Below are 93,366 nucleotides of genomic sequence, written 5' to 3'. Positions count from 1 at the left end.
AGCTCGGAAGGATCCTTCAACCGATCACTTTGGCTTTAACTGATCGGCATTAGCCATTAGGCTGCTTTTTTTTGATCTGAATATGACTAATTATGCTGTCTCTCGATCGTCGGCCTTACCTGTGTCTATTTGTTAAATTCAGGTCATGAAATAAATGAAATGGATAATAATCTTTAATTATGCAACCTTAACGTGATTGTAACTTAATTAAAATATTGTAAGTCACAGATCAGGTTTTAGTTGTATACCTGATGTATTCCGAGTGTTAACTTAATGTTTCATAAAAACAGTGTAATGTGAGCTGCTTTAAGTCTTAGGAAAGCAATCGGCTTACATAACACAGAATGGCGTATTAAAAATTGAAATCGACCGGAAAGTCGATAACGTATATAAAACCAAGTGCAAACAATAGTGCACACTTAACAACGTTTGGCTTAGGATATTTTCACTGCATGTGAATGGATATTCGTTAAGTACCGAAATAAGTGTTGGTGCTCATCCCCCAGAGGAAGATACCTCTTAGAGCACTAACATCGACAAGCTATAAATATATGGAGAATAAAATGGCTGGTGTATTAGGAATGATTCTTGCTGGTGGTGAAGGCTCTCGCTTAAGACCTTTAACTGAATCTCGCAGCAAACCCTCGGTTCCTTTCGGTGGTAGTTACCGCTTAATTGATTTTGCTCTGAATAACTTCGTTAATGCTGATCTAATGAAGATCTACGTATTAACACAGTTTAAGTCACAATCACTGTTCCATCACATGAAAAAAGGTTGGAATATCAGTGGTATAACAGACCGTTTTATCGACCCAATCCCTGCGCAAATGCGTACAGGTAAGCGTTGGTATGAAGGTACTGCAGATGCTATTTATCAAAACCTTCGCTTCATGCAGTTGGAAGAACCTGATCAAGTTTGTATTTTTGGTTCAGATCATATTTACAAAATGGACATTAAGCAGATGCTTGATTTCCATAAAGAGAAGAAAGCGGCTTTAACCGTTTCTGCATTGCGTATGCCGCTTGCTGAAGCATCTGAATTCGGCGTTATCGAAGTGGATGCTGAAGGACGTATGATTGGTTTTGAAGAGAAACCGGCTAACCCGAAACCAATTCCAGGTGACCCGGAGTCTGCGCTTGTGTCTATGGGTAACTACGTATTTGAAGCTAACGAGTTGTTCGCAGAACTTGTTGAAGATGCAGATAAAGAAGACTCGACACATGATTTCGGAAAAGACATCATTCCAAACATGGTTCCGCGTGGTGATGTGTTTGTTTATGACTTCAGTACTAACCGTATTACTGGTGAGAAAGAAGAAGTTTATTGGCGCGATGTAGGTACGATTGACGCGTACTGGCAAGCTCATATGGATCTTCTTGAGAAAGATGCGCCATTCTCGCTATACAACCGCAAGTGGCCACTACATACATACTATCCGCCACTACCGCCGGCTACGTTTACTGATTCGGCAAACGGCCGTGTTCAGATCATCGATAGCTTAGTGTGTAACGGCAGCTATGTACGTGGCTCTCGCATTGAGAAGTGTGTATTGGGTTTCCGCAGTAATATCGCATCAGCGTGTGATATTAGTGAGAGTATCTTACTCGGTGATGTGAAAGTGGGTGAAGGTTGCGTACTTCGTCGTGTCATCGTCGATAAAGATGCAGATATCGCACCTGGAACACAGATTGGCGTAAATCTGAAAGAAGATAAAAAGCATTACCATGTCTCTGACGATGGTGTAGTAGTTATTTCCAAAGGAGCTCGAGTTGGTTACTAAGACTCTCTCGGTACTTTTTGTAGCGTCTGAAGTTGAAGGCTTGATTAAAAGTGGTGGCTTGGCTGATGTAGCCAAGGCACTGCCAAAAGCGTTACAAACACTCGAACAAGATGTTCGAGTGACCATCCCTGCTTATAGAAACATTCCAAACATTGATTCAGCTGAAGTGATTTTGTCGACCGAGCTCGATCATTGGCCTCATACTGCTTATCAAGTCAAAAAGTTGAGTGTCGAAGGTGTTCAAATCTTCGCTATTGAATGTGACAAGTATTTTGACCGTCCTGAAATGTACGCAGAGAACAATCAAGCGTATGCTGATAACGGAGAGCGCTTTTCGTTCTTCAGTACGGCTTGTTTGGATATGCTTCCTAAGCTCGCGTTCCAACCTGATATCATTCATGCAAATGACTGGCACACAGGCTTTGTGCCTTTCTTGCTTAAATCACGTTATCAACAACACGAATTCTTTGAAAATACGCGCAGTGTTATGTCGATTCACAATGCAGTTTTCAAAGGGGTGTTCGCATACGATGAACTGCAATGTCTGCCAGAGATGCACAGTTACAATGTGCCTGAAGCATCTGTAAGTGACACGCATGTCACCATGCTAAAAGCAGGGGTGATGTGTGCCGATAAGGTCAATGCAGTAAGCCCAACGTATGCGGAAGAGCTGAAAACGGAGTTAGGTAGCCATGGCATGGCAGCAGAGTTCCAACATCGTTCGGCCGACTTATTTGGTATTCTCAACGGTTGTGATTATGGAGCTTGGAACCCGGAAACAGACGCTTCCCTTCCTCGTAAATTCAAAGCAACGAAACACAGCATGACTCGTGGAAAATCTGCTTGTAAGCAAAAACTGCAACAAGATGTTGGTTTACCCGTTACCGATTGTGCGGTTTATGGCATGGTTTGTCGTCTGACCAACCAAAAAGGCGTTCATTACTTACTGCCTGTCATCGAGCAGTTCTTGAAAAACGAATTGCAGATCGTGATTGTCGGTACTGGTGATCCGGTTTTGGCGAGTCAATTGAAAGAGTTATCAGCACTTCATTCAGACAAGTTCTCATTCGTAGAAGCCTACAATAATGAACTAGCGCATTTGGTTGAAGCGGGCTCTGATTTTTTCTTGATGCCTTCTGAATTTGAGCCTTGTGGCTTGAACCAAATCTACAGCATGGCTTACGGCACTTTGCCTATTGTGCGCTCTGTTGGTGGTTTAAAGGACAGTGTGAATGATTACGATCAGGATCCCGAGATAGCAACAGGCTTTGCTTTTGAAGAACCAACACCGCAAGCATTACTAGCGGTATTACATCGCTCATTACTACTTTATGCTCAAAATCCATCTGAAATTAAGCGCGTTCAACTTTACGCGATGCAACAAGATTTTAGTTGGGAAGATGCGGCAGAAGAATATCTTGCGATGTACCATTCTGCATTTTAACTTGTTGACTTAGCTTTAAAATACAGTTGTTGAATAACAACTGTTCATAATAAAAGAAGGCGCTCTGCTGATAGAGTGCCTTTTTTTTTCTGGTCAGATCACATCACTTTTCCAAAGACAAAGCTTGCAAACTCATTTTAGTCAGGTAGAAAAGGTGGTCAGGTATTCACATGACTAGTGTTGGGTTTGACACTATTATCACTTAAAATTCTTAATTGCGTGATATCCTTAGTCATCGCCTTGTGATGAGGCTTAGCTCCATAAATAAATTAAGCGATAGGTATGTCTGAGAGTTTATTATTTCATAAAACATTTACTCACCCTACGAGTGATCAGTGGGTTGTGTTTGTGCATGGCGCAGGGGGCAGTTCCTCCATTTGGTTTAAGCAGATCAAAGCGTATAAACAGCATTTCAACTTGCTTCTCATTGACTTGAGAGGGCACGGTAAATCAGACAACATACTTAAAGATCTGATTTCGAACCGTTATACGTTCAAATCAGTAACGCTCGATATTCTTAAAGTGTTAGATCATCTAAAAATCCGATCCGCACACTTTGTTGGTATGTCTTTGGGTACAATTATCGTTCGTAACGTGGCCGAACTGGCGGCAAGCAGAGTACGTTCGATGGTGCTTGGTGGTGCTGTCACTAAACTCAACACTCGATCTCAAGTCTTAATCAAATTAGGAAACCTGAGTAAGCACATCATTCCTTATATGTGGCTATACAGCCTTTTTGCTTATGTTGTGATGCCGCAAAAAAGTCAGAAAGAATCACGTCACCTGTTTATCCGCGAAGCGAAAAAGCTGTGCCAAAAAGAGTTCAAGCGCTGGTTTATCCTCACGGCTGATGTGAACCCATTGATGAAATACTTTAAAGACAGGGAGTTGCCGATTCCGACTTTGTATTTGATGGGCGAGCGCGATTACATGTTCATCAAACCCGTTAAAGAAATGGTCGAAGCGCACGAGTCGAGCGAGTTGGTAGAAATTGCCAACTGTGGGCATGTATGTAATGTAGAAAATCCTGAAGAATTCAATCAACAATCTATCGCTTTTATCCAAAAGCAAATTCAGTGATTCTCTGGGTTGGTTATCAGACTAGATGATCCAATAGAATTAAAATAAAAACGGGAAGCTAATTTAGCTTCCCGTTTTTATTTGGAGGAGGTATTTGACCGAATCGTGTCTGTAATAACTGAAACTTTGCTATTCAGGCGAAGCAGCGCCGCACTGCCAACAAGACCCGAATTGTGCTTCATTGATTTCATGACACTCACCACAACGCCACTCTTCATAGATGATCGAATCTTGCTGTTTTTGGTAGTCATTGACGATCGTGCGGGCTTTACTAGCGAGTTCTGGCTCATATAACCATACGTAAGGGTCTGTATCTTCGGTAAATGGGATTTCACCTTTTAAACCAAACAAACCCTCACCACGGACTTCACACGCAATATTCTCGCTTTCTAACAATCCACAGATGATATGAGCTTCTGTTGGATTCGATGCACTGAAGATTTTCATTGAAATAGAACCTTATTTGGCTGCATGCGTTGCTAAGTTATTTAGCTATTTAGCTATTTAGCTATCTAGCTAGCTATATACGTTACTCAGCGACAGGTGCTGAGCGAAATTTGTTCATCAACCATTTAGCAATAATTGGGAACACACCCAGTAAGGCAAATGACAACAGTACTGAGGGAGACACGATGCCCGAAAGTGAATCAATTTCTGCGAGTTGAGTTCCGGCATTCAAGAAAACGGCGGTACCCGGCAACATACCGATTTGGCTAGTAATATAGTAACGACTCACCGACATCGGTGTTAGACCCATCAATAGATTGATAAGGAAAAATGGGAAAACAGGAATTAGACGTAGCGAGAATAAGTAAAATGCACCGTCTTTCTCAACGCCCTTATTGATGGTGGCTAACTTGTCGCCAAACTTGGTTTGGATCCAGTCACGTAACAAGTAACGGCTACTTAAGAAGGCGAGGGTTGCGCCAATAGCGCTCGCGAAAGACACCAGCAGTAAACTGTTCCAAAACCCAAACAGCGCAGCGCCTAACAGCGTAACAACGGCAGCGCCAGGAATTGAGAAAGCCGTAATCATGACATACGCGACAAAATAGATAGCGGCAGCGGCAATGAAATTGCTCTCGATGTAGTCATTCAAAACAGCTTGCTGGGCTTTTGCATTTTCAAGCGTTAAGTACTGGCCGAAATTGACGCCTAACAAGACGATGGTTATGACCAACACAATACCCAATATCATTTTTTTACTCATTGATACTTCCTCTAAATTTTCAATGCATACCATTAGTTTTTCAATGTATACCACTAGTATAGATAGACAGGCAAAGCATAGAATAACTTTCACCAGATATAAAAAAAGCCGCAAAAATGCGGCTTAGTTATCTATATAGTTTGCACTGACAATGTTAATTGACGTGATTGATAAGCTCTTCACGACGTTGCTGCGGTATAACAGACCAATGTGTACCATTGATCGCGCCTTCTAGCGCCCATAACAGTTCAATACTGACAGAAGACGCATGCGATTCTTTGATGGCGTTAAATGCGTTTACAGAGCCAGATTCATATAAACGTTCTACAGAATCGATCCCTGCCTTTTTCAACATCCGCTCGGTAGCGAGTCGAAGGTTAGGCAGATCTTTGAGTCTAGTTGGTTTAGCAGAAGATTGTTCAGCTTTCTCTTCTTTAGCAAAACCTAGAGACGTAGTCGCAAGCTGCAAGATTTTCTCTTGGTCTTGCCATAAGCCTTCAGGTAAAGCGAAATATTTAGTAACGACAGGAAAACCACGTTTTTTGTAGACGTACGGTTGAAATCCTTGTTGTTCGAATTGTTGTGTTGTGCATTTGTCAGCTCGTATATGCAACTGGTCATTCACAACCAGGGCAAACATAGTGTCATCAGCAAAAAGCCCGAATCCACCAAACATTGAGCGTGACTTAATTTTTCCTAGGGGCTCAAATAATTTCATTGAGTCCTTTAGTATCGGTTTATCCATGTTATTTATCTCGGTGTATTTGAACTACGCCACCAAATAAGCAGGTCCGAGAGATTAGCAAAATGTTGCAATTAAATTGTCAATAGGCTGTAAATTACTAAAGTATTAGCAGTTACTGCATTTTGCCATCGGTAACCCCGCTACCATACCAACGAGTGGTTTAGGCCGGAAGCTTTGCGTCCCACTTTTTCAAGTGGTTTGCCCTGTGCGTGACTGGGTTATTAGAATAAAGTTTTTGTTGAATTAGGCTCACACTTCTTATTTCAAAATGTGACATTGCTTCAATTAATGATCTTTGAATTATGCACTCAAGTGCACTTTGTTTGTTGATAAAAAAAACGCACCTAAAGGTGCGCTTGATTAAACTAAACTCATTACATCAATTAATTTAACGTTTTAACTGTACTTCGCTCAACAATTTCAGGGTGCATTTCGAAGACGCGTTTCTCGTGGTCTTTGTCTTTTATACGCTCTAGTAGTATTTCGAATGCATTTTTACCAACACGGCGCTTAGGTTGGTGAACCGTCGTTAACGGTGGAGAGAAGTATTCAGCCAATTCTATGTTGTCGTAACCGATCACTGAGATATCTTCAGGAATACGAATGCCTTTTTCTTGTAATCGGCTCATCAGTCCTAATGCCATCGTGTCGTTAAAACAGAATACTGCGGTAGGGCGATCTTTCATCTCAATGATTTGGTCAGCAGCAATCACAGCTGTGTCACATTCAAAGTTGCCTTCGATGATCATATTTTCATCGGCAGTAATCTTCGCTTCATTGAGTGCGCGCTTGTAACCTGAGATGCGTTCAACACACGCTGCTTTGTCTAAGTGGCCACTTAAACATGCAATCTTGGAGTGACCGCGCTCAATGAGGTATTTGGTTGCTAGGTAGCCACCTTCTTCAGAGTTATCGATGATCTTATCAGCCTGAGAGCTTTCAGGGCCCCAGTCCATGATAACTTTAGGGATGTCTGCGTGACGGTCTAACATCTCTCTTAGTTCTTCAGTCAGGTCAGAACACATAACTAAGATGCCATCTACACGTTTCTCTGCAAGCATTCGAATGTAGTCACGTTGCTTTTCGTAGATACCGCCCGTATTACATAGGATCAAAGTGTAACCTTGACGGTAGCAGTAGCTCTCAACACCATCGATAACTTCAGAGAAGAATAGGTTAGTTGATTGAGTCACTAGCATACCGATGGTGCGGGTTGTATTGCACTTCAAACTACGAGCAACGGCACTTGGCGCATAGTTCAGTTCGTCTACGGCTTTGTTTACTTTTTCTTGAGTCGCTTCAGCAACAAAGCGAGTTTTGTTGATTACGTGAGAAACGGTTGTTGTTGATACGCCGGCTAAGCGTGCGACATCTTTTATAGTGGCCATGTTTTTATCCTATTAGAAGCTACTTTCCCAAAGTACGGAATGAAGTAGCCGTTAAGCTACCTAACTAAGAGCTTAAATTTGTAGGGCTCTTTGGGTACTAAAGTGCTAAAAAACAAAAAACCGCTATTGAGCGGCTTGTCTTAACACCGAAATGCTCTGAACTTCAATAAGTGTAGCATTTCGTGAATGTTTCATATTTTATCGTTTGCGGTCACAATTTTAGACTGACTAGAAATTACTCGCAATAAAATTCACCCAGAAATCCGGGTGAATGGTCACAATTCTATTGAATTTATTTATCGAGTCGCCAAAAAAAGCTTATTCGCCAGCTAGGTATTGAGTGTCTAATTTGCAGAATGCCAATAGCAGGGATGAGACTGAAGCGTAGAAACCGAATGTGTCAATGTCATGACATTTAACGTTGAACTTTGGTACCCAAGTAAGCAGTTGCTGTTCGATAAATTGCTGTTGAACAGCGAAGGATTTCTCTAGTTCTTCTTCAAGTTCAGTTTCGTTCGAACGAATGATTAGATTACCTAGGAAATCGAGTTCGATAGCAATGTGGTCAGCTGGCTCTTTTAGGTCTTGGTTAACCACCAAGTTGTGTTTAGCCATGATCTCTTCCATATCTTTTGCTGGCTTATCGTTCAATAGGCCAGTCTGGCCGATATACATAGAAGCGTAAGGAAGTGCGCCATGTTTATCAGTCTTTAAGAATAAGTCACAGAAGTCAGCAGACAATTCTAATTGAGCATCTTCACGTGTTTGTAGACGGTTTAGCGCATCCACTAAGCTATCAATCGCCGGCTTTAGTGTTTCATTTTCACCTAAACCAGTTAGGAAAGAACGAATTTCAACAGAGTGGTAGTGATCGAGTTCTTCTTGAGTGAGCTCTTTAGCGAACAAGCTTGATAGCCACCAGTATATTTCTGCTCGTTGTTCGTTGAATGCTTTCGTATCTTTCATTTCTTAGATCCTGATTTAGTCTTGTGGTGTGTGTATACCTAGCATCGTCGAGTGATTTATGTATAGGCACACCAAGGCTGAATAACAAGGTTATTTGCGAAACGCAAAGTTACTCGTTAGTAGTAATGCCTATATTGAATTGCGATGGGCGACAAATAGCAAGGTTTAAGATTGTCTTGTATCAAAAAAAAATCATGTTTCTGGCTTTTATCTTCTGTAGTACTAGAATTGTTACGAGTTATGAATAGAATGGTCACTGAAACTATTAAATAAGAAAAGTGGTGTAGATGAGCTATCACGTATTAGTCGTAGAAGATGATGTGGTAACCCGAAGTAAACTGGTTGGATATTTCCAGAATGAAGGTTACACAGTGAGCGAAGCTGAAAGCGGGGCTCAAATGAGAAAAATGTTAGAAGAAAATAACGTTGACCTCATTATGTTAGACATCAACTTGCCAGGCGAAGATGGATTGATGCTAACTCGCGAATTACGCAGTCAATCAGACATTGGAATAATTTTAGTTACTGGACGCACGGATAGCATTGACAAGATCGTTGGCCTTGAAATGGGCGCAGACGATTACGTTACTAAACCCTTCGAACTTCGCGAGTTGTTGGTTCGAGTTAAAAACCTCTTGTGGCGTATTTCGGCTGCTCGTAAAACTGCAGCGGTTGCGGTAGAACAAACAGAAGACGAATCTGTGGTTCGTTTTGGTGAATGGACGTTTGATATACCTCGCCGTGCGCTAAGCAAGAACAGCGAGCCGGTGAAATTGACCAAAGCTGAATATGAATTATTGGTTGCACTCTCTTCTTACCCTAACCAAGTATTAAGCCGTGAACGTATTCTGAATATGATCAGCCATCGAGTAGACGCGCCGAATGACCGCACTATCGACGTGTTAATCCGTCGTATGCGTGCAAAAATGGAGTTTGACCCTAAGAATCCACAAATTTTTGTGACGGTTCACGGTGAAGGTTACATGTTTGCTGGTGACTAATTTCCCGTGGAAAGCTGATTTCAGTAACGATACTTGAACGTAAAAAAACCGAGACATCAATGATGCCTCGGTTTTTTTTGTTACTGAACTTTTTAATTGTTTACCGTCGGAGTACTGCTCTCGACAGGGTCATTACTTGTGTCTAGCCAATCTCGCAAGCTTTGCCAAACTAATCCCATCGTCTCATGCCAATAGCGCTCAGTCTGCTCGAGATAGATAGCCTTAGGCATATACTTATTCCATGGTTCAACAATCCCTTCTTGTGCAAGGTAGTTGGTTGGAGCTGGTAATGGTTTCATGCCCGCGGCATTGAATTCATTAAGTGCGCGAGTCATATGGCTAGCTGATGTCACGAGCACCATTTTCTTATTCTTAACAAATGCAGCGGCTTGGCGAGCTTCTTCCCACGTATCTTTCGCAGTTTCAAGCAGAATGATATCGGGTTTTGCCACGCCGAGTGCTAGCGCTACTTTAGCCATCATTTTTGCGTTGCTCACCTCAGTGCCTGCGCCATAACCAGACAAAATGAGTTTAGCTCCAGGGTAAAGACGTAAGATACGAATCCCTTCACTTAAGCGCATCAGACCGGTGCGGCTAAGTTCTGATGTTGGTGGGATTTGGTCATCAACAACGTGACCACTTCCAAGAACCATAATGTAATCGACGGTATCATCGATAGGTAAAAAAGCGGTGTGTTGCCTTTCCATTGGCATTAAAAGTTGACTAGAAACAGGCTGGAAAGCGATTAGGAAAATACCACAGAGGGCTGAAAGGGTAATTAGGCAACCTGTCTTCCTTTTTGCAGTAAACATCACTAGGGCTAAACCCAGAAAAGCGAGAATTAACATTGCTGGCAGTGGCATCAGTAACGAAGACACTACTTTTTTCAGCTCAAACATATCCGAATAGTCCGAAAAAACATCACTTAGTAGTAAAAAGAGACATCGCCTCTTTATTCCTGAAATTCCTGTGACAGAATAGCAGGCACGATAGGACATAATAACTCAAGTAGCCGTGACTGAAGACCGTAATTTCGACGATATTGCCCACAAATTTGCAAAAAACATATACGGCTCTGACAAAGGAGAGATCCGTCAGTGCATCGTATGGGAAGATTTAGAACAAGCTTTGAGCAAGTTTGATCAATCCGCTTCGCCGCTGCATGTCCTTGATGCAGGCGGTGGACTTGCACAGATGTCACAAAAAATTGCGACACTAGGCCACAACGTTTCTCTGTGCGACCTCTCCTCTGAAATGTTGAAGCTCGCAGAAGAAAGTATCAGCGAAGCGGGTTTGCTCGAGCAATATCGATTTATTCATTCTCCGGTACAAAAAGTGGCAGAGCATCTCGAAGAGAAAGTCGATTTTGTGATGTTTCATGCCGTAATGGAATGGCTAGCAGACCCCAAACAGGCACTTGATTTATTGTTGGAACAAGTAAAACCCGGTGGTATTGCCTCGATAATGTTTTACAACCACCATGGTTTAGTCCTGAAAAATGTGATTTGTGGCAACATTCCTCATGTATTGAATGGGATGCCACATCGAAAAAGGTTTAAGCTGCAACCACAAAAAGGCTTGAAGCCTGAAGAGGTTTATCAATGGATAGAAGACGCTGGTCTAGATATCTGTGGTAAATCAGGCATTCGCTCTTTCAGTGACTACATAGGTAATATGGAGTACATGGGTGATTACCAATTTGAAGATGTGTTGGAACTAGAGAAACAGCTATGTCGCCAAGAGCCATATCTGTCGCTAGGCCGTTATATTCACGTTTGGGCTCAAAAACCTGCGCAATAACAGCGGTGAATGTGGTAAAAGAAGCCACAACATGCGCTATGCCATCGTAAGAAGCCGCGTCATAAAGAAATAGGCGTCATATCTAATACGTTCGATATGACGAACAACAGTAACAGGAACCACAATGAGTGAAATGACTCAAACTGCCGAAGAGCAGCCAATTGATGAGTTGGTGGGCTGGGTCAAGCAGCATGATTTTTCATTAAACTTGCCACCAGAGCGCTTAGCATTTTTGATAGCTATCGCCGTACTAAGCAATGAAAGGTTCGATGAAGAGTTGGGCGAGGGTGAACTGCATGACGCATTCACTATTGTCACTCGACTGTTTGAAGATACTGGCGAAGCGTCCGCGTTTCGTGCCAACAACGCTATCAATGAGTTGGTTAAACAGAAGTTGATCAGCCGCTTTACCAGCGAAATCACAGATGGTGCAAGCATTTATCGCTTATCGCCATTGGCGATTGGCATCTCAGATTATTACTTACGTCACCGCCAGTTTTCTAAATTAAAACTGTCTATCCAGCTTTCTATGGTTGCCGATGAGATGGCAAAAGCCATTGAAGCCGCCCAGAAAGGTGGAACTCCGGGACATTGGAGAAGGAATGTGTACGGCGTGCTCAAGTATTCTGTTGGCGAAATTTTTGATCAGATCGATCTCAACCAGCGGGTTATGGATGAACAGCAACAAACCGTCAAGCAGCAAATTGCGGATCTGTTAAATAAAGATTGGCGAGAAGCAATCAACAACTGTGAGTCTTTGCTATCAGAAACCTCAGCCACGCTAAAAGAGTTGCAAGACACCTTGCAAGCGGCGGGTGATGAACTGCAAACCCAGATTCTTGATATTCAAGAAATTGTTTATGGTGACGATGAGCTCGAGTTCGTTGGCGAAACCCTATTTGGTTTGCAAATGAAGCTAGACCGAATCACCAGTTGGGGCCAACAAGCGATTGATTTGTGGATCGGCTACGATCGCCACGTGCATAAATTTATCCGTACCGCGATCGATATGGATAAAAACCGTGCCTTTAGCCAACGCTTGCGTCAGTCAGTCACTGACTACTTTGATGCGCCTTGGTTATTGACCTACGCAGACGCAGAAAAACTCACGGATCTTCGCGATGAAGCACTTGTGCTCCGTGATGACGAAGTGATGGGGCAAGCCCCAATCGACGTAGAATACGAAGAATTTGAGCAAGTGAACGATCTACTTTCAGAACGAATCGCAGATATGTTGAAAGCTCACAAACAGCAAGGTGCGCCAATTGATCTTGGCCTTGTGCTGCGTGATTACCTCGCAGCGCACCCTCGCACACACCATTTTGATTTAGCCAGAATTGTTGTCGACCAAGCCGTGCGCTTAGGTTACTCAGAGTCTGACTATCAGGCTATTCAGCCGGATTGGCAGGCAATCAACGATTTCGGTGCAAAGGTACAAGCAAATGTCATTAACAAGTACTGATGATTACATGCCAGAGAAACTGGTAAAAGCGATAGCGAACCCGTTGTTTCCTGCGCTAGATAGCATGTTGCGTTCAGGCAAGCATGTTTCAACAGAAGACCTAGACAACCACGCGTTGCTTTCTGATTTTGAAGTTGAGCTTCAGCATTTTTATCAACGCTACAATACGGAACTGGTAAAAGCGCCTGAAGGTTTCTTCTATCTGCGCCCGCGTTCTACGTCTTTAATTGGTCGTAGTGTGTTGTCTGAGCTCGACATGCTGGTTGGCAAAGTATTGTGTTTCTTATACCTAAGCCCAGAGCGTTTGGCTCATGAAGGCATCTTCACCAATCAAGAGTTGTTTGATGAACTGATGTCGTTAGCGGATGAGAAAAAACTCATGAAGCTAGCAACCAACCGTGCGTCTGGTTCTGACTTAGACAAAGAAAAGCTGTTTGAAAAAGTACGTACTTCTTTACGCCGTTTACGTCGTATCGGCATGCTGATCGTGATTGGTGAAACAGGTAAATTCCGTATCAGCGAAGCGGTGTTCCGTTTTGGTGCGGATGTTCGTGTTGGCGATGATATGAAAGAAGCGCAATTACGACTTATTCGTGATGGTGAAGCTGTTGTTCATACTCAAGAACCTAACCAAGGTAGCTTGTTGAATGAAGAGCAAACGGAAGCCGTATCAGAAGTTGAACTAAACGTGGACGAAAACGGTCAACAAGACATTTTTAACGATCAAGCCGGCTTTGACCTTGAGTCAAACGATGGCGAACAAACAAAAGTAGAAGGTGAAGCATGATTGAAAGAGGTAAGTATCAATCATTAACCATGATCAACTGGAACGGTTTCTTTGCGCGTACTTTTGATATTGATGGATTGGTTACAACGCTTTCTGGCGGTAACGGTGCGGGTAAGTCGACCACAATGGCGGCATTCATCACTGCACTGATCCCTGACCAAAGCCTTCTGCATTTCCGTAATACAACGGAAGCGGGCAGTTCACAATCATCTCGTGATAAAGGCCTTTACGGTAAGCTTCAACCTGGCGCATGTTACGCCGCGCTAGATGTTGTGAACTCTCGTAATCAACGCCTATTGTTTGCAGTAAAACTGCAGCAAGTTGCGGGTCGTGATAAGAAGGTCGACATCAAACCGTTTGTAATCCAAGGCCTTCCAAGCCATGTGAAGCCAACGGATGTATTGATCCAGAACGTTTCAGACAGCCACGCTCGTGTGTGTCAACTGAACGACGTGAAAGCAGCCGTAGCGCAATATGAAGGGGCGCACTTTAAAGCTTTCTCTTCTATTGTTGATTACCACTCACAGATGTTTGAGTACGGTGTTGTTCCTAAGAAACTGCGTAACAGCAGCGACCGTTCTAAGTTCTACCGTCTGATTGAAGCATCGCTTTACGGTGGTATTTCTAGTGCGATTACGCGTTCTCTGCGTGATTACCTTCTACCGCAAAATGGTGGCGTGAAGAAAGCATTCCAAGACATGGAATCAGCACTACGCGAAAACCGCATGACGCTAGAAGCGATCAAAACGACTCAGTCGGATCGTGACTTGTTCAAGCACTTGATCACTGAATCTACGAACTACGTGGCAGCAGATTACATGCGCCATGCCAACGATCGTCGCAACAAGCTTGATCAAACGATGAAGTTCCGTGGTGAACTGTTTGGTTCTCGCGAAACCTTGCTTGATCAAAACAACTTGTTGAACCGCGTTCAAGAAGAGCTTGAGCTGTTGGTCGATCAAGAATCGGCACTAGAGCAAGATTATCAAGCGGCTTCGGATCATCTTCAATTGGTTCAAACTGCACTTCGTCAGCAAGAGAAAATTGCTCGCTACAGTGAAGATCTAGAAGAGCTTAATGAGCGTCTAGAAGAACAGATGATGGTAGCTGAAGAAGCTCAAGAACGAGTACTTCTTGCTGAAGAACAGGCAACCATTACTGAAGAAGAAGTGGATAGCCTGAAAACTCAGCTTGCTGACTACCAACAAGCGTTGGATGTTCAGCAGACTCGTGCGCTTCAATACCAACAAGCGGTTCAAGCATTAGAGAAAACTAAGCAGCTACTTGATGATGAGTCTATTACGGCAGAAAGCGCATTAACTCTGGTTTCTGAGCTAAAAGCACAAGAAGAATCAAGCACTCAAACGTTACTGTCGACTAAGCATAAACTAGACATGTCTTCTGCTGCGTCTGCGCAGTTCGACAAAGCGCTCGCTCTTGTTAAAAGCATCGTTGGTGACGTTGAGCGTAAAGAAGCGTCTAACAGTGCTAAGCAAGCGTTAGAAAAAGGCCGTAACGCAAAACACGTTGTTGAAAACGAACAACAGTGGCGTGCTCAGCACCGCGACATGGCTCGTGATGTGGCGCAGCAGCGTCAAGCAAAAGAGCTTGCGACTGAATACCAAAAGCAACACAACATCTCACTGACTGACGAAGCGGTTTTCGATGAAGAACGTGAACGCCATGCAATGCAGATCGATTCTCTTGAGTACGCTCAAGAAGAGCTGCGTGAAGCGAAGAGTGAGCAACGTCGTGTGCAACAAAACCACGACCAAGAGATTCAAAAACTTGAGTCTATTGCTCCAACGTGGATCACGGCGAACGACGCACTTGAAGCCCTAAGAGATCAAACAGAAGCTGAGCTAGAAGATAGCCAAGCAGTAATGACTCAAATGCAGCAAGTGCTTGAAGACGAAAAATCTCAAGCGGTAGCGAAAGATCAATTGGCGACGCGCCGTTCTGAACTTGAACAAGAGATAGAGCGTTTAGCTTCTCCGGGTGGCTCTAACGATCCTCGCCTGAAAGGTCTGGCGGATACGCTTGGTGGCGTGCTGCTTTCTGAGATCTACGATGACATCACGATTGGCGATGCACCGTACTTCAGTGCGATGTACGGCCCGGCTCGTCACGCAATTGTGGTTTCGGACCTTGATGGCATTAAAGAGAAGCTGGTGGATCTTGATGATTGTCCAGAAGATCTTTACATCCTAGAAGGCGATGTAGATGCGTTTGATGACAGCTCGTTCAATGCCGATGAGCTTGAAGGTGCGGTGTGTGTTCAGCTGAACGATCGCCAAATGCGTTACTCGCGCTTCCCTGAGATTCCATTGTTTGGCCGTGCGGCTCGTGAGCAACGCCTAGAGAAATTGCGTGAAGAGCGTGACGTTGTGGTAGAAAACCATGCCAAAGCTGCGTTTGACTCTCAGAAACTGAATCGCCTATACCAAGCATTTAACAGCTTTGTTGCTAAGCATCTGCACGTTGCGTTTAACGCAGATCCAGAACAAGCACTGGCTGCTATTCGTGATAAGCGTAATCAAATTGTTCGTTCTCTGGCTGAGCTTGACTCTAAAGAGCAACAACAACGCAGTCAGCTTCTACAAAGCAAGCAAGCACTTGGTGCACTGGACAAATTGGCACCAATGGTTCGTATTCTTGAAGACGAAACATTAGCTGAGCGTCTCGCTGAATTAGAAGCACAACTAGAGCGTCTAAGCGAAGCTAAGTCTTACTTGAACACTCATGGCAAAGCACTTACTTCATTAGAGCAAATCGTTTCTGCACTCGATGCTGACCCAGAGCAATTCGAAGCTTTGGAAGCCGAGTATCGTCAGGCGGACAGCGCGTTACAAACTCTAAAAGGTAAAGTGTTTGCTCTTTCTGACTTAATCGAACGTCGTCACTACTTTGCTTACGCAGATTCTGTTGACCTGCTTAACAAGAGCAGCGAACTGAGCGAACAACTGAAAGCGAAGTTGGTTCAAGCAGAACAAGCACGAGCTAAAGGCCGCGATGGCTTGAAGCAAGCTCGCGAACAGATGAACCAGTACAACCAAGTATTGGCAGCACTGAAGAGCTCGCACCAAGCGAAGCAAGAGACGGTTCAAGAGTTCAAGCAAGAGCTACAAGAGTTCGGTGTTAACGCTGATGAAGGTGCTGAAGAGCGCGCGGTTCGTCGTCGTGACGAGCTTCAAGAGCGTTTGCATACTTCTCGTAGCCGTAAGAGTGAATACGAACGCACGATTACCTCAACTGAACTTGAGATGAAAGCGCTGGCTAAGCGTCTTAAGAAAGTTCAGAAAGAGTACACAGAGCTTCGTACCTTCGTTGTTGCAGCAAAATCCGGCTGGTGTTCAGTACTGCGTTTAGCTCGTGAGAATGACGTTGAACGTCGTCTGCACAAACGTGAACTGGCTTATTTAACGGCGGGCGAACTTCGCTCTATGTCGGATAAATCACTGGGTGCGCTACGTCTGGCTGTAGCTGACAATGACGACCTGCGTGATTCGCTGCGTCTCTCTGAAGACAACGCACATCCAGAGCGTAAGGTTCTGTTTTACATTGCGGTTTACCAACACCTTCGAGAGCGCATTCGCCAAGACATCATTCATACGGATGATCCGGTTGAAGCAATCGAAGAGATGGAAGTAGAGCTAGCTCGACTAACAGAAGAACTGACGCAGCGTGAAAACCGCTTAGCGATCAGCTCTGAGTCGGTAGCAAGTATCATAAAGAAAACGATTCAGCGCGAGCAGAACCGTATTCGTATGCTCAACCAAGGTCTGTCTAACATTTACTTTGGTCAGGTTAAGGGCGTGCGTCTGAACGTTAAGATCCGTGAAAGCCACGAGATCTTGCTATCAGGGCTAGCGACTCAACAAGATCAACACAAAGACTTGTTTGAATCAACGCGCTTTACCTTCTCTGAAGCGATGGCGAAGTTGTTCCAACGTGTCAATCCACATATCGATATGGGTCAACGTTCTCCGCAAGTTCTTGGTGAAGAGTTACTGGATTACCGTAACTACCTAGAGCTGAGTGTTGAAGTTAACCGTGGTTCAGACGGTTGGTTACAAGCGGAATCGGGTGCATTGTCTACGGGTGAGGCGATCGGTACTGGTCAATCAATCCTATTGATGGTTATTCAGAGCTGGGAAGAAGAGTCACGTCGACTTCGTAGTAAAGACATCGTTCCATGTCGTTTGTTGTTCCTTGATGAAGCCGCTCGTCTGGATTCTAAGTCGATCTCTACGCTGTTTGAACTGTGTGACCGTTTAGGTATGCAACTTCTGATTGCTGCGCCAGAGAACATTAGCCCAGAGAAAGGTACAACCTACAAACTGGTACGTAAGGTCTTCAAAGACCACGAACACGTACACGTTGTTGGTCTGCGTGGTTTTGCTAAAAACAAACCGGTATCTCCTGTTCAATAGCTTATCGAAACCCCTTAGAAGCGTAATCTATCTACCGTAAATTAATGGCCTCGAAGTATACACTTCGGGGCTTTTTTTGTTTGGCAGCTTCACGGGTCTCGTATTCTTTTGGTGAGGGTGGTATTCCTGAGCTATTTAAAATGACTGACTGTGATTGGCATGACTCAGCCTGAACTTATTACCATATAAAAAACCGCCTTCTCAGAAGAGAAGGCGGTTTTAATTACGTTATCTTTTTTTAAGCCGAAGATTTTGATACTTAGGCTTTAACGTATAGGTTGTCGGTACGTTTAGCTTATCTAAGATTAGATCTTAAACATCTTTATCGTTTGATGCAGTTCGTCCGAAACATTATTAACATTTTGCGCTGTTTGAACATTTTGCTGGACGTCATCGACAGTCGCTCGCGCCAAATCATTTACATTCACTACATTTTCGTTGATTTCAACGGCTACTTGCGATTGTTCTTCCGCTGCCGCTGCAATCTGGTTGTTCATGTCTTGAATTGTCCCAATCTCATGCTGAATAGTATTCAGCATTTGACTCGCTTGATCTGACTTTTCACGAGTTACTTTAGCTGTTTCCGCATTTTCAACCATAAGCTCAACAGATTGTTTTGCTTGAGTTTGAAGTGATGAAATCATGGTTTGTATTTCGTTCGTGCTTTCTTGTGTCTTGTTAGCGAGGTTACGCACCTCGTCAGCCACGACGGCGAAGCCGCGACCTTGCTCACCCGCTCGAGCTGCTTCAATTGCTGCGTTTAATGCCAGCAAGTTTGTTTGCTCAGCAATACCTCGGATAACATCAAGTATGCTACCTACATTTTGAGTTTCTTTTTCAACACCAAGAATCGAATCTTGAACCTGCTCAATATTCGTTACAAGTAAGCTGATTTGCTGGTTCATGTCACCCACAGTCTCAAGACCTGACTGAGATGAAAGGCTTGCCTCATTGGATGATGATGATGATGATGATGCCTGCATCGCATTTTGAGCCACTTCCGCAACAGTCGCGGTCATCTGATTCATCGCGGTTGCAACTTGCTCTAGCTGCATCATTTGCTCTTCTGATGAGGTACTTAACTGATTTGAAGAGGTCTCAAGAGATGAAGATTGTGATGAGAGAGAGTTTGAAGACTGCTCAATATTGCCAATAATGCCTTGGAGGTTACCTGCCATTTCAAGAGTTGAACGGTAGATCCCCGTTTCATCGCCATTTAATTTAGGGATGTTGGTCAGGTCTCCTGCCGAGATTCGACTAACAAGAGCTTCGATGTATTGTGGCTCTCCGCCAATAGGACGATACATTAATCGGGTGACTAATAAGAATGTTATTCCGGTTGCCATAACCGCGAAAATTAGACCAACTACAGTATTTATTTTCACCATCGCATTTGAAGGCGCTTCAATGTCGTCCCAACTTGCCCAAGCCCAGGTATTCCAACCTAATGACTCAATTTGAGACGAAACGACATAAAAGTCGCCTTTATCTGGAACATTGTAAGAGTGCTCACTGGTCATCTTACTACCGTGTTCACGGTATGATGGTCGAAGATCGTAGATATTTTTACCAATAAAATCTTCATAGCTAGCGGCAACAAGGAAACCATCTTGGCGAGAGACAAATAAGTTTGGCTCTTCAGATAGCTCGTTTATATAGTCTGTAATATCACTCATTTTAAGACTAAGGCCAATCACTGCTTTCGTTTCGCCCCTGGCTTTAAATGGAATAACAACTGACATAGTTAAATGCCCTGTTGTTGCTAGGTAAGGGTTAGTTACTGATCGTTTTGCACCTGAAAACCCAAGGTTGAACCATTCGCGTTGTTTTTGCTTAGCATTAAAATTAGGAATGATACCTTGATTTTTAACGTCGTAAGTTTTGCCATCAGGAAGACCGATGTAAATATTAAGAACACCAAGAGATTCTTTACTGTTCGTCATCATTTTCAACAGCATCGGGTTGATCATGATGTTACCGGATCTATCAGTATGGATACTGGTTGAAATGCTTTCCAAAGCGCCGAAATACGCTTCCATTTTCCCTTCGACAGCTTTGGCTACAAGAAACGATTTCGTAGACAAGTTATGACGGTAGTCATCCGTGGTGGCAGACTTAAATTCGAAATATCCTATCGTAGATATAACTAAAATCGTTAAACAGATTAGGCCGCTAATTGTTAGCATAATCTTATTTTTGACGGTCATCAGAGCATATCCTTAACAGTTGTTGCTTATTTTATTGACTAAATTATCTGTATGCTAACATAGGGTTACAATTTATTTGTTGGTCGTTTTGTAAGGGAACGTCGTTACAAACAAGCAGTGTGAATACTTATGCGTGGGATTTACAGTGAATAGGGTATCTACACAAATTTGATGGGTTTTAATTGATTTTGATGGTGCGTATTTTTCTACTTCCTAGGCGGAATTAGCACAAATAAGTACCTTTTAATCTATTTTTGGTGTGAATGTGTTGCTGAAGTAAGCGTATAGAAAGGATTGGGATGCAAGGGGAGATAACCCCAAACACCCCAAATTTTGGCCTAAAATTTAAGTGACAAAATTTTGACTAGTTGTGACCGAACTGTTTTGCAGCGTAAGCAACACGCTCCGCAGGTTTTGGATATTCAGCAGGCGTGCCAAGGTTTTCAATATGATGCAGTCTAGGAAGTAGCCCCGCGCCGTTCGCGATTTGGATAGCTAAACCAGGTCGAGCATTAAGTTCTAGTACCATAGGGCCTTCTTCTTGGTCTAATACCATGTCAGTACCCATATAGCCTAAGCCCGTCATTTCCCAAGCACTTGATGCTAGAGTTAACAGCTTTTCCCAGTGAGGAACTTGTAATAACGCGAGTTCTTTACCCGTATCTGGATGGTGTGTAACAGGCTGATCGAACTGAACCGCTCGAACCGCTTTACCTGTCGCAATGTCTATACCCACACCAACAGCACCTTGGTGCAAGTTAGCCTTACCATCTGAATCTGAAGTGGACAGACGCATCATCGCCATCACAGGGTAGCCTTTGAATACGATGATTCGTACGTCTGGCACACCTTCGTAGCTGAAGCCTTCAAAACACTCATCAAACTTGATGAGGCTTTCAACTACGGCCACATCGTTCTTGCCACCCAGCGAGAAAAGGCCCGCGAGCGCGTTACTGATATGGCGCTCTACATCTTCTTCATTGATAGTAGAACCCGATGGTTTGGTGTAAACCCCATCTTTATGAGAGATCACAACAAGGATGCCTTTACCACCACTGCCTTGAGCGGGCTTGATTACAAAGCCCGGCCACTCTTTAACCATCTTGTGGATTGTTTTTACTTCAGCTTGGTGACTAATAACGCCAATAAGCTTTGGCACGGTGGCGCCAGCCTGTTCAGCAATGATTTTAGTCTTAAGCTTGTCATCAACGAGTGGGTACTTGGAACGATCATTGTAGCGGCCAATATAACTATGGTTACGCTTGTTCATTCCCATTATGCCTTTGTCTTTCAACTTAAACGGTGAAGTAAATTGATCAAACATAACTTAGTCCTCCGCTAGCGGTTTAAAGCGACGAAGCTCGGTTAGACGGTAGCCTGTGTAGTTACCTAGTAACAAGATGGTCGCTAGAATAACAAGCTGTAAACCAATAAAGTTAAACGTTAAGTGCTGAATGAACGGGTTAGTCATACCTAAGTAAACAAGCACCGCGGTAAATAGAGAGCCGCCACCTTGAAGTACAACTTCTTTCGCGCCTTCTTCTTCCCAAAGGATAGACATACGTTCGATAGTCCAAGACAAGATAATCATTGGGAAGAACGTAATTGATAGGCCTTCTGTAAGTCCGATTTTAAACGCGACTACAGTAAATATCGAAATAATCATAATTACTGTAATAATTACAGCGGATATCCTGGCCACGAGCAATAGGTTGAGTTTGGATAAGTAACTTCGTATTACAAGACCGGTACCGACAATCAGTAGGAAGCCAACAATACCGGTAACCAACTGTGTTTGAACGAATGCCACAGCAATCAGAACGGGCATGAACGTACCAGAAGTCTTAAGACCTATGATGACACGTAGGAACACAACAATCAGAGCACCGATAGGAATCAGCATGATGGTTTTAAACATCGCTTGCTCTTCTAGCGGTAGACTATGAATGGAAAGGTTTAACAGTTGATCCGCTGATACTTTACTGTTGGTTGCTTCAGTTGGAGTAACTTCCTGAGCAATCATAGAGAAGTGAACTTTACTGTTCTGACCGCCAACCACGTCTAATAGAGATACATTTGATTCATCCCAAATTAACAGGTTTGGTTGAACTTGCTGCTCGCTAGATTCAGGAGAGAATAGAACCCACTGGTTATTATCCCAAATTTGGTTCATGTGTTGGATTGATTGGCGACGACGTCCGTCTTCCAGTTCAATAACACCGACGACTTTGTTGTGGATTTTAGCGGCAGAAAGTAGCTTGTGTGTCGCTTCCACTTTGGTCATGTTATTCAGAATCAGCGCTGAGTTTTGGCTGTCTGGATCGTTAAGCGTTTTGATTAACTCACGAGTAAAGGTGATGTTGTCTGCTGAGCGCTTGGTTGCTCTGTCAATCAAAGCAAGGGCCGCGGCTTCTTCAGGACCATCAAAGCTTGGTTGAGCCACATCACCTTCTGGAGGTGTTGAGGTAACGTTCGCTTGGCTATCGACTAAGAACTGTGTCTTGTAGTAGATAGTCTGCGGACCATCTGCGTGACGAATTGACCACTCAGCACGGCGACCTGAATCTGTATTCAAGTATGAAATGCCGTAGCCTGGTGATGAAGCTGACTCGCCGATAAGTGTAAAGTTAGACTGTGTGTGAGGTGCGGCTAGTGAAACTTTTGCTTCTTTGCCCACTGCATTGAATTCGATACGAGCTTCAATGTCCCAAACCTGATTAGTTTCGCCTGGAGTCCAGGGTACACCGTAGGTTGTATGTCTGAACATACTCAGAGTTATACCTGCCACGATGAGCAGGAATATAGAAATATAAAATGGAATTCTTGACGTCATAGCTTACCCTACTATTGTTATTTAACTTCCGTTTGTACGTAGTTTTTACTTACATCTACTAGCGCTATGTCTTTGATAAATTCGCGCCCTAGTAATACAGGGTGACTCATTTGAGAGCGATCCGCCAATGTAAATTGCGCTTTTTCATGGATTTTTCCGACTTTTACCCATAATTCGATCACAGCTCGACGTTCTGTTTGATCATTCGTCGATTGACGGATTTTCACATAACGTACAACGGGCGCTTCGATCCATTTTTGGTCTTCTTTTGCTTGTGCTTTATCTGCCAAATGGAACTTAACCCAATCTTTACCGTTGCGTTCGAATTCTTTGATGTCGACGGCATTTAAAGAAGAGGTGGTTGCGCCAGTATCAACACGAGCATCGAAGCTTTGTTTGATAGAGTCGATCGATACTTTTTCAATACCGCCTAGAATAGTCGGCTGTGATGTAGGAGCGGTAGGTGCAGCTGCAACGGCAACAGGCTCGGCTTCTTTTAGCTCTTCAATGACCCTGTGTTCCATACTGGTCAGGTGAACATCTAATTGACTAGAAAGAGTGGTAATTTCGTCTTCCAAGCTTTCAATATAATCACTTTGATTACTTAGCTGCAGTTCAAGATTTTGAACCTTGTTTGCGATGTTTGTCTCTGAGCGGGAAATAGCGTCGAGAGTTTCTTGATGGTAGGTAGCACCGCTCGTGAGGGTGCAACCAGAGAGCAAACCAACCGCCACGATAGGCGATAATCGCTTAAACATATAAAAACCTTTGGAAATTAGAGAATAGTTCAGACTATTTAGAAGTTTATCCCACAAAAAAGGATGCGTGAAGCATCCTATTGTAAGAGTCTGGTCATATTGAATCGCAATGTGAGCGCTACGAAAATTATTGTCACTTAAGGGCGCTCACTTATTAAACATGAGCGCAACTTTTGTACAATTAGTTCTCTTTTTTATCAAAATTCCCACATATAAATAACGGTGGCTGTATGACGACAGAGCTTATGGTTTTGTGTAACAGAGCTTAAGGTTTTGTCGCTACTAGAATCGCACGCCTTGGTGCTGGGTGACCTTCTACGGTTTTACTTGGATCATTAGGGTCTAAGTAATCCGGTAGAGAGTTGTGTGTCATCCACTCCGTTGTGCGTTGTTCGCCAATCGTTGTAACATTTTCATCAACGATACGCACGTCTTCAAAGCCTACCTGTTCAAGCCAGCGTTTCAGTGCGCGTGCAGATGGGAAGAAGTAAACGTTTCTCATTTGCGCGTAGCGATCTACAGGCACAAGAACAGCGTTTTCGTCACCTTCAATCACTAACGTTTCAAGTACCAGTTCGCCACCAGATACCAATTGGTCTTTTAGTTGAATCAAATGATCAAGTGGTGAACGGCGGTGGTAAAGCACGCCCATGCTGAATACAGTGTCGTAAGCTTCCAGTTTTGGCAGTTGCTCAATACCTAGAGGTAATAGGTGAGCACGTTGGTCGTCGCCCATCAATTTACGAATGGCTTCAAACTGAACCAAGAATAAGTGAGAAGGGTCGATACCCACCGTTAAGCGAGCACCTTCACCTAGCATGCGCCACATGTGGTAGCCGTTGCCACAACCTACATCGAGAACCGAACGGTTTTTCAATGGAGAGATATGTGGAAGCACACGATCCCATTTCCAGTCACTGCGCCATTCTGTATCGATGTGAATGTCGTGAACTGTGTAAGGGCCTTTTCTCCAAGGGTGGAAAGTCTTCAGTAAGCTTTCTAACTTTTTAAGTTCACCCGTGTGGAACGGTGTAGAGCTGCCAATCGTCACTGAGTTTTTCAGATCAACTTGATCAGGTACACCTTGCGGGATTTTATTCAGTGCACGTAACCAACGGTCGAAGTCGCCGTGTTCTGCATTTTGCCAATCCGTCAGCTGTTGAGGAAGAACATTAAGCCACGGCTGAAGGCGAGTGTCTTGGGCAATGAGTTGATAAAAATTGGCAAAATTAAACATAGTTTTTCACTGAGTTAATAGGGTCAATAAACCCTAAAATAGAAATTAAATTTGTCATTCCCTACAGTGAGGGACGAACATGATAGGGAGTCTCGGTTTATCGTACTTGATAGAGATCCCCAACTCGCTCGTTCCTCGCTCTTGAGGATGACGTTTTAGTACTAGCTGACTGGGTATGTGCGCTATTTAATCGCGAACATTGAACCGAAGTTGAAGCATTGGAACCACACTTCGCTACTTGAGAAGCCAATCTTTTCAAAACGTTGCTTGTGAACTGTAATCGAGTCAGGACGCATCACGTTTTCAATTGCGCTACGTTTCTGGCTGACTTCAAGCTCGCTGTATCCGTTTGCACGCTTGAAGTCATGGTGCAGGTCGATAAGCAGTTCATTTGAACTTTCGTCTTCGAATACGTACTTTTCAGAAAGGATTAAGATTCCGCCCGGGCGTAAGCCTGCATGAATTTTTTCAAGCAGAGCGTATCGGTCGTCAGGAGACAGAAATTGCAGTGTAAAGTTAAGCACCACAACAGAGGCGTCTTTGATTTCCACTTCACGGATGTCGGCTTCAATCACTTCTACCGGTGTGTCACTGCGGTAGGCGTTTACATGCAGCTTACAGCGTTCAACCATGGCTTCTGAATTATCGATAGCGAAAATCGTGCAGCCTTCTTGCTGAATGTGACGACGCATAGAAAGTGTCGCAGCACCAAGCGAGCAGCCAAGATCGAAAATATTTGAATGTGGCTTTACAAAGCGTTCAGCCAGCATGCCGATTGCAGAGATGATATTGCTATAACCAGGCACCGAGCGTTGAATCATATCCGGAAATACTTCAGCAACCCTTGCATCAAAGGTGAAGTCTCCAATTTTATCAATAGGAGCGGAAAAGATATTGTCTGTGTTGCTCATGGCATTTTCTCTCGACAGTCAGCGTAATTGGCACAAAATTCATACCAAATAAAAGGGGACGTATTTTACGTAAAAAAATGGCTTGTGTCACGAAAACTGAGATTGATGAAAGTGAACGTGTGTTAGTAGTTGTTTACTATCAAAACATCGAGATTTGATGGTCGCCTTTTTGAGCAGGAAACTCCGCCAAATTAGGCAAGGTTATCTTTGTGTGTTCAGCAACTTGCGTCTGTAATTGCTTATAGATAGCAATCGCCAACTCAGGGGCGTGATTATTGTCTGGGGTGTGGATCATTAAATAAGGTTGTTTTCCTTCGTTTAACCAAGTCGGTAATTTCGCGAACCAAGGTTTAAAGAAAGCCAGATTGGGTTCCTGATCTGGATGACCAATAAAGCGAACCATCGGATTGTTTGCCGTCGCAATGGCATGAACCGGAACACGTGGTTTCTTTTGATGCGCGTCGATCACCGCTTCTGTGGTTGGTGGTGCGGAGAAAACAGGACGGCTATCCATAATGATGCGATTGATCCCTTCTTCTATCAACCAATGATTGAAACGTTTTTCGGCATCGCCTTTATCAAAGAAACCAAGGTGACGAACTTCAACGCCGAGCTGCATGTCTTTTGGAAACAAGGTACAAAATTTTTGCAGGGCAGGAAGCATGCTGGGTTCGAAGCTATGGGGCAATTGAATCGTCCACTGACCAATGCGCCTAAGTAGGGGCGACATGGTGAGCAGAAATTCTTTGAGTTCGGCTTGGCAATGTTTTAAGTGCTGCTGGTGGGTGATGAACTTAGGCAGCTTAAAAGTAAACTTGAAATCATCGTGACTCGCGGCTTTCCAGTTATTGACCGTTGAGACACTGGGTGTCGCATAGAAAGTCGTGTTGCCTTCAACGGTATGAAAAACTTGGGTGTATTTTTCTAAGCGCTCAGCGGGTTTTGTTCCTTTGCCATAAAACTGACTTTGCCACTCAGAATGAGACCACATTGTTAACCCAAGTCTTAGAGGTAAAGTTTCTGTTGTTATTACACGAGCATCCATCTATTACACCGTTATTTATCACGCCATCAGTCATTACAAAAAGTTTTTGGGTTGAAATGAAAATCTACTTTACGAGAGTTTTGCTGATTAAGGTACTTTCGAGATATAATTATCGCAATTCTTTCGGTTTTGATGAATCTTTGCGCACTTGATGGGCTAAAAAGCAGCAAAGCCAGATAAAACACAATAAATTCGAATGTGGAAGGTCGATTTTAAGCGAGTTTCCGCGTATAAATGTTCCTTTGCTCTGTTGTGTGGAATGACCACTGACAGCTTGGAAATTAGTAAATAATTAAGAGATTGGGAAATTCATTATGCGTACCCATTACTGTGGTAACCTGAACAAGTCCCTGGCGGGACAAACTGTAGAATTGTGCGGCTGGGTAAACCGTCGCCGTGATTTAGGCGGTCTTATCTTTATCGATATGCGAGATCGTGAAGGCGTCGTTCAGGTTGTTGTCGATCCAGGTATGAAAGATATCTTTCCGATCGCTAACCAACTGCGTAATGAATTCTGTATCAAGTTTACTGGTGAAGTACGCGTTCGTCCGAACAGCCAAGTAAATAAAGATATGGCGACGGGTGAAGTTGAGCTTTACGCAACTGGCCTTGAGATCATCAACCGTTCAGAAGCGCTTCCACTAGACTTCAACCAAACGAACTCTGAAGAGCAGCGTCTTAAGTACCGTTACATCGATCTTCGTCGTCCAGAAATGAGCGATCGTATTAAGCTTCGTGCACGTGCTTCTAGCTTCGTTCGTCGTTTCCTAGATGAGAACCTATTCCTAGACATCGAAACACCAGTACTAACGAAAGCGACGCCTGAAGGCGCTCGTGACTACTTAGTACCAAGCCGTGTTCACAAAGGTAGCTTCTACGCACTTCCTCAATCTCCTCAGCTGTTCAAGCAATTGCTGATGATGTCTGGTTTTGACCGTTACTACCAAATCGTTAAATGTTTCCGTGATGAAGATTTACGTGCTGACCGTCAGCCTGAATTTACTCAAATCGATATCGAAACATCGTTCATGTCTTCTCAAGAAGTGCGTAACATCACTGAGAAGCTAGTTCACGATATGTGGAAAGAGCTTCTAGATGTTGAACTGGGCCAATTCCCAGTAATGCCTTTCTCTGAAGCGATTCGTCGTTTCGGTTCTGATAAACCAGACCTACGTAACCCACTAGAATTAGTAGACGTTGCTGACTTGGTTAAAGACGTTGAGTTCAAAGTATTCTCTGGCCCTGCGAACGACGAAAAAGGTCGCGTAGCGGTTATCCGTGTACCAGGTGGCGCTAAGCTAACTCGTAAGCAAATCGACGGTTACGCAGAGCATGTAGGTATCTACGGCGCGAAAGGTCTAGCTTGGATGAAGGTTAACGACCGTGCTGCTGGCATGGAAGGTATCCAATCTCCAGTTGCTAAGTTCCTAAACGAAGACGTGATCAACGGTCTTCTTGAGCGCACTCAAGCTGAATCTGGCGATATCATTCTATTTGGTGCAGATAAAGCGAACATCGTTGCTGAAGCAATGGGCGCACTTCGTATCAAGCTAGGTGATGACCTAGAGCTAACAGACAAGAAAGCTTGGGCTCCACTTTGGGTTATTGATTTCCCAATGTTCGAAGAAGATGGCGAAGGCAATCTTCACGCTATGCACCACCCATTCACATCACCACTTGGTGTGAACGCGGAAGAGCTAAAATCGAACCCAGCAGCAGCTAACTCTGATGCCTACGACATGGTAATCAACGGCTACGAAGTCGGCGGCGGTTCTGTACGTATTCACAGCGCAGAAATGCAAACGGCTGTATTCGGTATCTTAGGTATCGAAGCTAAAGAACAGCAAGAGAAGTTCGGTTTCCTACTTGAGGCACTTAAGTACGGTACGCCACCACACGCAGGTCTAGCATTCGGTCTTGACCGTTTAGCAATGCTTCTTTGTGGTACAGAGAACATCCGTGACGTTATCGCATTCCCGAAAACAACAGCTGCAGCATGTCTGTTAACAGACGCGCCAAGCCTAGCAAACCCAGCATCACTGGAAGAGCTAGCAATCGCTGTTAACTTAGCGAAGAAAGAAGACTAATCAAACGATTAAGCTCAACTTTCTAATCAAGCAGTGAGTTTTCGATAGAACTTTTTCTTTCGCAGAACAACGAAATGCCCGTTAATTTGACGGGCATTTTTTTTTGCGTTCGATATACTAAGCTCATAAAGCATGTATAAATAATCAGTATTGAAGTTATGTCTATTATCTTAGGGATTGACCCTGGCTCTCGCATTACCGGCTATGGCGTGATTCGTCAAAATGGTCGCCATCTATATTACTTAGGTAGTGGTTGTATTCGTACTTCCGAGAAAGAATTGCCAGGTCGCTTAAAGCAAATCTATGCGGGCGTTAGTGAGATCATTACTCAGTTTCAGCCTGACGTATTCGCGATCGAACAAGTGTTCATGGCGAAGAATGCCGATTCAGCACTTAAGCTTGGACAAGCTCGTGGTAGCGCGATTGTGGCAGCAGTGAATGCGGATTTGCCCGTTCATGAGTATGCGGCTCGTCTAATCAAACAAGCGGTGACAGGTAATGGTGGCGCTGATAAGTCGATGGTTCAGAACATGGTGATGAGCATGCTCAAACTACCCGCTAAGCCACAAGCCGATGCAGCCGATGCGTTAGGCGTAGCGATCACTCACGCTAACACCAATAAAACCTTGGTTGCACTGGCAGGTAAAGCGACAGGTGCGAGAAAAGGGCGTTACCGTTAATCCCCCCATCGCTTTCTAGAAGTTTGCTTTCGATGAGCCTTACGCCCTGTTTGGCTCATATCAAAACAATACGCCCCCAAATCCTTGATGAAATGAGATCTTTCGAACAGAACCCAGATAATAACATTGCGTATCATTTAACATGTTATTAACATTGGTCAGAGGTCTTACAAGTTAATCAAGGATGATCACTGATGAACCCAATCAAGCTGTGGCGCGCGCTGTTTCTACCCAAAAGCAATGGGTGGAGTAACAACGAAGTCAGACAAGCCGATATCTTATTACTCTTCACTTTTATCGCATTCTTCGTGGGTGTTTATAGCTTAATCAAGTGGACTAAGCACGAAGAGCAACTTCTGATCGCCACATCTGTATTTCTTATCGTATTCGAACTGATCTCTGCACTGCTACTTCGTGTGACGAGTAAGCCAAGCCTTGCACTTAACTTTGGTTTTGTCGGCATGGCTGTCCACGCGTTGAACATCATTTATCAAAGTGGTGGGGTTGTGGATTCCACCCAAGCTTATTGGGTGCCTTTGTTAGTGGTCGCTTTCTTCTTATCGGGAACACGAATTGTGGCTTTGGTGTGGAGTGGACTGGTTATCGGTGTTTCATTAGTGATGACCTCAGCACATCTCAATGGATTTGCATTTCCCCAGCTTGAGTTAACCCCTGATGCGGTAGTGGTAGAAACTTGGTCTGGTGTGATTATGCCGCTGGTGGTGATCTGCATTGCCCAAGCCTTTACCGCTAAGCAAAAAGAGGTGGCAATCGAAATGGCAGAGGATGCGATTTCAGAAAGCCAACATGTTGCCAACCAAGCGACGCAAAGTGAAGGTCAGCTCTCTATCGTGCTCGACCAAGCCAATTCGAATTCGGAGAGTCTACAAGGTGTTTCGGTTCATTTAGATCAGCAATCACAAGACTTGCATGCTCAAGTCGAAGTGTTGAATGTCAATTGTGAATCTCAAGCGAGCGCTGCAGAAGAGATGAGCCAACAACTCCATCAAATGACTCAAGGCATCGAAGAATCCAATTCATTTGTGGGTGAACTGAAAGAGCGCAGTGAAGCGGTGGGAACCAAAGCGCAAAAGAGCTCTGAGTCACTAGAAGCCTCAACCAGTGCAATCAGCCAGATCATTCAAAGTAATCAAGAAATCATGAAAGTCGCCGATTTGATTACTTCCGTAGCCGAACAAACCAACCTATTAGCACTCAACGCAGCAATAGAAGCCGCTCGAGCCGGTGAACAAGGACGAGGTTTTGCTGTGGTGGCCGATCAAGTGAGAGAGCTATCGGCGAAAAGCAGTCATTCTGCGATAGAGATTCGAACCTTGTTAGATCGCAGTAAAGAAGAAGTGGAAAACGGTCGAGCCATTATTGAAACTACGGCGAATGAAATGAACGGCATCATCTCAGAGGTTCAAACCATTTCTACTGATGTTAATCAGCTTACCAATATCATGGCGATGCAGATGAGCTCACTGAAAGAACTCGATCTCGCGAGTTCAGAGGTGGCGCAGAGTGTTGCAGAAACTAAATCAGTATCGGGTTTAGTGGCCAATTATGGTTCTGAATTAACAGGCCATGTTACTTCGGTAAAAGAACTGGTTGAAAGCCTGAATAGTGTGGTTTCCCAAGCTAAGCAAGCTTAAATAAATCACCTTAATAAACACAAAGAACTGGATAAGCATCCAGTTCTTTTATATTCTGTCCCTCAAATAATATTCCATCAAGAGAGTGAATTGTGATCGGACGCCTACGCGGTACATTAATAGAAAAACAGCCACCAGAGTTGCTAATCGAAGTCAGTGGTGTTGGTTATGAAGTACAAATGCCAATGAGCTGTTTTTATGAATTACCAAACGTTGGCGAAGAGGCAATTATCTACACTCACTTTGTCGTACGTGAAGATGCGCAGCTACTTTATGGTTTCAATACGGTAAAAGAGCGTGCTCTGTTCCGTGAAGTCATCAAAGCAAATGGTGTAGGTCCTAAGCTAGGCCTAGGCATACTTTCAGGCATGACCGCTAGCCAGTTTGTTCAGAGCGTTGAACGTGAAGATATCTCTACGTTGGTTAAACTTCCGGGTGTGGGTAAGAAAACCGCAGAGCGTCTTGTCGTTGAAATGAAAGACCGCTTGAAAGGGTGGGGAGCAGGTGATCTGTTTACGCCTGCAACGGATGCAGCGCCTATGGACTCTATGCCAACGGTTCACGATGCAGAAGAAGAAGCAGTAAGCGCATTACTTGCGCTGGGTTATAAACCAACTCAAGCCTCTAAAGTTGTTGCTCAAGTGGCTAAAGATGGCATGACAAGTGAACAATTGATTCGCGAAGCACTGAAGTCGATGGTTTAATACCTCATATACTTGTTCTACAAAATAGACTCATTCACTTTGCCTTTACACAGAGTCAAGAAGCGCAGAGTCAGGAAGAGCAGAGTTAGGAATAACAGAATTTATGATTGAAGCCGATCGCCTGATTGCACCGGATAATCCGGTCTTTAAAGATGAAGATGTCATTGATCGCGCAATACGCCCTAAAGCACTTGCCGACTATCAAGGTCAGGACCACGTTCGTAACCAGATGGAGATTTTCATTCAAGCCGCTCAAATGCGAAATGAAGCTCTGGATCATCTGTTGATTTTTGGCCCTCCCGGTTTAGGTAAAACCACGTTGGCGAACATTGTTGCCAATGAAATGGATGTGAGCATCCGTACCACTTCAGGCCCAGTTCTTGAGAAAGCCGGTGACCTTGCGGCGCTACTGACTAACCTTGAAGAAAATGACGTCCTGTTCATTGATGAGATCCACCGTCTGAGCCCAGTGGTTGAAGAGGTTCTGTATCCAGCAATGGAAGATTACCAACTGGATATTATGATTGGTGAAGGCCCTGCGGCACGCTCTATCAAGATTGACCTTCCTCCTTTCACTTTGATTGGCGCAACCACTCGCGCTGGCTCACTGACGTCTCCGTTACGTGACCGTTTCGGCATTACCCAGCGTCTTGAGTACTACAAAGTAGAAGATCTTCAAAATATCGTTCAACGCAGCGCGGATTGCCTTGGCCTATCTCTGGAGTCTGAAGGTGCATTAGAAATTGCTCGCCGTGCGCGTGGTACACCACGTATTGCTAACCGTTTATTACGTCGTGTTCGTGACTATGCGGAAGTGAAAGGCGATGGACATATTTGCCCAGACGTTGCAGATAAAGCACTCAACATGCTGGACGTTGACGCCAAAGGCTTTGACTACATGGATAGAAAGCTTCTGCTCGCGATTATGGAGAAGTTTGGCGGTGGTCCGGTTGGTATAGACAACATGGCAGCTGCGATTGGTGAAGAGAGAGACACCATTGAAGATGTGTTGGAGCCTTACTTGATTCAGCAAGGTTACTTACAAAGAACGCCAAGAGGTCGAATCGCGACCGACAGAGCGTATTTACACTTTGGAATAGATAAACCGTCTAATCGTTAAATTATTCATTTTCAAAGATCCCAGTTGCATAAGCGCTGGGATTTTTTGCTTTTTATTGAATAACAACTCTTTGAGCGATTCGATAAAAAGGCTGAATAGCCTCTGTCAAAAATGAAAACTTTGATTGCAGGTTTGATTTAGCTAGCAAAAAATGAAATAAGTTGTCATATTTTTTGTTAATACTTTATAGGTAGTTGTAATTCGTATGTTGAAGTGGTGCTGAGCTTTTGTCACAGATATCATGCGCTGTTATTAACAGAGGCTAAATTGGTGTGATTTTAATCATGATTGTACAAAAATAACTCTAATTTGCTTGAATAAAATTGATACAAATCAACGCAAGGTTCTCCTATAAACCTTTTGAAACATACTGATTTTACCAGTAATATTAGCGCCAGCTATATTAGCTCATGCTTAACAATAATCTAACTATAACGGTACGTTTTTGCTACAAATTTCAATTTGTAATAACAATTACACAAATTGTTTTAACATGGATTTTTGCGGTGAATAATCACACAAGTGTCATTCAGCCGACACAAAGGAGTTACCATGATTGATGTTGTTGATCTGTCGCGATTGCAATTTGCATTTACAGCGATGTATCACTTCCTATTTGTTCCACTGACTTTAGGTATGGCATTTCTACTTGCCATTATGGAGTCAGTTTATGTAATGACTGGCAAGCAAATTTACAAGGACATGACTAAGTTCTGGGGTAAATTGTTTGGTATTAACTTTGCTCTTGGTGTAGCGACAGGCTTAACCATGGAGTTCCAGTTCGGTACTAACTGGTCTTACTATTCTCACTATGTTGGCGACATCTTTGGTGCTCCGCTGGCTATCGAAGCGCTTGTTGCATTCTTCCTAGAGTCTACTTTTGTTGGTCTTTTCTTCTTCGGTTGGGACAGATTGTCGAAGCGTCAGCACTTAGCGGTAACGTGGTTAGTAGCTCTTGGCTCTAACTTCTCAGCGCTTTGGATCTTGGTAGCGAACGGCTGGATGCAAAACCCAGTGGGTGCGGAATTTAACTTTGAAACCATGCGTATGGAAATGGTGAGCTTCGCTGAAGTTGTCCTAAACCCAGTAGCGCAGGTTAAATTCGTACACACAGTAGCGTCTGGTTACACTACGGGTGCAATGTTCATCCTTGGTATCAGCTCATACTACATTCTTAAAGGTCGTGACCTTGCGTTTGCTCGTCGCTCTTTTGCGATTGCAGCATCTTTCGGTATGGCGGCGATCTTGTCAGTAATCGTACTAGGTGATGAATCTGGTTACGAGCTTGGTGAAGTTCAAAAAGTGAAGCTCGCTGCGGTAGAAGCCGAGTGGCACACTGAAGAAGCACCAGCTGCATTTACTGTTTTTGGTATTCCAAACCAAGAAACAATGAATACTGACTACGCAATTAAAATCCCATACGTAATGGGCATCATCGCAACGCGTTCTCTTGATACTGAAGTAACGGGCCTACGTGACTTACGTGATGATCACGTTGATCGTATCCGCACTGGTATGTACGCATACGAGCTGCTTGAAAAGCTACGTTCAGGTGATAAGTCTGAAGAAAACATCGCAGCGTTCGACGAAGTGAAAGGTGACCTAGGTTACGGTCTGCTTCTTAAGCGCTACACAGACGACGTTGTTGATGCAACAGAAGACCAAATCCAAATGGCTGCGGATGATTCTATCCCAACAGTTTGGCCTCTATTCTGGTCATTCCGTCTGATGGTTGCTTGTGGCTTCATCATGTTGTTTGTATTCGGTGCGGCGTTTGTTCAAACGTGTCGTCAGAAGATCGAACAAAAACCATGGGTACTTAAAGCGGCGCTATTCTCAATCCCACTTCCTTGGATTGCGATTGAAGCAGGTTGGTTCGTTGCTGAGTTTGGTCGTCAGCCATGGGCGGTTGGTGAAATCCTACCGGTTAACGTTGCTGCATCAGCACTGACTATTGAACAGCTTTGGACTTCTCTATTCGCGATTCTGGCACTGTACACAGTGTTCTTGATTGCTGAAGTTTACCTAATGCTGAAATTCGCACGTAAAGGTCCAAGTAGCTTAAAGACAGGCCGTTACCACTTCGAACAAAACGATAACTCTGTTGAAGACAAAGTTAGCCGTTCAGTCGAAGTATAAGTGAGGGAATATTATGTTTGATTACGAAAGCTTACGACTTATTTGGTGGGTATTGATCGGTGTTCTACTGGTTGGTTTCGCCGTAACTGATGGCTTCGATATGGGTGTTGCAGCCCTTTCACCTGTTATCGGTAAGAGCGACACTGAACGTCGTATTATGCTAAACACGATTGCCCCTCACTGGGATGGTAACCAAGTTTGGCTTATCACTGCGGGTGGTGCATTGTTTGCTGCATGGCCACTGGTTTACGCAACGTCGTTTTCTGGTTTCTACTTCGCAATGTACGCGACGTTAGCAGCGCTTTGGTTACGACCACTCGCTCTTGATTACCGCTCTAAGATTGAAGATCCAAAATGGCGTAAAACTTGGGACTACGCACTTTGCTTTAGTGGCACAGTACCACCAATCATTTTCGGTGTAGCATTTGGTAACCTACTACAAGGTGTTCCATTTGAACTGAACGAATTTATGATGTCTAAGTACCATGGTACGTTCTTCGCTCTGCTTAACCCATTTGCATTGCTTTGCGGTGTGTTGGCTCTGATGTTGTTCGTTATGCAAGGTGCAACATGGCTTCAAATGAAGACAACAGAAGAACTGCACAGCCGCGCACGTAACGTTGCTCAGATCACTGGCCTAATTGCTATTGCTCTGTTCGTTATCGGTGGTTTCTGGGTTCAATCTATCGAAGGCTATGTAATTACAAGCACGATAGACACGTTTGCTGATTCAAACCCACTAAATAAAGAAGTATCACTTCAAGTTGGTGCTTGGATGACAAACTTCGAAACGTATCCAGCAATGTGGGCTGCGCCGATTCTTGGTGTAGTAATGCCACTGCTTGCTGTGATTGCATCTCGCTTTGAGCGTGGTGGTTTCGCATTCTTGTTCTCAAGTCTATCTAACGCTGGTGTTATTCTAACGGCTGGTTTTGCAATGTTCCCATTCGTAATGCCATCAAGCCTGAACCCTAACCATAGCTTGACTATGTGGGATTCAACAGCAAGTGAGCTAACGCTTGGTCTTATGACTGGAGTTGCGGCGGTAATGGTTCCTGTGATTCTTGGCTACACAACGTGGACATACTACAAAATGTTCGGCCGTCTAGATAAGAAACACATCGAAGATAACGACGTTTCAGCTTACTAAGCTAGAAGTTAAATAACTTAGGAGAAATTTTATGTGGTATTTCGCATGGATTTTGGGTGTACTTCTAGCATGTGCATTCGGCATCATCAATGCTCTATGGTTAGAGCATTCAGAAATGATGGATAAAGACAGTGAGTAATCTCGCAGAGCAAATCGCTAAACTGCATCAACCTATGGATAAGACTCTGTTAAGAGCTTTATCTCTAGTATTGGGTTTCATGCATGTAGGTTTAGTGATGTGGGAACCTGAAGCGTATGCGACAAGCATCGGTGGCTTTAATGCGATCATCGGGCCAATGTTCATTTGGGCAGCATGTTCAAGCATGGTTTACGGTATCGGATTTAAGCCGAGAGCTTGGATGTGGCAACTACTGTTCAGCCCATACGTTTCACTCACAATTTTGCTCTACCTAACGGTGCTGCGCCTTTTATAAAAGGCAAAGGATTTAGGTTCATAACGACGTGAACCTTTATACTTGTTGGGTTTTTAGCCAAAAAGAGGTCATCTTATACAGATGGCCTTTTTTTTCGTCTCTTAAATCAAAAAATTCACAGCGATATACTATTAATGATAAGGAGTTAGGTTATAGTGAGATCTTTATCGTTTTGAATTGTGGTATCAAATTGCAGGGATTATCTAAGCCATTTACGTGGCCAGTGACAGTGTATTACGAAGACACCGATGCAGGTGGTGTTGTATACCATTCAAACTATCTTAAGTTTTTCGAACGCGCTCGAACTGAGATGTTGCGCTCAATTGGCGTCTCTCAGCAAGTCTTGTTAGAACAAAATATCGGTTTGTAGTCCGACATATGGACATCGATTTTATTCAAGGTGCGCGCCTTGATGATTCTTTACAAGTCATTACAAATATTTACGAGTTGAAGCGAGCTACCTTGGTCTTCTGTCAAGAGATCGTAAATCCTGATGGCAAAGCATTGTGTAAAGCAATGGTTAAGGTAGCATGTATCGACAATCAAAAAATGAAACCCAAAGCAATGCCAACATTTATTCTCACGGAGCTAACGAATAGTGACTGCTGAAATCTCAATCTTAGGCCTAATTTTAGAAGCTAGCTTACTAGTTAAGATGGTCATGCTAATTCTCATGGGCATGTCTGTTGTTTCTTGGGCGATGATCATCAAACGAAGCAAAGTATTATCTCAAGCTACTAAACAAACTGACGTGTTTGAAGATAAGTTCTGGTCTGGTGTTGATCTCGCTAAATTGTATCAGGAGAGTAATAAGCGCAAAGACGAACTCTCTGGTACTGAAGAGATTTTTTACGCCGGCTTCACAGAGTTTGCTCGCCTTCGAAAATCAAATGCAGCGTCTCCAGACTTCATCATGGAAGGCACTGGTCGTGCAATGCGTGTTGCGGTTGCTCGCGAAGTTGATGAACTCGAAACGAACTTACCTTTTTTGGCGACCATCGGTTCTATCAGCCCATACATTGGCCTATTTGGTACGGTTTGGGGCATCATGCACTCATTCATCGCATTAGGTGAAGTGAAGCAAGCGACATTAGCAATGGTTGCTCCTGGTATTGCAGAAGCACTGATCGCGACAGCAATGGGCTTATTCGCGGCGATTCCCGCTGTGATGGCGTATAACCGTTTTAGCAGCCGAGTTGGTAAGTTAGAGCACAACTACGCGACTTTCTCTGAAGAGTTCCATAGTATTCTTCACCGTCAAGCGATGGCTGGCAGGGAATAATAGATGGCCGGATACCAACCTAAAAAACGCAAAATGACAGCAGAGATTAACGTTGTACCTTACATCGACGTTATGCTTGTTTTGCTGATCATTTTTATGGTGACTTCGCCATTTGTTACTCAAGGCGTAGATGTTGAATTGCCTCAAGCTTCAACGGCCAAATCTGCACAAGATCTATTGGGTGACGACAACGCGAGTTTCATTATCGTTGAAGTGAACAAAGACGGTGAGCTTGGTTTGAGTGTGAACAACGAAGAAGTACAGCGTGGTTTATCGATGGAAGACATTATCGTCCGAGTGAAAGCTGAGCTGTCTCTTAAGCCAAACTCTCCAGTGGCTGTTGGTGGTGATGCCGCAACGCCTTACGCTGAAGTGGTTTTATTACTTGATGAATTAAGCCGTGCAGGTGTGCCAAAGGTTGGCCTATTAACGGATATAAGGGAATAGCTCCGTAGCATTCATGAAAGCGAATAATAAGAAATCCAATAATTTTAGATCACCGCTTCTTATCTCTCTTGGGCTGCACGTCATCTTATTCGTTGCGCTTATTTGGGGGGCGGATTTCACGATGTCGGAACCAAAGCCTACTGGGCAGATGGTTCAAGCCGTGGTGATTGATCCTCAGTTGGTTCGCCAACAAGCTCAACAGATTCGCCAACAAAGAGAAGCAGCGAGTAAGAAAGAGCAAGAGCGTCTAGACAAACTAAGACGTGAAAGCGAACGACTTGAAAAAAATCGTAAAGCTGAAGAAGAGAACATTCGAAAGCTGAAAGAAAAGCAGGCTAAAGAAGCGAAAGCCGCTCGCGACGCGGAAAAGCGTCGAGTTGAGAATGAAAAACAACGTAAAGTTGAAGAGGCTCGTTTAAAGCAAGAGCAAAAGAAAGCCGCTAAAGCAGAAGCTGATCGTAAATTGAAAGAAGCAGCGGTTGTGAAAGCGGAAAAAGAACGCAAGGCAAAAGAAGCGGCCATTGCTAAAGCTGAACAAGAACGCGTGGCGAAAGAAAAAGCCGCGAAAGAGGCCGCTGAAAAAGCCCGTAAAGAAAAAGAAGCCGCTGAGCGTGCTGAGAAACAACGTATAGCGAAAGAGAAAGAAGCGGCAGCCGCAGCAGAAAAAGCTCGTAAAGCGAAAGAAGCTGCAGCAAGAGCGGAGAAAGAGCGTAAACAGCAAGAAGCGGCATTGAACGATATCTTTGCTGGACTGGAGACTGAACAAAGCAATAACAACACTGCTTTGAACCAGCATTTAGAAGATGAAAAGGCTCGATATATATCAATTTATCAACAAACAGTACAACGAAACCTCTTGATGGAAGACTCCTTCCGTGGTCAAGAGTGTGTTCTTAACATTCAATTGACACCAACTGGTGGTAATAAAGCTGTAGTGAGAAGGGTTTCGGTAGTTAGCGGAAATCGCCAGCTTTGCTCAGCAGCACAGGCTGCTACAGTTAAAGCGAGAGAGTTCGATTTTCCACAAGACTCATCATTACAACAAATATTCCGAGATTTTGACTTTCGGTTCATCCCATAATGAGAAATGGATAACTTATGCTTAAAGGTAACTTTTTCAAGAGCCTGTTTGTTATGGCATGTATTTTTTCTAGCTCTGCTTTTGCAAAATTAGAAATTGTTATTACAGACGGTATTAACTCTGCACGACCTATCGCTATTGTCCCTTTCCGTTGGGAAGGCGCAGGACCATTGCCGCACGATGTATCAGCGGTTATCGCTTCTGACTTGCAACGCAGTGGTAAATTCAGCCCAGTTGCGACAAGTAAAATGCCTCAAACGCCTTACAGCGAAACCGAGGTGAATTTTGATGCTTGGACTAACCTAGGTGTTGATTCACTGCTAACCGGTAGCATCACTAAAAATGCCGAAGGGCAGTATGTGGTGAACTACCAACTGATCGACATTGTCCGTGGTCAACTGACTAAAGGGCAAAGCCGTGCACTCAGCGATGAAGGCCAATTAGTACTTTCTAAAGATCATGTGCTGTTCAACAAGAAAGCGACAGTGCCTGGTAAACGCTTGAGAGAGTACGCACACCGAATCTCTGATTTAGTGTATGAAGAGCTAACTGGTGAGAAAGGGGCGTTTCTAACGCGTATTTCTTACGTAGTTGTGAACGACAAAGACAAATACCCGTACCAGCTTCGTGTTGCTGACTACGACGGCTTTAACGAGCGTTTGGTGCTTCGTTCTAAGCAACCTCTTATGTCACCAGCATGGTCGCCAGACGGTAAGAAGCTTGCGTATGTGAGTTTCCAAAATGGCCAAGCTGAAATATTCATAATGAATATTTACACGGGTGAGCGCGAGAAAGTGACGTCATACCCTCGTCATAATGGTGCGCCAAGATTCTCGCCAGATGGTAAAACATTGGCGTTGGTATTGTCGAAAACAGGCAGTCTTCAGGTGTACACACTCGACCTTGCTAGCCGTAAGCTGACTCAAATTACCCGCGGTCGTTCTAACAATACTGAACCATTCTGGCACCCAGATGGCAAGTCTCTAATTTTCACATCTGATCGTGGTGGTAAACCACAGATTTATAATGTAAATTTGTCAAATAATTCGACATCTCGTATTACTTGGCAAGGTAGCCAAAACTTAGGTGGCCAGATCACCCCTGACGGACGATTCCTGATTATGGTTAATCGTAGCAATTCGGGTTTTAACTTGGCTAAACAAGATTTGGAAACCGGTGCGGTTCAGGTGCTAACAAAAACATTGTTAGATGAATCTCCAAGTATTGCACCGAATGGAGGTATGGTTATCTATAGCTCTATTTACAATAAAACAAACGTACTATCGATGGTTTCTATCGACGGTCGTTTTAAGGCTAGATTACCGGCAACGAACGGACGCGTAAGAGCGCCTTCGTGGTCACCGTTTCTCTAGTTGATTTGATACATTCTTTTAGCTATTGATAGTGTTAACTATTGTGGCATTTAACTATCTATAGCACTTAGTCGCTGTAGAAACTAAGTTTGATAACGTAAGGAAAAAAAGATGCAACTTAACAAAGTTCTTAAAGGCTTGATGATTGCACTACCAGTGATGGCAGTAACGGCATGTAGCTCAACTGATGAAGCAACTTCTGCAACATCTGGCACAGAAAGCAACCAAACAACTTCAGGTTCAGAAGGCAACGTAGATACAACTGTTGTAACGCCAATTGACGCTAACGGTCAACTGTCTGAGCAAGAGCTTAAAGAGCAAGCGCTACGCGAAACTCAAACAATCTACTTCGCATTCGATAACTCTACTATCGCTGGCGACTACGAAGAAATGCTTGCAGCTCACGCAGCATACCTAGTTAAGAACGTTGATATGAACGTTACTGTTGAAGGTCATGCTGATGAGCGCGGTACTCCTGAGTACAACATCGCACTTGGTGAGCGTCGTGCACAAGCTGTAGCGAAATACCTACAAGCTCTAGGTGTTCAAGCAGACCAAATCTCTATCGTAAGCTACGGTGAAGAGAAGCCACTTCTTCTAGGTCAATCTGAAGACGTGTACGCTAAAAACCGTCGTGCAGTACTAGTTTACTAATTTCAGTAGGCTATATAATTGAGGAATTGCCTCATGTTCAGTAACACAAAGCGAGTCATTTTGCTTTCGTTACTGGCAAGTGCAGCGAACACTACGTTCGCTGCACCAGCTCCAGTATCCGAACTCAATAGCACCGCAACAAATTCATCATCTTCCTCTCGATCAGCATCTAACGAATCAGATATTGAGCGTTTAGAGCGCTTGCTTCAAAATCGTAATCTCGTTCAGCTTCAAATGCAGCAGCAAATCGACGATATGTCACTGGAGATCAGTGAACTTCGTGGTGAGTTGGAGCGAAACAGCTACGATATGAAACAAATGCTCGAGCGCCAACGTGAATTGTTCATTGAACTGGATCGTGTGAGAGGCGAGGTGAAAGCAGCAGGAACAGCAACGGTAGCAGTAGCAGCGAGCGAAGGCTCTAAGGATGCTTCTGGTACGTTCAGTACTGATGTTGATGAGCAAACCGCTTATCAAAATGCTGTAGATATGATTCTAAAGCAACGAGACTACACGGGTGCGATTGCAGCATTCCAAAAGTTTCAAAAAGACTTCCCAGACTCGACCTTCACGCCTAACACCCATTATTGGTTAGGTCAGCTTTATTTCGCTAAAAAGCAAGATAAGGAAGCTGTGAAGAGCTTTGCCGCTGTTGTGTCATACAAAGACTCCAACAAGCGCTCTGATGCTCTGGTTAAGCTTGGTGACATAGCTACGCGTAACAACAACGCGACGCAAGCTAAGAAATATTACCAGCAAGTTGTAACCGAGTATCCAAACAGTGCTTCGGCTAAAGTGGCTAAAACCCATTTGTAAACAAAATAGGGGTGCTCAGGTACCTCTTTTTTATATCTGATCACTTTCTTTTTGTGTCTACTTCTCTTCTTTGTAATGCCAACGCATCGCTTTGTTTATGCGTTTTAAGCATTAGTTAGTCATCGCTTGAAACCAATCCTTTTTGATCCCAATCGCTGTCCTGTGTAGAATACTCTAATTCTCGGAAGAAGTTGCGTAGAGCAAGAGCAATGAGTCATATACTAGATAAAATCGATACAGTTTACCCGTTTCCGCCTAAGCCAGTTCCACTGAGCGACGCTCAGAAGCAGGCCCACATCGCAAACATCAAAACACTACTTCAAGAAAAAGATGCAGTTCTAATTGCACACTACTACACAGATCCTGAAATTCAGGCCCTGGCTGAAGCAACTGGTGGTTTTGTTGGCGATTCATTAGAAATGGCTAAGTTTGGTAACCGCCATTCTGCAAGCACTTTGATCATCGCTGGCGTTCGTTTTATGGGGGAGTCAGCAAAGATTCTTACACCTGAAAAACGCATTCTAATGCCAACACTAGAAGCTGAATGTTCTCTTGATCTTGGCTGCCCTGCAGACAAATTTACAGAATTTTGTGATGCTCACCCTGACCATACAGTGGTTGTATACGCGAATACCTCTGCGGCTGTTAAGGCTCGTGCAGACTGGGTAGTTACGTCGAGCATCGCTTTAGAAATCGTTGAAAGCCTAGACGCAGAAGGCAAACCCATTATTTGGGGCCCAGATCGTCACCTAGGTTCTTACATCGCAAATCAAACTGGCGCTGACATGTTGCTTTGGCAAGGTGAGTGTATTGTTCATGACGAGTTCTCAGCTGATGCTTTGAAGAAAATGAAATCAGTATACCCAGAAGCGGCTATTTTGGTTCACCCAGAATCACCAGCAAGCGTGGTTGAACTGGCTGACGCTGTTGGTTCAACAAGTCAACTGATCAAGAAAGCAAAAGAGCTGCCTCATCCACAGATGATTGTCGCGACAGACAAAGGTATCTTCTTCAAAATGCAGCAACTGGTTCCTGAAAAAGAGCTGATTGAAGCGCCGACAGCAGGTGCCGGTGCAACTTGTCGAAGCTGCGCGCATTGCCCTTGGATGGCAATGAACGGCCTTGAAGCGATTGAAAATGCGCTTGAGAATGGTGGCGAGCAACACGAGATCTTCGTTTCTGACGAACTGCGCGTGAAGTCCCTTATCCCATTGAACCGCATGCTAGATTTTGCTGAGCAGCTTAACGTGCAAGTGAAAGGCAACGCTTAATCTAATGACGTGAGGTTATAAATAATCCAATATTTATAACTATGCAGTCTTTATAATGTGGTGCATTTGTCATCATTAAAAAACCAGCCGCAGTGCTGGTTTTTTTTGTATCTGAATATTAGCCTCTATCTAGTCTGACTAGTAGCTGCTGTTTGCATTAGATATGTACCAATCGTAGCAAATACCACTATTAGTAATAGCTATCAGTTAATAAGTCCTGATTTTTATGGACATGGTAAGTCTGAGACAGAGTGTTCACGAGCCAGTATCAGCGAGATGGTCAGTCCGCACGAGCGCTTTAGCAGGAGAGCAATATTCGATTATTGGTGTCAGTGATAGCGGAATTGCAGGCTACCGCTTAACTATTCAAGAGATGAGTAGGATTACGTACTCAGCCTGCTAATCATTTGCTCAAGTACCTCTCTAAAGCTCTTAACTCTGTCTCAGATTAACTCTACATAAGCTTAATACTGTCTTATTTTTAATTTTTCTTCCCTTCTTCATGAATAGGGCGTCTCGTTAGGTGCTCGAACCATCAAAAATCAGAATTCTCAATTCAAGTTAATTAATGCCAGTGATAATTATTATCAATATTAAATGAGAATGCTTTACATTTAAATATGCAACCGATAAGGTACGGTTGAAAATTCGTCAGGTCATTGAAAGGGAAATCATTTTTCAATTTATTCGTTGAGTGACTTAGGGCTTGTTCAATGTGACGGTTTTCAGTCGGAATTTTGGCTCATGTATTAAAGCAGTGGTCAATAAGGAGCTAAGGAAGCACAGCTTATACTCATTTTGAGTTGTTGCGTTTTCAACACCTTTTGAATGTCTTCCCTAGTTTTCATTATAAATGCCGTTACATGAGCCCACCTAAAGTTAATGCTTAATCAAGGAGAATTTTAAATGACAGCATTACGCCCCGCGGCAGTGAATGAGCTAGGAAATAGCAAATTCAAGCTACGTACTTTATCTGCAATCATCATGGGACTTTGTGTCAGTGGTCAAGCTTTTGCAGCGACAAACAATAATAATGAAACTACCGCTAACGAAGAAAAAACTACTTTTGAAGTTACCGTGTATGGCGAGAAAATAGAACGTTCGATTTATGATACGGGCTCAAGCGTGCATGTGTATGATGAAGATCGTATTGCGAGTACTCCAGGTGCATCTGAGGTCGATGACTTGCTGCAGCTAACACCGAACATTGTAGATTCAGGTCAGGGTAATAACCTACCATCGATTCGTGGTGTTGATGGGTCAGGTCCTTCATTCGGTGGTCTTGCAGCCTTTGGTGGCTCTGTGCCAAGATTGAATCTTTCAATTGATGGACGCTCACTCAGCTATTCTGAAGTCGCGTTCGGTCCTCGCTCTTTATGGGATATGCAGCAAGCGGAAATTTATCTTGGACCGCAAAGCTACGTTCAAGGCCGAAATGCATCTGCGGGTGCTATCGTTTTAAAATCTAATGATCCGACTTACGATTTTGAGAGCAAAGTAAAGGCTGCTATTGGTCAGCAAGACTATTCTCAAACCGCAGCGGTTATCTCGGCGCCAATACTAGAAGATCAACTGGCCTTCAGATTGAGTGTTGATCAACAAAAACGCAGTAGTTACGCAGACCTTACTGCTTATGAACCAGTCGGTGACCCTAATCGCATTGAAATGACGACAGCTCGTGGTAAATTTTTGCTAGAGCCAGCAGGCCTTCCTGGGTTCAAAACCACGTTAACGATTGCCCATATGGATACTGTGGGACCTCAATCTGAATCTCAACAAACAAAGATCAATAGAGCTGTTTACGAAACTCAGTCAACAAGCGGCATTTGGGATGTATCTTATGACATCTCAGATACGTTAGTGTTCGAAAATAATTTGATCTACACCGATCGCACCTACGATCGAATCACTGATCCTGCAGGCAGAAAGCAGGATTTCAAATCGAAAGGTAATGAGTTCCAAATAGAGCCTTTGGTTCGATTTGATTCCCTTAGCGAAGATCTTTCTGGTTTGTTTGGTTTACGCTACTTCAAATCTGAAGATGATGATGTATTTGAACAGACTGGGTCATCAATACCAATGGAAGGCAAAAACCGTGCTATGTCGGCATTTGCTGAAGTGACGTACTTGGTGATGCCGAGCATCGAAGTTGTAGCGGCAGGGCGATTCGAACGCGAAAGCAAAAAACGCTATGTTGCCCCGGGTCGCTTCGGCTTAGATTATGATGAAACATCAAATGTATTCCTTCCTAAGCTTGAAGTTGCCTATAAGCCTGAATCAGATCAAACCGTGGGTATCCGAGCAGCTAAGGGCTTTAACTCTGGAGGTGGCGGTGTTGGCTTCAATAACAAAACGTGGGCATTTTCTTCATATACGTATGAAGACGAATACGTTTGGAACTATGAATTCTTCACTCGCCATAGTCTGCTAGATAATGAACTTGAGTTAACAACTAACGTCTTCTACAACGACTACGATAATTTCCAAGTTCTGGAGACTTCATCAAAAGGTGATGTGAAAGTTGATAATGTTGATGAAGCATATACCTACGGTGCAGAACTAGGAAGCCGTTGGTTAACGACATCAAACCTAGAACTATTGGCTTCACTTGGTTTGTTGAAAACAAGTTACAAAGATCATGCTAATAGCTCAAAAGAACTCGCTCGAGCCCCTTCTTTGACGGCAAGCTTCGGTGCTTTATACATGTTTGCTGAGAATTTCGAATTGAGTGGTAATGCGAATTACACTGGAGATTACTTCAGTGACGTTGAAAACTCAGCTAACCAGAGTATTGATGCTTACTGGGTTGCAAATGCACAAGTTGCCTATGTGTTTACTAACGGACGTATGTCTTTATTCGCTACAAACTTGTTTGATTCTGAAAAAGAAACATTCAACTTTGGTGGAGACGATATTACGAAGCAAGCACCTCGCCAAATTGGTGGTTCAGTAGAATTGTACTTCTAATCGGTTAGATATAAGAAAACGCCTTGCTCAAAACAAGGCGTTTATTTTGAAATCATTAGCATGGAAAGTGGCGAAGATCCTATGAGTAAAACTCTGAACATTAGGAGAGGCTCCCACCAAAGTCATGCTTTCCCCTCAATACTGTAGATCTCTTTAAGAGGAAAATTGATGAGCGATCAACCAGTGCGTTTACATCCGATGTTGTTGGACTTTGTTCGTAAGGAGAAGATCTCAAAGCATCTACTGCGAGTAACTGTTACGGGCGACTCTTTAAAAGGGTTCCCTGAAGATCAAAATGGTACACACATAAAAGTGTTTTTCCCCAATAGAGCTAGTGGGATATTGCAGTTACCTTACCGAGAAGGTGAAACTGTGATTTGGCCTGAGCATAAACCCGTGCCCCGAGCCTATACCGTAAGAAAGTATCGAGCTGATGTGAATGAGCTTGATATCGATTTCGTGATCCACGGAACCGATTCTCCCGGCGGCGGGTGGGCAATTAAAGCAGAACAAGGTTTCCAAATTGGCCTTGTAGGTCCTGCTGGGCCTGACCCATTACTTGAACCCGCAGATTGGCATATTATTGCGGGAGACTTAACAGCAGTACCAGCCATTAATGCGATTTTGGAGAGCCTTCCCTCTGACACTCAAGGCTATGTATTTATCGAGATAGAGGATGCCGCAGATAAGCATGATATTCAGCATCCGCAAGGTCTGGTTCTGAAGTGGCTAATTAGAGACGAAAATAGCGATCAATCTCTATTGAGCGAAGCTATTTCCGGCTTAATTGCACCGAATGGATCTCACTCGCTTTCGGCTTTCATTGCGGGTGAAAATGAAAGCGTGATTGCGTGTCGTAAAGCGCTTAAACAAGAGTACAAGCTGTCTAAAAAAGATATGTATGCGATTCCTTACTGGAAACGAGGTAAGGATGAAGAAGCGTACCATGATGAACGTCATGAAGTTATGGATGAAGAGTACTAATCAGCTTTATTGAAGTTATTCGATAGATGTTTCAGCCATGATTTTTCTGATTTAGTAATCACCACAGCAAGTCCATCTTAATAATTAAACTTAGACTAAATGAAGTGCAAGCAGTAAATGAGAATCAATGTAATTTTTAAAATCAATATTGTGTTTAAGTTCGTTGTTGTTTTTTTGATTTCAGCTTCGGCTTCTGTTTTCGCAGAAACCGAAATGACATCTCAAAATACTTACCCCAAGACTTTCGTTAATGCGGATGGCTCACAGACAGTGATCCCATCTAAACCGACTCGAATCCTTTCTACCTCGGTGACGATTAGTGGGACGCTACTGGCTATTGATGCTCCTTTAGCCGCAACAGCACTCACTTATGAAGGGAAGTTTTTTAGTCAATGGGCAGATATTGCTGAACAGAGAAGCGTGGAAAAGGCATGGCCTGCCGGCAGCGTTGATTTAGAGTCTGCCTATATCTATGAACCTGATTTGATTGTTGTAGCATGGCGCGGTGGTGATTCGGCGAGAGATCAAATAGCTGAATTTAAGCAAATAGCACCAACCATTATTTTGGATTACACCGCACAATCATGGCAAGACTTGGCTTTGAGGCTTGGACAGGCGACAGGGTTAGAAGAACAAGCCCAACAAAAAATTAGCCAGTTTGAGTTGTTCGTTAACCAGAGTAAAAACAAGCTACAGATACCAGAAGGCGAAACCAATATTGTGGCGTATTTTGGACCTGGAGCTACCAATGCTATCGCTTTAGAGGATGGCGTTCATGCGGACTTGCTCACTGATCTTGGTTTTAAAATGGAAGTGCAAAATCGTCAATGGCATGACAACACCGTGCCTTTATCAGATTTTATGCGCGTCCACTTTGAACTGCTGACTCAACTTAAAGCCGATACGACATTTTTGCTAGAAGCGAGCGACGACAGCGCTAATCGATTCATGCATGACCCAATCTTGATCAACCTTCCGTCCGTCCAGAATAAACAAGTCTTTGGCCTAGGTGAGAATTCATTTCGTATCGATATGTATAGTGCCACTGAAATCGTTAACGACATTGTTCAGCTTTTTGAACGAGATACAAATGCAGGTTAATGGCTAATGCCAATGGGTAAAGGATGTCCGTGATGACAAGTATTGCTGGTCCTGCAGAAGCATTTGAACAGATAAGAAATGGACAACGACGACGATGGCTGATGGCGGGAGTCGTGTTGTTATTTTTTGCCTCGTGTTTTAGCCTTTTTATCGGCACGCATTACATATCGCCGGTAGTGACTTTGGATGCGATTTTTTCTTTTGATCCAACCAACAGTGATCATCTATTGGTTGTCCACCTTCGAATTCCACGCACCTTGTTAGCTTTAGTTGTTGGCGGTGCGCTTGGTGTTGCTGGCGTTATCATGCAAAGCTTAACTCGTAACCCATTAGCAGATCCTGGGATACTCGGTGTCAATGCGGGGGCGACAGTTGCCATAGTCTCAGCGATAGCCTTTCTGGGCATCCATGATATGGCCTATGTGATGTGGTTTGGTTTACTTGGGGCGGCTGTTTCCGGAGCGGGTGTTTTTGCACTTGCTGGGGTCAATAAAGGGGTTAACCCTGTAAGAGTTGTATTGGCGGGAACTGCTTTGTCGGTTGTGTTGCTTGCACTGACTCATATGATCACAATAAACAGCAATGAAATGGTGTTTGAACAATATAGACATTGGGCTGTGGGGTCATTTCAAGGGCGAGGTTACGATGTCTTGATCCCGGCTGCCATGTTAATAGCCATTGGATTAGTAATCGCATTTTCATTAAGTAAAGCCTTAGATACTGTCTCGTTAGGGGACGATATTGGTCACGCCTTAGGTGTTAACCCGATCAAAATATGGTGTTTTGCTTCTATTGCTATTGTGGTTTTAGCGGGGACCTCTACTGCGGCGGCTGGTCCTATCAGCTTTGTTGGTCTTACTGCCCCTCATATTGCAAGGATGGCGGCGGGGCCGGATCATAAATGGTTGATGCCTTTCTCTTTACTGATTGCATCCATTCTGGCGGTTGTCGCCGATGTGCTAGGCCGGATCGTCGGGTATCCCAATGAGATCAGTGTAGGTATTATGATTGCTCTAATCGGCGGGCCATTCTTTGTATTCTTAGTGAAACGTTGGAAGATATCTCTCCTATGATGATTGAGCCTTACACTCTTCAAAATTCTGGCTCGGGAAGTGTTGTACGCTTCGGTCAGTTTTCTTTCTGTTATCAACCGTCTCATATACTTGTCGCTTTGATTTTGTTGATATCAGTTTGCGCTATTGCAACTTATTCCATGACATTGGGTAAGTTTAATATCTCGTTGCCTCAAGTGGCCGATATCATTCTTGGGGCTGGAGAGAGGGGCGTAAAAGATCGAATAATTCTTAACATAAGACTACCTAAGGTTCTTACTGCGGTCTTTGTTGGGGCTGCGTTAGGCATTTCTGGTGCGGTATTTCAATCGGTATCAAGAAATGCTCTTGGTTCTCCTGATGTCATTGGCTTTACAACGGGGGCTGCTACCGGGGCAATTGCTCAAATAGTTTTGTTTGAGCAAGGGGCTATCGAAGTGGCAATCGCGGCGATAGTCGGCGGAGTAATCACGGCTGTTATCGTTTACTTACTCGCGGTAAAAGCAGGAGTGGTTGGAGGGTATCGCTTAATACTCACTGGTATTGGGGTCGGGTCCATTTTGAGTGCGCTGAACAGCCTGATGTTAGTTAAGGGTAATTTGGACAATGCTATTTTGGCTAATCTATGGCTTGCAGGATCACTGCATGCTAGGACATGGACACATGTTTATCCTGTACTTATAGGGGTATTTCTCCTCCTCCCTTTTATGATGATGCTAAAGCGTGCGCTTGCCATGATAGAGATGGGGGATGACATCGCAACTCAGCTGGGTATCCGAGTTGAGCGAGTCCGTCTTTCTATGATTTTCTTTGCTGTGGTTTTAGCCGCATTCGCGACAGGAGCTGCTGGGCCTATTGCCTTTATTGCCCTTGCTGCTCCTCAATTAGTCGGTCGATTGAGAAAGTCGCGAGCATTATCCTTGTTCTCCTCAGCTCTTATGGGCGCGTTGTTGGTCTTAACCGCGGATGTTTTAATTCAATGGTTGCCTTTTCAAGCAAGCGTGCCGATAGGCAGGATGACGGGTATTGTAGGTGGCATATATTTAATTTGGCTATTGACTCGATCTCGCCAGTTTTAAGCATAGGTACTCATATGATTAATGAGAGCGATACTTCTTAAGTTTACCGATTATTTGTCAAGTATATGAGTGTTAGAGCAAGACTCGTTTTACCGAGTTAGATCAGTACTCAAAAATGACAAGTTGGTCCAATGGGTTATGGTGTACCCAACTGAACTTGAAATTGTGTAACGCTGCCTGTTTTAGCCCCGAAGAAACCAAGCGTAACCTTAAGCAGCAACAAGTCTATTCTTGATGCTACGCTTTCCCAAGCAACTGAATAGCTAGAGCTAATTAGTTAAGTAATTAGCTAAATAAGCAAATAGCTAAAAGTTACTTGGGGATATTGTTTAACATAAATTAAATCAGAAACTTATGAGCCTATCGACACCGGTTAAATCTAAAATCACCTCTCGACTAAATGGAAGTAACCTTAAACTTGCATACGAGAATCGCGTTATTTGTGAAAATCTCGAACTTCATATTCCTGAAGGTAAATTTACGGTCATTGTCGGACCCAACGGGTGCGGAAAGTCGACCTTATTGAGAAGCTTATGCCGTTTATTGAAACCTTCTAAAGGCCAAATTTGTCTAGATGGTCAGAATATCCAAAAAGTACCAGCTAAAGAGTTGGCGAGAGAGTTGGGGTTACTTCCCCAAAGTTCACAAGCTCCAGAAGGGATTCGAGTCGTTGATTTGGTAGCAAGAGGCCGTTATCCGCATCAAAAACTATTTAAGCAGTGGAGCTTAGATGATCAAGAGGCGGTCTTCCAAGCGCTGGAAGATACTGGTGTCACCGATTTGGCCGAGAGGCAGGTTGATGAACTATCAGGAGGTCAGAAACAACGAGTTTGGATTGCAATGGTATTAGCACAAAAGACACCGATAGTATTACTTGATGAGCCGACAACTTATTTGGACGTCGCACACCAGATCGATTTGTTGGAGTTGTTCCGCAGCCTCAATAGAGAGAAAAAACACACTATCGTCGCCGTGCTGCATGATTTGAATCAAGCCTGTCGTTATGCGGATCATCTGATTGCATTTGCTGGTGGAGAAATTGTCGCACAAGGGGAACCTAAGTCTTTAATTGACGCCAAACTCGTTAAGCAAGTATTTGGCTTAGATAGCGTTATTATTGATGATCCCGTAAGTCATACTCCATTGATTGTGCCTCTGGGGAAGTAACTCATATGACTTTTTGTTCAGTTTTGATTTACTCCAGAAATTGTTTGTAGATATTTCTAAGTCTTTTTGTACCTAAATGTGGACTATTGGCATTATTTTGGGCTCATGTGCCTTTTTCTTAAGATACATCTTGTTGATATCATTTATTTTTTCTAGCATGTAACTAAGAGAAATGGATTAGAGGCTCTAATGATAATCTGGTTACAACTCAAACGTTGGGTCAAAGCGAATATCTTTGTTTTGAATGGTAAAAACCTACTGTTTACTTTCCTCGGCTACGTGTTTTTATCGTGGTCGACATTGTATTTAGCGGGTGAAACGGACTTAACCAACTCGTTTACTACATTTGCATACTATTTAGTCGTGACGGCTTCTACAGTTGGTTATGGCGATTTGTCACCGACAACGGAAGCGGGGCGATGGATTGTTATTTTGTTTGTTATCCCTGGAGGGCTCAGCCTTTTCGCTGCTTTACTGGGTAAGGTGGCAACAGAAGGTGTTGAATATTGGCGAGCGGGCTTGTTAGGTAAAAGGAGAGTTAGAGTGGAAAACCACATTTTGATGTTGGGGTGGAATGAACAAAGAACCATTCATCTCATCCGTATGCTGCAACATGAAGAAACGGGCAAGCGACCAATCGTATTATGTACGCGTTCAGATATCGAAAATCCGTTACCCGGTGAGATCAATTTCGTTAAGGTAAACAGCTACACCGATGGTAAAGAGATGGAGAAAACGGGCATTGAGTCAGCCAGCTGTATTCTTATTGATAACCCCGAAGACGACATCACGCTGTCTGCAGCGCTTTATTGTGCGAACCGAAACCCTAAGGCTCATCTTCTGGTTTACTTTAAAGATGAGGCGTTGAGCGATTTACTGCATCAACATTGCCCAAACTCTGAATGTATTCCGGCAGTGGGTGCCGAAATGCTGGCTAAAGCTGCGGTTGATCCCGGTTCAAGTGCTCTTCATCAAGAGCTTTTAAGCTCAACTAGAGGTATGACACAGTATTCGACGTATTACCCTAAAGATGCCGAACCTGTAACCGTCGCGCCTATTTTCTCTGTATTCAAAGAGAAGTATAAAGCAACGCTGATCGCGATTGATACGGGGAGTGGTATAGAGCTTAATCCGGAGTTAGACCAAGTTGTCAGCAGCGGCACTAAGTTGTTTTACATTGCCGATGAGCGAATTGATCATTTCGATTGGAAAGGCTTTTAGGCGGCTATTTGGTCTCTCCTGAAGCGAAAGAAGGCCTCATTGTGAGGCCTTCTTACTATCGTTCGAATATAGCGCAGCTTATTTCTTTTATATGTCTCGCTTTAGAGAGAATGGAAAATTATTGAGCTTCGGCTAATGCGATACCGCGTTGCGTTAACCCGCAAAGCATCACAGGCACAGCGTTAAAGATCTCTTCAAACTGCTCAAGGCCTTCGATGCCTTGTTCTGCAAGCGTAGCAATGGAAGTTTCTGGATCGTAAAGCATGCTTAGTGAAAGCAACACGCCGCCGACCAATGCGTTGTCTTCGCTGTCTTTGGGCATCAGTGTTTCCCAATCATCACGGGCTATCTGCCAACCTTGAAGTAAGCCTTCACAAAAATCGCGAGCTGCTGTATTTACAACTTCTGCATCATCTAATTGACAAGCTTCAGGCCATACCCAAGTACCTTCGATCAGTTCTGGGCGGGTTTTGTTCCAAAGCGCGATGATAACTTCAATGTAGCTTTCCAGCTGTTCACCGTCGGTAAAAGGCGCGACTTCTTCGCCACCCCAAAGGAATGGCAGCCATTCATGAGGGGTTAACACATTTGGAGCGGCTGCCATTGCAGTGACAAAGCCCATGGTTTTGTGTTCTGTGATTAGCTTTCCTTCCAACTCTGGAAGCGCAAGAATATCTTGTAAAGTCAAAGTGAGGTACCGTAAAAGGGAACATATTTGCGCTTATAGTACCAATGAACTTGCGCCAATCAAGCTTCAATCTAAAAACGCTTGATGTCATTAGTGATAAACACTAGGTTAAACAGAAAAGAAAACAACAAGATAATTATGCAAATACGGTCGTCTCTTAAGAAAAAAAGTATGGTAGCGCTTGGTGTATACCTCGCAATGTTCATTGCCATTGTCGGTAGTGTGACGTATTACGTCGTAGAATCTCCTGTACGCGCTAAGTTGCAACAAAATCTCGACTTACGTACACAACTGTTATCGGAATTGATTACAGAGCCCCTCAGTAGCTCTCAAGGTTTTGTTGATAGTTTGGTTGGTTTCGCTCAGGCACAGCGCAGTGATACTGATGTTATACCGTTATTTATTAAGTCAATGTTGGCGGCGAGCGATGACACGATCGTCAGCGCAGGTATTTGGCCAGAACCGCATGCATTGGATTCTGATAAAATCCTTAACAGTTATTTTTTCAACAAAGCCGACGATGGTGATATTGACCAGCTCTTTTCTTATAACAACCCCAAAAATGCGCCTTATCAAAACGAATATTGGTATACATCTGTAGTAAACAAAGTGCAGGGAACCATTGCATGGAGCAATGTGTATATTGACCCATATACACATGTTCAAATGATCACAGCATCTTCACCTTACTATTACGATGGAACTTTTGCAGGTGTCGCGACTGTGGATCTCTCACTCGAAGAGTTGCTCGGCTTTATCAAGAACCATGCGGAAGAATACAACCTTGGTATTACTCTAAGAGACAAACTCAACCAAGTGTTGGTTTCTCATAACTTCAATCTCGTTGATGGGATTTATATTAGTAGTAACCAATTTGGAGAGTTTGGATGGCAAGTGGATGTCGTCAACTCAAAATCACGAGTAGCAGACGAAGTGTTTCGTCAGGTAATGAGCGTTGAAGGCGGTATTGTGCCGCTGTTGTTGTTGTGTGTCATGGCCGGTTATTACTTACTGAACCGCTATTTGATAAGCCCAATCACAACGATTGCCGCCCAAGTTGATAGTTCTAAAGCGGGCGAGATCATCGATGTTGACTACTCTAGTGATGATGAAATCGGACATTTGATCAAAACCTTCAACGAAAAAACCATCTATCTCGAAGCTGAGAAGGTTAAAGCTCAAGCATCAACCAATGCCAAAACGGCCTTTCTTGCGACCTTGTCACACGAAATTCGTACCCCGATGAATGGTGTATTAGGAACGGCTCAGATCTTACTGAAAACCCCTTTGAGCACAGAGCAAGAGAAGCATCTTAAGAGCCTGTATGATTCGGGTGATCATATGATGACGTTACTCAATGAAATTTTGGATTTTTCAAAGATAGAGCAGGGTCGGTTAGATCTGGATGAAACACGATTCCCGCTTGATTCAATTATAGGAAGTATCAACAGTGTCTATTACACATTGTCTTCCGAGAAAGGGCTTCAATTCAAAGTGTACTCCGAAGTGCCTTCTGGCCGTTGGTACTTCTCAGACAAAGCACGCCTTCGCCAAATTTTATTTAACCTCTTAAACAACGCAGTCAAGTTTACCTCTCGAGGCTTTGTCGAGGTGTATCTTAAAGAAGTCGTAGAGGGGAGTGACACCTACCTTAGTATTCGAGTTCGCGACACCGGTATTGGTATATCTAAAGAAGCACAAAAACGTATTTTTAAACCGTTTGAACAAGCTGAGTCTTCGACTACGAGACGCTTTGGCGGTACTGGTCTCGGGTTAGCGATTGTGAAGAAAATTGCCCAATTGATGGAGGGCAGTATTAGCGTCACCAGTGAAGAAGGGATAGGCACCAGCTTCGATGTTCGCTTGAAGATTAAGCCTTGCCAGCCTGGCGAAATAGAGAGCTTGCCACATAAAAAGTTAGATTACTCTGGCTTGAAGGTACTGATTGTCGAAGATAACCGAACCAATACCGTCATTATTGAAACCTTCATGAGCAGTAAAGGCTTTACTTGTAAGAGCGTCGAAAATGGTGAACTTGCGATACAAGCCGTGGTGGCTGAGCGCTTTGATTTGGTATTAATGGATAACCATATGCCAGTGATGGACGGCGTTGAATCAACCACTGCAATTCGAGCTTTGATAGGCGAGATATCATCGGTACTGGTGTTTGGTTGTACGGCTGATGTCTTTAAAGAGACTCGCGAACGTATGCTTGGTGCGGGTGTGGATTATATTATTGCCAAACCGATTGATGAGCGTGAGTTGGATGATGCGTTATTCCGCTATTCAAACAAGCTTTACCAATACCATGAAGTTAGAGCTCATGATCTTGATAGCCTAGATGTAGAAAAAAACGATTCGCAAAGTAACAGCGAGTCACTACCTAAACCTGATCTACGAAACAAAGATAACACAGAAGAGCTACTCGTCACGCTGTACGTTGCGCTCGAAGATAATAACTTAGCGCTGATTAAGTCTGCATTAGAGAGCTTGCGTGTTCATGCTGAACCTATGAATAATGCAAAGCTCACAGATCACGTCGATAAAGCTTTAGAGCAGGTTTCTCTCGGTTTCACTCCTGAACAAGAAATCATCAATAGCATTACGGTAAATCTTCCTATGGCATAGTTGTTGTTTAATTACGGAAATATAATAACAAATCGCTCGTTATTTGACCTTTGTGGGTTTTGTTGGTCGAATTGACTGCTTTTAAAGTGGTTTTTGGTTGTTAATTTACAACTTTATTTTTAATTTGGAATGTATGACTGCTTATATTGTGATTTAATAGTGATATTATCTGGCTAGGTGTAATCTAGCCTTGTTTATGTGTTGTTAAATCGCTAATTAAGTAGTGATATATTTTAGGTTTATCGTCAATGAAGTCTCGTGGTCCATTCTGTATTCGAAACGCAGCTGCGGATACATTCGCTATGGTCGTTTTCTGTTTTATTTCTGGAATGATTGTTGAAGTGTTTATTTCTGGTATGACGTTTGAGCAGTCTCTTGCTTCTCGAACGTTATCTATTCCGGTAAACATAGCTATCGCTTGGCCTTATGGAGTCTTTCGTGATTGGTTCTTGCGTAACGGCGCAAAGCTTTCACAAAACTCATTGATGAAAAATTTGTCTGACTTGGTGGCGTACGTGTTATTCCAGTCACCTGTGTATGCCGGTATTTTATTGGCAGTAGGTGCTTCGAGCGACCAGATTGTTACGGCTGTCACCAGTAACGCTGTTATCTCATGTGGTATGGGCGTGCTGTACGGTTATTTCTTAGATATGTGCCGTAAATGGTTTAGAGTTCCGGGCTACTATCAACAAGCTTAAGAAAAGCAACAAGCGTAAGTACAACGATAGAATGAAATTTGGTTTGTTTTTGATCTAATGAGTTAATTTGTAATCGAACAAACTGAAAAAGGCACTTTTTTTGATAATGCCTCTTGACCAAAGCAAGCAGAATCAATAAAGTAGCGCCTCGTTGAGTGACAAGCTCAACACACAATTTGTGGAAGGATGGCTGAGTGGCTTAAGGCGCTCGCCTGGAAAGCGAGTATACGTTTATAGCGTATCTGGGGTTCAAATCCCCATCCTTCCACCACTATTCAAAACCCTAGCAGAAATGCTGGGGTTTTCTCGTTTTAGAGCACCTATATTTTATCTCTATCTCTATCTCTATCTCTATCTCTATCTCTATCTCTAGCCCAAAGTCCTTTGCCTAGTTATCACGCCTTCCAACGCTATTTATGACCACTTGCTTACTGTGATTGGTATTATACCAATCGTAGTAAATAACTGGTCACCCTAGCTTGTTAAAAACCTCGATAACTTCGTTAGAATTTTTGATTGTAGAATAACTACTTATCGAAAAATTCTGCCTTGTTCTCAAGCTTTTTTCCTACGCTATGTTTGATCACTTATTTACTGTGATTGGTATTACTCAAGTGAAAGCCGAACCACACAGGTGCCATGTCATCGAAAATGCTTCGTTAAGCGGTTTCAAACAGGTTCTTTAAGCTCTTTCCATCTGTCTATCAAGAGTAGATCGAATAAACGAGCATGAGCCTTTAGCTGTCTTGAAGTGACTCGGTGCACAAGTTAGTAAGTGTAAATACGTTCTTGATAAAATGGGATACATGTTCGCAGCCAATTTGTGAGACGCTTGATCTAGTGTCAGTCGAATCACAAGGAAGTTGAATGCATCACTTTAATATCCGCGCTCTTGAGTATTTAAACGCGTTGTCTAAGTATGGCTCATTGCGTAAGGCATCCAAGATGATGAATGTTGACCCTGCTGCAATGAGCAGAATGCTGACCCAGCTCGAAGCGCAAGCGGGAATGAAAGTTTGGGAACGCAACAACCGCCAATCACTGTTAACTGAGGCGGGTAATGAGCTGCTGCATTACTATCGTTCCATTGTTCGTGGAGAGGCTGCAGTGCTTACTCGACTAGCCAAGCTTAAAAACCTCAAAGGAGGCAGTGTCAGTATTGCCATCGGTGAAGGGTTTATTACCAACTTGGTGTCAAAGCCGATGCAAACCTTTATGACCCGTTATCCTGATATCAACCTTTCTATTGAAATTGCTGGGGCATTGGACGCGGTCAAGATGTTGGAAGATCAACAGATAGACTTCGCAATAACCTATGCTTCTGCTCCACATCCTAAACTGCACTCCCACGTTGAACGTAGCCATCCGCTCGAATTGATTGCTCCGAAGGGGCACTTCCTTACGATGAAAGAAGCACCTGTGACACTGCAAGATATTAAGGATGTGTCTTTGGCGTTGATCGACAACTCAACAGGGATGGGTCGATTGGTTAAGCAGGCCGAGCAAATGTCGCATTTCACGTTAGAACCTAAGCTTCAGACGAACTCAGTCACTGCACTGACTAACTTTGTTTCAGCAGGGTTGGGCGTCACCTTTATGCCTAAGCTCACGGTGATCGATGAAATAAAGTCAGGGCAGATTGAAGTGGTTGCGACCGAGTTGGAGATGCTATCGAAGGCGACGGTTAAGGTTCAATCTTTAAAAGACCGCGCACTCACGCTACAGGCCGAAACCTTGTTAGATTTCTTACTCGAAAACGCCACTTTCTTAAGCCATGACGCTTACAATATCTAGGCTTAATCGATTTACTTAGCAACTCCTCCTAAGCGACCAAATACCGCCAATATCACAGTTCCAAATTGCCGAATTCGTTTTTAAGTTGAATTGAGTTTTTGTCAACGCTCCCTCTATTGTTAAGTCAACATGCGCGGAATAAGTTACAAATTATTAACGAAACGAGTTTTAGACTGACAGCTGTGTTCGACAGATTTTGGCTTTGTCGGGCATTAGGAGAAGAGAATGGAAGTTATTGTAATTGGTAGCGGTGTTATTGGGTTAACCAGTGCTTGGTACCTTGCGAAAGAAGGTCATACAGTGACGGTTATTGATCGTCAAGATAGCAGTGGCAAGGAAACCAGCTTTGCGAATGCAGGGCAAATTTCTTACGGATATTCTTCACCATGGGCGGCACCGGGGATTCCGTTGAAAGCAATGAAATGGCTTACCCAAGAGCATGCGCCTCTAAAAGTGAAGCCGTCACTTTCTCCTGAATTAGTTGCTTGGGCGACTAAGATGTTGGCCAACTGTAATGAAGCCAAGTACGCCATGAATAAGTCACGCATGTTAAGAGTGGCAAACTTCAGTCGAGAGTGTCTCACTCATCTAAGAACCAGTGAAGATTTAGCTTATGAGGGCAGGCAGAAAGGCACCTTGCAAGTATTCAGAAGCGAAAAGCAACTCGATGCTATTCAGCAGGATATGAAGCTATTAACAGAGAGTGGGATCGAACACTCGCTGTTTGATGTTGACCAGTGTCTGTCAGTGGAGTCGGGTTTAGCGGACGTTAAAGACAAGCTGGTGGGCGGCTTATACTTACCTCATGATGAAACCGGTGATTGCCATCAGTTCTGTTTAACCTTGACTGAGAAAGCCAAGCAACTCGGTGTTAGGTTCGTGTTTGATACTGAAGTGGTAAGTTTGAATCATCAGAATCAAGCCATTGAGACTATTACAACGACTCAAGGCGAGTTTAAAGCGGATGCTTACGTGGTCGCGTCAGGAAGCTATTCTCGAGAACTATTAAAGCAAGTCGACTTGTCTATACCGGTTTACCCAGTGAAAGGATATTCACTAACATTGCCTATCGTGAATGTAGATAAGTCACCGACTTCGACTGTTATGGATGAAACCTACAAGGTCGCGATGACGCGATTTGATGATCGTATTCGTATCGCGGGTACGGCAGAACTCGCTGGTTTTGACTACCTAATCCCAGAAAAACGCAAAGCCACGATTGATATGGTGATAAAAGATCTTTTCCCACAAGCGGGGGACTTTTCTAAGGCTGAATACTGGACTGGGCTAAGACCAATGACGCCAGATGGCACGCCTATCATCGGCAAGACGCCTATCAAAAATTTATTTACCAATACAGGTCATGGAACATTAGGTTGGACAATGGCATGTGGCTCAGGAAAGATCTTAGCAAGCATAGTCAGTGGCTCTGCCAGTGATATTAAATCTGATGACTTAAGTATCCATCGTTATTTGTAGCGGCATGACACCGTGTTAACTAAAGTCACCCCATTCTTAAACTGTAGAATGGGGTTATGGGTTCTCAAGGAGAAGATTATCTGGTGGTGGTTTCTAGTACATGGGTAAATCTATCCCACGATTTCTGGTCAGCTTCTTGTTGATAGTTGTTTGAGCCGAATACGGTAAAGGCATGTGGCGCACCACTGTAGGTGATCATTTCATGCGGAACCTTGCTTGATTCAAGTTGAGCTGCGAGGCTTCCAAAGTCGTGCATTGAGATCATGGCGTCTGCTGTACCATGGAACACGACAACTGGAGCTTTTGTCTCAGAGTAGTCTTGTCCTTTAGGTGTCGATAAACCGCCATGGAAGGTGACATAAGCTTTCGATGGGATGCCAGCACGAGCGGCTTCTAAAACGGCTGCGCCACCAAAACAGTAACCCATTATCACGTTGTTATCTAAGTTACCACCAAGCCTTTTCGCTTCCATCGCTCCCGCATTAAGTAGTGCACGCATTTTTTCTCTGTCTTTATACAACTCGCCTGTGTGTTGTTTTTTGCCTTTCACTTCGGTAGGGCGAATGCCTTTACCAAATAGGTCGATGGCGAACACGTTGTAACCGAGTTCGTTGAGCATCTCAGAACGTTTCTTTTCGTAATCAGTTAAGCCATCCCAATCGTGAATTAGCAGCACCAAAGGCGCTTGGTCACTGGCCTCACTCCAATAACCTTCGTAATCCATACCATCGACTTGGTAAGTGATGTTTTCTCCTGAAATCGCAGAGAAGGGCAGTAAAACTGAAAACAGGCCGAGCGTTGTGAGTTTTCGCATGCGTTATTCCTTTCGATGACAATTGACGTTCCAATCGAAAGTATAGATAACGCGATGATTCTCGCCAGATTTCAGTTTATAACTTGAATAGCTAAACTGGAGAATAAAGGGAAAAAATTACCAAGATGCGTTGGTTTTGCTAATGCTCATCTCCGGATACTTCCGCTGATAGCGCGGCAACATCGATTCATTGCCTAAGATGCCGCCTTGATGGATGTAGATGATGGTTTTGGTCGGGTTGTCTTCTTGCCAACGTTCCAAGCATTGCCACATCAAAGGGTCATAGAGCAGGTCAAATTCAATGTCGGTTTGCTCTTGTAGATCTAACCAAGTTTGATAATCCTGCTGATACAACTTACCAAAGTGGTGTTTGGTTTTGAGCGGTAAGATCTGCGGGTGATCGGTCTCGCCAAGCTCATTGAACTGCTGCGTTAAGTAGTCACTGCCACCAACACAAGCACAGGTTAAAACCGGGATGTTGTGCAGTTTTAAATGCTTATGAAGATACAGCGCTGTGCTACCAGTACCAGCGGGCAGTGCAACCACAAAATCGTGTTTGTTTTCGAAGCGCGTCCAGCTGAGTATTTCCATCGCCAGTTGCTTCACGCCATATTCAGAAAGCTGAGAACGTCCACCTTCAGGTAACACAATACAATCGGAACCTGGTTGCCTTATTTGTTCAATATACGCTTGTGGATGAAGCTCAGAGCCTGTTTCTTTGACTGAAATAACCTTAGCCCCAAGATCGATAGCGCCACGGTAGTTGCCGAGTGGGCGTTCTTGTAGCCATTGAGGAAGGTGGTCGACGTAAAACTCAAGCGTCCAGCCTTTGATTTTTGCAAGTGCGGCTAGCGAGAACAAGGAGTTAGCTTGAGCGGATCCATAGCTTATTAGAGTGGTGGTGTCTGGGTGATCGTCTTCCAGTAGCTTCATGAACTTTCTGGCTTTGTTGCCGCAAAAGTGGGAGTGAAGCTTATCGTCTCGCTTTAAGAAAAAGGTGTGATCGTTGTATTGATGCTGAGTTACAGGGCTATTATTTAGTTTCATCGCACTTAGACAAAATGCTGACTCAAGAGCCAGCATTTTTAAATCAAAAAGGACTACTGAGTATCTAGTAGCTAGCGAGCGCTGTAAACCAACTAAATCAAGTTTTCATCGGGTATTGAGCCTCGTATTACGAGTTTGCTTGCTTTAATGTGGATAAGGAGGAACCTGTCTGAAAGGCGATTCTTGCAGTGCACCCTCCGGAGTCGCGATTGACCAACTCAAAGTCCCAATGGAAGCGTTGGCACAAGTCGTCGACAATCAATAAACCTAATCCATGACCATTCGGATTGTACTGTTCCTGAAGGCCTTCACCTTGGTCTTCAATCACAAGAGTGTCTTGGGAAAGAGTGATAGTTACGGTGCCACTATTGGTCGCAGCAATCGCATTTCTCAACAAGTTTCCGACCAACATGTTCATTATCGCGCTTGTGGCTTGAATTATAGGCTCAGATTGAATGTGAAGGGATATCTCGACTTGCTTCTCATCTGCTTGTAATGAATTCTTGGAAACGATAGCTTCCAACTCTTGCTGACTGAACAAGCGCAGCGGTGCATCGTCACTGTTTCTTTCGTAACGAACTAGGCCAAGCAAAGCATCGACCATCTCAGACATCTGAACAATGGCTTCATCAATGCGTTCAACCTGCCGAGATTGAAACTCGGTGGTTTCGCTTCTTAATAGCAATTTATTCGCACCACGAGCAACGGTTAGTGGTGTTCTTAACTCATGGCTTGAGTATCGAGCAAAGGCTTGTTCACGCTTGACCAAGGAATTGATTTCTCGACGATACTGATTCAGTTGATCGGTTAGCTGACGAAATTCAACTGCCGCATCATCGCTCACACCGAACTCTTCGTTGAGATTGAGTTTATTCGACTCAAGTTGCTCAGACAGAGAGTTGAATGGTTCAATCAGTCGTTTTGAGAGTCGATAGAGCAGAGCACCAAAACTAAAAATTAAGATAGAAAGTAACGTGAGCACAAAGGCGGTCGCGTACACAAGTTCAGAAATAGCAAATTCAACACGGTCTATTTCGGAAAGTAGGATTATTGGGTGGGTTTTTCCTTTGTCAGAATACTCGCCAACATAGACCATTCTTGACTCTGGCTCTTCGCCGATCTCTCCGAGAAAGCTCTCTTTATTTGCAATGAGCTTATAATATTCGAGAGGTACGAATGACGGGTCGTTATAGGCGACTGTCAGATCATCAATTCTTAACTCACCACTTTCTCCGGCTTGAAATAGCTCGACGGCGTAATTGCGGTCAATCAAGATGCGTCTTTCACCGACCCGGTCTTCAGACATATAGAGCGCGACAATAAAAACGACATAGACGAACGCAGACACAATCACGGCCATTAGCCCAAAGAAAACAGCTAAGCGGCCGGTGAGGGTTTTAGTGCTTGTCAGAAAGTTGGAAATCAATTCGATGACTCCAAGCGGAATCCTATTTTAGGAACCGTAATCAACATTTGACTGTCAAAAGGCTTGTCGAGTTGATTTCGTAATTGATAGATGTGACTGCGCAGCACATCATTATTGGGTTCATCTTCTTCCCATAATTTGTAGGAGATATCTTCACGAGTCACCACTTCTGGTGCGTTTTGGCAGAGCATCTCAAGTATGGTGTAAGTGGTTGGGTTTAGCGCAAGAAGCTTATCTTGGCGGTAAGCTTTACGGGTTTTTTGGTCGATGGTGAGTTCACCGAACTGAAGTTTTGAAGAGGCTACTTTTCCGCGGTAACGACGAACTAGTGCGTTCATTCTTGCTTCTAAAATATCCAAATCAAAAGGCTTGGTTAGATAGTCATCGGCACCATGCTCAAACCCTTTCAACATATCATCGCGGCTATCTAGCGCGGTCAGCATCAAAATAGGTGTCGCGTTGCCTTGGTCTCGCAATTTATTACAAACCGTGAGGCCGTCCATTCTTGGCAACATCAGATCCAATATGATGATATCAAATGAGTTTTCCAACGCGAGTTGCAGGCCGAGCTCGCCGTTGTCCGCATAATCGAGTTCCATACCAATACACTCAAAATAATCAAACAAGACACCTGCGATTTCACGGTTATCTTCGACTAATAGAACTCGTTTCATTTTGATTCTCATACAGAAATAGACGGTAACATTATCCTGAGTGAGCGTGAAAAATATGTCAATAACATAACTTTCACTTATGGGAGGGTAGATTGGATTCAGATTAAAAAATAGAAGAACGTATTATGTCTGAACTTCATATAAGCCGCCCTAAGATATCTACATCGCAGATCAACCCTGCGGTTTCTCTGTCTATCATTGTGCCTTTTTACGATGAACAAGAGGTATTGGAAGAGTTCCACTCTCGCCTTACCAAGGTGCTGGATAGCTTACCCATCACCAGTGAAATCGTTTATGTCGATGATGGCAGCAAAGATAACAGCTTGGAGTTGGTGAGTTCATTCACTTCAATCAATAGCTCAATTTCTGTTATCGGTTTAAGCCGTAATTTTGGCAAAGAATCAGCGATGAGCGCAGGCCTTGAGCACTGTCGTGGACAAGCGGTGATTTTGCTAGACGCTGACTTACAAGATCCACCTGAGCTTATCCCGCAAATGATTGCCAAGTGGCGCGAAGGTTATGACGTCGTCAATATGCAGCGCAGCCAGCGTGATGGTGAAACATGGTTTAAGAAGTTTTCAGCAGCGAGCTTTTACAAAGTCATGAACGTGGCTGCGAAGATTGATGTTCCTGAGAATGTGGGTGATTTTCGACTGTTAAGCCGCGAGGTTGTCGACCATATCAATCAGCTTCCAGAACGTAACCGCTACATGAAAGGCATTTTTTCATGGCCGGGTTTCCGACAAGCGACACTCCAATTTAAGCGTGATGCTCGCTTCTGTGGCGAGACCAAGTGGAACTATCTGAAACTCATCGGATTGGCGATGGATGGCATCACATCATTCTCTATCCGCCCACTGCGTATTGCGACGGCAGTTGGTGGATTAGTGGCGCTTACTGCTTTCGTGTATGGCGTCTTCATCGTGTTCAAAACCATGATGTTTGGTGAGCCAATTACGGGTTATCCGTCAATGATGGTCGTGCAACTTGCACTTGGCGGAATCCAACTGTTGAGTATTGGTTTAATGGGGGAGTACATAGGTCGTATTTTCATCGAAACCAAGAATCGCCCTCTTTATCTGATCCAATCGGTCGTTGATACACCCGCATTGAAAACACATTTTAAATTAGAGGAATCAGCATGAGTCTGAACAGAACGCGTCTATGGTATTTGTTGGCTTTTGCACTAGTTTTAAGGCTTTTATCTTTGGCGACTTATCCGTTAATGGACACCACTGAAGCGCGCTATGGAGAAATGGCTCGCTTGATGGTAGAAACTGGCAATTGGTTAACCCCTCAGTTTGATTACGGTATTCCTTTTTGGGGTAAGCCACCGTTGTTCACATGGATGAGTGCTGCTGGTATTGAGTTGTTCGGCTTGAGTGAGTTTGCTGTGCGTGCTCCGCATTGGTTAGCAGGTTTCGCGACGATTCTATTGGTCGCGTATCTGGCGAAGCGTACGGGACAAAGTGCCTTAGTGGCGGCTGTTGTATTGGCAACATGTGGGATTTTCTCTATCGCCGCGGGTGCTGTGATGACCGACATGGCGTTAACGTTAGCCATGACCATCGCGATGCTGGGCTTTTACTTATGTTGGCTCGGTGGAGAAGACTGTAAAGGCGAAGGAAGTGAGAGAACCAACAAAACCTGGGGTTACGTTGGATTTGTAGGCTTGGCGTTGGGCTTGCTTGCAAAAGGTCCTGTTGCGATTGTGATCATGGGTATCGCAGTATTCCCTTGGTTGCTATTACAACATGGTATCTTTGGGGCTTTTAAAGTGTTGTGGCAACGCTTTCCACTGTTGTCTGGTTTAGGTGTCATGCTGGCGATTGCCTTGCCTTGGTACATTATGGCTGAAATGGCTACTCCGGGCTTTATTGATTATTTTATTGTTGGCGAACACTTTAAGCGTTTTGTTGTGAGTGGTTGGGAGGGCGATTTATACGGTTCTGCTCATGATGAAACCAGAGGCATGATCTGGGTGTTTTGGATTCAGGCCGCTGCGCCGTGGTCGATTGTATTACCTATTTTAACTTTCGCTCGTCGCAAGAAAATTGCGGAAATTAACGCTGAGAATAGTGGGTTGTTTTCATTCCTTGTCTGTTGGTTGATTTCGCCACTGATTCTTTTCACTATGGCGGGCAATATTCTCCCTGCGTACGTACTGCCGGGGATTCCAGCCCTTGGGATGCTGGTTGCTATACTTGTGGTAGAAAAAGATAAGAAGTGGTTTTCGAGTGTGGCTTTGGTGCTACCTGTGCTGTTAATGATTGCGATGGTTTACCTGAACTTAGGGAAGGCGAACGAGAAAAGTGACCGTATTATTTTTGAACAGATTACGGATTCTGCGCCAAGTTTTTATGTGGGTAAAAGACCATTCTCAGGGCAATTTTACAGTCATGGGCAAGCGAAAAAGCTTCTTGATATCGAGCAACTAAATGGCATTGATAAGTTCTATCTGATTGGTAAAAGATCTGAAGTGGAAACCAAGATTAAAGAGAACGCATTAACGTGTATTCTAGAGCCAACGGTGAAAATAAAGCGTGCTTTGTTCAGCTGCCATCACCAGAGCAACACACCAAATTTTTCGTTGAATCATATTGAAAGTGAAAATGATGTTCAGCGTTAACTCAAGGCTACGAATGTTCAATGACAAGCTTCAATCACATAGCCAAAGACTACAGTCCCACCACAAGATGGTTAGATTTGCTGTGGTTGGTGTTGGTGGGTTTGTTGTTGATTGTTTGGTTTTTGCATTGCTGCATTATGTTGTTGGGCTGCCTTTAATGATGGCGCGAATTAGCTCCTTTATTGCTGCTGCAACGACGACATGGTTGGGTAATCGTATACTGACTTTTGAATATAAAGGGCGAGGTCATTGGTCTGAGAAGCTGATTCAGTGGCAAAAGTTCATGTTTACCGCATCAATATCAGCGGTACCTAATTTGCTGTGCTTTAAGCTGATGACGGAATTGCTTCCTACCTTTATCGGAGCTGTTTTTATCGCAATGGCAGTGGGGACTCTTGTCGGAATGGTCACCAATTACCTATTTAGCCAGTATTGGGTGTTTACGCGTTAGATAAGTAGGTAACCCCTTTGGTTAGCATCTGAGCATCTGAGCATCTGAGCATCAGAGTATCTAAGTATCTAAGTATCTAAGTGGCTAATCCGCTAGCCATTGGTAACGGGCACAAAAAAGCGCAGCTAAATAGCTGCGCTTTGTGTTTTTACCATAGCGAAGTCAATGGGTCGCTGTCTTAACGTTGTGCTGCGCGCTGGCGATTCTTGCCGTTACTCACAGGTTTACCACCTTGACCATTACCCGCTTTGTTACGGTTTGGCTTGCCATTCCCGCCGCCATTGCCTTGAGATTGCTGACTAGCAGGGGCTTTTTTGATGAAGCCCGTCGCTGGTTTATGCGCGTTACCATTGCCGTTCTGCTTTCCGTTGCCCTGATTGCCATTACCTTGGCTACCCGTTGGCTTCTTACCGCCCGGTTTTGGCTTATTGCCACCTGGCTTAGAATGGTTACGTGGGCTTTCGCCACCAAGACCTGGTTGAGACTTACTGTGCTTAGTCGCAAAGCGCTGTGAGCCGTGACGACCAGACTTACGACGCTGCGCCGGTGTCTGAGCTTCAAAATCTTCTTCTGGTACTAGACAGTTTGCTTTGTCACCAATTAGGTGTTTTTTACCCATGCTGATTAGCGCTTCACGGATGATCTTCCAGTTTTCAGGATCGTGGTAACGAAGCAGCGCTTTATGCAGACGACGTTGACGATCACCTTTCGGTACAGGAACATCTTCACGCTTCTTATATTTCACGCGTTTCAGAGGGTTGGTCTCTGAGTAGTACATCGACGTTGCATTACACATCGGCGATGGATAGAAGTTCTGTACTTGGTCACACTCGTAGTTGTGCTTTTTCAGCCACATTGCAAGGTTAAGCATGTCTTCATCTTCTGTGCCCGGGTGAGCAGAGATGAAGTAAGGAATTAGGTACTGTTTCTTACCGGCTTCAGCGCTGTATTTCTCGAACATCTCTTTGAAACGATCGTAAGTGCCCATACCCGGCTTCATCATCAGATCCAGTGGGCCTTTTTCAGTATGCTCTGGAGCAATCTTCAAGTAACCACCAACGTGGTGAGTCACAAGCTCACGAACGTATTCTGGAGATTCAATCGCTAAGTCGTAACGTACACCAGAAGCGATCATGATCTTCTTAACGCCCGGTACTTTTCTCGCAGAGCGGTACAGGTCGATGGTGTGTTGATGGTCTGTGTTTAGCTTTTCACAGATTTTCGGGAACACGCATGATGGACGACGACAGTTAATTTCTGCTTTAGGATCTGAACAACCTAAACGGTACATGTTCGCCGTTGGGCCGCCCAAATCAGAAATAGTACCGGTGAAGCCCGGCACTTTATCTTTAATGTCTTCGATTTCATCCAAGATAGATTCTTTCGAACGGTTCTGGATGATGCGACCTTCGTGCTCTGTGATTGAACAGAAAGAACAGCCACCAAAACAACCACGCATGATGTTAACCGAGGTTTTGATCATGTCGTATGCAGGGATTTTCGCTTTGCCGTACATAGGGTGCGGAACACGCTTATAAGCAAGGCCAAACACGTAGTCCATCTCTTCTGTGGTCAATGGAATCGGCGCTTGGTTAACCCAAAGTTCGCGATCACCGTGACGTTGAATCAGAGCACGACCTGAGTACGGGTTTGTCTCAAGGTGCAGAATACGGCTAGCGTGAGCGTAAAGAATACGGTCATTGTTTAGCTTTTCGTAACCTGGGATACGAACCGCGGTTGTTTTTGCGTCGTGACGAGAAGGACGAATAGTAATAGGTTGCGCTTTTATTTCTTCTTTTTCGTCTTTCTTAGTATCACACTGGGTTTCAACTTCGTAAGGGTTAACCGGAACGTACGCTTTGTTCGGCTTTTCGATACGAGAAGAGTCAATGATCTTGAAGCCTTCTGGGGCAGCAGGAAGATTGATAGCAGTACCGCGGATATTGGTCAGCGTAGACATGTCTTCGCCATCGGCAATGCGGTGTGCCACTTCAACCAGTGCACGCTCAGCGTTACCAAAAAGAAGAATATCTGCTTTTGCGTCAAACAATACAGAGCGACGAACTTTATCTGACCAGTAGTCGTAGTGAGCAACACGGCGCAAACTTGCTTCGATACCACCAAGAACGATTGGCGTGCCTTTGTAGGCTTCGCGACAACGTTGGGAATAAACTAGAGTTGCACGGTCAGGACGCTTGCCACCTTCGTTGTTTGGCGTATAAGCATCATCGTGACGTAATTTGCGATCAGAGGTGTAGCGGTTGATCATGGAGTCCATGTTACCCGCTGTAATGCCGAAGAATAGGTTAGGTTTACCTAGCTTCATGAAGGCGTCTTTATTGTCCCACTTTGGTTGCGCAATAATGCCCACGCGGAATCCTTGAGCTTCAAGAAGGCGACCAATGATAGCCATGCCAAAGCTCGGGTGATCGACATAAGCGTCACCAGTTACAATAATAATGTCACAGCTATCCCATCCAAGAGCATCCATCTCCTTTCTACTGGTAGGCAAAAAGGGTGCAGTTCCGTAGCACTCGGCCCAGTATTTTTTGTGTTCGTGAATAGGAGTGATATCGCTGTACATATTTCAACCTCTGATTTTTGAGGCGGGAATTATAGCGGCATGAGCCTAGACTAGCCAGTAGAACATGCCCCTGTTAGTTTTGATGTCTTTCGTATTTTTACGGTAAATGGCGACAGAAGAGCCATACATCAGCATAGTTGAAGCCTTGAATCTCGTCTCTAATTTATGATTTTGATTAGTGTTCGCACCAGTTTTTGATATTATTCGCGAAAATAAGTTTGAAGAAGTAGATCCACAATGGTCGAAACGTTATTAGTACAATTTGCTCCGATGCTATTAGGAGCCCAACTGATCTTAACCCTCATCTTAGTGAAAGGGGATATTTGCCCGGGACAACGTGGCCGCATTCACAAGATGTTGCCTGCAATTGGCGTGCTGTGGCTTGCCGTTGCCTCATTAAGAATTGAAGCATTTCTTGTCGTGTTCGCGATCTTTTATTTCTATTCTCAAGTTCAAACCAAGAAGACTCGAGATTCTGGCCCTATTTGGGTGATGTATTTAGCTTGTGGTTTAGCACTGTCATACGTTGCTATACAAGCGACGGAGCAAGCAACCACAGTCGGTATTATTAGCACTTTATTACTCGTGGTTTTATTGGGGGCAGCGTTTGGTCATTTACTGCTGACGATTGCAAGAACACGCTTACAGGCTTTTCACCGTGTTCTGCCCGTTGTTGGTGTGCTGACGGGGATGTTGGTGGTTTTGGCGACGGTCATCAATGTTTACTCTCTGTCTGAAGCTCAATTAGAGCCAATGATTTCAACTCTGCTGTTTAGCTTTGCTTTGCTAATCTCAGCTATCGTGGTGTGGTGTTGGCATTTATTGTTCGTTAAAACCCCTGAAAAGCTTCAGCTGACTATTTCATTGTTGATGTTATTGGCGGCGGCTGTTGGTTTAACGCCAGTTTGGGCGATGTAGGCGGTTACTGATCTCACAAGCCTTTCGGTGTTGAATCGAAAAAGTGTGATCTGTTTTTTAGCGTGGTGTTGGTAAGCGTTCTAAACTTAAATCTAGTCGGTGTGTTCGTTAGGAGTACGGGATGGATTTAAGCAACGTCAAAGGTTTCGATAGCATTATTTTGCTGGGAATCGTGAATGAAAAACTTCGCTTAGAATGCGATAGCTTTGAAGAGCTGATCAGTATGTATGAAATGGATATAGAAAGTGTCGTGGGCAAGCTTGATATGTTGGGCTATCAATACGACCCACTGACTAATCAGTTCAAGTCTTACTCAAGATAAGCTCACAATGAGAGTTTCTTCTATCGTGGATTAACACTCATTACCTGTTGTCGGTATTGGCAATAAAAAAGTCACAGATAATCTGTGACTTTTTTTGTTTCTGGCGCATATCTATCAGGTTCAACGCAGGCATAAACTAACCCAACAACGAGTCTCTTAAACGACCTCAATGCCATCTAGGTGACTCTTACTTTGCTGTCTTGCCGTGCTAAAGAAAGCTTGTAGGTAACGTTTGTCTTTTTCTGAGTTTCTTACCGCTGCGAACAACCTTCTTGAAAGCCCGTTACCCAATGGTTTACTGGCGATTAACCCTTGTCTCGAAAATTCACTGATTGCCCAATTAGGTAAGGCCGCAACACCTAAACCTGCCGATACCATTTGCACCAGCATCAATGTGTTGTCTGCTTGTTTCCATTTCTTTGGTTCAACGCCTGCTGGTTGCAAAAAGTGTTTCACTACATCGAGACGCTGTTTTTGAACCGGATAAGAGAGCATGGTTATATCGCTAAGATCTTGCGGTTCTATGCTCTGTTTTTCTGCCAAAGGTGAGTTGATTGCAGTGATCAAACGCATCTCAAAATCAAAGAGAGGTTCGTAGTGAACTTCAGAACGGGGCTGTATATCAGAGGTGATCACCAAATCGAGTTCTCCAGCCATCAATGCCGGTAGAGGCTCGAACCCAAACCCTGACGAGAAATCTAAGGTCACGCTTGGCCAAGCAACTTGGTATTCCTTCAAAGCGGGCATTAGCCATTGGAAGCATGAGTGACACTCGATCGCCATGTGCAATCGGCCATTCACATCCTCTTTTAGGCTTGCGAGTTCGTTTTCAGCTTTGGCGATTTGTGGCTGTATCTCATCAGCCAGTTTTAACAAAATTTCGCCTTCCGAGGTAAATTTAACCGGCCTTGTTTTACGCAAAAAAAGCTGACCGCCAATTCGAGCCTCAAGGTCTTTCAACTGGTGAGAAAGTGCCGACTGAGTCAGATGAAGAGAAGTTGCAGTCGCGGTTAGCGAGCCGCTGTCTCTCAAGGTGGTCAATGTTCGAAGGTGTTTAAGCTCTATCATGAGTATTCCTCATATTCCCTAAGCCAATTCAATATTTCTTAATAATCACCCTACGGTGTTTTTGCTCTCCTGTAAACGTCTAGATGTCCAGATGGATTTAAACTGTTCATCTTTGGATGATTCAAGATGAATATTATTAATAAACAAGATGAATATTTGGACCTTGTTCATCGTTCAGATTAGGGAGATAGTTTAGCCATCCAGACGCCTTTGTTAAAAATACAATCATTACAGGCAGTCTGACCGGAAATTAAAATTATCGAATAAGGAACAGACACATGACGACAACAACGCATATTCTTGGCTACCCACGTATCGGTGAAAAACGCGAACTCAAATTCACTCTCGAGAAGTACTGGCGCGGTGAGATCGATCAATCTGAGCTCAAGCAGACCGGCAGTGAATTAAGAAATCGTAACTGGAATGTACAAGCTGACGCGAATCTAAGCTTTGCAACTGCGGGTGACTTCGCATGGTATGACCATGTACTAACTACGACTCTACTTCTAGGCCACGTTCCCAAGCGCCATGCTGGTGGATCAGAAGATGAAAAAGCCTTCCCAGATTTAGATACCTTGTTCCGCGTTGGTCGTGGTCAGTCTCAAGTTCAATCTACTTGCTGCGGTGGTTCGCATACGTCGAATGATGTCACTAAAGACAGTTCAGCTGCTTCTGACATGACCAAGTGGTTCAACACTAACTACCACTACATTGTTCCTGAGTTCAGCAAAGATGACTCTTTTGAAGTAAGTTGGCCTCAACTGTTTGATGAAGTGAATGAAGCGATTAAAGCAGGACACAAAGTTAAGCCTGTACTCCTTGGGCCACTCTCTTACTTATACCTAGGCAAAGAAGTGGAAGAAGGGTTTGACCGCTTATCTCTACTTCCTCGCCTTCTTACCGCGTATCAAGCCATTTTGGCAAAGCTCTCAAAGCTTGGCGTAGAGTGGGTCCAAATTGATGAGCCAATCCTGGCTTTGGAGCTTGATAATCAGTGGGTAGATTCATTCAAGCTGGCTTACCAAGTGATTCAAGGCGATGTAAAACTACTACTTACCACTTACTTTGATTCGGTCACAGATACATTAGATAAAATCGTAGATCTGCCTATCAACGGCTTACATATCGACTTAGCAGCAGCACCGCAGCAACTCGATGAAGTGGTTAATAAATTACCGGAAGATTGGGTACTTTCTGCGGGTGCAATCAATGGACGCAATGTGTGGCGAGCTGACTTAGCCGCGCAGCTTGAGTTACTGCAACCGGTGAAAGACAAACTAGGAGATAAGCTTTGGATCGCAAGTTCATGTTCATTGCTGCATAGTCCTGTTGATTTGGAGTTAGAAGAAACGCTCAGCGAAGAAGTGAAGAGTTGGTTTGCCTTTGCAAAACAGAAAGTGACCGAGGTGAGCTTGTTGGGTGCGGCGTTAGACGGCGATCAAAAGGCCATTTTGGCGTGTGAGACTTACAGCCAACCAATTGTTGCCCGTAAGAGCGCGATTCATGTGAACAAGCCACAAGTTCAGGCTCGTATCAATACCATTACCAAAGCACTGGCAGAACGCAGTGCTCCATACGCAGAGCGTGCAGCGCATCAGTCTGAAGTTCTCGGCTTACCGCTGTTACCAACCACAACCATTGGTTCGTTCCCACAGACAGGAGAGATTCGTCTTCAGCGTAGTGCTTACCGAACTGGCAAACTGAATGAAGCGGAATACACAACCGCATTGAAAGGTCATATTGCTGATGCGGTTAAACGCCAAGAAGCCTTAGATTTGGATGTGCTTGTGCATGGCGAGGCGGAACGCAATGACATGGTGGAGTACTTTGCAGAAAACCTAGCAGGCTTCCAAACCACTAAGTTTGGTTGGGTACAAAGCTATGGCTCTCGCTGCGTGAAACCGGCGATTGTGGTTGCGGATATCGAGCGTGAAAAACCAATGACGGTCGAGTGGTCGACTTATGCGCAATCTCTGACCTCGAAACAGATGAAAGGCATGCTGACCGGACCCGTCACTATTCTATGTTGGACATTCCCTCGTGAAGACATCTCACGCAAAGAGATCACTAACCAACTGGCGTTTGCTCTACGTGATGAAGTGTCTGATTTACAAGACGCAGGTATTAACATAATTCAAATCGATGAGCCTGCTATTCGCGAAGGTTTGCCTTTGAAAAAACGCGACCATGCAGAGTACTTAGAATGGGCAGTGGATGCCTTTAAGATCTCAGCGGCGAGTGCTAAACCAGAAACTCAGATTCATACCCATATGTGTTATAGCGAGTTCAACGAGATCATTGATTCAGTGGCCGCGCTAGATGCCGATGTGATCACCATTGAGACTTCTCGCTCGAACATGGAATTGCTGAAAGCGTTTGAAGAGTTTAACTATCCGAATGCGATTGGACCTGGCGTTTATGATATTCACTCGCCAAACATCCCTTCAGAAGAGTGGATTGTAGATTTACTTAAGAAAGCGGCAGAAAAAATACCTGCAGAACGTTTGTGGGCAAACCCTGATTGCGGATTAAAGACTCGTAACTGGGCAGAGACAGAAGCGGCACTTACTAACTTAGTTTCGGCGACGAAGACACTGCGTAAAGAGTGGGGATCCGCTGAGGCATAATTTAGTCTAAGATTTGATTGACCCTCTACTCCACGATGAACCACAAAAAAGGCCTCGCATTTGCGAGGCCTTCTGGTTTTATGCTTGTTCGAATATCGAATCTAGCTGCTGCTCTGGCAAGTCTCTTTGCTGATCAGCTTTTCAACCATCAGTTGTCCGCGTGTATTGCGAATTTTGATGTTGTAAGCTAAGCCCATGTCGAGGTTAGCTCTTACTTCAGAGTTGGTGCAGTAGCTATTCACACTCATATCTACAACTTGGTTTAAAGGCTTAGCACCTTTTGCATCTTGGTTGTAGATCATCATGATTTCGACGACAGTATTTTTTGCTAGCACACGCATGATAGAGAGTGGACCATACTCAATAGGTAGGCCAGCAGATAAAACGCCCGCACGATGGTGAGCCATCATCTCTAACTGTCTTTGTTTGTCTTGTTCACTTGATGAGCTACAGCCTGCGAGTAGGGCAATAGCCAGTGACCCAATAATCCATTTTTTCACGTTAAAATACTTTCTTGAATGGTTTAACAATTACATTCTGGTAGACACCAGCAGCGATGTACGGGTCTGCATCAGCCCATGCTTGTGCGTCTTCCAAAGAGTTGAATTCAGCAATAACAGTAGAACCAGTGAAGCCTGCTTCGCCAGGGTTATCGGAGTCAATGGCTGGCATTGGACCTGCTGTTAACAGTCGGCCTTCGTCGTGAAGTGTTTGTAGGCGTTCTAGATGTTGTGGGCGAACACTTAGGCGTTTTTCTAATGAGTTTTCGACGTCTTGAGAAAAAATCACGTACCACATGTTGAGATATCCTTATGTTACTTCACTGAATTAGAGCGATTAAATTAGTTATCTGGCTAATTTACGCGAACTAATCGGTATTGGAAGAGTTAATGATAAGAAATTGTGAATTGGTGCGAGGTGAATTGGTACGAGAGAGTTGTATGGTCTTTAGTAATTTCATTTGCTGAAACTAAAGACCATTTGCGTTAATGGCTTAATGAAAAACGTTATTTGTTGATTGAGCGAGGTTTACCGCTTTCGTCCACGGCAACGTAGTTGAATGTCGCGCCACATACCTTGTAACGATCGCCAATACCGTGATCAAGTACAGGCTTAACCCAGACTTCTAGGTCGATATTCATCGAGCTACGGCCAATCTTGGTGCAGTCGCCATAAACACAGACCACATCGCCAACCGACACTGGCTGTTTGAATTCGATGCTTGATACTGACACGGTGACTATCTTGCCGTTAGAGATCTCTTTCGCCAGTATCCCGCCAGCAAGGTCGAGCTGAGACATTATCCAACCACCGAAAATCTGGCCTGCTGCATTGGTATCAGAAGGCATCGCCAAAGTGCGAAGAAGTAAAGAACCAATCGGGTTCAAAGTTGATTGAATAGTCATTGTTGTACTCTTAATGGTATTGATTGTTTTAAATTTAAATAGATGTGTTTGCGGGGTTCGCGGTGGTCGTATTTTTAACGTATTCACCGAACACAAACAATCAGTGGCCAATGATCACGAGTATCATTGGCCACTGTTAAATCGCATATTGATAATAATTGTATCAAAAAGGGGGTGAGGACTCATCCCTAAGGGTTATTTCTCCTCGGTATTTTTACCTGAGAGCTCTTGTTGCGTATCGTTTTGTGTTTCTTGGTCTCTTTGCTGATGCTTATCTTTTGGCAAATGTTGGTCTTTTGGTAAATGTTTATAGATATAAACGCCCGTTAGTAAGGTAAATGCAAAAGTAGCGATCAGTAAGCCAAACACTTTGAAGTTGACCCACACATCCAATGGCAGGTTGAAAGCAACGTAAACATTGAGGATCGCACACAATGTGAAGAACAGAGTCCAAGCCCAGTTGATCTTGCCCCATACTGCTTCAGGAAGAGAGATCTCTTTACCCAACATGCCTTTAATCGCTGATTTGCCCATTAGGTGACTGACTGTAAGGCCGATAGCAAATAGCGCATAAACGATGGTCACTTTCCATTTTATGAAGTTGTCATCATGCAAAAAGATGGTCATGCCACCAAATACGGCAACCATTAGAAAGGTGATGATCTGCATTTTTTCTACTTTCTTGTAGATGATGTACGTCAAAATGATTTGTACTGCGGAAGCAACAATCAATGCACCTGTAGCCGTGTAGATGTCGTACATCTTGTAAAGCGCAAAGAAAATAATGAGAGGAATGAAATCAAGAATTTGCTTCATGTGGCACTGACTATCCAGTTAGTTGAGTTGCAGACAGTCTAACCAAAACTGTCTCGATGCTAAATAGCTCGAGACAATTGGATGCCAATTAATTACATCTAACCGTTTTGGCGAGTTTAACCCCAATAAAGGATTGAAGCGCCCAATCGAGATTAAGAACGTTATTGTATTGATGTGGTTTGGTAGCGAGGTATTAGCTTCTTGATATCTTCAAGGTAACCTTCGCTCTTTAAACTGTCTAAGGTATTCTCGAGCTCTTGTTCACTCATGGCAAAACATGTCGATTTGCCGGTCGTTAGGTCAAGGTATTCGTGATATTCACGCTCTGTGAAGTGGCCAATTCTGTCCATTAATAGGGTTTTAATTCCATGGTGAATTAAGCCGTAATATGTATGTCTTTGTAAGGTCATAGCCTATCCTCCGTGACAAGCTGCAATGTTATTGGTGCAACCTGCTGTATATTGGTTGGGTTATCTATGACAAAGCAATTCGAATGCCATTTTATCCATTGGGATAGAATTTCTGACGCAAAAAGTTGAATTAATTTTCTTTTCAACTAGTTAAAGAAACGTCCGTTCTAAACTCTAAACACCAATACGTAGCTACCGGAAAATAGTTTCATTTTGAGAACGGTAAAATTCTCATTATGACGATCTATTAAAGCTACAGTGGGGGCTTTCCAAAGATGATTGCCGCTAATCGACGAGCCAATCAACCAGCGTAGATAAGGATGTATTTTGTCGATTCTTGGGTTGCAGTAAGAAGTAACCATTTCCAGAGAAGACACTGCCTTCACTCACTTTCACCAATCTACCCAAATCAATATCTTGCTTGGCCAGCGTGATGTCGCCTATGGCAATACCAAACCCTTGAATGGCTGCGTTCATCGCTTGATCGAGCGTCGCGAATTGTTGGTTGTTCTTGCTTGAAAGGTCGTGGCTGCCTATGTGTTCCAACCAAAGCCGCCAATCACTCTGCTCATTGTTGGCGTGCAACCAAGTGTATTGGGCGAGCTTGTGTGGCTTGATGATAGTAGAAGCGCTACTTACAAGATGGCTTTGCGTAATGCTTTGAGCTTGGCAGACCGGAGCCAGTTGCTCGTTGAACAATAACTGGCTCACTATCGATTGTTGGCTTGGCTTCTTACCATAGGTGATTACGGCGTCAAACGGGTCAAAGCTTGGTTCAAAAACGTGCTTGATGGTCGACGTGAGTTCGACATCAATTTCAGGATAGGCTTGCTGAAAAGACATCAACTTGGGTAGCAGCCAAGAGGTAATACAACTTGGTGCGTTGAGCTTGATCTTCGATGGAGAGCTGGCAACTTGATTTAACGCCGATTGCAGTTGTTGGATGGTATCTTGAATCAGCGGAACCAGTTCTTCTCCCTTAGGTGTTAATGACAACCCGCGAGCATGTCGGTAGAAAAGATCGCACCCGAGACTTTCTTCAAACGACAATACCTGACGACTCACTGCACCTTGCGTAACATTCAGCTCATGTGCCGCTCGCGTAAAATTGAGGTGCCTTGCCGTCGACAAGAACGCGAGCAAGGTTTTAGTTGAAGGAAGTGTGCGATTCATATCTTTACCTATGATTTTTTATCATGGCTATTATGTGATTATTTCGATTCATTTATCAATAGTGTTCTGTTTGAATGTAAATACTTAATCATCATTTGTGATTCAATATGTGTATAGGTCACATTTATTGAATATGAAGGCAATGATGAAGACATTGTGATTTTGTGAAAGGGATAGCTTCTTGACATCTTTTATTGATAGCTTAGTACCTCAGGCTGTAAAAAAATTAATACCTTATCAATCGGCAAGAAGAATTGGTGGTGATGGACGTGTTTGGTTAAACGCCAATGAATTGGAAAGCTCGCTGTTTCAAGGAGAAGCAAGTCACAACCGATACCCAGACTTCTTACCACAAGATATTGCTAAGGCTTACCAAGATTACTGTGGCACTGATGCCGCGACGGTTGCTGTCCGTGGTGCAGATGAAGCGATTGATTTGCTGATTAGAACATTCTGTAAGCCGGCGAGCGACAACATACTTATCTGTTCTCCAACCTATGCGATGTATGAGTTTTGCGCCGATGCATTGGCGATTAATACTTTAGACTCTCCATTGCAGGAAGACTTCAGCCTTAACGTCGCTGATATAGTGAATAAAGCGGAATTGGCTAATATCGTGTTTCTTTGCTCACCAAACAACCCTACGGGCAATGTGATCCCTAAATTGGATTTGATTCAGGTACTGGAAGGCACGATTGGCAAGTCGCTAGTGGTAGTCGATGAAGCGTATATCGAATTTGAACCACAAACTTCAGCGGTGAGCCTTATTGCGCGTTATCCGCATTTGGTTGTGATTCGCACCTTGTCTAAGGCGTTTGGATTGGCTGCGGTTCGATGTGGCTTTATCTTAGCGAGTCAAAATGTGATGCAGTATGTCGCGAAACTGATTCCCCCTTATCCAATGCCAGATTGCTCATCTCAAATAGTGCTAGACGCATTGTCTGATGAACGAATTGCGTTGATGGAAAGCGCGACGTTAAAGTTGGTTGAATTGCGTAATCGGTTTGCTTGTGAGCTAACGCGGTTTGAATTTATAGAACAGGTTTACCCTTCATCGACTAATTTCGTTTTGCTACGTCAAAAACCGGGGCACCATGTGTTTAGCGTATTGGCGAAGGATGGCATTGTGACAAGAAACCAAAACCACGAACCTGCTTTGCGTAACTGTGTACGAATCAGTATTGGTAGCCAAGAGAGCATGCTAGAAGTGATAACGTCACTAACACGCTACCAAACCGAATTAGAAAAGAATCAACAAGGCAAACAATCTCAGCATAAAGAAACTCAATCTCAACTCGATAAAGATCATATCTAGGATGGCAATGATGAAAAAGATAATACTAGGACTCGCTTGTGCGGCCGCTTTACTTGGTACAACGGTACAGGCGAAAGAAATCCGTTTGGCGTCAGACTTTACGTATCCGCCATTTAACTACAAAAACAGTGATGGTGTGCCTGTCGGGTTTGATATTGAGATAGCGGATGCCTTGTGTGAGCAAGCCAAACTCGATTGTACTTGGGTTTCACAAAGTTGGGACTCGCTAATTCCAAGTTTGTTGGCAAGAAAGTCAGATGTGATTATGGCTTCAATGCGTATTACCGAAGAGCGTAAGCGTAAGATCTTGTTTACTGATAAGTACTACCAAACTCCAGCCGTGTTTGTTGCTGCTAAAAGCGCGGAATTCAGCGTCGATGAGGCAGGCTTAGCAGGTAAAACCATCGGTGTTCAGCAAGGTACGATTCACGATCGCTACGTAACCGACAAGTTTGGCGATGTGGCAAACATTAAGCGTTATACCGGCCAAGATGAAGTTTATCTGGATCTGCAAAACGGTCGTCTAGATCTAACCTTCGGCAACTCAGATCAACTGTCATTGGCTTTCTTAGACAAGAAAGAAGGCGAGGGCTTTGAATTCAAAGGCAAAGCAGTGACCGACAAAGCCTACATTGGCGAAGGTACGGCGTTAGCACTAAGAAAGCAGGATTCAAAACTGGCGAAACAATTCAATGCCGCGATTGAAGAGATCAGAGCAAACGGTACTTACGACAAGATCGCCGCGAAGTACTTTACGTTTGATATCTATGGCGCTGATTTGTAATTCGTCTAACGCCTAAAAATTAGAACACCAAAAACAAAAATCCGAGGGCTGTGAGGCTCTCGGATTTTTATTGGCTCCAAAAGACCATTGTTTAAGTGTTTAAGTGTTTAAGTGTGTAGTTGGGAAGGGGAGAAGAGACGTACAAAAAAAGCCACTCGACTGAGTGGCTTAGTGCAAGGAAAGTAGGCAGTGCCTTGCCAACAATCGTAACTAATGATCTGATTAGTATATTTTATTCCAATCAGCAATCGTCACATCGCTATTGTCGTAATTGATAGCTTCTGCTGTAACCTTAGATATCTCATTTAATAATTGAATATCTTCTGCGTCCGTCACGGGTACTGGAGCAACAATGACCGAGTTATTTGATTTTACCTGTAGTGAGTAAGAGTTATTCGTTAGAACACCGTTGGTTTCCACTACCGATAGCCCGTTTAAGCTTAGGGGATGAGCTAGGGAATACTCAGCAATTAAATTCGCGGTTTGTAACTCTTCAGCACTGAACTTCACACCTTTAAAACCATCGTAATAGTAACGGCCATGGATCAGGGAATCTTCGAATTTGAATGCATCAACGAATAGAGATGTAGCCTTGTTAGGGGCCTTTGTCTCATAGTTTACTTGAACAAAGTATTCGGTTTCGGTTGAATCTTCACTTACGAAACCAGGAATTAATTTGCCTCCAGATTCGACAGCACTTGAAGCGACTGACACTGTACCGTAGCCAGACTCGGCGCGGCTCTCAACTTTAAACTTCTCGTTGTCACTATTACAGTCCTGACATGCCACGTTGATAAACTTTGAATACGCTTGCGTAGGATCTGAGGAGTTTTTATTAACTTGAGTACGTCTAAACAGACCTGTTCCAGGAGTGTCATCGCTTGATGTTTGATAGAAAGTAAAAGACTCAAATTGCTCTTCGGGCTCGTCACTGAAGTTATAACTGTTTTCAAGAATGAAGACGAGTTCACCGCCAGTGTTACCTACGTTTGAGCTGTAAGCAATGATCTCTTGGGGAATTGAGGATTCAAATTCTGATTTTGCGGTGCTCTAATTTAACTTGGGTGCCCAATCATTTGGATCTTGGCATTCGCCTTTGGATGCGAAATAGATAATAGAGACGGGGAGCGTAGTGATACCATTTTTTGTGCCGTATTGATCGACAACATAATCAATACCCGGCCAATTCTTCGCTTCTACGTTTTCTGCAATACAGAAATCCATCACCTCTTTATCGACACCTTGTGTCTTAGGGTTTTTCTTCAAGTAGTCAACGACAAAGCCGACTTCTTGAGATGCGTCGATCAACTCCTGTCTAGTTTCCAACGGAAGTTCCGTGTTCTGCGAACCCGTAGTCAAAGATGTTAGCAATCCAGTTGGGGAGGTTTTTAATTGCTTAACATTTGTTGCGTCCATATAAAGCGCAGCAGAGTCAAAAAATGACGCTTTAAGCTTAGTTGTAATCATTTCATCAATGCTACTACGCATGTTCTCACCGACTTCATGAGCACCATTGTAGTGGGCGTTAACGATAGATGAAGAGAATAGGCTTATACAAATGGTTGAAGCTAAAACGGTTTTTTTCATAATACTAATCCTTCAATATCTATTGTTTAACTTGACTGAATTTGGTCGGTGTAGAGATAGATAGGCTCGTCTTTCCGACAGGCAAGTTCATAATCGTATTAACGCCTTCTGAGCTCAGTTTTTTTGATTGCAAATCTACCTTGTTCAGTTTTTGGTTTAGAGTAGATTTAGTCGCGGTAACTTGCTGGGTTTTAGGCTTTGAAGTGGTGGTTGATTTTTTTGAACTATCTCCCCCGCAGCCGATCAAAGCTATAGGTAATATAATTGCACTGATATGTAGAAATTTAATCATTGTTATGGGACCTCATATAACATCGGGGAGACCAACCTAGTAGCTGATTGGGTTATTAAGCTTTGTATCAACTGCTTACAATTCATTTTATAAGTCATACTGCCAAAGCGGAGCAACCGATTGTGTTAAACAGAAATTCCATATTGTTCAGTGCAAATTGGTGAGTCGAGACTGTGAATAAGATATAAGGTGCACTAATTAATAAAACTCTAGGTTATTCATGTTCCGCGCTTTTAATCTACTTTCTCTAATTATCCTGGCTTCTTCCGTATCTTTTTACGTTAAGGCTAGTGGTTCGATTACAATCGGAGTTCAAACCTCAGGATTTTCTCCGTACGTTGTTGTCCAAGAGGGGGAGGTTTCGGGATTATTGCCTGAATTGACCGGTTTCTATGCAGAGCGTGAGTTGAATGGCTTGGAGTTTGTCGGTTTTCATTCTCCGTCGGATCTAAATAACGTACTTAAAACTGAACAAGTTGATGCCATTATTACGGCTGAACAAAATGTTTCTAGTAGCGGTGTTATTTACTCTAAACCTATCTTATCTAGTCGAATGGTTAGCCTAAGTAGTGAGCCTATTGAAAGCCACTTATTAATGAAGGGACGAAACCTGGCTTATTTTGAAGACTCGAGTAACGCGTCTTCTGTGAAATCGCTTCTCCCATTTTCTTCTTTTAAGTCATATTCATCCTATCAAACCGCGATTGCTGCTGTAGCTCGAGAGAACGCGTTAGCCATTGTTGATGATGGAGTGTTACTGCACAACAAGTTAATGAATAGCCCCTATGAGTTATTTTTGTCGGTCAACTTACATGATGGTTTACCCTTAAATAATTATGTTATTGCCTTACTGGATACGCCTGAAAATAGGAAGTTGCTGGGTATTATCAATAACGCTATAAACCAAGATAACTCAAGCAAGCTTGTTAATATTCGCAAAAAGTGGTTGAACGAAATACAAAGGCGTCTTCTGTTAGTCGTTAGTAAAAACAAGCTGCTATTAACTGAAAAAGAACAGCAGTTCCTTCTTCTTAATCCGAACATATATGTATCATCGACGGCAGACTCTAAGCCTATATCTTTCATGAATAGTGAAGGTAAGCCTGATGGTATTTCGATTGATATATTGAGTGAAATATCCCGACTTACGGGGTTAAACTTTATTTACGACAACGACCTCGATTTACAGGGCAACCAAGCTCATCCAGTTTCTCTTCCAGTAATTCATACTAAGGCGACACCTTCTACTGGTGACGATGAGCATCACCTCTATTCTAAGCCTTTCATGGTTGAGCCGTGGGCACTGGTTGGTAAAAGTGATACGAGTAAATTGGCGGTATTCGGTGAGTTAACGAAGAGCTCCGTTATTGGAACTATAAACGACAGTGTCGGAATAGAGCTTGTGAAACGCTATTGTGAGGCTTGCCCAATTAAGACCTATAGCTCTGAGTTGCTTTTGCTCGATGCCGTGGATACAGGAGAGGTAGACTCAGCGATGCTTTCGCTCTATTTAGCGTCTCCTCTATTACAGGGCCAGTATTCAGGGTACTTACGCGTAACAAGCCTGCTATCTAAAGACAACGATATTCCAGTCGCCTACAGTGTCGAAGCCGACCAAGAAGTGCTGAACAATATTATTAACAAAGCGCTGTTCGTCATACCTCATCACAAGTATCAGCAGATCAAGAAGCATTGGTTGGATGTGTCTTATGAATCGGGCGTAGATACGGCAGATGTTATCTTGGGTGCTGCCATTTTAATCTCTGTAGCATCGGTGCTCATTATGCTTGTAATGGCATGGAGTTGGAAACTAAGACGTGAAGTTGAAGATCGAAAGCGAACTGAATCCGCTCTCAAACATCAAGTGGAGTTCGAGCGTTCATTGTTGGACGCAATGCCGTTTCCTATTGTTGTGCGTAACTTGGATAACCAGATAATCAGTCTGAACAGTGCCGCGCAGCAGCTTACTGGTTTTGAGTTAATCGAAGGAACCATCGTTAATAACTCCGATGAAGACACAATGATCCATCACGGGGTTGTTTTACCTCGCTTAGAAAAAGAAGTCGTTTCGCCGCAAGGCAGTAAACACTACGCGTATTGGAAGTGCCCTTATATCTCCAACGGGAATATCGAAGGCTCAGTGACCATTCTTGATGATCTTACTGAGCTTTACGAAGCGAAAAAAATTGCAAAAAGTGCCGATGACCGAGTACAGAAACTGGCGAACAATTTGCATGGCGCGGTTATACAGCATATTCAGCCCAAACGAAGTCTTCACGATATTGAATTCGTCTTTATTAGTAATGGGGTAGAGGAGCTTTTAGGGCTTACTCCTGCTCAATTGCGCCGCTCTCCAATTAGTTTTTTCGCACCGCTTAATGCTCAGGATCGTCGAACCTTAATTAAGAAGGTACGTAGTGGAAATAAAGAGGGAAAACTAAGCCTCGATATTGGAGTGAATATTGATAACCAAAACCGATGGCTCAATTTGCAGAGTAAGATTTCTGATCTTGGTGATTATTATGAATGGGACTCTGTTCTTACTGATATCACTGAGCTAAAACAACAGCAAGAAGAGCTAACACAAGCAAGACAAAGTGCTATCGCCGCAACTGAGGCCAAGTCTCGATTTTTGGCAAACATGAGTCATGAAATCCGCACTCCATTGGGAGGCATTGTTAGCTTGTTGGAATTGTCAGAGCAATATGAAGTTGGTTATGAAGTTCAAAAAATCCATACAACGCTGAGTCAATCGGCGAATAACCTACTGCATATTGTTAACGATATACTCGATTTCTCGAAAATTGAAGCCGGTAAGCTGACCCTAGATTATCAGCCAGCAAGTCTAGATACATTGACCCTTAGAGTGACTCAGTTGCAGGCGAGGCAAGCTCACGCCAAAGGGTTACAGTTCAAATTTTGGTTAGACCCTGAGTTGAATGATTTAGTCTTAATGGATGATATTCGTATTGGACAGGTTTTAAATAACTTGTTGAGCAATGCCATTAAATTTACAGAATATGGAACCGTAGGTTTAGCGGCAAAGTTACTCGACCTGGATGGTGAACAGCAACAAATTTGTTTCGAGGTGTTTGACAGTGGCATCGGTATCAGTGAAGAACACATTCGAAACCTATTCCAACCTTTTGTTCAAGCCGATGAAGGAACCACGAGGAAATATGGTGGTTCAGGCCTTGGTTTGACTATCTCGAAGCAACTTATTGAACAAATGGGTGGCAGTCTTAACGTGACGAGTAAGATCAACATTGGTTCAACGTTCTCTATTACGCTGCCGCTTAAAACGCTCGCTGAAAATAACAGGGCGGACATGAATGGTAAGGTGGCGCTACTTACCAAAACGTTCATGCAGCAATCTGAATTAGAGAACTATCTAACATCTTGGGGTATTAAGGTTATCTCAAAGAATGTTCAGGTGACTAAAGAGCTCGCACACTGGGTCGATACCATTGAGCCTGATTTTGTGTTTATTCCTCATGAGCTAGATCAGAGCATTGATACGTTCGCCGAAAGCGTGCAGTTTATTTGTGTCAGTGAACAAGGAATGCTTTCGCCTGCGCCATGCAAATTGGGCTGGAATCTGTCAGCAAACCCATTGTTGCCTTCGCAGTTGATGCACTGTTTGCACAACTGTCCTGCGTTTGTGGAAGATGTTGTCCAAGATGATAATACTCTGAAATTGAGTACTGAGTCGCGCGAGTCTGCCAAACAGAATCAAAGACTTATCTTAATAGCGGAAGATCACCCAATCAATCAACAGATAATTCTTCAACAAATTGAGCAATTAGGTTTCCATGCCGACATGGTAGATAACGGCAAGGAAGCACTTGTTGCCTTAGATAATGAAGATTATGGGCTGCTAATTACCGATTGCCACATGCCTGAGATGGATGGCTACGAATTAACGAGGCAGATCCGAGTAAAAGAGCAGACCCAAAACCAACCTCGTCTTCCGATCATTGCGTTAACCGCAAACGCTGTGCAAGGTGAAAATGATAAGTGCTTTGAGATTGGTATGGATGACTTCTTATCAAAACCAACCAAATTAAGGGTGATTGGCGACACCATAATCAAACATCTTGATAAGGTGCAATCTGTTGTCGATAAGCCTTGTATTAGTTCCTCGGAGCCTAAAAGTGAGCCGAGCTCTGCTCCGATTGATCTCGCCAACTTAACCGAATTGTTTGGTGACCAAGATCTCGTCATGCAGATCATCACTGACTTTATCAAGAGCCATCAAGCTGACATGCCTCTGCTTCAAGCTGCGTGTGAACAGCGAGATCTCGAAGCCATTAAACAGGTAGCTCATAAGATGAAGGGAGCTGCAAAAATGGTAGGCACAGAGGACATTGCCAATCAATTGCAAACAATGGAATTGGTCTCCTTAAGTGACTTAGATGGTATTCAAGCACATTACGACAACCTCGAACAGCTGACGAACCAATTGAAGACTTATTGTTCAGAATCAATCAAACCATTTAAGGAGCTACCATGAACCAGCATGTTGTAGTGATAGAAGATCACCCTTTTCAATTGAATGTAATGGGGATGGTTTTAAAGAGTTTGGGTATGGAAAATGTCCAACCTTTTGAATGTGGATATAAGGCTCTAGAGTTTATTGAAGCCTCTTCTGTCGATTTGATCTTATGTGATCTGAATATGCCGATGATCGATGGTATCGAACTCCTAAAACGCCTTGCTGAGGCCGATTTTCAAGGCAATATCATCATCACAAGTGCGGAAAGCAAAACAGTGCTCGATGCCGCAAGGAAGATGTGTAAAGCGTTTAACCTGAATTTGCTTGGTGTTCTTGAGAAGCCAATAGCAAAAGAGTCGCTGTCAAAGTTAATTAACCTTAACTCTACAAAAGAAGCGGCTGCTTCTAATTCTAATAACGACATCGTTATTGCGGATGAAGACATAGCAAAAGCGGTAAGCAACCAAGAGTTTATGTTCTATTACCAACCGATAGTGTGTATCCATAGTGGTGAATGGCGAGAAAGTGAATCGCTAATTCGATGGCAGCACCCTCGTTATGGCGTACTCAGCCCTTTTTTCTTTTTGTCTCGGTTACTTGAGTCAGGAAAAATGGGAGAGGTGATGAAGTATTTAATCAATCAAGCGATCAATGAGAAGTCATTTCTCGGAGAGCGGAGATTTGCAATAAACCTGACAGCTAAAGATATTATTGACGGTGATATTGTTGATTATATCTTCGCTTTGATCGACCAAGGTGAACTTGAGACAGAGCAGATAAAATTGGAATTAACAGAATCTGATTTAGTTGAAAGTGTCGCTCTTGCTTTAGCGTCCACCACGAGGATATGCATGCGCGGTATTCCCCTGGCGATTGACGACTTTGGAACAGGTTACTCTTCACTCAAGCAATTAGATGACCTGCCATTTTCAGCACTGAAACTGGATATCGACTTTGTGAAAAACATTCAGAGCAGTCGTTCAAGCCATGCCATTGTTCGCGCTACTCTCTACTTGGCTCACTTATTAGAACTGAGTACGGTTGCTGAAGGGGTTGAGGATCATTCTCTTTGGATGGACATTCGTGAAATCAGTAATGTCGACACATTGGTTCAGGGCTATTTTATCGCTCGTCCAATGCCCGCTCGTAAACTATTAGAGTGGAAAGAAGACTGGGACAGCAAAATTAAAGAGCTGAACTTAATTAAAGAAATTAAATAAGCGGGCTTTGAACATAACGGTAAATTTGTTTAGTGAATGTGTTCGCTATTAAATATGAACAAACGTTACCATCAGCCACAACCAGCGCTAATGAAAAAACCTTATGCTATTGTCTCGCTATATCAACATTAAAGTACAGTTTATTGTACTGCTCTCAATAATATCTCTTAGCCTAGCTGCCATTATCTCAATAAATGTCTTTATTCATAATGATAATAGTCAGCGCCTAAAGCAGTTAGAGTCAAGTTACTACCCTGCACTTGAGCATGCGACGAAAATATATTCTCTTTTACCTAACGTGAAGCAACAGTTCGAAGCTGCTGTCGTGATGGAAGATGAGCAAGCTCTCGATTTTGCACGTCAAATTTCTTCTGAACTGCAAGTTGAAGCGAGTCGTGGTGCCGATGTTTTACCTTCACAAGCGACAGCTTTTAATAAACTGTCACAACAACTAGCAAGGTACACGGATTCTGCGTACGCGCTGAGCGAAGATTTTATTAATCTCAATGACTCTTTCGAGAGCCTGACCTCCAGAGCGAACCAACTTAGCACTGAATATGATTCATTAGTTGCGTTAAGCGAGACGTTACGTGCATCCGCGAGTCAGAAGGTCGTAGACACTATCTTGCACTCTGAAAAAGCCGCAAACGACGCTGCGAATCAATCTATTTGGTTAGGTGTGTTCTTTTTGATCTCTGTGATTTCGGTTGGTTACGCAATATTCAAATCGGTTATTAGCTCAATATTGCTTGTGACAGAAAAGATGAAGGCGATTGCGACTGGGGATGGTGACTTAACGGTACGCATCGACTACGCAGGAAAAGATGAGATATCAACGCTTGTTGAGAGTTTCAATCAATTCATTGAAAAGCTACAAGGCATTATCGCGAGTACGTTAAGCATTGGACACGAGCTTGAGGTTGTCAGCGACAAGATTCGTAGCGAGTCGAATCAAACCTTGGCTCTAAATAGCACTCAACGTGATCACATCGAAGAGGTTACCGAGGCGGTCAATAACATCATCGACCTCATAGAACAAGTTGTTAACTTTGCATCGCATGCAGATTCTCAAGCTCAAAAAGCCAATTCTAGTGCTCAAACAGGAACACAAGTGGTTCTTAAAACGAGTAAAGAAATTGAAGAGCTTGCGACAAACATCCGTGATACGGCCTGTAAGTTGAAAGAACTCGATCAGAATGCAAGCAATGTTGGCTCAATACTAAACACAATACAAAGTGTCGCTGAGCAAACGAATTTATTAGCACTAAATGCTGCAATTGAAGCTGCGCGAGCTGGTGAACATGGCCGAGGCTTTGCTGTTGTGTCCGACGAAGTGCGCGTGTTAGCGAACAATACTCAACAATCCGCAACAGAAATTAATGCCCTGTTGGTCGACCTTAAGTCCGGCTCTAACGCTGCTGTTGGCGCTATGGACCAAGGCTTAGCGAGCTCGTCACAGGCGGTTGGAGACGCGCAAAACGCGGGTGACTATCTATTAGAAATTAGTGGCCAGGTAGAAGAAATTACCGAGCTCAACAAACAAATTGCAAGTACTACAGAGCATCAAGCTCGTGCTTCAAAACAAATCCACACCCATATGGATGATTTTAGACAGTGCTCTCATCAAGTGTCTCAGTCGACAGATCAACTCGAAGCTCTAAGTCACCAACTGAGTGGCATCGTTACAGAGCTGAGTAAATCAACATCACAATTTAAAGTATAACGGAGAACAACAATGACTAACTCCTCTTTTCGCTTATTGCCGTTAGCGGTAGCACTTGCGACTTCATTCGCTGCACACGCTACAGATGAGCAAAAATTGGCTGAGCTTGAAAACAAGGTCGCTATTCTTGAAGCAAAAGAACTAAATTCAGTCGCTGATAAATTTAACTTCAACGGTTTTGCGTCTTTGAACATGCAACTTGGTAACAATAGCCATGGTTTCATGAAGTCAGAAAACAAAGTACGCTTTGAAGAAGGTTCTCTAATTGGTTTGCAGGGTGAGTTTGAAGTTAACGAATCTACTTCAGCTGTAGTGCAAATGGTTGCTCGAGGCACTAAGAAAGAAAACTGGACACCGGATGTTGAGTGGGCATTTCTAAGCCATAAAGTAACACCAAACCTGACACTTCGTGGCGGTAAGCTGCGTCTTCCTCTTTTCATGTACTCTGACTACCTAGAGGTGGGTTACGCTCAAACAAGCGTTCGCGTACCTAGCGAAGTATACGGCCCAGTCGTTCTTACATCACTGACTGGTGGGGATTTCATTTACGATATTGAGTTGGAAGATAGCACAGCATCATTCCAAGGGTTTGTAGGAGCACAAAAGCTTTCAGCTTCTAAGCATACCTATAGTGCCGATACTCAGTTCGATGATATCGTTGGTGGGGTGTTCAACTGGACCGACGACACTTGGACATTACGTGCGGTTTACGCTCAAGCAACAGTTAGCTCAAGCACTAATTGGATCTTAGATAATGACCCACTAAATCCGGGGAATTCGTATGAAATGCAGAATACTAAATTCAATGATGAAAAAGCGAAATTTTACGGTATTGGTGGTCGATACGACAACGGTAACCTAGCGCTTGTTTCAGAAGTGACTCGCACTACAGTAGAAGGTTTTTACCAAGATGTAGATGCAGCTTACCTGACAGTATCTTACCGTGTGAACGAATTCACACCTTACGTGACTGCTGCGCATATGGAGACAACAGACGATGCTGAGCGCAATGGCCAAGTGAAAAGTACAGGTATGAAAGCGCTATTAGGCACCGGAAGCCCGAATGATTACAAGTCAGCAAAATACGTTGCAAGTGGCTTAAATGTTCAACGCACAACTTACAGCATCGGTACTCGTTGGGACTTTATGCCTAATATCGCGCTGAAAGGTGATGTTAGCTACCTAACCAACTTCGGTTCAACTAATGGTGGTGTTAACGCATCTTACAAGAACGAAGACAACATCTTGTACACAGTTAAAGTTGACGCGGTATTTTAAGGAAGAGAATTATGTTTAAAAAAGCATTGGTAGCCGCTGCTCTTCTTAGCAGCATGAACGCTTTCGCTGGTTTGGTTGTTGTTGGCAACCCATCAATGAATGAGCTTGACGCTTCAACAGTTAAAAAACTGTATCTAGGTAAAGCAAAGTCTCTACAGATTGAAGCGGTAGACTTGGAAGACGGTCACCCACTTAAGGGTACTTTTCACCAAGCAATTACAAAGAAGACAGAAGCACAGCTTCAAGCTTACTGGGCAAAGCGAGTATTTACGGGTAAAGGTCAACCACCTAAAGCTGTAGGTCAAGAAAGCTTAGCGAAAGACATGGTCGCTAGCTCTTCAAACAAAATTGCTTATATCGATGACTCTTTAGTTGATAGTTCAGTTAAGGTTCTTCTAAAGCTTTAATCTTGAGCTTTAAAATAAAAGCTTGAGCTGCAAAGTAAAGGCTTTTCGTGTGGCGCTCTAATAGGGCGCCACTCTTACATTGGCTTACATACTGCTCGAACTCTCTTACTTACCGCTTACACTCGCTTGTTAATTTCCTATCCTATTGTTTTATAAGGCAATCTTACCGGTTGTTTTTTGTTCTATTTTCTAAAAAATCCAAATTTTTTATATTTTTATTCATTTAGTTTGTTTGATATAAAAATGGGCATGTTGAGATTATTTGGTTGAGTTATAGAATGCGCGGGTAATATAAACAAATAGGTGAGGATACAATCTGATGCTAAATGACAAAAGAACAAAAATCTTGAGCTCAGCAGAAAAGCTATTTATTTCTCAGCCTTATAGTAAAGTTTCAATTCGGTCTATTGCTAAGTCTGCGGGTGTAAGCCCCGCGTTAATTCTTTATTACTTTAATAACAAAGAGCAATTGTTTGATCAGCTCATCGAAGAGCATACAAGTCGTTTTCAAGATCAGTTCTCAAAGTATCAGAGAGTGGATGGAATACAACTACAACACTTACTTTCTGAACTTATCGAGTTTTGGGAAGCTTCGCCTAACATCTTTTTACTATTCACTTTTGGCGGAAGCTCATACAATTACGAAAATGTTCAACGCCTTAAAGAGTCTAAGTTTGGTTACACCTACAATAAGACTCTTGAAAATCTTCTTTATTTAGTTGATGGCTGTAACGAGTCAAACTTTCATTATTACCAGATGTTGGTTACGTCGTTAGTGTCTCAACCATATTTAGCAAACAAGCAACAAAAATATAACAATGACAACTCTACGTTTAACCTTATGCAATACCAAGAGGTTATAGCTAGCTTATTTAAAGAAGAGACTCGCTTTGCTTATTAAATAACTGCTTATTAAATGAATTATTCGTAAGTTACATTTTGGGTTTTTAAGTCTTAACTCCTAATTCCTCAAAAACTGACACGAAAAAACGCCGCTCATTTGAGCTAATGCCGATCGTTTAAGAAGACTTGAACGATCTTGCAGTTAGCAGATAATCCCC

General features: G+C 43.6%; 78 protein-coding genes, 1 tRNA gene, 1 pseudogene and 1 riboswitch. Of the genes and pseudogenes, 51 read left to right on the top strand and 29 right to left on the bottom strand.

Annotated elements, in window-relative coordinates; all coding sequences use genetic code 11:
* Positions 1-551: 551 nt before the first annotated feature.
* From glgC to AB6D80_RS04595, 3 genes are all read left to right on the top strand, one after another.
* Positions 552-1,781 carry a glucose-1-phosphate adenylyltransferase gene (gene glgC, locus AB6D80_RS04605; protein ID WP_080518005.1) on the top strand — a complete coding sequence of 410 codons (1,230 nt, stop codon included), beginning with the start codon at positions 552-554 and terminating at the stop codon, positions 1,779-1,781.
* A complete protein-coding gene (gene glgA, locus AB6D80_RS04600) occupies positions 1,771-3,225 on the top strand; it encodes a glycogen synthase GlgA (protein WP_017097712.1) in 1,455 nt (484 codons plus the stop codon). The genes glgC and glgA overlap by 11 nt, the downstream gene beginning before the upstream one ends.
* Positions 3,226-3,507: 282 nt before the next feature.
* Positions 3,508-4,305 (top strand): alpha/beta fold hydrolase, encoded by a 798-nt coding sequence (locus AB6D80_RS04595; RefSeq protein ID WP_017097713.1) that lies wholly within the window; start codon positions 3,508-3,510, stop codon positions 4,303-4,305.
* Positions 4,306-4,434: 129 nt separating this feature from the next.
* Here the strand turns inward: AB6D80_RS04595 and AB6D80_RS04590 are convergent, their stop codons facing one another.
* The 5 genes from AB6D80_RS04590 to torD all read right to left on the bottom strand — a co-directional run bounded on the left by AB6D80_RS04590 (position 4,435) and on the right by torD (position 8,614).
* A complete protein-coding gene (locus AB6D80_RS04590) occupies positions 4,435-4,752 on the bottom strand; it encodes a DUF2007 domain-containing protein (protein WP_009846350.1) in 318 nt (105 codons plus the stop codon).
* Positions 4,753-4,834: 82 nt separating this feature from the next.
* Positions 4,835-5,515, bottom strand: a complete 681-nt coding sequence (locus AB6D80_RS04585) for a TVP38/TMEM64 family protein (protein WP_009846351.1) — start codon at positions 5,513-5,515, stop codon at positions 4,835-4,837.
* Positions 5,516-5,669: 154 nt separating this feature from the next.
* Entirely contained in the window at positions 5,670-6,260 is a 591-nt protein-coding gene (locus AB6D80_RS04580; RefSeq protein ID WP_009846352.1) for a TfoX/Sxy family DNA transformation protein, read from the bottom strand.
* Positions 6,261-6,387: 127 nt separating this feature from the next.
* Positions 6,388-6,473: riboswitch (cyclic di-GMP riboswitch) on the bottom strand.
* Between the two features lie 170 nt (positions 6,474-6,643).
* Positions 6,644-7,648: an HTH-type transcriptional repressor PurR gene (gene purR / locus AB6D80_RS04575; protein ID WP_017099945.1), complete on the bottom strand. Its 1,005-nt coding sequence runs from the start codon at positions 7,646-7,648 to the stop codon at positions 6,644-6,646.
* 318 nt (positions 7,649-7,966) lie between these two features.
* Complete coding sequence (gene torD, locus AB6D80_RS04570) at positions 7,967-8,614, bottom strand: molecular chaperone TorD (RefSeq protein ID WP_012603615.1); 648 nt, start codon at positions 8,612-8,614, stop codon at positions 7,967-7,969.
* 287 nt (positions 8,615-8,901) lie between these two features.
* On the opposite strand from torD, the gene torR reads away from it, so the two are divergent.
* Positions 8,902-9,615: a two-component system response regulator TorR gene (gene torR / locus AB6D80_RS04565; protein WP_009846355.1), complete on the top strand. Its 714-nt coding sequence runs from the start codon at positions 8,902-8,904 to the stop codon at positions 9,613-9,615.
* 92 nt (positions 9,616-9,707) lie between these two features.
* Here torR and elyC read toward each other — a convergent pair whose 3' ends face one another.
* A complete protein-coding gene (elyC, locus tag AB6D80_RS04560) occupies positions 9,708-10,514 on the bottom strand; it encodes an envelope biogenesis factor ElyC (protein WP_009846356.1) in 807 nt (268 codons plus the stop codon).
* Between the two features lie 115 nt (positions 10,515-10,629).
* Between elyC and cmoM the strand changes: the two genes are divergently transcribed.
* The 4 genes from cmoM to mukB all read left to right on the top strand — a co-directional run bounded on the left by cmoM (position 10,630) and on the right by mukB (position 18,097).
* On the top strand, positions 10,630-11,415 hold the full coding sequence (cmoM, locus tag AB6D80_RS04555) for a tRNA uridine 5-oxyacetic acid(34) methyltransferase CmoM (RefSeq protein WP_009846357.1): 786 nt from the start codon (positions 10,630-10,632) through the stop codon (positions 11,413-11,415).
* A 124-nt stretch (positions 11,416-11,539) separates the two neighbouring features.
* A complete protein-coding gene (gene mukF, locus AB6D80_RS04550) occupies positions 11,540-12,877 on the top strand; it encodes a chromosome partition protein MukF (protein WP_009846358.1) in 1,338 nt (445 codons plus the stop codon).
* Positions 12,858-13,664, top strand: coding sequence for a chromosome partition protein MukE (gene mukE, locus AB6D80_RS04545; protein ID WP_017097715.1), 807 nt, complete (start codon positions 12,858-12,860; stop codon positions 13,662-13,664). The genes mukF and mukE overlap by 20 nt, the downstream gene beginning before the upstream one ends.
* A complete protein-coding gene (mukB, locus tag AB6D80_RS04540; RefSeq protein ID WP_029223168.1) occupies positions 13,661-18,097 on the top strand; it encodes a chromosome partition protein MukB in 4,437 nt (1,478 codons plus the stop codon). The genes mukE and mukB overlap by 4 nt, the downstream gene beginning before the upstream one ends.
* 305 nt (positions 18,098-18,402) lie before the next feature.
* Here mukB and AB6D80_RS04535 read toward each other — a convergent pair whose 3' ends face one another.
* The 7 genes from AB6D80_RS04535 to AB6D80_RS04505 all read right to left on the bottom strand — a co-directional run bounded on the left by AB6D80_RS04535 (position 18,403) and on the right by AB6D80_RS04505 (position 27,088).
* The gene (locus AB6D80_RS04535) at positions 18,403-20,304 is read right to left on the bottom strand and encodes a methyl-accepting chemotaxis protein (protein WP_102579857.1); all 1,902 of its coding nucleotides are present in this window, start codon (positions 20,302-20,304) and stop codon (positions 18,403-18,405) included.
* A 364-nt stretch (positions 20,305-20,668) separates the two neighbouring features.
* Entirely contained in the window at positions 20,669-21,628 is a 960-nt protein-coding gene (locus AB6D80_RS04530) for an alpha-L-glutamate ligase-like protein (RefSeq protein WP_372187875.1), read from the bottom strand.
* Between the two features lie 3 nt (positions 21,629-21,631).
* Positions 21,632-23,137, bottom strand: a complete 1,506-nt coding sequence (locus AB6D80_RS04525; protein WP_009846363.1) for an inactive transglutaminase family protein — start codon at positions 23,135-23,137, stop codon at positions 21,632-21,634.
* A gap of 17 nt (positions 23,138-23,154) precedes the next feature.
* Positions 23,155-23,895 (bottom strand): ATP-dependent zinc protease, encoded by a 741-nt coding sequence (locus tag AB6D80_RS04520; protein WP_372187872.1) that lies wholly within the window; start codon positions 23,893-23,895, stop codon positions 23,155-23,157.
* A gap of 265 nt (positions 23,896-24,160) precedes the next feature.
* A complete protein-coding gene (gene cmoB, locus AB6D80_RS04515; RefSeq protein WP_009846365.1) occupies positions 24,161-25,132 on the bottom strand; it encodes a tRNA 5-methoxyuridine(34)/uridine 5-oxyacetic acid(34) synthase CmoB in 972 nt (323 codons plus the stop codon).
* A gap of 182 nt (positions 25,133-25,314) precedes the next feature.
* Positions 25,315-26,043 carry a carboxy-S-adenosyl-L-methionine synthase CmoA gene (gene cmoA / locus AB6D80_RS04510; RefSeq protein WP_017097717.1) on the bottom strand — a complete coding sequence of 243 codons (729 nt, stop codon included), beginning with the start codon at positions 26,041-26,043 and terminating at the stop codon, positions 25,315-25,317.
* A 139-nt stretch (positions 26,044-26,182) separates the two neighbouring features.
* Entirely contained in the window at positions 26,183-27,088 is a 906-nt protein-coding gene (locus AB6D80_RS04505) for a DUF72 domain-containing protein (RefSeq protein ID WP_017101018.1), read from the bottom strand.
* 314 nt (positions 27,089-27,402) lie between these two features.
* Between AB6D80_RS04505 and aspS the strand changes: the two genes are divergently transcribed.
* From aspS to AB6D80_RS04385, 24 genes and pseudogenes are all read left to right on the top strand, one after another.
* Entirely contained in the window at positions 27,403-29,175 is a 1,773-nt protein-coding gene (aspS, locus tag AB6D80_RS04500) for an aspartate--tRNA ligase (RefSeq protein WP_017104276.1), read from the top strand.
* Positions 29,176-29,333: 158 nt separating this feature from the next.
* Positions 29,334-29,855: a crossover junction endodeoxyribonuclease RuvC gene (gene ruvC / locus AB6D80_RS04495; RefSeq protein ID WP_004736470.1), complete on the top strand. Its 522-nt coding sequence runs from the start codon at positions 29,334-29,336 to the stop codon at positions 29,853-29,855.
* 194 nt (positions 29,856-30,049) lie between these two features.
* Positions 30,050-31,510 (top strand): methyl-accepting chemotaxis protein, encoded by a 1,461-nt coding sequence (locus AB6D80_RS04490; RefSeq protein ID WP_017104275.1) that lies wholly within the window; start codon positions 30,050-30,052, stop codon positions 31,508-31,510.
* 92 nt (positions 31,511-31,602) lie between these two features.
* Complete coding sequence (gene ruvA, locus AB6D80_RS04485; RefSeq protein ID WP_017076435.1) at positions 31,603-32,214, top strand: Holliday junction branch migration protein RuvA; 612 nt, start codon at positions 31,603-31,605, stop codon at positions 32,212-32,214.
* 103 nt (positions 32,215-32,317) lie between these two features.
* Positions 32,318-33,334, top strand: a complete 1,017-nt coding sequence (ruvB, locus tag AB6D80_RS04480; RefSeq protein ID WP_017083931.1) for a Holliday junction branch migration DNA helicase RuvB — start codon at positions 32,318-32,320, stop codon at positions 33,332-33,334.
* Positions 33,335-33,886: 552 nt separating this feature from the next.
* Complete coding sequence (cydA, locus tag AB6D80_RS04475; protein ID WP_004736475.1) at positions 33,887-35,473, top strand: cytochrome ubiquinol oxidase subunit I; 1,587 nt, start codon at positions 33,887-33,889, stop codon at positions 35,471-35,473.
* A gap of 13 nt (positions 35,474-35,486) precedes the next feature.
* A complete protein-coding gene (cydB, locus tag AB6D80_RS04470; protein WP_372187871.1) occupies positions 35,487-36,623 on the top strand; it encodes a cytochrome d ubiquinol oxidase subunit II in 1,137 nt (378 codons plus the stop codon).
* A gap of 31 nt (positions 36,624-36,654) precedes the next feature.
* The gene (gene cydX / locus AB6D80_RS04465; RefSeq protein ID WP_000270284.1) at positions 36,655-36,762 is read left to right on the top strand and encodes a cytochrome bd-I oxidase subunit CydX; all 108 of its coding nucleotides are present in this window, start codon (positions 36,655-36,657) and stop codon (positions 36,760-36,762) included.
* Complete coding sequence (gene ybgE, locus AB6D80_RS04460; RefSeq protein WP_009846375.1) at positions 36,755-37,057, top strand: cyd operon protein YbgE; 303 nt, start codon at positions 36,755-36,757, stop codon at positions 37,055-37,057. The genes cydX and ybgE overlap by 8 nt, the downstream gene beginning before the upstream one ends.
* Positions 37,058-37,229: 172 nt before the next feature.
* Positions 37,230-37,666, top strand: a pseudogene (gene ybgC / locus AB6D80_RS04455) (tol-pal system-associated acyl-CoA thioesterase).
* On the top strand, positions 37,656-38,339 hold the full coding sequence (gene tolQ, locus AB6D80_RS04450) for a protein TolQ (RefSeq protein WP_372187869.1): 684 nt from the start codon (positions 37,656-37,658) through the stop codon (positions 38,337-38,339). Before ybgC ends, tolQ begins: the two are co-directional and overlap by 11 nt.
* Positions 38,340-38,342: 3 nt before the next feature.
* The gene (gene tolR, locus AB6D80_RS04445) at positions 38,343-38,786 is read left to right on the top strand and encodes a protein TolR (protein WP_102472693.1); all 444 of its coding nucleotides are present in this window, start codon (positions 38,343-38,345) and stop codon (positions 38,784-38,786) included.
* A gap of 13 nt (positions 38,787-38,799) precedes the next feature.
* The gene (tolA, locus tag AB6D80_RS04440) at positions 38,800-39,867 is read left to right on the top strand and encodes a cell envelope integrity protein TolA (RefSeq protein WP_372187867.1); all 1,068 of its coding nucleotides are present in this window, start codon (positions 38,800-38,802) and stop codon (positions 39,865-39,867) included.
* A 17-nt stretch (positions 39,868-39,884) separates the two neighbouring features.
* Entirely contained in the window at positions 39,885-41,240 is a 1,356-nt protein-coding gene (gene tolB, locus AB6D80_RS04435) for a Tol-Pal system beta propeller repeat protein TolB (protein ID WP_371694393.1), read from the top strand.
* A gap of 111 nt (positions 41,241-41,351) precedes the next feature.
* Positions 41,352-41,894, top strand: a complete 543-nt coding sequence (gene pal / locus AB6D80_RS04430; protein WP_009846381.1) for a peptidoglycan-associated lipoprotein Pal — start codon at positions 41,352-41,354, stop codon at positions 41,892-41,894.
* Positions 41,895-41,927: 33 nt separating this feature from the next.
* Positions 41,928-42,710, top strand: a complete 783-nt coding sequence (ybgF, locus tag AB6D80_RS04425; RefSeq protein WP_372187864.1) for a tol-pal system protein YbgF — start codon at positions 41,928-41,930, stop codon at positions 42,708-42,710.
* Between the two features lie 209 nt (positions 42,711-42,919).
* Complete coding sequence (gene nadA, locus AB6D80_RS04420; RefSeq protein WP_009846384.1) at positions 42,920-43,981, top strand: quinolinate synthase NadA; 1,062 nt, start codon at positions 42,920-42,922, stop codon at positions 43,979-43,981.
* A 906-nt stretch (positions 43,982-44,887) separates the two neighbouring features.
* On the top strand, positions 44,888-46,948 hold the full coding sequence (locus AB6D80_RS04415) for a TonB-dependent receptor (RefSeq protein WP_371694392.1): 2,061 nt from the start codon (positions 44,888-44,890) through the stop codon (positions 46,946-46,948).
* A 168-nt stretch (positions 46,949-47,116) separates the two neighbouring features.
* Complete coding sequence (locus tag AB6D80_RS04410; protein WP_371694391.1) at positions 47,117-47,932, top strand: siderophore-interacting protein; 816 nt, start codon at positions 47,117-47,119, stop codon at positions 47,930-47,932.
* 117 nt (positions 47,933-48,049) lie between these two features.
* A complete protein-coding gene (gene fepB / locus AB6D80_RS04405) occupies positions 48,050-49,033 on the top strand; it encodes a Fe2+-enterobactin ABC transporter substrate-binding protein (RefSeq protein ID WP_065678739.1) in 984 nt (327 codons plus the stop codon).
* A 32-nt stretch (positions 49,034-49,065) separates the two neighbouring features.
* Positions 49,066-50,106 carry an iron ABC transporter permease gene (locus AB6D80_RS04400; protein WP_065678738.1) on the top strand — a complete coding sequence of 347 codons (1,041 nt, stop codon included), beginning with the start codon at positions 49,066-49,068 and terminating at the stop codon, positions 50,104-50,106.
* Positions 50,103-51,164, top strand: a complete 1,062-nt coding sequence (locus AB6D80_RS04395; RefSeq protein ID WP_372187879.1) for a FecCD family ABC transporter permease — start codon at positions 50,103-50,105, stop codon at positions 51,162-51,164. Before AB6D80_RS04400 ends, AB6D80_RS04395 begins: the two co-directional genes overlap by 4 nt.
* A 354-nt stretch (positions 51,165-51,518) precedes the next feature.
* A complete protein-coding gene (locus tag AB6D80_RS04390) occupies positions 51,519-52,331 on the top strand; it encodes an ABC transporter ATP-binding protein (protein ID WP_135383939.1) in 813 nt (270 codons plus the stop codon).
* A 189-nt stretch (positions 52,332-52,520) separates the two neighbouring features.
* A complete protein-coding gene (locus AB6D80_RS04385) occupies positions 52,521-53,552 on the top strand; it encodes a potassium channel family protein (protein WP_009846405.1) in 1,032 nt (343 codons plus the stop codon).
* Positions 53,553-53,670: 118 nt separating this feature from the next.
* Here the strand turns inward: AB6D80_RS04385 and AB6D80_RS04380 are convergent, their stop codons facing one another.
* A complete protein-coding gene (locus AB6D80_RS04380) occupies positions 53,671-54,240 on the bottom strand; it encodes a UPF0149 family protein (protein ID WP_372187859.1) in 570 nt (189 codons plus the stop codon).
* Positions 54,241-54,411: 171 nt separating this feature from the next.
* On the opposite strand from AB6D80_RS04380, the gene AB6D80_RS04375 reads away from it, so the two are divergent.
* The 5 genes from AB6D80_RS04375 (at position 54,412) to AB6D80_RS04355 (ending at position 60,839) form a co-directional block, all read left to right on the top strand.
* Positions 54,412-56,868, top strand: a complete 2,457-nt coding sequence (locus tag AB6D80_RS04375) for an ATP-binding protein (RefSeq protein ID WP_372187856.1) — start codon at positions 54,412-54,414, stop codon at positions 56,866-56,868.
* A gap of 248 nt (positions 56,869-57,116) precedes the next feature.
* Complete coding sequence (locus AB6D80_RS04370; protein ID WP_371709341.1) at positions 57,117-57,566, top strand: L-alanine exporter AlaE; 450 nt, start codon at positions 57,117-57,119, stop codon at positions 57,564-57,566.
* Positions 57,567-57,746: 180 nt separating this feature from the next.
* Positions 57,747-57,837, top strand: a tRNA-Ser gene (locus AB6D80_RS04365).
* 596 nt (positions 57,838-58,433) lie between these two features.
* Positions 58,434-59,360, top strand: coding sequence for a LysR family transcriptional regulator (locus AB6D80_RS04360; protein ID WP_372187855.1), 927 nt, complete (start codon positions 58,434-58,436; stop codon positions 59,358-59,360).
* 225 nt (positions 59,361-59,585) lie between these two features.
* The gene (locus AB6D80_RS04355) at positions 59,586-60,839 is read left to right on the top strand and encodes a D-amino acid dehydrogenase (protein WP_017101033.1); all 1,254 of its coding nucleotides are present in this window, start codon (positions 59,586-59,588) and stop codon (positions 60,837-60,839) included.
* Between the two features lie 76 nt (positions 60,840-60,915).
* On the opposite strand, the gene AB6D80_RS04350 is transcribed toward AB6D80_RS04355, so the two are convergent.
* From AB6D80_RS04350 to AB6D80_RS04335, 4 genes are all read right to left on the bottom strand, one after another.
* The gene (locus tag AB6D80_RS04350) at positions 60,916-61,653 is read right to left on the bottom strand and encodes a dienelactone hydrolase family protein (RefSeq protein ID WP_017101034.1); all 738 of its coding nucleotides are present in this window, start codon (positions 61,651-61,653) and stop codon (positions 60,916-60,918) included.
* A gap of 117 nt (positions 61,654-61,770) precedes the next feature.
* Positions 61,771-62,700, bottom strand: a complete 930-nt coding sequence (locus AB6D80_RS04345) for a pyridoxal-phosphate dependent enzyme (RefSeq protein WP_029223166.1) — start codon at positions 62,698-62,700, stop codon at positions 61,771-61,773.
* Positions 62,701-62,827: 127 nt separating this feature from the next.
* Positions 62,828-64,126, bottom strand: a complete 1,299-nt coding sequence (locus AB6D80_RS04340; protein ID WP_017101036.1) for a HAMP domain-containing sensor histidine kinase — start codon at positions 64,124-64,126, stop codon at positions 62,828-62,830.
* Positions 64,123-64,800, bottom strand: coding sequence for a response regulator transcription factor (locus AB6D80_RS04335; RefSeq protein ID WP_009846415.1), 678 nt, complete (start codon positions 64,798-64,800; stop codon positions 64,123-64,125). The genes AB6D80_RS04340 and AB6D80_RS04335 overlap by 4 nt, the downstream gene beginning before the upstream one ends.
* Before the next feature lie 125 nt (positions 64,801-64,925).
* Here AB6D80_RS04335 and AB6D80_RS04330 point away from each other — a divergent pair, with 125 nt between their 5' ends.
* The 3 genes from AB6D80_RS04330 to AB6D80_RS04320 are packed head-to-tail and all read left to right on the top strand — an operon-like array spanning position 64,926 to position 67,880.
* The gene (locus AB6D80_RS04330) at positions 64,926-65,945 is read left to right on the top strand and encodes a glycosyltransferase family 2 protein (protein WP_017101037.1); all 1,020 of its coding nucleotides are present in this window, start codon (positions 64,926-64,928) and stop codon (positions 65,943-65,945) included.
* Positions 65,942-67,429 carry an ArnT family glycosyltransferase gene (locus tag AB6D80_RS04325; protein WP_372187852.1) on the top strand — a complete coding sequence of 496 codons (1,488 nt, stop codon included), beginning with the start codon at positions 65,942-65,944 and terminating at the stop codon, positions 67,427-67,429. The genes AB6D80_RS04330 and AB6D80_RS04325 overlap by 4 nt, the downstream gene beginning before the upstream one ends.
* A complete protein-coding gene (locus AB6D80_RS04320) occupies positions 67,416-67,880 on the top strand; it encodes a GtrA family protein (RefSeq protein WP_012603650.1) in 465 nt (154 codons plus the stop codon). The genes AB6D80_RS04325 and AB6D80_RS04320 overlap by 14 nt, the downstream gene beginning before the upstream one ends.
* Positions 67,881-68,058: 178 nt before the next feature.
* Here AB6D80_RS04320 and AB6D80_RS04315 read toward each other — a convergent pair whose 3' ends face one another.
* Positions 68,059-70,464 carry a YgiQ family radical SAM protein gene (locus AB6D80_RS04315; RefSeq protein ID WP_408063605.1) on the bottom strand — a complete coding sequence of 802 codons (2,406 nt, stop codon included), beginning with the start codon at positions 70,462-70,464 and terminating at the stop codon, positions 68,059-68,061.
* A gap of 237 nt (positions 70,465-70,701) precedes the next feature.
* On the opposite strand from AB6D80_RS04315, the gene AB6D80_RS04310 reads away from it, so the two are divergent.
* Together AB6D80_RS04310 and AB6D80_RS04305 are read left to right on the top strand one after the other, a co-directional pair.
* Complete coding sequence (locus AB6D80_RS04310; RefSeq protein WP_009846420.1) at positions 70,702-71,382, top strand: hypothetical protein; 681 nt, start codon at positions 70,702-70,704, stop codon at positions 71,380-71,382.
* Positions 71,383-71,503: 121 nt separating this feature from the next.
* A complete protein-coding gene (locus tag AB6D80_RS04305; protein ID WP_009846421.1) occupies positions 71,504-71,704 on the top strand; it encodes a DUF4250 domain-containing protein in 201 nt (66 codons plus the stop codon).
* Between the two features lie 156 nt (positions 71,705-71,860).
* On the opposite strand, the gene AB6D80_RS04300 is transcribed toward AB6D80_RS04305, so the two are convergent.
* The gene (locus AB6D80_RS04300) at positions 71,861-72,772 is read right to left on the bottom strand and encodes a LysR substrate-binding domain-containing protein (protein ID WP_009846422.1); all 912 of its coding nucleotides are present in this window, start codon (positions 72,770-72,772) and stop codon (positions 71,861-71,863) included.
* A 278-nt stretch (positions 72,773-73,050) separates the two neighbouring features.
* Here AB6D80_RS04300 and metE point away from each other — a divergent pair, with 278 nt between their 5' ends.
* Positions 73,051-75,399, top strand: coding sequence for a 5-methyltetrahydropteroyltriglutamate--homocysteine S-methyltransferase (gene metE, locus AB6D80_RS04295; protein ID WP_371694384.1), 2,349 nt, complete (start codon positions 73,051-73,053; stop codon positions 75,397-75,399).
* 101 nt (positions 75,400-75,500) lie between these two features.
* Here metE and AB6D80_RS04290 read toward each other — a convergent pair whose 3' ends face one another.
* The 6 genes from AB6D80_RS04290 to AB6D80_RS04265 all read right to left on the bottom strand — a co-directional run bounded on the left by AB6D80_RS04290 (position 75,501) and on the right by AB6D80_RS04265 (position 79,204).
* Positions 75,501-75,899, bottom strand: coding sequence for a GspS/AspS pilotin family protein (locus tag AB6D80_RS04290; RefSeq protein ID WP_029223165.1), 399 nt, complete (start codon positions 75,897-75,899; stop codon positions 75,501-75,503).
* A gap of 1 nt (position 75,900) precedes the next feature.
* Positions 75,901-76,197 carry a YciI family protein gene (locus AB6D80_RS04285; RefSeq protein ID WP_012603655.1) on the bottom strand — a complete coding sequence of 99 codons (297 nt, stop codon included), beginning with the start codon at positions 76,195-76,197 and terminating at the stop codon, positions 75,901-75,903.
* A 209-nt stretch (positions 76,198-76,406) separates the two neighbouring features.
* Entirely contained in the window at positions 76,407-76,805 is a 399-nt protein-coding gene (gene yciA / locus AB6D80_RS04280) for an acyl-CoA thioester hydrolase YciA (protein ID WP_009846426.1), read from the bottom strand.
* Positions 76,806-77,000: 195 nt separating this feature from the next.
* Positions 77,001-77,621, bottom strand: a complete 621-nt coding sequence (locus tag AB6D80_RS04275) for a septation protein A (protein ID WP_009846427.1) — start codon at positions 77,619-77,621, stop codon at positions 77,001-77,003.
* A gap of 161 nt (positions 77,622-77,782) precedes the next feature.
* Positions 77,783-78,031: a hypothetical protein gene (locus AB6D80_RS04270; protein WP_017104260.1), complete on the bottom strand. Its 249-nt coding sequence runs from the start codon at positions 78,029-78,031 to the stop codon at positions 77,783-77,785.
* A gap of 285 nt (positions 78,032-78,316) precedes the next feature.
* The gene (locus AB6D80_RS04265) at positions 78,317-79,204 is read right to left on the bottom strand and encodes a LysR substrate-binding domain-containing protein (protein ID WP_009846429.1); all 888 of its coding nucleotides are present in this window, start codon (positions 79,202-79,204) and stop codon (positions 78,317-78,319) included.
* A 181-nt stretch (positions 79,205-79,385) separates the two neighbouring features.
* On the opposite strand from AB6D80_RS04265, the gene hisC reads away from it, so the two are divergent.
* Both hisC and AB6D80_RS04255 read left to right on the top strand, forming a co-directional pair.
* Positions 79,386-80,519 carry a histidinol-phosphate transaminase gene (gene hisC / locus AB6D80_RS04260; protein ID WP_017104259.1) on the top strand — a complete coding sequence of 378 codons (1,134 nt, stop codon included), beginning with the start codon at positions 79,386-79,388 and terminating at the stop codon, positions 80,517-80,519.
* Between the two features lie 10 nt (positions 80,520-80,529).
* On the top strand, positions 80,530-81,303 hold the full coding sequence (locus AB6D80_RS04255; RefSeq protein ID WP_017085617.1) for an ABC transporter substrate-binding protein: 774 nt from the start codon (positions 80,530-80,532) through the stop codon (positions 81,301-81,303).
* A 222-nt stretch (positions 81,304-81,525) separates the two neighbouring features.
* On the opposite strand, the gene AB6D80_RS04250 is transcribed toward AB6D80_RS04255, so the two are convergent.
* From AB6D80_RS04250 to AB6D80_RS04240, 3 genes are all read right to left on the bottom strand, one after another.
* Positions 81,526-82,092 (bottom strand): hypothetical protein, encoded by a 567-nt coding sequence (locus tag AB6D80_RS04250; protein WP_372187849.1) that lies wholly within the window; start codon positions 82,090-82,092, stop codon positions 81,526-81,528.
* Between the two features lie 261 nt (positions 82,093-82,353).
* Complete coding sequence (locus AB6D80_RS04245; RefSeq protein ID WP_372187846.1) at positions 82,354-82,890, bottom strand: hypothetical protein; 537 nt, start codon at positions 82,888-82,890, stop codon at positions 82,354-82,356.
* Positions 82,891-82,909: 19 nt separating this feature from the next.
* Positions 82,910-83,182, bottom strand: a complete 273-nt coding sequence (locus AB6D80_RS04240; protein ID WP_009846433.1) for a hypothetical protein — start codon at positions 83,180-83,182, stop codon at positions 82,910-82,912.
* A gap of 370 nt (positions 83,183-83,552) precedes the next feature.
* Between AB6D80_RS04240 and AB6D80_RS04235 the strand changes: the two genes are divergently transcribed.
* The 6 genes from AB6D80_RS04235 to AB6D80_RS04210 all read left to right on the top strand — a co-directional run bounded on the left by AB6D80_RS04235 (position 83,553) and on the right by AB6D80_RS04210 (position 93,206).
* The gene (locus tag AB6D80_RS04235) at positions 83,553-87,695 is read left to right on the top strand and encodes an ATP-binding protein (protein ID WP_372187844.1); all 4,143 of its coding nucleotides are present in this window, start codon (positions 83,553-83,555) and stop codon (positions 87,693-87,695) included.
* Positions 87,692-88,897 carry an EAL domain-containing protein gene (locus AB6D80_RS04230; protein WP_372187841.1) on the top strand — a complete coding sequence of 402 codons (1,206 nt, stop codon included), beginning with the start codon at positions 87,692-87,694 and terminating at the stop codon, positions 88,895-88,897. Before AB6D80_RS04235 ends, AB6D80_RS04230 begins: the two co-directional genes overlap by 4 nt.
* A gap of 103 nt (positions 88,898-89,000) precedes the next feature.
* Positions 89,001-90,620, top strand: coding sequence for a methyl-accepting chemotaxis protein (locus AB6D80_RS04225; protein ID WP_009846436.1), 1,620 nt, complete (start codon positions 89,001-89,003; stop codon positions 90,618-90,620).
* 12 nt (positions 90,621-90,632) lie between these two features.
* On the top strand, positions 90,633-91,898 hold the full coding sequence (locus AB6D80_RS04220; RefSeq protein ID WP_135383930.1) for a hypothetical protein: 1,266 nt from the start codon (positions 90,633-90,635) through the stop codon (positions 91,896-91,898).
* An 11-nt stretch (positions 91,899-91,909) separates the two neighbouring features.
* The gene (locus AB6D80_RS04215; RefSeq protein ID WP_009846438.1) at positions 91,910-92,305 is read left to right on the top strand and encodes a phosphate ABC transporter substrate-binding protein; all 396 of its coding nucleotides are present in this window, start codon (positions 91,910-91,912) and stop codon (positions 92,303-92,305) included.
* 319 nt (positions 92,306-92,624) lie between these two features.
* Positions 92,625-93,206 carry a TetR/AcrR family transcriptional regulator gene (locus tag AB6D80_RS04210; protein WP_017104255.1) on the top strand — a complete coding sequence of 194 codons (582 nt, stop codon included), beginning with the start codon at positions 92,625-92,627 and terminating at the stop codon, positions 93,204-93,206.
* Positions 93,207-93,366 lie beyond the last annotated feature (160 nt).

The organism is Vibrio sp. 10N.247.310.17 (assembly GCF_041466605.1).
Taxonomy (GTDB): Bacteria; Pseudomonadota; Gammaproteobacteria; order Enterobacterales; family Vibrionaceae; genus Vibrio; species Vibrio tasmaniensis_A.
The sequence above is the reverse complement of the archived record's forward strand: the minus strand, read 5'-3'. Positions and strand labels throughout refer to the sequence as shown.

Coding starts and splice junctions, on each gene's coding strand:
- nadA (WP_009846384.1), top strand. CDS start 42,920: ATGAGTCATATACTAGATAAAATCGATACAGTTTACCCGTTTCCGCCT.
- AB6D80_RS04375 (WP_372187856.1), top strand. CDS start 54,412: ATGGTAGCGCTTGGTGTATACCTCGCAATGTTCATTGCCATTGTCGGT.
- AB6D80_RS04315 (WP_408063605.1), bottom strand. CDS start 70,464: ATGTACAGCGATATCACTCCTATTCACGAACACAAAAAATACTGGGCC.
- tolA (WP_372187867.1), top strand. CDS start 38,800: ATGAAAGCGAATAATAAGAAATCCAATAATTTTAGATCACCGCTTCTT.
- AB6D80_RS04530 (WP_372187875.1), bottom strand. CDS start 21,628: ATGTTTGATCAATTTACTTCACCGTTTAAGTTGAAAGACAAAGGCATA.
- AB6D80_RS04275 (WP_009846427.1), bottom strand. CDS start 77,621: ATGAAGCAAATTCTTGATTTCATTCCTCTCATTATTTTCTTTGCGCTT.
- pal (WP_009846381.1), top strand. CDS start 41,352: ATGCAACTTAACAAAGTTCTTAAAGGCTTGATGATTGCACTACCAGTG.
- AB6D80_RS04520 (WP_372187872.1), bottom strand. CDS start 23,895: ATGTTTAAGCGATTATCGCCTATCGTGGCGGTTGGTTTGCTCTCTGGT.
- AB6D80_RS04270 (WP_017104260.1), bottom strand. CDS start 78,031: ATGACCTTACAAAGACATACATATTACGGCTTAATTCACCATGGAATT.
- mukE (WP_017097715.1), top strand. CDS start 12,858: ATGTCATTAACAAGTACTGATGATTACATGCCAGAGAAACTGGTAAAA.
- cmoA (WP_017097717.1), bottom strand. CDS start 26,043: ATGAGCAACACAGACAATATCTTTTCCGCTCCTATTGATAAAATTGGA.
- AB6D80_RS04230 (WP_372187841.1), top strand. CDS start 87,692: ATGAACCAGCATGTTGTAGTGATAGAAGATCACCCTTTTCAATTGAAT.
- AB6D80_RS04355 (WP_017101033.1), top strand. CDS start 59,586: ATGGAAGTTATTGTAATTGGTAGCGGTGTTATTGGGTTAACCAGTGCT.
- AB6D80_RS04490 (WP_017104275.1), top strand. CDS start 30,050: ATGAACCCAATCAAGCTGTGGCGCGCGCTGTTTCTACCCAAAAGCAAT.
- torR (WP_009846355.1), top strand. CDS start 8,902: ATGAGCTATCACGTATTAGTCGTAGAAGATGATGTGGTAACCCGAAGT.
- AB6D80_RS04535 (WP_102579857.1), bottom strand. CDS start 20,304: ATGACCGTCAAAAATAAGATTATGCTAACAATTAGCGGCCTAATCTGT.
- AB6D80_RS04370 (WP_371709341.1), top strand. CDS start 57,117: ATGAAGTCTCGTGGTCCATTCTGTATTCGAAACGCAGCTGCGGATACA.
- AB6D80_RS04265 (WP_009846429.1), bottom strand. CDS start 79,204: ATGAATCGCACACTTCCTTCAACTAAAACCTTGCTCGCGTTCTTGTCG.
- AB6D80_RS04330 (WP_017101037.1), top strand. CDS start 64,926: ATGTCTGAACTTCATATAAGCCGCCCTAAGATATCTACATCGCAGATC.
- tolR (WP_102472693.1), top strand. CDS start 38,343: ATGGCCGGATACCAACCTAAAAAACGCAAAATGACAGCAGAGATTAAC.
- AB6D80_RS04245 (WP_372187846.1), bottom strand. CDS start 82,890: ATGAAAAAAACCGTTTTAGCTTCAACCATTTGTATAAGCCTATTCTCT.
- AB6D80_RS04220 (WP_135383930.1), top strand. CDS start 90,633: ATGACTAACTCCTCTTTTCGCTTATTGCCGTTAGCGGTAGCACTTGCG.
- fepB (WP_065678739.1), top strand. CDS start 48,050: ATGAGAATCAATGTAATTTTTAAAATCAATATTGTGTTTAAGTTCGTT.
- AB6D80_RS04310 (WP_009846420.1), top strand. CDS start 70,702: ATGGTCGAAACGTTATTAGTACAATTTGCTCCGATGCTATTAGGAGCC.
- AB6D80_RS04350 (WP_017101034.1), bottom strand. CDS start 61,653: ATGCGAAAACTCACAACGCTCGGCCTGTTTTCAGTTTTACTGCCCTTC.
- AB6D80_RS04360 (WP_372187855.1), top strand. CDS start 58,434: ATGCATCACTTTAATATCCGCGCTCTTGAGTATTTAAACGCGTTGTCT.
- AB6D80_RS04595 (WP_017097713.1), top strand. CDS start 3,508: ATGTCTGAGAGTTTATTATTTCATAAAACATTTACTCACCCTACGAGT.
- AB6D80_RS04335 (WP_009846415.1), bottom strand. CDS start 64,800: ATGAAACGAGTTCTATTAGTCGAAGATAACCGTGAAATCGCAGGTGTC.
- AB6D80_RS04300 (WP_009846422.1), bottom strand. CDS start 72,772: ATGATAGAGCTTAAACACCTTCGAACATTGACCACCTTGAGAGACAGC.
- cydX (WP_000270284.1), top strand. CDS start 36,655: ATGTGGTATTTCGCATGGATTTTGGGTGTACTTCTAGCATGTGCATTC.
- glgC (WP_080518005.1), top strand. CDS start 552: ATGGAGAATAAAATGGCTGGTGTATTAGGAATGATTCTTGCTGGTGGT.
- ruvC (WP_004736470.1), top strand. CDS start 29,334: ATGTCTATTATCTTAGGGATTGACCCTGGCTCTCGCATTACCGGCTAT.
- yciA (WP_009846426.1), bottom strand. CDS start 76,805: ATGACTATTCAATCAACTTTGAACCCGATTGGTTCTTTACTTCTTCGC.
- mukB (WP_029223168.1), top strand. CDS start 13,661: ATGATTGAAAGAGGTAAGTATCAATCATTAACCATGATCAACTGGAAC.
- AB6D80_RS04240 (WP_009846433.1), bottom strand. CDS start 83,182: ATGATTAAATTTCTACATATCAGTGCAATTATATTACCTATAGCTTTG.
- AB6D80_RS04585 (WP_009846351.1), bottom strand. CDS start 5,515: ATGAGTAAAAAAATGATATTGGGTATTGTGTTGGTCATAACCATCGTC.
- aspS (WP_017104276.1), top strand. CDS start 27,403: ATGCGTACCCATTACTGTGGTAACCTGAACAAGTCCCTGGCGGGACAA.
- tolB (WP_371694393.1), top strand. CDS start 39,885: ATGCTTAAAGGTAACTTTTTCAAGAGCCTGTTTGTTATGGCATGTATT.
- AB6D80_RS04225 (WP_009846436.1), top strand. CDS start 89,001: ATGCTATTGTCTCGCTATATCAACATTAAAGTACAGTTTATTGTACTG.
- AB6D80_RS04395 (WP_372187879.1), top strand. CDS start 50,103: ATGATGATTGAGCCTTACACTCTTCAAAATTCTGGCTCGGGAAGTGTT.
- mukF (WP_009846358.1), top strand. CDS start 11,540: ATGAGTGAAATGACTCAAACTGCCGAAGAGCAGCCAATTGATGAGTTG.
- AB6D80_RS04320 (WP_012603650.1), top strand. CDS start 67,416: ATGTTCAGCGTTAACTCAAGGCTACGAATGTTCAATGACAAGCTTCAA.
- AB6D80_RS04410 (WP_371694391.1), top strand. CDS start 47,117: ATGAGCGATCAACCAGTGCGTTTACATCCGATGTTGTTGGACTTTGTT.
- AB6D80_RS04305 (WP_009846421.1), top strand. CDS start 71,504: ATGGATTTAAGCAACGTCAAAGGTTTCGATAGCATTATTTTGCTGGGA.
- AB6D80_RS04210 (WP_017104255.1), top strand. CDS start 92,625: ATGCTAAATGACAAAAGAACAAAAATCTTGAGCTCAGCAGAAAAGCTA.
- AB6D80_RS04525 (WP_009846363.1), bottom strand. CDS start 23,137: ATGACGTCAAGAATTCCATTTTATATTTCTATATTCCTGCTCATCGTG.
- cydA (WP_004736475.1), top strand. CDS start 33,887: ATGATTGATGTTGTTGATCTGTCGCGATTGCAATTTGCATTTACAGCG.
- cydB (WP_372187871.1), top strand. CDS start 35,487: ATGTTTGATTACGAAAGCTTACGACTTATTTGGTGGGTATTGATCGGT.
- ybgF (WP_372187864.1), top strand. CDS start 41,928: ATGTTCAGTAACACAAAGCGAGTCATTTTGCTTTCGTTACTGGCAAGT.
- AB6D80_RS04505 (WP_017101018.1), bottom strand. CDS start 27,088: ATGGATGCTCGTGTAATAACAACAGAAACTTTACCTCTAAGACTTGGG.
- torD (WP_012603615.1), bottom strand. CDS start 8,614: ATGAAAGATACGAAAGCATTCAACGAACAACGAGCAGAAATATACTGG.
- AB6D80_RS04325 (WP_372187852.1), top strand. CDS start 65,942: ATGAGTCTGAACAGAACGCGTCTATGGTATTTGTTGGCTTTTGCACTA.
- AB6D80_RS04390 (WP_135383939.1), top strand. CDS start 51,519: ATGAGCCTATCGACACCGGTTAAATCTAAAATCACCTCTCGACTAAAT.
- metE (WP_371694384.1), top strand. CDS start 73,051: ATGACGACAACAACGCATATTCTTGGCTACCCACGTATCGGTGAAAAA.
- AB6D80_RS04385 (WP_009846405.1), top strand. CDS start 52,521: ATGATAATCTGGTTACAACTCAAACGTTGGGTCAAAGCGAATATCTTT.
- AB6D80_RS04345 (WP_029223166.1), bottom strand. CDS start 62,700: ATGAAACTAAATAATAGCCCTGTAACTCAGCATCAATACAACGATCAC.
- AB6D80_RS04400 (WP_065678738.1), top strand. CDS start 49,066: ATGACAAGTATTGCTGGTCCTGCAGAAGCATTTGAACAGATAAGAAAT.
- cmoB (WP_009846365.1), bottom strand. CDS start 25,132: ATGTTTAATTTTGCCAATTTTTATCAACTCATTGCCCAAGACACTCGC.
- AB6D80_RS04255 (WP_017085617.1), top strand. CDS start 80,530: ATGAAAAAGATAATACTAGGACTCGCTTGTGCGGCCGCTTTACTTGGT.
- AB6D80_RS04580 (WP_009846352.1), bottom strand. CDS start 6,260: ATGGATAAACCGATACTAAAGGACTCAATGAAATTATTTGAGCCCCTA.
- AB6D80_RS04415 (WP_371694392.1), top strand. CDS start 44,888: ATGACAGCATTACGCCCCGCGGCAGTGAATGAGCTAGGAAATAGCAAA.
- elyC (WP_009846356.1), bottom strand. CDS start 10,514: ATGTTTGAGCTGAAAAAAGTAGTGTCTTCGTTACTGATGCCACTGCCA.
- ruvB (WP_017083931.1), top strand. CDS start 32,318: ATGATTGAAGCCGATCGCCTGATTGCACCGGATAATCCGGTCTTTAAA.
- AB6D80_RS04285 (WP_012603655.1), bottom strand. CDS start 76,197: ATGTGGTACGTGATTTTTTCTCAAGACGTCGAAAACTCATTAGAAAAA.
- purR (WP_017099945.1), bottom strand. CDS start 7,648: ATGGCCACTATAAAAGATGTCGCACGCTTAGCCGGCGTATCAACAACA.
- AB6D80_RS04215 (WP_009846438.1), top strand. CDS start 91,910: ATGTTTAAAAAAGCATTGGTAGCCGCTGCTCTTCTTAGCAGCATGAAC.
- AB6D80_RS04590 (WP_009846350.1), bottom strand. CDS start 4,752: ATGAAAATCTTCAGTGCATCGAATCCAACAGAAGCTCATATCATCTGT.